The 115343-nt window shown below is 40.7% G+C and carries 98 protein-coding genes, 2 tRNA genes and 12 pseudogenes (1 of these 112 running past the window's edge); 48 read left to right on the top strand and 64 right to left on the bottom strand.

From position 1 onward, the window contains the following. From ACX27_RS05420 to ACX27_RS05410, 3 genes are all read right to left on the bottom strand, one after another. A protein-coding gene (locus tag ACX27_RS05420; RefSeq protein ID WP_062289410.1) for an ABC transporter ATP-binding/substrate-binding protein crosses the window boundary here: on the bottom strand, positions 1-634 show its 5' portion. The gene continues 1370 nt to the left of window position 1, outside the view; the window shows 634 of its 2004 coding nt (coding positions 1-634); the start codon lies at positions 632-634; its stop codon lies beyond the left edge, outside the window. Between the two features lie 125 nt (positions 635-759). After that, positions 760-1599, bottom strand: a complete 840-nt coding sequence (gene ntrB / locus ACX27_RS05415) for a nitrate ABC transporter permease (protein WP_062289407.1) — start codon at positions 1597-1599, stop codon at positions 760-762. A 217-nt stretch (positions 1600-1816) separates the two neighbouring features. Next, entirely contained in the window at positions 1817-3196 is a 1380-nt protein-coding gene (locus ACX27_RS05410; protein WP_062289404.1) for a CmpA/NrtA family ABC transporter substrate-binding protein, read from the bottom strand. 548 nt (positions 3197-3744) lie between these two features. Here ACX27_RS05410 and ACX27_RS05405 point away from each other — a divergent pair. From ACX27_RS05405 to ACX27_RS05395, 3 genes are all read left to right on the top strand, one after another. Further along, entirely contained in the window at positions 3745-4614 is an 870-nt protein-coding gene (locus ACX27_RS05405) for an endonuclease/exonuclease/phosphatase family protein (RefSeq protein WP_062289402.1), read from the top strand. Between the two features lie 688 nt (positions 4615-5302). Next, positions 5303-6010: a choice-of-anchor E domain-containing protein gene (locus ACX27_RS05400; protein WP_062289399.1), complete on the top strand. Its 708-nt coding sequence runs from the start codon at positions 5303-5305 to the stop codon at positions 6008-6010. 306 nt (positions 6011-6316) lie between these two features. Next, positions 6317-7177 carry a Cof-type HAD-IIB family hydrolase gene (locus ACX27_RS05395; protein ID WP_062289396.1) on the top strand — a complete coding sequence of 287 codons (861 nt, stop codon included), beginning with the start codon at positions 6317-6319 and terminating at the stop codon, positions 7175-7177. Positions 7178-7375: 198 nt separating this feature from the next. Here ACX27_RS05395 and ACX27_RS05390 read toward each other — a convergent pair whose 3' ends face one another. Further along, positions 7376-8041, bottom strand: coding sequence for a DALR anticodon-binding domain-containing protein (locus ACX27_RS05390; RefSeq protein WP_144427405.1), 666 nt, complete (start codon positions 8039-8041; stop codon positions 7376-7378). A 486-nt stretch (positions 8042-8527) separates the two neighbouring features. Here ACX27_RS05390 and ACX27_RS05380 point away from each other — a divergent pair, with 486 nt between their 5' ends. Continuing rightward, complete coding sequence (locus tag ACX27_RS05380) at positions 8528-9286, top strand: Crp/Fnr family transcriptional regulator (protein ID WP_017654928.1); 759 nt, start codon at positions 8528-8530, stop codon at positions 9284-9286. Positions 9287-9820: 534 nt separating this feature from the next. Here the strand turns inward: ACX27_RS05380 and ACX27_RS05370 are convergent. The 3 genes from ACX27_RS05370 to ACX27_RS05360 form a co-directional block, all read right to left on the bottom strand. Further along, a complete protein-coding gene (locus ACX27_RS05370) occupies positions 9821-10855 on the bottom strand; it encodes a PstS family phosphate ABC transporter substrate-binding protein (protein ID WP_062298166.1) in 1035 nt (344 codons plus the stop codon). 188 nt (positions 10856-11043) lie between these two features. Continuing rightward, positions 11044-12408 carry a serine/threonine-protein kinase gene (locus ACX27_RS05365; protein WP_062289385.1) on the bottom strand — a complete coding sequence of 455 codons (1365 nt, stop codon included), beginning with the start codon at positions 12406-12408 and terminating at the stop codon, positions 11044-11046. Positions 12409-12489: 81 nt separating this feature from the next. Then, positions 12490-13503 carry a LysR family transcriptional regulator gene (locus tag ACX27_RS05360; protein ID WP_062298164.1) on the bottom strand — a complete coding sequence of 338 codons (1014 nt, stop codon included), beginning with the start codon at positions 13501-13503 and terminating at the stop codon, positions 12490-12492. A gap of 208 nt (positions 13504-13711) precedes the next feature. Between ACX27_RS05360 and ACX27_RS05355 the strand changes: the two genes are divergently transcribed. The 6 genes from ACX27_RS05355 to ndhD1 all read left to right on the top strand — a co-directional run bounded on the left by ACX27_RS05355 (position 13712) and on the right by ndhD1 (position 22075). After that, the gene (locus ACX27_RS05355) at positions 13712-14434 is read left to right on the top strand and encodes an NnrU family protein (RefSeq protein ID WP_418006772.1); all 723 of its coding nucleotides are present in this window, start codon (positions 13712-13714) and stop codon (positions 14432-14434) included. Between the two features lie 410 nt (positions 14435-14844). After that, positions 14845-15231 (top strand): thioredoxin family protein, encoded by a 387-nt coding sequence (locus tag ACX27_RS05350; RefSeq protein WP_062289379.1) that lies wholly within the window; start codon positions 14845-14847, stop codon positions 15229-15231. Positions 15232-15470: 239 nt separating this feature from the next. Next, positions 15471-17561 carry an NAD(P)H-quinone oxidoreductase subunit 5 gene (locus ACX27_RS05345; RefSeq protein ID WP_062289376.1) on the top strand — a complete coding sequence of 697 codons (2091 nt, stop codon included), beginning with the start codon at positions 15471-15473 and terminating at the stop codon, positions 17559-17561. Between the two features lie 181 nt (positions 17562-17742). Then, a complete protein-coding gene (locus ACX27_RS32255) occupies positions 17743-17895 on the top strand; it encodes a hypothetical protein (RefSeq protein ID WP_158507347.1) in 153 nt (50 codons plus the stop codon). 181 nt (positions 17896-18076) lie between these two features. Continuing rightward, positions 18077-20215, top strand: a complete 2139-nt coding sequence (locus ACX27_RS05340; RefSeq protein ID WP_083468674.1) for a PAS domain-containing sensor histidine kinase — start codon at positions 18077-18079, stop codon at positions 20213-20215. 282 nt (positions 20216-20497) lie between these two features. Then, positions 20498-22075: a photosynthetic/respiratory NAD(P)H-quinone oxidoreductase subunit D1 gene (ndhD1, locus tag ACX27_RS05335; RefSeq protein ID WP_062289372.1), complete on the top strand. Its 1578-nt coding sequence runs from the start codon at positions 20498-20500 to the stop codon at positions 22073-22075. Positions 22076-22151: 76 nt separating this feature from the next. Here the strand turns inward: ndhD1 and ACX27_RS05330 are convergent, their stop codons facing one another. Next, the gene (locus tag ACX27_RS05330) at positions 22152-22745 is read right to left on the bottom strand and encodes a hypothetical protein (RefSeq protein ID WP_062289369.1); all 594 of its coding nucleotides are present in this window, start codon (positions 22743-22745) and stop codon (positions 22152-22154) included. Positions 22746-23030: 285 nt separating this feature from the next. Between ACX27_RS05330 and ACX27_RS05325 the strand changes: the two genes are divergently transcribed. From ACX27_RS05325 to rimJ, 3 genes are all read left to right on the top strand, one after another. Then, positions 23031-23753 carry a Uma2 family endonuclease gene (locus ACX27_RS05325; RefSeq protein ID WP_062289366.1) on the top strand — a complete coding sequence of 241 codons (723 nt, stop codon included), beginning with the start codon at positions 23031-23033 and terminating at the stop codon, positions 23751-23753. A gap of 178 nt (positions 23754-23931) precedes the next feature. Beyond that, on the top strand, positions 23932-24636 hold the full coding sequence (locus ACX27_RS05320) for a hypothetical protein (protein WP_062289363.1): 705 nt from the start codon (positions 23932-23934) through the stop codon (positions 24634-24636). 246 nt (positions 24637-24882) lie between these two features. Continuing rightward, a complete protein-coding gene (gene rimJ / locus ACX27_RS05315; protein ID WP_062289361.1) occupies positions 24883-25458 on the top strand; it encodes a ribosomal protein S5-alanine N-acetyltransferase in 576 nt (191 codons plus the stop codon). Positions 25459-25573: 115 nt separating this feature from the next. On the opposite strand, the pseudogene ACX27_RS05310 reads toward rimJ, so the two are convergent. The 5 genes and pseudogenes from ACX27_RS05310 to ACX27_RS32755 all read right to left on the bottom strand — a co-directional run. Next, positions 25574-26206 (bottom strand): annotated as a pseudogene (locus ACX27_RS05310) (cation:proton antiporter); the annotation flags it as partial. Further along, positions 26206-26388 (bottom strand): annotated as a pseudogene (locus ACX27_RS30670) (STAS domain-containing protein); the annotation flags it as partial. The pseudogenes ACX27_RS05310 and ACX27_RS30670, both read right to left, overlap by 1 nt. A 262-nt stretch (positions 26389-26650) precedes the next feature. Continuing rightward, positions 26651-27017, bottom strand: a pseudogene (locus ACX27_RS05305) (cupin domain-containing protein). After that, positions 27014-29909: pseudogene (locus ACX27_RS05300) on the bottom strand (glycerol-3-phosphate acyltransferase). Before ACX27_RS05300 ends, ACX27_RS05305 begins: the two co-directional pseudogenes overlap by 4 nt. 198 nt (positions 29910-30107) lie before the next feature. Beyond that, entirely contained in the window at positions 30108-30248 is a 141-nt protein-coding gene (locus tag ACX27_RS32755; protein ID WP_062289360.1) for a hypothetical protein, read from the bottom strand. A 398-nt stretch (positions 30249-30646) separates the two neighbouring features. Here ACX27_RS32755 and ACX27_RS05290 point away from each other — a divergent pair, with 398 nt between their 5' ends. The 4 genes from ACX27_RS05290 to ACX27_RS05275 all read left to right on the top strand — a co-directional run bounded on the left by ACX27_RS05290 (position 30647) and on the right by ACX27_RS05275 (position 35718). After that, entirely contained in the window at positions 30647-31603 is a 957-nt protein-coding gene (locus ACX27_RS05290; RefSeq protein ID WP_062298160.1) for an SGNH/GDSL hydrolase family protein, read from the top strand. A 1484-nt stretch (positions 31604-33087) separates the two neighbouring features. Beyond that, positions 33088-33798 carry a LabA-like NYN domain-containing protein gene (locus ACX27_RS05285; protein ID WP_062289358.1) on the top strand — a complete coding sequence of 237 codons (711 nt, stop codon included), beginning with the start codon at positions 33088-33090 and terminating at the stop codon, positions 33796-33798. A gap of 89 nt (positions 33799-33887) precedes the next feature. Beyond that, a complete protein-coding gene (locus ACX27_RS05280) occupies positions 33888-34598 on the top strand; it encodes a response regulator transcription factor (protein WP_062289355.1) in 711 nt (236 codons plus the stop codon). A gap of 13 nt (positions 34599-34611) precedes the next feature. Further along, a complete protein-coding gene (locus ACX27_RS05275) occupies positions 34612-35718 on the top strand; it encodes a sensor histidine kinase (RefSeq protein ID WP_062289352.1) in 1107 nt (368 codons plus the stop codon). Between the two features lie 393 nt (positions 35719-36111). Here ACX27_RS05275 and ACX27_RS05270 read toward each other — a convergent pair whose 3' ends face one another. The 3 genes and pseudogenes from ACX27_RS05270 to ACX27_RS05260 form a co-directional block, all read right to left on the bottom strand. After that, positions 36112-36339 (bottom strand): DUF4327 family protein, encoded by a 228-nt coding sequence (locus ACX27_RS05270; RefSeq protein WP_062289349.1) that lies wholly within the window; start codon positions 36337-36339, stop codon positions 36112-36114. Between the two features lie 323 nt (positions 36340-36662). Further along, a pseudogene (locus ACX27_RS05265) lies at positions 36663-37533 on the bottom strand (polyphosphate kinase 2 family protein). A 243-nt stretch (positions 37534-37776) separates the two neighbouring features. Beyond that, entirely contained in the window at positions 37777-38265 is a 489-nt protein-coding gene (locus ACX27_RS05260; protein ID WP_062289346.1) for a hypothetical protein, read from the bottom strand. A 158-nt stretch (positions 38266-38423) separates the two neighbouring features. Between ACX27_RS05260 and ACX27_RS34835 the strand changes: the two genes are divergently transcribed. After that, the gene (locus ACX27_RS34835) at positions 38424-38549 is read left to right on the top strand and encodes a hypothetical protein (protein ID WP_256364386.1); all 126 of its coding nucleotides are present in this window, start codon (positions 38424-38426) and stop codon (positions 38547-38549) included. A gap of 169 nt (positions 38550-38718) precedes the next feature. Then, complete coding sequence (locus ACX27_RS33380; protein ID WP_235526511.1) at positions 38719-39105, top strand: DUF4277 domain-containing protein; 387 nt, start codon at positions 38719-38721, stop codon at positions 39103-39105. Positions 39106-39601: 496 nt separating this feature from the next. Here the strand turns inward: ACX27_RS33380 and arfB are convergent, their stop codons facing one another. Further along, complete coding sequence (arfB, locus tag ACX27_RS05245) at positions 39602-40015, bottom strand: alternative ribosome rescue aminoacyl-tRNA hydrolase ArfB (RefSeq protein WP_062298159.1); 414 nt, start codon at positions 40013-40015, stop codon at positions 39602-39604. A 350-nt stretch (positions 40016-40365) separates the two neighbouring features. On the opposite strand from arfB, the gene ACX27_RS05240 reads away from it, so the two are divergent. After that, positions 40366-41715, top strand: coding sequence for a 16S rRNA (cytosine(967)-C(5))-methyltransferase (locus ACX27_RS05240; RefSeq protein WP_062289341.1), 1350 nt, complete (start codon positions 40366-40368; stop codon positions 41713-41715). A 57-nt stretch (positions 41716-41772) separates the two neighbouring features. Beyond that, positions 41773-42195 (top strand): tellurite resistance TerB family protein, encoded by a 423-nt coding sequence (locus tag ACX27_RS05235; protein WP_062289337.1) that lies wholly within the window; start codon positions 41773-41775, stop codon positions 42193-42195. 104 nt (positions 42196-42299) lie between these two features. Here ACX27_RS05235 and psb35 read toward each other — a convergent pair whose 3' ends face one another. The 3 genes from psb35 to ACX27_RS05220 all read right to left on the bottom strand — a co-directional run bounded on the left by psb35 (position 42300) and on the right by ACX27_RS05220 (position 44095). After that, the gene (gene psb35, locus ACX27_RS05230) at positions 42300-42527 is read right to left on the bottom strand and encodes a photosystem II assembly protein Psb35 (protein ID WP_062289333.1); all 228 of its coding nucleotides are present in this window, start codon (positions 42525-42527) and stop codon (positions 42300-42302) included. Positions 42528-42829: 302 nt separating this feature from the next. After that, positions 42830-43675 (bottom strand): M56 family metallopeptidase, encoded by an 846-nt coding sequence (locus tag ACX27_RS05225; protein WP_062289330.1) that lies wholly within the window; start codon positions 43673-43675, stop codon positions 42830-42832. After that, a complete protein-coding gene (locus ACX27_RS05220) occupies positions 43676-44095 on the bottom strand; it encodes a BlaI/MecI/CopY family transcriptional regulator (protein ID WP_062289328.1) in 420 nt (139 codons plus the stop codon). A 201-nt stretch (positions 44096-44296) separates the two neighbouring features. Between ACX27_RS05220 and ACX27_RS05215 the strand changes: the two genes are divergently transcribed. The 3 genes from ACX27_RS05215 (at position 44297) to ACX27_RS33375 (ending at position 46731) form a co-directional block, all read left to right on the top strand. Further along, on the top strand, positions 44297-44932 hold the full coding sequence (locus ACX27_RS05215) for a Uma2 family endonuclease (RefSeq protein WP_062298157.1): 636 nt from the start codon (positions 44297-44299) through the stop codon (positions 44930-44932). A gap of 139 nt (positions 44933-45071) precedes the next feature. Next, positions 45072-45809: a 2-phosphosulfolactate phosphatase family protein gene (locus ACX27_RS05210; protein WP_062289325.1), complete on the top strand. Its 738-nt coding sequence runs from the start codon at positions 45072-45074 to the stop codon at positions 45807-45809. A 769-nt stretch (positions 45810-46578) separates the two neighbouring features. Continuing rightward, positions 46579-46731 (top strand): ribbon-helix-helix domain-containing protein, encoded by a 153-nt coding sequence (locus tag ACX27_RS33375; protein WP_062289322.1) that lies wholly within the window; start codon positions 46579-46581, stop codon positions 46729-46731. 80 nt (positions 46732-46811) lie between these two features. Here ACX27_RS33375 and ACX27_RS05200 read toward each other — a convergent pair whose 3' ends face one another. Beyond that, positions 46812-47000, bottom strand: coding sequence for a CopG family transcriptional regulator (locus ACX27_RS05200; protein WP_335337762.1), 189 nt, complete (start codon positions 46998-47000; stop codon positions 46812-46814). A gap of 307 nt (positions 47001-47307) precedes the next feature. On the opposite strand from ACX27_RS05200, the gene ACX27_RS05195 reads away from it, so the two are divergent. Continuing rightward, positions 47308-48123, top strand: coding sequence for a hypothetical protein (locus ACX27_RS05195; protein WP_062289316.1), 816 nt, complete (start codon positions 47308-47310; stop codon positions 48121-48123). A 116-nt stretch (positions 48124-48239) separates the two neighbouring features. Further along, a complete protein-coding gene (locus ACX27_RS05190) occupies positions 48240-48461 on the top strand; it encodes a hypothetical protein (protein ID WP_062289313.1) in 222 nt (73 codons plus the stop codon). Positions 48462-48499: 38 nt separating this feature from the next. Here the strand turns inward: ACX27_RS05190 and ACX27_RS30660 are convergent. The 4 genes and pseudogenes from ACX27_RS30660 to ACX27_RS05170 form a co-directional block, all read right to left on the bottom strand. Next, positions 48500-49218 (bottom strand): annotated as a pseudogene (locus ACX27_RS30660) (IS1 family transposase). Positions 49219-49302: 84 nt separating this feature from the next. After that, complete coding sequence (locus ACX27_RS05180) at positions 49303-51078, bottom strand: bifunctional serine/threonine-protein kinase/formylglycine-generating enzyme family protein (RefSeq protein WP_062289310.1); 1776 nt, start codon at positions 51076-51078, stop codon at positions 49303-49305. Between the two features lie 312 nt (positions 51079-51390). Next, positions 51391-52185: an ADP-ribosylglycohydrolase family protein gene (locus ACX27_RS05175; RefSeq protein ID WP_062289307.1), complete on the bottom strand. Its 795-nt coding sequence runs from the start codon at positions 52183-52185 to the stop codon at positions 51391-51393. Between the two features lie 21 nt (positions 52186-52206). Beyond that, complete coding sequence (locus ACX27_RS05170) at positions 52207-54432, bottom strand: FdhF/YdeP family oxidoreductase (RefSeq protein WP_062289305.1); 2226 nt, start codon at positions 54430-54432, stop codon at positions 52207-52209. A gap of 669 nt (positions 54433-55101) precedes the next feature. Here ACX27_RS05170 and ACX27_RS05165 point away from each other — a divergent pair. The 4 genes from ACX27_RS05165 (at position 55102) to ACX27_RS05150 (ending at position 58470) form a co-directional block, all read left to right on the top strand. Continuing rightward, the gene (locus ACX27_RS05165) at positions 55102-56184 is read left to right on the top strand and encodes a class I fructose-bisphosphate aldolase (RefSeq protein WP_062289303.1); all 1083 of its coding nucleotides are present in this window, start codon (positions 55102-55104) and stop codon (positions 56182-56184) included. 147 nt (positions 56185-56331) lie between these two features. Beyond that, positions 56332-56658: a hypothetical protein gene (locus ACX27_RS05160; protein ID WP_062289300.1), complete on the top strand. Its 327-nt coding sequence runs from the start codon at positions 56332-56334 to the stop codon at positions 56656-56658. 378 nt (positions 56659-57036) lie between these two features. Next, positions 57037-57441 (top strand): hypothetical protein, encoded by a 405-nt coding sequence (locus tag ACX27_RS05155; RefSeq protein ID WP_062289299.1) that lies wholly within the window; start codon positions 57037-57039, stop codon positions 57439-57441. A 72-nt stretch (positions 57442-57513) separates the two neighbouring features. Then, a complete protein-coding gene (locus tag ACX27_RS05150; RefSeq protein WP_062289296.1) occupies positions 57514-58470 on the top strand; it encodes an ROK family protein in 957 nt (318 codons plus the stop codon). Between the two features lie 111 nt (positions 58471-58581). Here ACX27_RS05150 and ACX27_RS05145 read toward each other — a convergent pair whose 3' ends face one another. The 6 genes and pseudogenes from ACX27_RS05145 to ACX27_RS33355 all read right to left on the bottom strand — a co-directional run bounded on the left by ACX27_RS05145 (position 58582) and on the right by ACX27_RS33355 (position 64039). Continuing rightward, on the bottom strand, positions 58582-58866 hold the full coding sequence (locus tag ACX27_RS05145; RefSeq protein WP_062289294.1) for a hypothetical protein: 285 nt from the start codon (positions 58864-58866) through the stop codon (positions 58582-58584). Positions 58867-59202: 336 nt separating this feature from the next. Continuing rightward, a pseudogene (locus tag ACX27_RS05140) lies at positions 59203-61550 on the bottom strand (ComEC/Rec2 family competence protein). A gap of 195 nt (positions 61551-61745) precedes the next feature. Next, entirely contained in the window at positions 61746-62210 is a 465-nt protein-coding gene (locus ACX27_RS05135; RefSeq protein WP_062289290.1) for a DUF4079 domain-containing protein, read from the bottom strand. Positions 62211-62313: 103 nt separating this feature from the next. Beyond that, complete coding sequence (locus ACX27_RS33370; RefSeq protein ID WP_235526510.1) at positions 62314-63006, bottom strand: DnaJ domain-containing protein; 693 nt, start codon at positions 63004-63006, stop codon at positions 62314-62316. A gap of 125 nt (positions 63007-63131) precedes the next feature. Continuing rightward, positions 63132-63821 (bottom strand): hypothetical protein, encoded by a 690-nt coding sequence (locus ACX27_RS33360; RefSeq protein WP_235526509.1) that lies wholly within the window; start codon positions 63819-63821, stop codon positions 63132-63134. A gap of 29 nt (positions 63822-63850) precedes the next feature. Further along, the gene (locus ACX27_RS33355) at positions 63851-64039 is read right to left on the bottom strand and encodes a hypothetical protein (protein WP_235526508.1); all 189 of its coding nucleotides are present in this window, start codon (positions 64037-64039) and stop codon (positions 63851-63853) included. Between the two features lie 309 nt (positions 64040-64348). Here ACX27_RS33355 and ACX27_RS05125 point away from each other — a divergent pair, with 309 nt between their 5' ends. Together ACX27_RS05125 and ACX27_RS05120 are read left to right on the top strand one after the other, a co-directional pair. Then, positions 64349-65668, top strand: coding sequence for a hypothetical protein (locus ACX27_RS05125; RefSeq protein ID WP_062289287.1), 1320 nt, complete (start codon positions 64349-64351; stop codon positions 65666-65668). Positions 65669-65928: 260 nt separating this feature from the next. Beyond that, on the top strand, positions 65929-67074 hold the full coding sequence (locus tag ACX27_RS05120; protein WP_062289284.1) for a beta-ketoacyl-ACP synthase: 1146 nt from the start codon (positions 65929-65931) through the stop codon (positions 67072-67074). Here the strand turns inward: ACX27_RS05120 and ACX27_RS05115 are convergent. Together ACX27_RS05115 and ACX27_RS35635 are read right to left on the bottom strand one after the other, a co-directional pair. Beyond that, complete coding sequence (locus ACX27_RS05115; protein ID WP_418006763.1) at positions 67063-69453, bottom strand: plasmid replication protein, CyRepA1 family; 2391 nt, start codon at positions 69451-69453, stop codon at positions 67063-67065. The two genes, ACX27_RS05120 and ACX27_RS05115, sit on opposite strands and share 12 nt — an antisense overlap. Further along, a complete protein-coding gene (locus ACX27_RS35635; RefSeq protein WP_418006761.1) occupies positions 69365-70168 on the bottom strand; it encodes a DUF3854 domain-containing protein in 804 nt (267 codons plus the stop codon). Before ACX27_RS35635 ends, ACX27_RS05115 begins: the two co-directional genes overlap by 89 nt. Before the next feature lie 580 nt (positions 70169-70748). Here ACX27_RS35635 and ACX27_RS05110 point away from each other — a divergent pair. Together ACX27_RS05110 and ACX27_RS05105 are read left to right on the top strand one after the other, a co-directional pair. Next, positions 70749-71153 (top strand): DUF1308 domain-containing protein, encoded by a 405-nt coding sequence (locus ACX27_RS05110; RefSeq protein ID WP_062289282.1) that lies wholly within the window; start codon positions 70749-70751, stop codon positions 71151-71153. Between the two features lie 7 nt (positions 71154-71160). Next, positions 71161-71451, top strand: a complete 291-nt coding sequence (locus ACX27_RS05105) for a DUF3349 domain-containing protein (protein ID WP_062289280.1) — start codon at positions 71161-71163, stop codon at positions 71449-71451. Positions 71452-71463: 12 nt separating this feature from the next. Here ACX27_RS05105 and ACX27_RS05100 read toward each other — a convergent pair whose 3' ends face one another. The 3 genes from ACX27_RS05100 to bchB all read right to left on the bottom strand — a co-directional run bounded on the left by ACX27_RS05100 (position 71464) and on the right by bchB (position 73715). Beyond that, positions 71464-71715, bottom strand: a complete 252-nt coding sequence (locus tag ACX27_RS05100) for a hypothetical protein (RefSeq protein ID WP_062289278.1) — start codon at positions 71713-71715, stop codon at positions 71464-71466. Positions 71716-71718: 3 nt separating this feature from the next. Beyond that, on the bottom strand, positions 71719-72090 hold the full coding sequence (locus tag ACX27_RS05095) for a DUF6883 domain-containing protein (protein ID WP_144427402.1): 372 nt from the start codon (positions 72088-72090) through the stop codon (positions 71719-71721). A gap of 98 nt (positions 72091-72188) precedes the next feature. Continuing rightward, a complete protein-coding gene (bchB, locus tag ACX27_RS05090; protein ID WP_062289274.1) occupies positions 72189-73715 on the bottom strand; it encodes a ferredoxin:protochlorophyllide reductase (ATP-dependent) subunit B in 1527 nt (508 codons plus the stop codon). A 357-nt stretch (positions 73716-74072) separates the two neighbouring features. On the opposite strand from bchB, the gene ACX27_RS32750 reads away from it, so the two are divergent. Further along, positions 74073-74408, top strand: coding sequence for a hypothetical protein (locus tag ACX27_RS32750; RefSeq protein WP_200929906.1), 336 nt, complete (start codon positions 74073-74075; stop codon positions 74406-74408). 485 nt (positions 74409-74893) lie between these two features. On the opposite strand, the gene ACX27_RS05080 is transcribed toward ACX27_RS32750, so the two are convergent. The 7 genes from ACX27_RS05080 to ACX27_RS05045 form a co-directional block, all read right to left on the bottom strand. Then, complete coding sequence (locus ACX27_RS05080) at positions 74894-76870, bottom strand: primary-amine oxidase (protein WP_062298155.1); 1977 nt, start codon at positions 76868-76870, stop codon at positions 74894-74896. A gap of 156 nt (positions 76871-77026) precedes the next feature. Next, entirely contained in the window at positions 77027-77551 is a 525-nt protein-coding gene (locus ACX27_RS05075) for a tetratricopeptide repeat protein (protein ID WP_062289272.1), read from the bottom strand. Positions 77552-77643: 92 nt separating this feature from the next. Next, positions 77644-78549, bottom strand: coding sequence for a transporter substrate-binding domain-containing protein (locus ACX27_RS05070; RefSeq protein WP_200929905.1), 906 nt, complete (start codon positions 78547-78549; stop codon positions 77644-77646). A gap of 44 nt (positions 78550-78593) precedes the next feature. Continuing rightward, positions 78594-78947: a 50S ribosomal protein L20 gene (gene rplT / locus ACX27_RS05065; RefSeq protein ID WP_062289270.1), complete on the bottom strand. Its 354-nt coding sequence runs from the start codon at positions 78945-78947 to the stop codon at positions 78594-78596. Between the two features lie 24 nt (positions 78948-78971). Beyond that, on the bottom strand, positions 78972-79169 hold the full coding sequence (rpmI, locus tag ACX27_RS05060) for a 50S ribosomal protein L35 (RefSeq protein ID WP_062289269.1): 198 nt from the start codon (positions 79167-79169) through the stop codon (positions 78972-78974). Positions 79170-79356: 187 nt separating this feature from the next. After that, complete coding sequence (locus ACX27_RS05055; protein WP_062289266.1) at positions 79357-80148, bottom strand: peptidylprolyl isomerase; 792 nt, start codon at positions 80146-80148, stop codon at positions 79357-79359. Positions 80149-80451: 303 nt separating this feature from the next. Continuing rightward, the gene (locus ACX27_RS05045) at positions 80452-81045 is read right to left on the bottom strand and encodes a photosystem I assembly protein Ycf4 (RefSeq protein ID WP_062289262.1); all 594 of its coding nucleotides are present in this window, start codon (positions 81043-81045) and stop codon (positions 80452-80454) included. Between the two features lie 545 nt (positions 81046-81590). Between ACX27_RS05045 and psbD the strand changes: the two are divergent. From psbD to ACX27_RS05030, 3 genes and pseudogenes are all read left to right on the top strand, one after another. After that, positions 81591-82651 (top strand): annotated as a pseudogene (psbD, locus tag ACX27_RS05040) (photosystem II D2 protein (photosystem q(a) protein)). A 524-nt stretch (positions 82652-83175) separates the two neighbouring features. Further along, on the top strand, positions 83176-83457 hold the full coding sequence (locus tag ACX27_RS05035) for a 4a-hydroxytetrahydrobiopterin dehydratase (RefSeq protein ID WP_062289259.1): 282 nt from the start codon (positions 83176-83178) through the stop codon (positions 83455-83457). Positions 83458-83825: 368 nt separating this feature from the next. Continuing rightward, on the top strand, positions 83826-85580 hold the full coding sequence (locus ACX27_RS05030) for an iron uptake porin (RefSeq protein ID WP_062289256.1): 1755 nt from the start codon (positions 83826-83828) through the stop codon (positions 85578-85580). Positions 85581-86061: 481 nt separating this feature from the next. Here ACX27_RS05030 and fcmC read toward each other — a convergent pair whose 3' ends face one another. From fcmC to ACX27_RS05010, 4 genes and pseudogenes are all read right to left on the bottom strand, one after another. Next, the gene (gene fcmC / locus ACX27_RS05025; RefSeq protein WP_062289253.1) at positions 86062-86580 is read right to left on the bottom strand and encodes a filament morphology membrane protein FcmC; all 519 of its coding nucleotides are present in this window, start codon (positions 86578-86580) and stop codon (positions 86062-86064) included. Between the two features lie 5 nt (positions 86581-86585). After that, on the bottom strand, positions 86586-87734 hold the full coding sequence (gene fcmB / locus ACX27_RS05020; RefSeq protein WP_062289250.1) for a filament morphology actin-like protein FcmB: 1149 nt from the start codon (positions 87732-87734) through the stop codon (positions 86586-86588). A gap of 222 nt (positions 87735-87956) precedes the next feature. Then, positions 87957-88571 (bottom strand): DedA family protein, encoded by a 615-nt coding sequence (locus ACX27_RS05015; protein ID WP_062289247.1) that lies wholly within the window; start codon positions 88569-88571, stop codon positions 87957-87959. Between the two features lie 167 nt (positions 88572-88738). Then, positions 88739-89819, bottom strand: a pseudogene (locus ACX27_RS05010) (Gfo/Idh/MocA family oxidoreductase). Positions 89820-90317: 498 nt separating this feature from the next. Between ACX27_RS05010 and queC the strand changes: the two are divergent. Next, entirely contained in the window at positions 90318-91013 is a 696-nt protein-coding gene (gene queC / locus ACX27_RS05005; protein ID WP_062289244.1) for a 7-cyano-7-deazaguanine synthase QueC, read from the top strand. 106 nt (positions 91014-91119) lie between these two features. On the opposite strand, the pseudogene ACX27_RS05000 reads toward queC, so the two are convergent. Both ACX27_RS05000 and ACX27_RS04995 read right to left on the bottom strand, forming a co-directional pair. Then, a pseudogene (locus tag ACX27_RS05000) lies at positions 91120-92465 on the bottom strand (hemolysin family protein). 98 nt (positions 92466-92563) lie between these two features. Then, positions 92564-93262: a hypothetical protein gene (locus tag ACX27_RS04995; protein ID WP_062289241.1), complete on the bottom strand. Its 699-nt coding sequence runs from the start codon at positions 93260-93262 to the stop codon at positions 92564-92566. Positions 93263-93453: 191 nt separating this feature from the next. On the opposite strand from ACX27_RS04995, the gene ACX27_RS04990 reads away from it, so the two are divergent. After that, a tRNA-Ile gene (locus ACX27_RS04990) sits at positions 93454-93526 on the top strand. 166 nt (positions 93527-93692) lie between these two features. Here ACX27_RS04990 and ACX27_RS04985 read toward each other — a convergent pair. Beyond that, positions 93693-94110: pseudogene (locus ACX27_RS04985) on the bottom strand (hypothetical protein). Positions 94111-94210: 100 nt separating this feature from the next. On the opposite strand from ACX27_RS04985, the gene pyrE reads away from it, so the two are divergent. After that, positions 94211-94831, top strand: coding sequence for an orotate phosphoribosyltransferase (gene pyrE / locus ACX27_RS04980; RefSeq protein ID WP_062289238.1), 621 nt, complete (start codon positions 94211-94213; stop codon positions 94829-94831). Between the two features lie 70 nt (positions 94832-94901). On the opposite strand, the gene ACX27_RS32245 is transcribed toward pyrE, so the two are convergent. After that, entirely contained in the window at positions 94902-95057 is a 156-nt protein-coding gene (locus tag ACX27_RS32245) for a hypothetical protein (protein WP_158507345.1), read from the bottom strand. A 170-nt stretch (positions 95058-95227) separates the two neighbouring features. Between ACX27_RS32245 and ACX27_RS04975 the strand changes: the two genes are divergently transcribed. Beyond that, positions 95228-97867, top strand: a complete 2640-nt coding sequence (locus tag ACX27_RS04975; protein WP_083468672.1) for a tetratricopeptide repeat protein — start codon at positions 95228-95230, stop codon at positions 97865-97867. Between the two features lie 492 nt (positions 97868-98359). Next, on the top strand, positions 98360-98560 hold the full coding sequence (locus tag ACX27_RS33350; RefSeq protein WP_235526507.1) for a hypothetical protein: 201 nt from the start codon (positions 98360-98362) through the stop codon (positions 98558-98560). A gap of 36 nt (positions 98561-98596) precedes the next feature. Here the strand turns inward: ACX27_RS33350 and ACX27_RS04965 are convergent, their stop codons facing one another. From ACX27_RS04965 to ACX27_RS04950, 4 genes are all read right to left on the bottom strand, one after another. Beyond that, complete coding sequence (locus ACX27_RS04965; protein ID WP_200929955.1) at positions 98597-98986, bottom strand: PIN domain-containing protein; 390 nt, start codon at positions 98984-98986, stop codon at positions 98597-98599. After that, entirely contained in the window at positions 98973-99218 is a 246-nt protein-coding gene (locus tag ACX27_RS04960) for an AbrB/MazE/SpoVT family DNA-binding domain-containing protein (protein ID WP_062289231.1), read from the bottom strand. Before ACX27_RS04960 ends, ACX27_RS04965 begins: the two co-directional genes overlap by 14 nt. Positions 99219-99426: 208 nt before the next feature. Further along, entirely contained in the window at positions 99427-99966 is a 540-nt protein-coding gene (locus tag ACX27_RS04955) for a hypothetical protein (RefSeq protein WP_062289226.1), read from the bottom strand. Positions 99967-100119: 153 nt separating this feature from the next. Next, positions 100120-100332, bottom strand: a complete 213-nt coding sequence (locus ACX27_RS04950; RefSeq protein ID WP_062289222.1) for a hypothetical protein — start codon at positions 100330-100332, stop codon at positions 100120-100122. A gap of 408 nt (positions 100333-100740) precedes the next feature. Between ACX27_RS04950 and ACX27_RS04945 the strand changes: the two genes are divergently transcribed. Then, the gene (locus ACX27_RS04945) at positions 100741-101013 is read left to right on the top strand and encodes a GlsB/YeaQ/YmgE family stress response membrane protein (protein WP_062289220.1); all 273 of its coding nucleotides are present in this window, start codon (positions 100741-100743) and stop codon (positions 101011-101013) included. A 335-nt stretch (positions 101014-101348) separates the two neighbouring features. On the opposite strand, the gene ACX27_RS04940 is transcribed toward ACX27_RS04945, so the two are convergent. From ACX27_RS04940 to ACX27_RS35630, 7 genes and pseudogenes are all read right to left on the bottom strand, one after another. Then, positions 101349-102614, bottom strand: coding sequence for a glutamate-5-semialdehyde dehydrogenase (locus ACX27_RS04940; RefSeq protein ID WP_062289217.1), 1266 nt, complete (start codon positions 102612-102614; stop codon positions 101349-101351). Between the two features lie 4 nt (positions 102615-102618). Then, positions 102619-103026: a hypothetical protein gene (locus ACX27_RS04935; RefSeq protein WP_062289215.1), complete on the bottom strand. Its 408-nt coding sequence runs from the start codon at positions 103024-103026 to the stop codon at positions 102619-102621. A gap of 517 nt (positions 103027-103543) precedes the next feature. Then, a tRNA-Gly gene (locus ACX27_RS04930) sits at positions 103544-103615 on the bottom strand. Positions 103616-103738: 123 nt separating this feature from the next. Then, a complete protein-coding gene (ribH, locus tag ACX27_RS04925; RefSeq protein ID WP_062298150.1) occupies positions 103739-104296 on the bottom strand; it encodes a 6,7-dimethyl-8-ribityllumazine synthase in 558 nt (185 codons plus the stop codon). 202 nt (positions 104297-104498) lie between these two features. Beyond that, positions 104499-105230: a cation diffusion facilitator family transporter gene (locus tag ACX27_RS04920; RefSeq protein ID WP_062289212.1), complete on the bottom strand. Its 732-nt coding sequence runs from the start codon at positions 105228-105230 to the stop codon at positions 104499-104501. A gap of 329 nt (positions 105231-105559) precedes the next feature. Continuing rightward, the gene (locus tag ACX27_RS33345; protein ID WP_235526506.1) at positions 105560-105718 is read right to left on the bottom strand and encodes a hypothetical protein; all 159 of its coding nucleotides are present in this window, start codon (positions 105716-105718) and stop codon (positions 105560-105562) included. Positions 105719-105749: 31 nt separating this feature from the next. Then, positions 105750-105953, bottom strand: a pseudogene (locus ACX27_RS35630) (DUF3011 domain-containing protein); the annotation flags it as partial. A 619-nt stretch (positions 105954-106572) separates the two neighbouring features. Here ACX27_RS35630 and ACX27_RS04910 point away from each other — a divergent pair. The 4 genes from ACX27_RS04910 (at position 106573) to ACX27_RS04900 (ending at position 111177) form a co-directional block, all read left to right on the top strand. After that, positions 106573-107940, top strand: a complete 1368-nt coding sequence (locus ACX27_RS04910; RefSeq protein ID WP_062289206.1) for a cysteine desulfurase-like protein — start codon at positions 106573-106575, stop codon at positions 107938-107940. A gap of 46 nt (positions 107941-107986) precedes the next feature. Continuing rightward, positions 107987-109219 carry an amidohydrolase/deacetylase family metallohydrolase gene (locus ACX27_RS04905; protein WP_062289203.1) on the top strand — a complete coding sequence of 411 codons (1233 nt, stop codon included), beginning with the start codon at positions 107987-107989 and terminating at the stop codon, positions 109217-109219. Between the two features lie 78 nt (positions 109220-109297). Continuing rightward, positions 109298-109462: a hypothetical protein gene (locus tag ACX27_RS32240; RefSeq protein WP_158507344.1), complete on the top strand. Its 165-nt coding sequence runs from the start codon at positions 109298-109300 to the stop codon at positions 109460-109462. Between the two features lie 311 nt (positions 109463-109773). Then, a complete protein-coding gene (locus ACX27_RS04900) occupies positions 109774-111177 on the top strand; it encodes a hypothetical protein (protein ID WP_062289201.1) in 1404 nt (467 codons plus the stop codon). A 50-nt stretch (positions 111178-111227) separates the two neighbouring features. Here the strand turns inward: ACX27_RS04900 and ACX27_RS04895 are convergent, their stop codons facing one another. Together ACX27_RS04895 and ACX27_RS04890 are read right to left on the bottom strand one after the other, a co-directional pair. Beyond that, the gene (locus tag ACX27_RS04895) at positions 111228-112709 is read right to left on the bottom strand and encodes a site-2 protease family protein (protein WP_062289198.1); all 1482 of its coding nucleotides are present in this window, start codon (positions 112707-112709) and stop codon (positions 111228-111230) included. 281 nt (positions 112710-112990) lie between these two features. Next, positions 112991-114919: an alpha-amylase family glycosyl hydrolase gene (locus tag ACX27_RS04890; protein WP_062289194.1), complete on the bottom strand. Its 1929-nt coding sequence runs from the start codon at positions 114917-114919 to the stop codon at positions 112991-112993. Between the last annotated feature and the right edge of the window lie 424 nt (positions 114920-115343).

The raw sequence follows: 115343 nt of genomic DNA, 5'->3' as shown, positions 1-115343 counted from the left end.
ACATCACAATTCTGTCAGACAACAGCACTGCTTCATCTACATCATGAGTCACCATGACCGCAGTAACTTCATTTTCTTCGCAGATTTGCATTAACTGTTCTTGTAAGTTACCCCGTGTTAAGGCATCTAACGCACCGAAGGGTTCATCTAACAGTAATAGTTTAGGACGAATTGCCAAAGCGCGAGCGATCGCTACCCGTTGCTTTTGTCCACCCGATAACATTCCTGGTGGTTTCTCGGCGTGGGGACGCAAACCCACCATATCTATATGTTTCTCGACAATTGCCTTACGTTCCGCCGCAGGCATTCCCTTCATGACGGAATCTACTGCCAAGGCAATATTTTCTCTCACAGTCCGCCAAGGCAACAGGGAATAATTTTGGAATACCACCATCCGGTCTGGCCCTGGCTTGGTGACTCTTTGTCCTTGCAGCGTCACCACACCTTCAGTCGGCAAATCCAAACCCGCAATCATATTTAATAATGTGGATTTACCGCAACCAGAGTGACCAATCAAAGAAACAAATTCACCTTTTTTAATTTGCAAGTCAATACCTTTTAACGCAATATATTGACCGCCGCCACTTAAATTAAATACCTTATCAATTTGATCAACAGCAACGAATACTGACATGGCTTTAAAGTATGAAGTATGAAGTATGAAGTGTGAAGTTTGAAATAGGGAGTTGGGAGTTGGGAGTGGAAGAGATAGGAGAAATATAAATTATTCTTTCCTCCTGCCTCCTGCCCTCTGCCTCCTTACTTTTGTTCTGCTGGTAAAATCAGGTTTTGCAACCAAGCCATGAACTTGTCGAGTAATAAACCAACGACACCGATATAAACCAGAGCCAAAATTACTTCACTCACATCGTTATTTTGGTAAGCATCCCAGATAAAGAAACCGATACCGACGATACCAGACATAACGATTTCTGCCGCGATAATCGCTAACCAAGCCAAACCAATCGCAATTCTTAAGCCAGTGAAGATGTAAGGTAAAGCAGCGGGAATCAAAATGTTGAAGAAGTATTCTTTGCGGCTGAGTTGCAAAACTTTAGCAACGTTGTTGTAGTCTTGAGGAATTTGAGTTACACCCACCGCAGTGTTAATTAAGATTGGCCAAATTGCGGTGATGAAAATTACAAATAATGCTGCTGGTTCGTTTTGGCGCAATGCTGCTAAGGAAATGGGAACCCAAGCCAAAGGCGGTACAGTCCGCAATAGTTGAAACAATGGGTCTAACGCTTTGGACATGGTTTTATTCACACCAATCAAAATGCCCAAGCCAATACCAACCACCGCAGCTAATGTGTAACTAATAGCCACCCGCTGCAAACTAGCCCAAATTTGCCAGAATAGACCTTTATCAATACCGCCTCTGTCATAGAAAGGCCAGAAAATGAGTACCCAAGTATCTTGTACCACTTGAATTGGCCCTGGCAATGTAGCACCAGGAAGCCAAGCAAATAATTGCCACAGTCCGAGGAATATTGCGATCGCGATTGCTGGCGGTATAATCTCAGGAAATTGTTTTTGTAACTTCGAGATAAAACTGTTATCTAACCTTGGGGTAGCTGGTCTTTTCTGTGCAAGTGTCATAAATTTTGTTTCCCTTAAATGAATAATGAACCGCAGATAAACTTGAAAGTTACTCTTCTTTATTACTCAGCACTCAGCATGGGCTAATACCATTTCTTTGTAAAGCTGCGCCAAACTCTCTCTTATTCCTCTCTTTGTGTACTTTGCGTACTTTGCGGTTCGTTTCTTATTAAACGCAACTTCATGCAGAATTTAGTACTAACAGCACTCAGCACTTTTAAACACTCACTTTTTTAACCTTGAGACTCTTGAGATATGCTTCGGGATTTTCAGGATCAAACTTCACCCCATCAAAAAATTCTTCTACGCCGCGAGATGTGCTTGAGGGAATATCCGCCGCCGCGATACCTGCTTCTTTTGCTGCTTCTTTCCAAATATCTTCGCGGTTAACTTTATTAATCAGTTCTTTAGCCTTCGCTGCATTATTGGCAATGTAATCTTTAGGCAAAAATCCCCAGCGAACGTTTTCAGTGATGAACCACAAATCATGACTCTTGTAGGGATAAGAAACACTACCTTTTCCGTCTTTCCAGTAATAAGCAGCCATTGATTTATCGTCAATTTTGCGACCATCACCCATGTCATATTTACCTTGGTATGGTTCAGCCAAAATATCAGGAGAAGGTAAGTTAAAATAATTTCTCCCAGCGAGAATTGCGGCGGCTTCTTTGCGGTTGTCAAAATTATCCAACCACTGTTGCGCCTCCATAATGCCTTTTAAAATTGCTTTGGTGGCTTTGGGATTTTTATCAACCCAGTCAGCCCGAATTGCCAAATATTCTTCTGGGTGATTCTTCCAAATCTCTGCGGTTAACGCCGCCATGAAACCGATTTTATCTCTGACAATGCGATAAGGCCAGGGGTCGCCAGTGCTGAACGCATCCATTGTCCCGGTTTTCATGTTGGCAACAGTTTGCGCCGCAGGTACGGTGAGGAGTTTGACATCTGCATCTGGGTCTAAACCACCAGCAGCTAACCAATACCGAATCCACAAATCTTGGTTAACGTGCGGGAAGGTGAATGCAGCGGTGAAAGGTGTAGAAGATTTGAGTTCTTTGAATAAAGCCTTAGCATTAGCAACTTCCAGGCTAATTTTACCAGCGTGTTTACTGGCGAGAGCAATCCCATTTCCATGTGTAATTAGCTGCGCCAACACATACATCGGGATTTTTTGATTACCCTTAGTAATTAAACCTTCGGTAATTAAATGTGGCATGGGCATTTGCCATTGTCCACCGTCAATCCCACCACCCGCAGAACCAATTTCTACGTTATCCCGTGCAGAACCCCAAGAAGCTTGTTTAGAAAGGTCAACTTTGGTCATCCCGTACTTCGCAAAAAAGCCTTTCTCTTTGGCAATAATTAAAGGTGCTGCCTCAACAATTGGGACATATCCTAACTTGACTGTATCAGTTTCCGGTGCTTGTTCTGGGCTGATATTCGCTACAGTTTGAGCAGTAGGCGCAGACTGAGAACTTCCACCAGTCAGGCTATCTGGGGGATTTCCTAAACAGCCTTTCAAAAATACAGCACTTGCAGAAGCTCCAGCTGTTAATATGAACTTACGGCGAGAAACTTGGTTGAAAAAATCTGACATATATATCTCCTCAAAGGTGAATTTAAATTTTTTTTAGGCATGAAAATTAGCGCAAGTCGAACATAATTTCGCTTGTGGTGATTACAAAATAATTTTGAGCCATATTCAAACTGATTACCTCAAGCCAATTACTGCCCATAAAAAGCTGAGATAACTAATGCGGAAGAATTACTGTGTCTTCAATTCTTTGTTTAGGGATCACTTAATTCGTTGAAACTTAGTTTACAGGTTTTAACGTCAAATTGGTTAACTTCCGAACCATAATTCTTAAATAAATATTAGATTGATCATATAAGTAAAAATTTATCATGGGGGGCAAAGTCAACGAATAATGGCAATATATCGGGGGTTACTGATGGTAACAATTAACTTTATATAATGATTACGGTAGAGAAACTTAATTTATGCCATAAATCATCAATAATTACTTATGCGTACTATTGTCTAAAACATATATTTTGTCTGCAAAATAAGATTTACTTGAAATAATTGATAATTACTGATGCTAATGATTACTTTCAGCCTATAGATAATCAAAAAAAGCACAGATGTCAAAATCACCAAAGCAAATATTCACGCCGCTACCAGTTTATAAATTCACTATCCCAAATTGGCAACCATATACACAAAAAGCTACCAACGTCAATTTAGAAACTTTGACAGTTGCCAGCTTTAACGTCCTTTGTGACCTCTACGAAAAAGATAAAATCGCCACAGAAAAAAGATTACCAGCAATTATTGAGGAGTTACGTCAATGTAACACCGATATAATCGCCATCCAAGAAGCGACACCAACTTTACTAGAGTTACTTTTATCGCAAGCTTGGGTACGCAGTTACTACATTTCGGAATCCAGCACAGCCGCAACAGTGCGACCTTACGGTAATTTATTGTTATCGCGTCTGCCTTTTACACTGGTTGAGCATCAATTTTTGGGACGCAAGCGGGTATTGGTCGGCAGTTGTGAAATTAATGGTCAATTATTGCATATTGCAGTTGTGCATTTAACAAGCGATCGCTCTCAAAATGCACTAGAAAAACGCCAACATCAGCTAACTACCATAGTTGCATATCTCCAAACCCTACCAGGAAATAGCTTGATAGTTGGTGACTTCAATACACGCGGTAACGAACAAGAAGACATAATAACAAATGCTGGATATATCGATATCTGGCAAACACTCAACCCCCATACACCAGGTTACACATTTAACCCCCAACACAATGCCTTAGCAGCGTTGATGAGTTTACAGGGAATACCAGTTAGGCTTGATCGCATTTTACTGCGGAGTCAAAACCATAACTGGCAACCGCAGTCAATTGACTTGTTCGCTTGTGAAGCAATTGCAGGTACAGCAGAGAAAATCTATCCATCCGATCATTTTGGTCTGCGTGCAGTTCTCAAAGCAACGAGTTGAAGAAGAATTCAGAAGTCAGAATGCAGTCTGTGGGCTAAAAAGACCCGCAACTGATTGAATACAAGCAAATTTTAAATTTGGTAAGGGTCTTAAACCAGTTGATTTATCCACCAGTCGTACAGAATTCAATTCTGAATTTGGGCTTCCTGACTCCTGAATTCTGTTTGATCACACCCTCTGCTGATGTCAGAGATAGGATGAAAGTGCTAAGTGCTGAGTTGAAAGTGCTGAGTCATTACAGTACTCGCTCTTTCACACTTGCCTATGAAATGCAGTCCATCAGTAAATCATAGATAGTGCTGAATTACACCCATAGAAATTTTAAATTTTAAACATACACACTAGCCTTTATGTTCATCATACTAATAGTGCATATATCCTGAATAGATAACTTGATGTATAGGAAATTCACCTGATATCTGAACATTTGCTGAGTTGAAAGAGTAGTGATTTGGCAAAACTTGTGATGGTTTTTGATAATTCAATAAGGCTCTACCAAGGTCTCCATCTAATTTGCCAACCTTAACAAAACTTCATCTATGCTTCTTAAAGATAGATTTATGCAAGTTTTTTCATAATCAAAGCTTCACATAAATTTCGGTAGATTTAGCAAGCCGAGAACCAAAAACTACAAGTTAGAAATAATGTAGCAATCTTGCGTTTATCCAGTTTGAGAAGATAAATTCCCATGACAACAAAACTATTTCAAACTCTAGCAGCAGCGACCACCTTGGCAGGTATCGTAGCCACCGCAGGCGCAGCAAACGCAGCTTCTCTTTCTTACACTGGCTCCACAAACTTTAAGAAGACCAATATCACCAATGAAGCTATCAGTGTTCAGAAGTTTGATGCTGCTCTTGGTACATTGAAAGGAGTAACATTACAATTTACTAGCGACATTCAGGGTACTATTGGTTATGAGAATTTAGACGAAGATTCTCCCACAGACATCACTGTTACTCTTGGTAGTAATTCTAGCCTCAAATTAGGGAATGATTCTTTATTCAACATCAATCCTAAAACATCCCAAACATTCCAAAATGTTCCTGTGTTTGATGGTACGATTGACTTCTTAGCGCCCTCTGGCAATACCCTTAAAGGGCTAAATGCTACCGAATCAGGCTTGAAAACTATTACCGATGGCCAAATGTTACAGTCTTTCATTGGTACTGGCGACCTAAGCTTCTTATTCTCCGCTATGGCTACCTCAAATGTTACTGGTTCTGGTAACGTTGCAAGCAAGATCAGTACATTTGCTAAAGGAACTGTTTCCGTTACTTATGACTACGACCCAGCATCTGTACCCGAACCCTCTGCTGCAATTGGTATTGGCTTAGTAGCAGGAATTGGTTTAATGTCCCAACGCAGAAAAAATTGGCTCAAAGCGTCTAACTAATTGGTAGAAATAGGTGAGTCTTCTTACCTGATTCAATTGACTAATATCAATTAATCACCAAAAAGCACATTGCATTAATGACACAGTTGTGCATCTGTTAGACCGTTTTCATGTCGATCATTACTGTCAGAATCATCTTTTATTTAACTGTGGAAAACCTAGACTGAAAGTCTGGGTTTTTTATTTTGGTTGATAAGTTGTTGTATGTTCCAGGAATTTAGATGTGTTGTAGCTTAATTATTTTGACTGAATCAGATTGAGCCAATGCCTGTTAACCTCATACTGGAGTTCACAGGTTAAAAATTTATGTATATGGCATCACCCGAAAATCAAGCTCTACCTACACAAAACATTAAGTTACTAGTTTTAGATATCGATGGCACGATCGCAGGTAAATCCAATTCTTTAAGCAAACCTGTCAAGCAAGCGATCGCAGCGGCTCAAGCCAAAGGTATTCATGTTGCAATTGCTACTGGACGGATGTATCGCTCTGCTTTACGTTTTCATCAAGAAATACGCTCTAACCTGCCATTAGCAGCTTATCAAGGAGCTTGGATTCAAGACCCAAGCAATCAGAAAATCCACTATCACTTACCTGTAGCCAGAGAAATCGCATACCAACTACTAGACTATTTTGAACAACCCCAGTGGCGATTGCTTCTTTCTATTCACTTTTACATTAATGATCAACTGTATGTCCGGGAGTTAACTAGAGAAACTAAAATTTACGCACAACGTTCAGGAATTACTCCCGTTGCTGTGGGTGATTTACGCAAAATTTTAATTGAATATGAACCAACAAAAATTTTAGCTTTGTGTGATGACACAGAAGCAATTAGCCAATTATTAGGAAATTTGCGTCGCCAATATACACCCGCCGAACTTTACCTCACAACGTCTGTAGCTACTTTTTTTGAAGCCACCAATCCTGCTGTTAATAAAGGTGCGGCTGTACGTTATTTTGCTGAAGAACTTCTCGGCTTACAAAGAAACAACGTTATGGCTATTGGTGATAACTTTAATGATGTAGAAATGTTGGAATATGCTGGTATTGGTGTAGCGATGGGCGATGCACCCCCAGAAGTACAAGCGATCGCTCAGTGGATTGCTCCTAGTGTAGAGAAAGATGGAGTTGCGATCGCCATCCAAAAATTTTTACTTTCTTAAAGAAGCAAACTGTTTAAACTTTTTTACATTATGAAATCAGAAAGAGCGCCGACGACTGGCCGTGTTTCGTCTCGGCGCTCTTGCTGGTTCGCTCCTCACACAACTGCAAGTATAGTCGAACTACTTTAATGAGTCAATAGCTATGATAAAAACCGTTATATTTCCCTCAGAAACAATACTGATGAATAAACTATGGTTTCATAGCTGCCACAAAGCAGCAACTCCTAGTTTTTCTACTAGTAAATATCTCAGCAAATGCTGGGTCAATATTACTAAACCCAAACGAGCTTGAGCTAATTCTAGTGAATGAATTTTTACATCACCCCAAATGCGACACTGACACCAAAATTTTTCCCATACCTGACTCAACTTCAAAGCGGTTTTTTGCCAGTGAATTGCATCAGCAATCTCCGAATATACCAAGTCGTCAACTACTTGCACTAACTCAGCCAGTAAATCCATATCTGTGGAATGATGCAGCCAAAGTTGGTTGTCATGATTCAACCAAGGTATTGGTTGTTGAAATACTGGTTGCCATAATGTTGTGCTTGTATGTGGTAAAGGTTCCCGCAGTTTAATTAATCCCTCACGATGACCTAGCAAGATTAATGAACAACATCTTGCATAAGCGTATTGAATAGCAAATATATGGGATGGGTTGTGATTTTTAAATTTGGGAGTTGTGTTTTCTGTTCCCATCTTTCCAGGTTGTTCGCTGCACCCCATCACCCAGCTTTGTAGCCAACTTGCCAAATAGGTTGATTTCAATTCAAAATAAATCCAACCAGGTGGAACAATTTTAACCATAAATACGTCGCCACTGGTCGCCAATAATCTAGGGCCAAGAGTATTAGCTATTTCCATAGCACTACAATTATGAGATTTTGCTAACTGCTGCGCCACTCCTGAGATATACAATATTTTTTTTATTATCTCTATCTTTATATAGATGATTTTTTTTTTAATTCTTTGAGTTGTGTTTTTTCAGCCCAGGTAAAATCACTGAGTATTTTGAGTAACAAAGCTTCTATTAACTGCCTAATTGACGAATAACTGCTTGTTATTAACCAATAATCCACAGAATCTGATAAGAACAGCTTTTGATTATTTCTCCAACAGTGGCTTGTCATCTTCCTTGAGATATAAGTTTTATCTATATAAAGAAAAATGAGAAGAGCATAAAATTTAATAAATATTCTATGAATAGTAAGTAAACTTTACTACCATCATTGTACAGTAAGAAGTATAACAAAAGAGTAGGCGCTAAATTGCTCTCTACTCTTTGGATGGCTGGCGCTGTTAGGCGTTAAGCCTACCCGTCACACAAAGACACTCCTTGCACCTTGTTTTATGACGTCTTTGTCTTCAGCCGAACGCTCTTTGTTACCTATGCAATCTCCATCCTCCTTTTCTGAGGCATCACGCCCCTTTTTGACTTGGCAACGTATTCTTGATTGGGCTCAAGAACACTATCGTTGCCGCACCTTTAGCAAAGATGAGCGCATTCCAGCTAGACCTGGTTTGCTGTATTTGGTGCAAAGAGGTGCGATCCGTATGGTAGGTACCGCTCAAGTGAGTGCTACTGCCAGTCAGTTAACATCTCGACGCATTAACAGAACTCCAGAAGAAGCCTTCTTGGGTTTTGTGGGAGCAGGACAACCATTTGAAATTGTGGCTCAGTCACCGTTCACCCTCCAGGCATACGCCCATGTTGATCAAACTGCGGTGCTGTGGATGTACTGGCATGATTTAGACAACTGGCCTCACTTCCGGCGCGAGGTTATGGATGCCTTTAGGTATCAGCATCAGCGTAAATTGTTGTGGCTGAGTGCCTTGGGTCAGCGGCGCACAATTGACCGCCTCTTAGGATTCCTCACCTTGTTAATTGAGGAATATGGCGAACCCGCAATGAGCGAAACTGATCCCGATGTGATTCGTGGCTATTGTTTGCCTTTCCCGCTTACTCATGCCCAAATTGGTAGTGCGATCGGCTCTACTCGTGTAACTGTGACCCGCTTAATGGGCAAATTGCGTCAAAGAGGTTTAATCCTCACTCAAGGAGATAATCTCATTTGCTTGCCAGCAGAGTCGATTAATAGAGCAAGCTAAGACGCTATCAGAGTTCCTGTAACGGCATCTATCAGAACTTGACCCCGATCTGTCATCAGTAAGCTGGCGCAGCAACACCTCCTTACTGTTGTGTTTGACCAATCTGTTTGACCACCACAAACAGATTGTGCGTAATCGGGTATTTTCTGGATAAAAAAGCCTGTGTGTGAAGTTTTTTCTTGTACAAGATATTCACCAGGTAAAAATCATAGTTCTTGCTAGAGGACTGGTTGATGATTTTGTTTGCCTGTCAATAACAGGAACTAAGTTGAATAATCAAGATAATGCTTGTTTAAGGCAAAAGTGTAGTAGATTCCATCCATAAAGATCAGCCAAATTTTGATCAAGTTTGGGTGATCTGAACACAATTCAAAATTAGAGTCGAAAGTATTGATTACCCAAGACTTTTTCAGTGCCATTGTCTGTCTTGTTGTTATCAGTGGTGCAGTGAAAATACGGTTAATTAATTCACACATTGGAGCCTAACCTTAGGCTCCAATTGTCATTTTTACCTGTTTAGATAGCCAGTCTTGATTAGCGAAGTCTGACAAATCCAGCTTTAGCAATTAATTCTTGCCCTTGATCTGTCAGCAACAAGTTAGCGTAAGCTTCACCTGCTTGCTGATCGCTTTGTCCATTTTGTTTAACAATGACAAATAAGCGTCGGGTGATAGGATATTCGCCAGTTTGAAATGCTTCTGTATTCAGTTGATTACGCTGTTGCGGACATTTATCTAAGGAAATATAAGGTTTTTTGTAAGGTTCCACAAGTTTGTCTGGCTGTTTACCTAGGGGTAAGGCTTTGATGCTGCACTGTCCGATTACCTCTGGTGCTGAAGCATAGTAAATTGCACCAGGGTTTTTGGCTACTTCTTTTAAGGCGTTAGTGGTAGTGTCGATAAATTGGACATTGCTACCAAATTTTTCTCCACCTAGCACGTTTTCATCAAAAAATTCGATGGTGCCACTATCTTCTGGACGACGAGAATATGGTGTGATGGGTAATTTTGGCCCACCTAACTGTTCCCAATTATTAACTTTACCTGTGTAGATGTCTTTTAGCTGGGTGAGAGTTAACCCAGGAAGGTTGAGGTTCGGGTGAACTGCGATCGCAATTCCATCAATTGCTACTGGAACTGCTTTGAGTGTAAATCCCAATTTTTTCGCCTGTTCGTTTTCTTCTGGCTTCAAAGCACGAGAAGACTGAGAAAATGCTAACTGATTACCCAGCAGCATCTTAATTCCCGTCCCTGAACCGGGTGCAGCTTCTATCGGCTCGGTGTAACGTAGTTGAAATTTCGGCCAGACAATGGCCACGGCTGAATCTACCTGCTGGCGAATCGGAGCCCAAGTAGTGCTACCCCCATAACTAAATAAACCCGTCGGGACATCAGTTATTTGCGAGAAGGTATCAGTATTTGGTGTCTCTACCTTTGTCCTATTGAGATAACTGGCTTTGATGCCATAGCTGTGAGAAAACCACCACAACAAACCACCTACTAGTCCCAAGGTGATTGCTAGTGTTAGAACCAAAACTTTAGTTTCGTTAGTTCTATGTTGTTGTGTCATAGTTGGTGGTGTAGTTTTCTTACCCTGAAAGTAATTTCTCATTTTATGGGTAACTGTAGGTTAAAGTTTGATTAAACTCTAATTACCTAGTTGCAATTTTATTAGTACGAAATATGCTACAAAGTACTGAGATTAAATTCCTGAAATTACTGACTGAGACAGAAATTTAGAATTTTATGATGTTTTATTTAAAACATCATAGACAATAATCTATATATCAGTTTAAATAGTGCTGTTACGGCAATAGCTACTAAGCTACCAGTAATTCCTAGTATTACTATTTGTTGGATATCCATTCCTGCCTGCAAGGAAGGAACAAAAAGAATGATTGCAAAGGTAATTGCCGCCACAATCAATAAATTTGTGGTTTTTATCCAGCGTCGAGTTTGAGCAAAAACCATCACACTCAAAATCACGATGGCAATACTGACAGCGATTATAGCTAATGGTATCAGACTAGATAAAGCGATCGCTATCAATGCACCTTCAAAACCGCTAACAGCAGCCCCTGACAATAAATCTGTGGTAGAAAAACTGGCAGGTGGCTGTATAACTGGCGGTTGAGTTGGTGTGTTTGTGAGTGTAGTTGGAGGGATGAACTGCGGAAACAGTTCTTTCAGTACTTCCTCGGCTGATTGAAACCGTTGACTGACAGCAGGCAACAGCATTTTATCTAAAACATTAGCGAGGTGGGGGTCAATATCCACATGCGATCGCCAAGTCCACTGATTAATTAGCGGATCGAATAATTGAGTGGCTGATTCACCTGTGAGTAAAGTCACAGCAGTCACAGCTAAGGCATATAAGTCTGTACAAGGAAATACTTGATTTCCTGTCATTTGTTCTGGTGGGGCAAATCCGGCGGAGTAAATTCCTGTCGATGAGGCGACTGTCCCTGATGCCACATTTGTCACTTGCTTGACTGCACCAAAATCTAAGAGAAATAATTTCCCATCTTGGCGGCGCATAATATTCGAGGGCTTGATATCCCGATGAATAATGCTTTTATCATGAACAAACTTGAGGATTTTGAGAATTTCCTGCAACATATATAAAATTGCTGTCTCGGAAAACTTCCCCTTTTGAGTTAATTCTTCCTCAAGGTTCAGCCCATCGATATATTCTTGGACTAAGTAAAAAAACTGTTCTTCGTGATTGGGTTGGGTAAAACTAGGAACGGTAATTTGGAAAAAAGCGTAGAGTTCTGGGATTTGTTCGTGTTCTCGGCCAATTTCGGCTAAGACATCTGCTTCTCGTTCAAATAATTGTTGAGCGATGCGTAGTTGATTAGCACTAATGTCTCCCGCAGGCTGGAACTGTTTGACTACACAGGCACGAATTCCAGGAATGCGGCGATCGCGTGCAAGAAAGGCAGAGGCAAATCCTCCCCGACCCAGTAATTTGGTAGACATATATCTTCCATCAAGGATGAGCGGCATACCACAGGTAGCGCAATATTTTTGCTGCGCTGTTTTGAGGGTTGTCGCTTCATCTAGGTCGGCAAAATAGTTTTTTGGGCGGGGGCAGCGTGGACGAGTGCAGTAAGCTTCCATGTTATTTTTTAGTCAATAGTCCACAGTTAATAGTCAATAGCCTGTAGCCCTTAACTAATGACTATTGACTATTGACCAGTATCAGCCCTCGTCAGAGGAACTGGGTGTTGCTACATCAAATGTATTTACTACTAGTTTTTTTTGTGACAATTTTATCAGGTCTTGGTTCCATCCTGGAGTAGCAAACTGGGGTAAGATTTCCTGACTGAATGCCTCTGCGGCTTTGGATCTATATCGGTTGGGATTAAAAATCAGCCAGAGTGTGCGCTTGACGGTCACACCTTCAATTGAGGCGCAGTGCAGTACACCCATTTGGAGTTCTTTGGCGATCGCGGATGTCGAGACGAAAGCCGCCCCTAAGCCTGATTGCACAGCATTTTTGATTGCTTCAATGGAATTGAGTTCCATTTCGATTTTGAAACGTCTGGTATCAATTTCGCAGCGTGCTAGTACTTGATCGATGACTTTGCGAATAGTGGATTGGGAATCTAAAGCGATGAATTGTAATTTATATAAGTCGTCTTTTTGAATTGTTTCCAGTTTAGCAAAGGGATGGAATACTGGCAGAATCAGGGCTAACTCATCTTCAGCGTAAGGAATAATTTCTAAAGATTCGGCTAATTCACCAGGAATTTCCCCACCGATGATGGCTAAATCAACTTGGCCGTTGGCGACACTCCAAGCAGTCCGACGCGTCGAGTGAACGTGCAGTTGCACTGCCACATCGGGATATTTTTGGCGAAACATCCCAATCATCCGGGGTAATAAATAAGTCCCGGTGGTTTGAGATGCACCGACAATTAAAGTACCACCTTGGAGATTTTGCAAATCCTCAATAGCACGACAGGTTTCTTGGCACAGACTGAGGATTTTTTCGCCGTAACTTAACAGTAGATGTCCAGCTTCGGTTAATTGGGCGCGACGGCCGCCACGGTCAAATAAAGGGACATCTAGTTGCCGTTCCAGGTTCTGCACTTGCAAACTCACGGCAGGTTGGGAGACATAAAGACTATCAGCGGCACGCTTGAAGCTCCCTTCTTGTGCGATCGCTTTCAGGATACGTAACTGATCTAAAGTGAAAGGAAGGTCAGACATAAGGTTCAACCCACAAACTTTGAAAGGAGCAGCTTTGGCAATACATCGGTTTTGATCACCAAAAAGTGAGAAATGATTTATTGCATCTTTAAACCGGAAGACTTGACTCGAAAAAAAACAGTACCACTGCATCTTCGCGCAAGTCCCCTGTTGAATACTTTGTGTTATTGGTTGTACTGTATTAACTTTTGTTTAAATAACTTCACCCATGTCTACGATGCCTAATCCTTTGTTTACTCCCAGTCATTTTGTCATGTTGGGGTTACAATTTGCTTTTGCGATCGCCCACAGTGGCGGGGCTGCTCTACGTCCATTGGCTGAGAAGCACATAGGAGCAAGGCTTTATCGCATTTTGTTTGCATTAGTTAGTTTACCGTTGGCGGTCATCCTAATTACTTACTTTTTTAACCATCGTTATGACGGCTGGCAACTCTGGCAGGTACAAGGAGTCCCAGGAATACAAGCTGTAGTTTGGGTGTTGTCAGCAATTTCGTTTGTGTTTTTGTATCCTGCCACCTTCAATCTACTAGAAATTGCTGCTATTCAAAAGCCCCAAGTTCATCTGTATGAAACTGGGATTATCCGTATTACCCGTCATCCCCAGATGGTAGGACAAATTATTTGGTGTGTCGCCCATACGCTGTGGTTAGGGACAAGCTTTACTTTGGTCACATCTGTGGGTCTAGTCTTACATCACTTATTTGGAGTTTGGCATGGCGATCGCCGCTTATCCCAACGCTACGGCGAAGCTTTTGAACTTGTTAAACAAAGAACGTCCATTATCCCTTTCCAAGCTGTTATTGATGGTCGTCAGTCTCTGAAATGGCAAGAATTTCTCCGCCCTGCTTATTTAGGAGTAGCAATCTTTGTTGCTCTACTGTGGTGGTTACATCCACTGTTGATCGTCGCAACTAGTAAAATAAAATGGTGATTTTTACTGATCCCAACTATCAACAAAAAATTGCACAAATGCCAATTTCGGCTTATCAATTGCTGCCAAATCAATGTAGGATCAAATCAAATAGTTGTCAGTGGGGGTAAGCTTAACCAGTTTGATCTTCATAATAGTGGTAAGTCGCTGGTCAAATATCTTGGTTGAAATTTTCATGGCACAGTCTTCTCAACACCCTCGATGACAGAGGCAATCAGGAGTTAAAAAAAATCTAAAAGCCACCATGAAAGTCGTGCTGGTTTTTTTATCAGAGTTAAAATCAAAGCGGCATTAATTTTTTAATCATCTTTAATCCTGAATGCTGATTCATAGATAGGTGCTGACTAAGTTGCCAATTCTTCCTGCTGATAGCTAGTTTGATATTAAAACCCTATAATTTTCGAGGCATCATGGTGTTGTCGGTTAGTGAGCGGACATTTACTCAAGAAGTTTTAGAATCTCCAGTACCTGTTTTAGTTAATTTTGAAGCACCTTGGTGCGGCTTATGCCGTATCATCCACCCTTTGTTGTTGCAATTTAAATCTCAATGCGGGGAGCAAATTAAATTGGTGGGAGTGAATGCAGATGAAAACTTCAAATTATCCAACACTTATCGTCTCAAGTCACTACCCACTTTACTTTTAGTAGAAAACGGCATTATCCGACATCGCCTAGAAGGTTTTCGTGGTAGAGACGATTTACGTCTGGCTCTAGAAGAAATCAAGCTCACCTATACCAATCGTTCTAAAACATACAACCACTCCCAAACAGCAGATTTAGAATGTCGCACTGCATAATATGAGTCATTTGTCAATAGTCAATAGTTGATGATCATTGAGTGAAAGATGCTATTGACTCCATCCAAATCTAAAACCATGCTTAATTACCCCGCCCAATCACCCTTGGGTGGGGTATTTTATCATCAGGGGTGTGTGTCACAATTATTAACAGTTCCGACCAGGACAGTTGCCTGCGGAAGACAGTCACCGCAAAACTGTCCTAAGCTAGTCAAGAATTCTCAAATTATGCGTCAGTGATGGAAGCAATCTATGAATATGCCTGGCTGATTCCGGTGTTACCTCTTCTGGGGGCAATGCTGGTCGGTTTGGGATTAATTTCGATCAATCAGGTGACGAACCGCCTGCGGCAACTCAACGCTGTGTTGATTATCTCCTTGATGGGAGCAGCGATGGGCTTGTCGTTTGCCTTGCTGTGGAGTCAAATTCAAGGGCATCCGACTTATCTGCGGACTTTGGAATGGGCAGCAGCAGGGAATTTTCACCTGAGAATGGGCTACACAATTGACCACCTGACAGCCCTTATGCTGGTAATTGTGACAACTGTAGCCTTTTTAGTCATGGTCTACACCGATGGCTATATGGCACATGATCCAGGATATGTAAGGTTTTACGCTTATCTGAGCTTATTCGGCTCCTCAATGTTGGGTCTGGTGGTCAGTCCCAACTTAGTGCAAATTTATATCTTCTGGGAACTGGTAGGGATGTGTTCCTACTTGCTGGTCGGTTTTTGGTACGATCGCAAGTCCGCAGCCGATGCCTGCCAAAAAGCATTTGTGACCAACCGCGTTGGTGACTTTGGTTTGTTACTGGGGATTTTGGGGCTATTCTGGGCAACTGGTAGCTTTGATTTTCACATCATGGGCGATCGCCTCGCGCAACTGGTGCAATCAGGAACAATCAGCAATTTCCTCGCCGTCCTGTTTGCGATTTTGGTCTTCCTCGGCCCCGTTGCTAAATCAGCCCAGTTCCCCCTCCATGTCTGGCTGCCAGATGCGATGGAAGGCCCGACACCAATTTCCGCCTTAATCCACGCCGCCACAATGGTGGCAGCAGGTGTATTCCTGGTTGCCCGGATGTACCCTGTTTTTGAACACGTACCCGCCGCGATGAACGTAATTGCCTTTACTGGGGCATTTACAGCATTTTTAGGGGCGACAATTGCGATTACGCAAAACGACATCAAAAAAGGCTTGGCTTACTCCACCATTTCCCAATTGGGTTACATGGTAATGGCGATGGGAGTAGGTGCTTACAGTGCTGGCTTATTTCACCTGATGACTCACGCTTACTTCAAAGCGATGTTGTTCTTGGGTTCCGGTTCTGTAATTCACGGGATGGAAGGAGTCGTTGGCCATGACCCCGCTTTAGCCCAAGATATGCGACTCATGGGCAAACTGCGGAAATATATGCCCATTACAGCCATTACCTTTTTGATTGGCTGCTTGGCAATTTCTGGTATGCCTCCTTTTGCGGGTTTTTGGTCAAAAGATGAAATTCTTGGTAAAGCTTTTGCGGCTAATCCATTTTTGTGGATTGTTGGCTGGCTAACTGCGGGAATCACGGCTTTTTACATGTTCAGAATGTATTTCATGACATTTGAAGGCAAATTCCGGGGTACTGACGAGAAAATCAAAGACAAACTCAAGAAAGCCGCTACAATCATCCTCGAATTGGAAGCTGAAGAACCAGCCCCGAATTTTGGCCCAGGGGCAATGAAACACGGTGAACTAGCTGCCACAGGAGACCATCATGGTTCTCATGGTCATCACAGCGATTCTCCCCATGAGTCACCGTGGACAATGACCTTGCCGTTAGTAGTACTGGCTGTTCCTTCAATTTTGATTGGTTTGGTGGGAACTCCCTTTGCTAATTATTTCGAGGAATTTATTTACTCACCCAACGAAACTCTCGCTGAAGTTTTAGAAAAAGCCGCCGAATTCGAGCCGACGGAATTTTATATTATGGCGGGGGCTTCTGTGGGGATTTCCTTGATTGGGATTACTTTGGCTTCCTTGATGTATTTGCAACGGAAAATTGACCCTGCTGCGATCGCAGCAAAAATCAAACCTTTGTACGAGCTATCCCTCAACAAATGGTACTTTGATGACATTTACCATCGCGTCTTTGTCCTCGGCTTGCGTCGCCTAGCTAGACAAGTGATGGAAGTTGACTTCCGCGTTGTTGATGGTGCTGTTAACCTCACAGGCTTTTTCACCCTAGTCAGTGGCGAAGGGCTGAAATATTTAGAAAATGGTCGCGTTCAATTTTATGCCTTGATTGTGTTTGGCGCAGTTTTGGGCTTGGTGATCGTTTTTGGTATCACCTGATTCTCATAAGGGTGGGCGACTGTCCACCCTTCAATTTTTCATTTTTGAGAGTCTGAATTAGACTCCTTTTTTTTGGTTATATAGCAAAACTCAAGATGTTGATTCAGCGATCGCTTCTTACAGAAGTTTAAAGGGCAAAGTTTTCAAAGGTGAAACCCTGGCAATCGATGAACCCAAATAAGTGTTAAAAGTTGTTAATGCAAAAATTAATGCCGCAGTACAAGACAAGAAAGACTTGTTAGCATCTGATCCAAGCGCATCAACTGAAAGTTTTGATTCATCAATTGCTTCTTATAAAAGCTTAAAGGGAAAAGTTTCCAAAGGTAAACTCTAACAATAGATGAAACCAAAGACGTATTAAAAGCTATTAATTCTTGCTAGACAACATCGTATCAATCAATAGTCTTCAGTCTTCGCTACCCAAGTAAATTATTCACACTAATTTGGGCAATATTAATACTAACATCGAAATTTACTTGTTTTCCCTGTTTTAACTGGGCTGGAGATCAAACACTATGTTCGTTGAATCTGAGTATCAAGAGCTACCGACTTGTTGCCAGCAGCGAGATCATTTAATAGCAGATTTAGAGAATACACGAAAATTACTTCAAAACACTCAGCAGAAATTGTTTTTTTTGGTCGAATATCATCCTTTAGGAATTATTCAGTGGAATATAGATTTTGAGGTTTTAGATTGGAATCCGGCAGCTGAACGTATCTTTGGTTACAGTAAACAAGAAGTACTCAACCTTCATATTGCGGAAATTCTATTACCTAGTATTCCTAAAGAAGATGCCAATCAGTTAATGACTGCATTGCTCAAGCAACATGGGAGAAATTACTGTACCAATGAGAATTTTACTAAAGATGGCAAAATAATGACTTGCGAATGGCATCACACTCCTGTATTTGATTCTCAAGGAAATGTGACTAGTGTTTTGTCCATCGTTGAAGATATTACAAATCGTAAAAATACTTATATTACTGCCCAGCAACAAGCAGAAACTAATCTCAAAAAATCCCTTAAAGAATTAGCAGATATCAAATTCGCTTTAGACCAATCATCTATTGTTGCCGTAACTAACAATCAAGGCATTATTGAATATGTGAATGATAAGTTTTGTCAAATCTCCCAATATCAACCAGAAGAATTAATTGGTAAAACCCATAGAATTATCAATTCTGGCTATCACTCCCAAGAGTTTTTTCAAGAGATGTGGTTAACTCTCGGACAGGGAAAGGTATGGAAAAGAGAAGTTAAAAATTTGGCAAAAGATGGCACATATTATTGGGTAGATACGACAATTGTGCCTGTTTTAGATGAGCAAGGCAAACCCCAGCAATATGTAGCTATTCGTAATGATATTACTGCGCGGAAACAAGCAGAAATTACTCTTAAAAAATCCCTTAAAGAATTAGCAGATATCAAATTCGCTTTAGACCAATCATCTATTGTTGCCGTAACTAACAATCAAGGCATTATTGAATATGTGAATGATAAGTTTTGTCAAATCTCCCAATATCAACCAGAAGAATTAATTGGTAAAACCCATAGAATTATCAATTCTGGTTATCACTCCCAAGAGTTTTTCCAAGAGATGTGGTTCACTATTAGTCAGGGAAGAGTTTGGAAAGGCGAAGTTAAAAATCTGGCGAAAGATGGCACATATTATTGGGTAGATACGACAATTGTGCCTGTTTTAGATGAGCAAGGCAAACCCCAGCAATATGTAGCTATTCGTAATGATATTACTGCACGTAAACAAGCAGAAGCCGAACTCAGTCAAAAAGCCAAGGAATTAGAACAAGCTTTACAGGAATTGCAACATACGCAATTGCAACTGATTCAAACTGAAAAAATGTCTTCTCTGGGGCAACTAGTTGCGGGAGTTGCTCATGAAATCAATAATCCAGTTAATTTTATTTTTGGCAATCTCAAACATGCCTATCAATATACTCAAAATATCATCAAAATTCTTAAACTTTACAAATATCATTATCCAAAACCAGACTTAGAAATTCAAGCAGAAACTGAAAATTGTGATTTAGAATTTATAATCGAAGATTTGCCAAAACTTTACTCTTCAATGACATTTGGAGCAACTCGAATCAGTGATATTGTAACATCTCTACGTACCTTTTCTCGTCTGGATGAATCTGATTTAAAAGCTGCTGATATACATGATGGTCTGGATAGTACTTTAATGATTTTAGAGCATCGTCTAACATCTAAAATAAACAGACCCAATATTTTAGTGATTAAGGAATATAGCAATTTACCTTTAGTTGAATGTTATGCTGGGCAACTCAACCAAGTATTTATGAATATTTTGCTGAATGCGATTGATGCGTTAGAAGAAAATGTCCAGCAGCTAACACCAACTATTTGCATCCGTACAGCTATGCTAAACCCCAAACAAGTCAAAATCAGCATTATCGATAATGGTGTCGGGATGTCAGATGAAGTCAGACAAAAAATATTTGACCCCTTTTTTACAAGTAAACCTGTAGGTAAAGGAACGGGGATGGGTTTGTCTATTAGTTACCAAATTATTACTAACAGACATCAAGGGTCTTTAGAATGTATTTCTTCTCCAGGAAAAGGTGCTGAATTTATCATGACAATTCCTATTCACTTAGTACGGGAGAACTGATTTTATCAACTATCCTAATGACGAATTGTGAATTACGAATTACGAATTTTCCTGAGATGGTGCGATCGCAGTCCTAAAATTTTCGGTAAACTGCTCGCTGAAAGCGGGTATTCTCACCGATACTGAGTCACCGCTAAAGTTAAAAGATACTACCACAATAATAAGTGGGGATTGTCCACTTAATTAAATCAACCTAACAAGGAATGCCAAATCCCCAAAAAGCTGCTACTTAATAGCTAGGGCTTCCTTGATAAACATGATTTTGATTGTAGACAAATTGTGATGAATACAGCTAATTTCCCGTGGCTGACGACAATTATCCTCTTGCCGATTGCGGCATCACTCTTGATTCCGATTATCCCGGATAAAGATGGTAAAACAGTGCGTTGGTATTCCCTGATAGTTGGGTTGATAGACTTCGCGCTGATTGTCTACGCCTTTTATACCGGGTACGACTTCTCCAACCCAGACTTGCAGCTGTCTGAAAGTTATGCCTGGGTACCACAGCTAGATTTGAAGTGGTCAGTAGGGGCAGATGGTTTATCCATGCCCCTAATTATTTTGACTGGATTCATTACTACCCTGGCAATATTAGCAGCTTGGCCTGTCACCCTTAAACCCAGGCTATTTTACTTTTTAATCCTGGCGATGTATGGCGGACAAATTGCGGTCTTCGCTGTGCAGGATATGTTGCTGTTTTTCTTGGTGTGGGAACTGGAATTGATTCCGGTTTACTTGCTGTTGGCAATTTGGGGTGGTAAAAAGCGGCAATACGCAGCGACCAAGTTTATTTTGTACACTGCTGGCGGTTCGCTGTTTATCTTGGTCGGGGCGTTGACGATGGCCTTTTATGGCGATACAGTCACCTTTGATATGCACTCCCTCGGCCTCAAAGATTACGCCCTTAATTTCCAACTGTTACTTTATGCTGGCTTTTTGATTGCTTACGCCGTCAAATTACCAATTATTCCCCTACATACCTGGCTACCTGATGCCCACGGTGAAGCTACAGCACCTGTACACATGTTACTGGCAGGTATTCTCTTGAAAATGGGCGGTTATGCCTTGATTCGGATGAATGCCCAAATGCTGCCCGATGCCCATGCGTATTTTGCCCCGGTTCTCATAATTTTAGGGGTAGTTAACATTATCTACGCCGCCCTAACATCCTTTGCCCAGCGTAACCTCAAGCGCAAAATTGCCTACTCCTCAATTTCCCACATGGGCTTTGTGACTATCGGTATCGCCTCCTTCACCGATTTGGGCTTGAGTGGTGCAGTACTGCAAATGGTGTCTCACGGCTTAATTGGGGCGAGTTTGTTCTTTTTGGTTGGTGCAACCTACGATCGCACACACACCTTAATGCTAGATGAAATGGGTGGTGTTGGTAAGCGGATGCAGAAAATTTTTGCTATGTTCACTACCTGTTCAATGGCTTCTTTAGCATTGCCAGGAATGAGTGGTTTCGTAGCAGAATTAATGGTATTTGTGGGCTTTGCCACTAGCGATGCTTATAGCTCTACCTTCAAAGTTATCGTAGTCTTTTTGATGGCAGTGGGTGTGATTTTAACCCCAATTTATTTGCTATCAATGTTGCGGGAAATCTTCTACGGCAAAGAAAACGAAGAATTAGTTTCGCACCAGAAACTCATCGATGCTGAACCCCGCGAAGTCTTTATTATCGCTTGTTTGCTAGTACCAATTATCGGTATCGGTTTCTATCCTAAATTGCTGACTCAAATTTACGACTCTACAACTGTACAATTGACAGCAAGATTGCGTGATTCTGTTCCAACTTTGGCAGAGAAAAAAGCAGAAGCACCAAAGCTTTCATTGAATGCGCCAACAATTGGTAATTAGTCAGCGATTGATCAATAAAATTATTTTTTCAGGCGGGTTTTATACTCGCCTTTTTTGTATCAATCTAATTACGAAATTATACAAAGCTTCTCATAATTCCTAAAATTTTGCCCACATCGCTGAGAAAATATTCATTTAAATCAATTTCTACTATCTGTCCAGTCAACCGCATAAATTTCCAGTTAGTACCCGTAGTGACGCTACCATAAATAGTTGCAATTGCATTACCTTTTTGTTGATTAAATAATTGTGCAGCTACCATTTCAGCGATACACTGACCTAATCCAGATTGGATGTTATCATTTTTAGCTTCTACTAGGGCAACTACAGGTGCTTTAATAATTATTTTTTCTGGGGATTTACTAATAATAAAATTACAAAAACCAGTTAAACCTTTTTCGGGACTAACATTAAATTCTCTGCCTGAAAATAAGCTAATTTGATTTTGTAATTGTTCTTTTAGTTCTACTAATATTGGTGTCAAAATTAATTCTGAACGAGATTTTCCAGTGGCGATCGCTAAAGCCAATGGTATATATTTTTTAAGTGCTTGTGCTAAAAAATCGCTATATTCTATTGCAGGTATGTCAGCAAAGATACCCACAGATTCCCTGATGGTAATGTCAAAAGTGGTTTCGACAGTTTCTATAGTAAATTGACTGTATGACACTTGACAAAAATTATCTCACCTACATTTAATTGTGACTCAGTTTGATTATAACTAAACAGCACTTACGGGAAAGTATGAAAAAACGTAGACGCGCAAGCGGCTTCCCGCAGGGTACCACAAAGGACGCAGAGGACACAAAGTTATAAGAGTCTGAGAGAGTTATTGCGTAAGGTCTACTAAAACTACAGTATTAATTTAGCGATTAAAACTTTGTGATATCTACATATATCAAAATTCCATTATTTTCTAAAATCTTTCTAGAAATTGCATCTACTCAGACCGCTCATGTTAAACTACAACCCGTTACACTGTTTACCATCTTCCGAAGAGCTACCAGACTCAGAGGATACACCTGTGGATAATGAACTACAAGATTTAATTCCCAGCTTGCTAAAATCGACACTCGCCTTTGTGTGGTCTGAGCGTTGGGATTGGTTTTTTGGCGTGAAGATGGGAATTTATTACGACCCAAAAAAAGCTGCGATCGCGCCTGATGCTTTTCTCAGCATAGGGGTTAAACGCTTTATTGATGGTGATTTACGCCTGAGTTATGTAACGTGGGAAGAAAAACAACCACCAGTTTTAGCATTAGAGGTCGTTTCTCAAATCAGTCATGGTGAATACAGTACCAAAAAAGAATTGTACGCTAAAGAATTAGGTGTTTTATACTACATTATCTACAAACCTCTGCGAAAGAAAAAGCCACCTCTGGAAGTTTATCAATTAAAAGATGGCGAATATTTTTTAATACCAGGAAACCCGATTTGGCTACCAGAAATTGGTTTAGGAATTGGCAGAGAACGGGGAATTTATCAAGGTATTGCAAGAGAATGGTTATATTGGTATAACGAAGAAGGACAAAGGTTACTCACCGCAGAAGAACGTGTTCACGAAATAGAAGAACAATTAAATTTTGAGCGCCAGCTACGTATCCAAACAGAACAAAAAATGCAATTGCTGGCTGAACAATTAAGAGTTTTAGGTGTAGAACCTGAAAGTTTAGCCTGAAGATTTTTATTACATCTCTCGTCATTACCAGCCACGTTCCTCAAGAACAGAATCGAGAAACGTGGCTTGTGATATTTGGCGCTTTTTTTGTGCAAGGTTGTTAATCAACTAACTGATTAGGGAATGATAAAACTAATTGCTGGTTGACAATTTAGTTGCATAAATATTCTCATGGAATATGGATATTAAACTAGGGTTCGGCTCTATCCCAAAACCTCAGTATGTATTTGTGAGTAAAGAAAATGATCATTGTTGGTATACGCTGTCTGATGATGGTAAACAAATACCTATTTATGACAGAGCATTAACTGGCGTGATTACGGAAATAGAAGTTAACAAAATAGTAGAAACTTCTCAGGGAAAAAGTGAAAAAACAGATTTACATATTTTGGCAGATAAGCCTTATATTATTCGCTCAGGAAGTGAGTCTTATTTCTCCAAGGGTTTATTGCTCTCACTTGATGCCTTAAGCTATGAAAAATTACTTCAGCCACTAACAATTGCAGTAAGTCCAGGCGAAAAAGCTATAGTATTTTGTACAATTTATCATCCAGTGACTTATCGCTCTGTAGGGGTAAGTTGGGATGGACATAAGGAAATAGACTGGCAAGTACTAGGAAAACGAGTGAGTCTAAAAATTAATGGTACAAAAACTGTAACTTCCGATACAAAAGAAATACTGAATAATGGAATTACGGCAGAAATTCGTGCTGATTTTATTGCCAAAACCGACACCTATTTATCACAGTTAAATTGGACTCCCCAGCAGGGTAGAGAGTATTTACAGCAAAAATATGGTAAAAAATCACGTCACCATCTCTCGGAGACAGAACTTGTAGATTTTGTGGACTACCTCCAGTTACAACTGACTCTAAGTTATTAAAGTATTGAATATATTCAAAATGCGATCGCCTAATTTCCAGAATTTGATCAACTGGTAGAGGCGATCGCTCTTTTATACTATATGAACAACAGAGACAAGGGAGACAGGGTAAACAAGGAAGACAAAATCTCGAAAATGCTAATTCTGCTAAATCTTGTTATAACAGTTTTACTGTTTGGTACTCACAACCGCAAACAGCCAGAATAAAATGCTGTAGCCATCAGTTATCAAGTTGGTCAAGTTTGTATGCACTCAGAATTGCCAATTATTACTAGCGATCGCTTATTATTACGCATTGCCATCCAAGAAGATATTCCCCAAATCCTAAAATATTTCCTAGACAACAAATCTTATCTAACTCCTTTTTATCCTAAATGGGGGGATGGTTTTTTTACAGAAGAGTATTGGCAATATCAACTAGAAAATACATTCTTAGAATTTATTCATGATCAATCTTTAAAATTATTTATCTTTCATCGCAAAAATCCTAAAATTATCCTTGGCACAATTAATTTTAATAATTTTATTCGGGGAGCCGCCCATTTTTGTTATGTAGGTTATAGTCTAGCTGAACATGAGCAAGGTAAAGGCTACATGACAGAAGGATTAAAAGCAGCAATTCAATATGTATTTGATGATTTAAATTTTCATCGCATCATGGCAAATTATATGCCACATAATCAACGTAGCGGTAATGTACTGAGAAGATTAGGATTTGTAGTCGAAGGATATGCCAGAGACTATTTATTAATTAACGGCAAGTGGCAAGATCATATTCTTACCAGTCTCACGAATCCTCATTGGCAACCAGAGAGAGACTAAATATAATTTTTGCTCAAACACAAAAATAACTCGCTTTTGCGGGTTATTTTTGTAGCCGCGACTTCTCATCACCAAAACAGAATCAGGACTGTTGAAATTTATTAAAGAAAAGTCTTTAGTTGAGTAAATTGGCTTCTTCTAAAGATTCTTTGGCTTCAGGCGATTGTTTAAAAGCCAGCCGTAATAAAGCTAAGAAAGTTGTTAAAATCATCATAATGACGATCGCAGCTTGCAATGGTTTATTCAGAGTACCACTAGCAGCACCAATTGCCGCAAACACTAACCCAACTTCACCACGGGGAATCATCCCTACACCAACCCCTAACCGATTAATTCCAGCTTGACCAAAAACTGCCCAACCTGTAAAAACTTTGCCGATAATCGCTACCAAAATTAAGAAAGTTGCAATAATTAATCCTTCTCGGTTTTCGGGAACTACAGGGTTAAATACACCTAAATCAACTTTTGCACCAACAATCACAAAGAAAACTGGAACTAAGATATCAGCAACAGGTTTTACCTGCTCATCTAACTCTTTGCGTTTATCAGTTTCATCCAAAACTAAGCCAGCAGCAAAAGCACCTAATATTGCTTCTAGGTGAATCGCATTACCCAAGAAAGCCATAAAGAATGCAAAAATAAATGCTGGGATAATTAAGTTACCTCTTGTTTGCAATTTATTAACAATTGCTACAAAATTTTGATTGAAATATTTACCCAGCAGAATTGCACCAATCAGAAATACAGTTCTAAGCGGCGTTTAACTTTGCCAGTTGAACCCACAATTAGCACTTTACGACCTTGTTCACTTGCATCTTTGATGGCGTTTTCAATTGCAAAAGAAGCCGTCACACCCAATATTGGCACATCACTCAAATCCATAATCAATACATCAGAGTCAGCCATTGCGGAATGTTCACGAGCGATCGCTGACATTTTGGATTTTTGTAACCAAAATTCAAAATTGGGGTGTTTATATTACGTATTTAGGACTTACGCATAAAAACGAAAAATCAAGGGTTTTGGCGAGGGTGTAGGGGTACAGGGGTGTATGTATCTAAAACCCTTCCGCCACATACCCTTACACCCTTACACCCAATCTTCATAGACAATCTTGGTGCGTAAGTCCTGGTATTGTTATAGAGATTTTGACAAGGCATATAAGCTTTTTTGAGGTTAGAACATCTGCTTCTTACTCAGTACTCAGCACTTTACTACATGACTCGACTCGCAAGCCAAAGTAGGTCAAAACAAGTTCTGTATCGCCACTATTAATAACTTCGTGAACTTCCCCTGGTTCTATAGCAATACAGTTTCCGGGAAGTAGGGGATATTCTTGGTGATCTACGCGAATCACCCCAGAACCTGCTTCAACAAAAAATACTTCACACATATCTTGATGTGCGTGTGCGGTGGCTGTTTGTCTGGGGGCAAACCGGGCTTGAGAAAAGTTGGTGAGGTGAGGTAAATCGCCAAAGCGTAACATCACCTTTTTTTTTAATTTCGGGATTGTGGGAAACAGATTCTTCGGGCAAGTTGTTGAGGGAAGTGGTAATCATTGTGGTCTTAAGTCGTTAGATAGTTCTACGATACCCCTAGACCCATCAATTCTGACCCGTTGACCATCTTGCAATAACCAAGTTGCACCTCTGACATCCATTACCGCCGGAATACCATATTCACGGGCGACAATTGCGCCATGAGATAATCTACCGCCAGCTTCAGCAATCAGTCCGCCAGCCCTAACTAATAAAGGAGCCCAACCAGAATCGGTGTAAGGGACAACTAAAATAGTCTCGCGGTCAATTTGGGGTAAATCTTGTAAGTTCCGCACTACTTTGACTCGACCTTCGGCTTGTCCGTGGCTGGCGGGAATACCCTGTAATAGTTGGTCGGAGTAGATAGGAGAAGGTGCTAGGGGATGGGGTGGTGTATGCCCGTAAATCAAAATCGGGACTTGGGGAATTTTGCTATCTTCGAGGAATTGCGATCGCCGATATTCGATAATTTCTAGTAAGCGTTCTGGCAACGGGGTATCAGCTTCGGCAATTAGCTGTCTAATTTCTGCGATTTCTAGGAAAAAGATATCGCCCGCCTGTTTGAGTAACCCAGATTTTAACCAAGTTTTTTCAATGGCGACAAATCGCCAGCGCAATTCTGCCAACAGTCGAGAATAAACCTCTGTCACCCTTCCTTTAATATCTACACGTTCTTGGACAAAGCCACGTTTGCGTTTACCAGATAAAGCCCGATTAATGGGGTCAATACCGCCTGTTTCTGGTTGATTACCTTGAATTAGTTGCACAAATAACTGCTGTACTGGGCGGGGGTCTTCTTTCCAGGTGGGAACAGCAATGTTAGTCCCGACATCACTTAAATACCCGTAATCTTCTAGCAGTTCGTTAAATTCGTAAAGAACTTTTTGACCTTCTGGTGTTTGTTCTAACTGTTCAAATACTTGGTCTGGTTCAAACTCTGTTAATATTCTTCTCGCATCGGCGGCTAAAGCACTGAGCGATCGCAAAGCGGCGACTTCTGGTGTCACACTATTATCAATCTGCCCATCTTTCACCCGAAAGATGCCTTGTCTAATGGCAGCACTCAAAGGCGCTAAAATGCTGTAATAAGTACCACGCCGCAGTAATTCTAAGTTAAAATCAATTCTCTCTAAGATTTGCGCTGGTTCCATCTCCTCAATTGATTCATGGGCTAATTGCGACAACCCAGGAATAAATAACTGACGGTAGTCGTGCTTAAAGTCTTTGTCTAAATTCAATTCCTGTTTCAACAACTGCATTAATCCGGGGAGATTCTGCATTGTGGACTGCAAAGGCGGTGTACTCATTTTTGCGCCTCTGGTGAGAAATTCCAAACTTTCTGGCGGTAAACCCATCCGCAGAAAAATATCTCCTAACAGGGAGGCATTAAAATAAGCCCTAGAGTAATGCAGGGTGGCAGTTTCCGTAAAATCTAACCCAGAAGCGCGATCGCCCAACACAATTGTGAAAATATCTCCCCACACGCCACAAGTTAAGGGGCGATTAATTGACCAAGTTAAAGGATGAATCACCCCCGGAATCACTTCGGCGGCGATTTTCCTTGTCCAGATTGGTAATAAGGTAGTAATTGGTCGGGCTTGCAACACCCACAAAGTTTGACCGTCATAACACCACTCAATATCTTGGGGTATGCCGTGATAACGTTTTTCGATGCGGTAGGCGAGGTAAGCCACTTGTTTGAGGATCGCTTGGGGGACTTGTCCTGTCCCTTCGATGTGAATTGAGGAAATATTATCTGTCTCGACTACAAAGGCGCGATATTGTTCGGGTGTGACTTGTCCAGAGACGACTTGAATCGGACTACCGGGTAAGGCTTCAATTAAAATCGCATCACCTTGCTGCGTAATCGGATCACGGGTAAAGGCCACCCCCGAATAGACGCTTTGGACTTGCTGCTGCACCAGCACTGTCATCGCTGTTTCTGGTAAACCGCGATCCATCCGGTACTGTACTGCACTGGGATGATTGTAGGAATCTTGCACTTGGGCGATCGCAGTTTGCAATTGTTCTTTACTGGTGACACTCACCACCGTTTCATACTGTCCGGCGGCGGAGGCTTGTTCAGAATCTTCCCCAATGGCTGAGGAACGTACAATTAACGGTGATAAATCTGAAGGTTTGAGGAAGGTGATTAATTTTTCGGGATCTGCACCAGGGACAATTACCCAACCTTTGGGGACAGGATAACCCCAACGCTTAATTTGAGAGAGGGTAGCGGCTTTTTGTCCGACTATTGCCCCATCTAGTTCATCATCTAAAGTCAAAATTGGGCGATCGCTTTGTAATGTTGCTAAGGTTGCTTGGGTACTTGTCTGGGCTTCTGCTACTGGTAAATCTAAATCATCCGGCATTTGCCGATAAATCCACCCCAGCAACACAGCTAAAGCGATCGCGGCCAAAATTCTGAATAAATCATCAGAATGCAAAATGATCACCAGTAAGGGAAACAGCACTAATACTCCATATTTCACGGGTTGTTTAGCACGAAATACTAAAAATGTAGTGATTGCTAAAAAAACTGACAAATACTGCCACTAATGGATCATGAATTAAAAATCCCCAAGCAGCATTTGTTGTCCCCGCCCCTTTACCTAGCCAAAATCTCCCTAAAACTAAAGCAATTATGGCGATTATTTCCCACGGCGAACCATCTGGGAAAAAAATACGAGTCAGAAAAACGGCGGCGATTCCCTTTAAGGCTTCTGAGACTACTGCCAAAAGCCCTACCCATGTGCCGCCATGATAAAAAGCGGCTGAGACGCTGATGTTTTTTGTGCCTATCCGTGATAATTGCCTACCTGTCAACCCGTTGGTAATCCAGGCAATTAGAGGTAAGCCGCCTAATAGGGGGCAGGCAATTAAAATAACTAAGGCACCCCAAAGTTCAAGCATTGTTGATGTTGGATTTTAGATTTATATTGCATCTAAAATCTCAAATCGCAAAATCTAAAATTTTTTGGAAGTTTTTTCCCGATTTTTCGGACACTTTATTACTATGTCTCAAATGGACACTGGGCAGCAGCGTAAACCTAAGTTTTGCTGACATTCTGCCCATATCCAAATGAACACTAATTTTTCAGCACTGGTCACTTAATTTAAGGCATAAGCAGCTTGCAACGCCCAAATAATTAGACCAGCAATCGAACCCAAGAGCAAAACTGTAGAAATAGTCACTACTTTGGGGGAGTCTGCACCCTCAAATTTCATAATTCCTCTATTTAAGTCGGACATCGCGTTTAATCCTCCTTCGTTAGAGTCCTAATTTGTCCGTTTTGATTGTAGTCCTTCTATTAGCAAAACAAGTTAAGGTTCTGCTTTTATTTTGTTTAAGCTTTGCAACGAATACATCCCTAAATTTACTTACGTCGCTAGTGTTAGTAGCTCAGTTTATACAGATAAGGCAGGAGGTAGGAGGCAGGCAGGAGAAAAACAGCCTTTGCTTTTGTCCCCTGTTTCTATTTGAGAATTACTGGGTAAGAAGTGATCAGATTAGTTTTTAAATACAAATTTTTTCAGTAAATTTACGAGTTGATATATTTATCTTTTTTGAAATAAACACTGAAAAAATAGAGTATAGTTAATTACTTTAATTGAGTAAATATAAATTATTTATAGGTGAGGATTCAGCAGTGAAAGTAGTAATATTCGTGATTTTGATCGTAATAGTGCTACTGGTAATCATCGAGATTGGGTTGCGATCGCTTTTTGGTTTTGGTAATCCCTTAATTTACATTGGCGACTCCCAGATAGGTTACTTGTTAGCACCAAATCAAAGCACGCGCCGCTTTGGGAATCGCATTGAAATCAATGAATTTTCGATGCGTAGCAGTCCCATCGCCAAAATCCCTGCACCGCAAACTTTGCGCGTCCTGTTGTTAGGAGATTCCATTGCTAATGGTGGCTGGTGGACTGATCAAAAAAATACCATCTCCAGCTTAATCATGAATTCTCTCAAATCAGAGATCACTGACAAATATCAACAGGTGGAAGTTTTGAATGCTTCGGCTAACTCTTGGGGGCCAAGAAACGAATTAGCTTATTTGCAACGATTTGGCAATTTTTCAGCCCAGGTAGTAGTTTTATTAATTAATACTGATGATTTGTTTGCCTATTCTCCCACGGCTTTACCAGTAGGCCGCGATCGCAACTATCCAAAGAAGAAACCGCCTTTAGGACTAGTAGAAGTGTGGCAACGTTATGCAACTAAACAACAACCAATTCCCGAATTGCAAGCACTCCAAGCCGAACCAGGCGATCGCGTCGGTATAAATCTACAAGCAATCAAGCAAATTCAAGCGATCGCAACTCAACACCAAAGTAAATTTCTCTTAGCCATGACTCCCTTACGGCGAGAACTAGGTAAACCCGGCCCCCTTGATTACGAAATTACCGCACGTAAAAGATTGAGTGAGTTTACCCAAACCCAGCAAATTCTCTATATAGATTTTCTGCCGCTATTTAATCAAACAAACAACCCGCAAGCTTTATATCATGACACCATTCACATGAACTTGCAGGGTAATCAATTCGTGAGTGAAGTAATTGAGCGATCGCTTTTAGAAGTTTTGGGACGAGAAAGCATATAAAACCCTTAGACTGGAAGTCTAGGCTATATAAACAAAGCCTGCCTATCGCGCTTGCGTTCCGCTTGGCGCACCACGCAGGCTAATTATATATTCGATTTGGTATTACCCCCTGCTCCCTGCCTCCTGCGGTCTTGATGATCAATCTTTTACCAGACAAGATATTCAAGATATTACCCACCTACACCCATCTCCACTAAATATAAAAAGCGCCAGTTAAAGCGGAATCAAACTGGCGCGATCGTGTTATCGGTTTGTTAGCGTGTTATAAACAAAGTGAATTAAACAGAAAACAAAGCTATATTTCTGGAGAAATGACTTGCTTTCCGTTATCAGTTTACCTAAAACAAATTAGCTTAGAAAAACCGTAGTTTTCCTAACATTTTCCTTTAGGTACAAATTATTGACAGGATAGCATAAGAATTAGAAAACATGAGAAATATTCTTAGTATTTCTTAATGTATTGTCTAGATAGTAATTTAATTTACTAAACAAATTTATATAGCAATACCAATTGTTTTAAAAACATCTCTCTCCCTTTTCTTCCGTGTCTACCTTGTCTCTCTAGTATCTTCTATTGATATCTTAAATAAGATAAATTTATTTATGGGTATTCTCTCCTGCCTCCTTAAAAAAAATAACCTCCGGGGTCAAGTAACCACTGGAGGAGATGAGCAAAGACATTTTGTGGACTAGTCTTGATATCAATTTAGCCCTATTAATCAATCAATGAACTCCATCTTAAGAACAATTAAAGGTTAAGTTGATAAGTGATTTTGACAACAATTTGATTAACTGCTTATTTGACTGATTATGTCAAAAATTACCCTATAAACAGCAAATATTCGTAAATATAGCTGTAATTGTTTTTACGATTAATTTTAAACAATTATAAAGCCAATCATCCTAAATATATATTTGCCATAATTTTTGAGTATATTTCCCCGATAAATCAGAGGTTTGGTATTTTTGATATATGTGGATATCAATATACAAAGCTAGAGGTGATTGTGGGATTTTGCCATTCAGTTGTACAATAAGTTATAGATGCGATCGCTCTTCGCTATTCACCTTACAACAAACTGCCTTTGAGCAATTGTTAGCATCCTGTGGTAAGTTGAGATGCAGAGGGAATAGATAAAGAGCCTTATATTTTTAGGCAAAGGGAATATCTCGTAAAACTCGCTCTGATGGGAATTAACAACTCTAGAGCGTTTACCTTTGGAATCTGCAAAATTAACACAATTTCTGTGTCTCAAGCTCATCCAACTAAGTATTAATTCATTAGTCATTTTGCTGGTTAAGCTCATCAATATTCATGACTAATGACATCACACAAACTCTGCAAGCCAATGTGCGACTTAGATAGATAACAGCTTCAACACAAATAATTCCACATCCTTTGCTGCTAGGTAAATTAACTAGCACAAATCATACCTGGGTAATTTCTCAACAATCTTCACAAATTTAAAATTTCCGAGGAGTCAATGACTTTCACTAATTTTACCAAAGCCAACAACGTATATAAACACTTGGAACTAGAATCGCCCTCATCACCAAAGATGGTCTTGAAAAATCCTGCCAAAAGTGAACATTATCAAAATCGAGAACCGAAAACCAACACCTCAATAATTAACGGATTAAACCGTGGGCGAGTTGCTATTTTTATTGATGGTGTGAATCTATTTCATGCAGCTTTACAACTAGGAATTGAAATCGACTATCTCAAATTACTTTGTCGTTTAACCTCTGGTTCGCGGCTGTTGCGGGCTTTCTTTTACACAATCGTTGATGTTGGCAGACCCGCTCCCACACGTCCACGAGCGAATGACAAACAACAAGGCTTTTTGTTTTGGATGCGGCGCAATGGTTATCGAGTAGTGACTAAAGAAGCACAACCGACAGACAATTCTAAAAAACCTAATTTGAATGTAGAAATTGCTGTCGATATGATCACTTTAGCCCCCTATTACGATACAGCCATTTTAGTCAGTGGCGATGGCGCTTTAGCTTATGCTGTGGAAGCTGTCACTAGTAAAGGTGGTCGAGTTGAAGTTGTGAGTTTGCGACCCATGACTAGTGATAGCTTGATTGATGTAGCTGACTACTTCCTTGACCTCGATAGCATTAAACAGGAAATTCAAAAAGACTCCCATTTAGGTTACAACTATCGATCGCTTTCTAATTCTCATCTGTAAAATCTGTTACTCATCACCCATCGCAGGTTTTTAGAGTACAATGCAAGCCAGGAAATAACTCTGCGTATTCCGTTGAATTTTTAATAGCGATGGATATTTTAATTGTTGAGGATGAAGCTGAAATTGCTCAGTTAATCCAACTGGCTTTAGAAAAAGAAGGATTTTCTTGTCGTGTTAGCCGTGATGGTGTCAACGCCTTGCGGATGTTTCAAGAGCAAGCACCGGATTTAATTATTCTCGACTTAATGATTCCTGGGTTGGATGGCTTGGAAGTTTGCGCCAGAATTCGGCAAAAACCAGGAAGTAAAGACCCTTATATTTTGATGTTGACCGCCAAAGGCGAAGAAATTGATCGCGTCATTGGATTATCTACTGGTGCGGATGACTACATGGTTAAACCCTTCAGCCCCAGAGAATTAGTTGCTAGAGTCCGGGCGTTATTGCGGCGGAGTCTGCGTCAAGGCGGACAACATCAAGTTACACGGACGCAAAACTTTATTGTAGATATTGAACAACGCACCGCTTCTCGCCAGTTAAATTCCCAAGAAGCAGAAATTCTCGACTTAACCAACCTAGAATTTAATTTATTAAGCACCTTTGTCAGTAACCCTGGACGAGTTTGGAACCGCACTCAACTAATTGATAAACTTTGGGGCGATGATTTCTTCGGTGACGAGCGAGTTGTTGACACCCATGTAGCGCGGTTACGCAAAAAAATTGAACCTGATCCAGCTAACCCCTCGTTTATTAAAACTGTTGTTGGGGTAGGTTATAAATTTGAAGACTCTCCTGTAATGTGAGCGTGATGAAATTATGAGTTGGCGTTGGACAAAATCCTTGCCTTTGGCATCACGTTTATTTGTTTCCCACTTGGTAGTGATGATTGTGGGGGTAGTCAGCTTTGTGATTATCAGCAAAGTTTCGTCACCCCGTTTTTTTGTGCTGCACTTAGAACGACTACAAAGCCAGGGATTGGATTTAATTAATGTTCGGACTGAACTAGTAGAAGGCTTTGAAACAGCTTGGCGACGCAGCACAATTTGGTCGGTAATTGTTGGTACTACGGCGGCGGGAGGATTGAGTTATTGGGTTTCTAAAAGAATCATGCAGCGTTTAACTGAAATGGAACAAATTACCCAAAAGTTCGCCGTTGGTGAGTTAGATGCACGATTACCTCTGTCTGATATTCCTGAACTAAATCGCTTGGGTACTAGTTTTAACCGTATGGCTGCAAGTTTAGAGGGTGTAGAAGCTCGACGGCGAGAACTAATTGGTGATATGACTCATGAACTGCGGACACCGCTAACAGTTGTGCGTGGTTACTTAGAAGAATTGGCAGATGGTGTAATAGAACCTTCGCCGGAAGTTTATCGACGTTTAGTCAAAGAAACTAGACGCTTAGAAAGATTAGTCAATGATTTGCAAGAACTTTCTAAGGCAGAAGCCGGTTATTTACCAATTAAAATACAGCCAATAAGTTTGCGCCCTTTGTTGGAGTCTTTGGTAGAAAGATTCAGCGAACAATTGTTAGAAGATGGGCCTGTGTTGCATTTGGATTTTCCTGCACAATTACCAATGGTGTTGGCGGATGTCGATCGCACTGAACAAGTGTTAGTCAACTTGCTAGGCAATGCCATCCGCTACACTACCAAAGGTACAATTACTCTGCAAGCTTGGCCCGAAGCCTCGAAACTTTGGATTGCTGTGATTGATACAGGTATCGGCATTTCCCCTGAAGATTTACCCCATGTATTTGAACGCTTTTGGCGAGCTGATCAATCACGCGATCGCCATTCGGGAGGAACTGGTATTGGGTTAACTATTTCTCGGCACTTAGTGGAATTACAAGGCGGAAAAATCCAGGTAGAAAGCGAATTAGGAATTGGCAGTACATTTCGTTTTTGTCTACCTTTGGCTTAAGGGCTGTTTGTTACAAAGCTTGGAAAGAACTAGCTTTATCCTCAGCACTCAGGGACTTCCGGAAAATAAATTATTCAATTTAATCAGGTAATATTTTTTATCTCCCCTCTGCTCCCTGCTCCCCTGCCTACCCCATCAATAGGATATTTTTGTAATTGAAAATCCCTCAGCACTCAGCACTTTAATTGTACAAAGAATTGACACAAGCTAGTCGCATGACTGTCATACACAATTGATAGCTTGAAGATGTGCAAAATAAAGTTTTAATTTATTTTTGAAATGACTACTCTTGTTCTGGCTTCTTGTTTAGTGAGTTTACTAACTATTTCTGGATGGGCTGCGATCGCCTATTTATTTCCATCAAATCATTCCCAAGATCAATAATTGGGATAATCAACTGCCGTCCTCTTCCCAATTTTCGCTACCTAACAAGTCAATAATTCTATCTCTGAGCAGAAATTCGTTTTTTTCTAGCTCAAGTTCAAACACACCCCATTCACGTTCAGGGATATACTTACACAAAGCATAAATTGGTCGCTGACGGCTAATAAGTCCCTTTTTAACCAGTTGACGCGCTTCTTCTTTAATCAGTTCAATGTCGTATTTAACAGCAGTATCCATAACTAGTTCCTTTGTTTATAATCAAGGAATTAAATGCCAAGATCAGCAATACTTGGTCTTTATTTTAAAATTATCAAAAAAAGTTGAGAAAATTGTGAAGAAATACATCAATAAAGCTAACTCAAGCTGTGTAATTGAGGAGATTAGTTTAAATTCATAAACATATCTAATTAATTTTTATTTTAATCAAGTCACACGTAGATAAATTCTGAATATCTACACTCTGCCCAGAATGACATATTTACACAAACTTGTGATCAGCCTCTAGGTAGAGCAGATTTAGAAAAGTTTATGTAGATTGATTAAATTGATACAATGATGAGCTATTCTTCTTGCTCTAAGGCAAACTTTGCTTGTAGAAGATGTTGTTGCGCTTCTTCATTGACGGTAGGGTATTTTAACTTGAGTGACTCTAATTTAGAACAGATAATATCAGCGACTACCATCCGCATAAACCATTTGCGATCGGCAGGAATGATATACCAAGGCGCGTATGTAGTACTAGTGTGATGAAAAACCTCTTCATAAGCGGCCATATAATCTGACCAAAACGCCCTTTCTTTCACATCATTAATTGAGAATTTCCAATTTTTCTCAGGAGAATCAATTCTTGCTAAAAATCTTTTTTTCTGTTCTGCTTTCGAGACATTCAGAAAAAAATTTGAGAATCACAATTCCATTATCTACTAAATATTTTTCAAAGTTATTGATTTCCGCAAAACGCTGTTGCCAGATTTTATTACCTTTTGGTAAGTGAGGAAGTTGTTGCTTTTGCAAAATTTCTGGATGAACACGCACTACTAATACTTCTTCATAATAAGAACGATTGAAGATGCCAATTCTACCTCTTTCCGGCAAAGCTTTCATTGATCGCCATAGGTAATCATGGTCTAATTCTTCACTACTGGGAGATTTGAAACTAAAAACTTGACAACCTTGGGGATTAATCCCAGACATGACGTGTTTAATTGTGCTGTCTTTACCAGCCGCATCCATCGCCTGAAAGATAATTAGCAAGGCATAGCTATTTTGTGCATACAGAATATCTTGATACTTGGCTAGTCGTTCAATGTCTGAGCGTAACTTAAGTGTTGCATCATTGCGGTTATGGTAATTAGCAGTATACGCAGAGTCATAATCTTTTTGCAGAGAAACCTTAGCACCTGGCGGCACAATAAAAGCATCATGATTCATATATAATTAGCCTGCGAAGGTAGGCTTTGTTTGTATAGTCCCAGACTTCCAGTCCGAGGGGTTTATTTTAATCAGGACTTACGCACCAAGATTGTCTATGAAGATTGGGTGTAAGGGTGTAAGGGTGTGTGGCGGAAGGGTTTTAGATACATACACCCCTATACCCCTGTACCCCTACACCCTCGCCAAAACCCTTGATTTTTCATTTTTATGCGTAAGTCCTATTAATTTGTACCAACATATTTACCATTTTTTTGGCTTTTTTAGCTTGACAGTTGGTCGCATTGTTTCTCGACCAATCATAAACATTCCCGCTATCCCAAAGCACACAAACCAAACATATTGATACCAATATTTGCGAATTTGTCCCACTGTACTCAGTTCGGGATGCAGCGTGTTCAAGTACAGCAGCAACACTAAAATCATCAATGCGCCAAAACCTACAAAGCATAAACCCACGCGTAGCCGCACGGGTTGTAATTCCCAGTCACTAATTTGTTCGAGGTCAATTTTTGCCAATTCTTGCAAAGATGTTTCCGCAACAGTTGAGGCTTCTTGCATTCTGTTACTTAACTTTGGGGGCAGAATCGGCACTAACGTTGCTACCGTAGGGCGGCGTAGTAAAGCCTCGGTATCTCGTAACAATTCTAATGGTTTACGTGCCGTTACTGATTGAGCAAATTCTGTGTTGCTTGGAGCAGTTGTAGTGGTAGCTTTGCCTTCAAAATCCATAGCAGGCTATAGAAGTAAGAGGATACAAATAGCCTAGCGAATCAGTTGGAGTCACGCAAATGTGTTTTTCTTACTGAGAGACCATAAATTTCTGGAATAGCTATTTACACTGTTGTAATCAAAGTAGTAAAGATTTTCTGAACAATCAGTGTAATATTATGTCACGTCCGCAACCACGTAAGAAAGGTAAGCCACGTCAAACGGAACCTGGCGCTATTCGGTTTAGTGGAAAAATTGACAAAATCAATCAACAGAAATCGAACGAAATTAATAAACCCGAATAATTTCGTATAAAACTTAACTTACTATAGCAATCATACTTACTAAAACTTTTAATTTTTAAAATATTGGGTTTCTTCTCTATCTAGAGACGCAAGTATAACCGCGTCTCTTTTTTATTTTTATATCTGGATTCCGCAGGTAAGTGAGGAGATTAATGGTATTTTTTTATTCATGACAGCATCAGCCTCACAAATAAGAGTACAAGATATTGAGAACTGTGGCATAGTCGCAGGAATCATAGACCAAATGTGTTTGGTAGAGCAAATCAATCAAATACTAGACACTCATCATCAAGAAATAGTCAGCCCAGGTCAAGCAGTAAAAGCAATGATTCTCAATGGCTTGGGTTTAGTCAGTGCGCCACTAGATATATTTGAAAAGTTTTTTGTAGGGACAGCCACAGGGTGCCATGTTGTTTATCTCCCCTCTTACTCACCCGATCTCAATCGGATTGAAAAGTGTTGGGCATGGCTCAAAAGTATGATTCGTAAGTTGTTACCCAAATCCGATAATCTACGTGATGCAATTGAAACCGTTCTCAAGCAAGCAGCGTCCTAACTCATCTGGCTACGGCTATATCAACAATAGCAATAAGACCGCATTCAACGCGAATGCCCCAGGCTGTCTTGAGTCTGGGGCTTTTGTGTTTGCGGTTTCTATTCACAGAAAAAAGCCCGGAATTCTCCAGGCTAATCAATATAATCCACTTCAATGATATAGCCATGCGAATTGAAAAAAAGAATTCATCCGTACCTCCCAAGAAAAATTTACCTCCTGGGAAGTCTGCTTACCTATTCCTTGCCCTGGTTGCGTTCGCTCATGTTGTTACCGCCGCGTTCTCTGGTTGTAACCCCGTTAGCTTTTACCTGCGGGGATTATGAATTGAGTACCAGTTTGAAAAGGGGGCTTGTCAACTTCCGCCAGATCAACAGCAGAAGTAGGATGAGTTAATCAAGTGTCCAGTGGTGCAATTACTTCACTGCTGGACATCTACAATTTCTTAGAGGAAAAAGGAGTGATTGTCCTCAGAACTTTTCTCTAGCGGTATCAGATTTTAATCAATTACCTGCCTTCTCATTGACTTAATTTGACTACGCTTAGTTTTACTGTCAAGACGTTTTTTTTGAGAACTACGAGTTGGTTTGGTGGGTTTGCGGATTTCGGGCAGTACAACTGCGCTGAGTATGAGTTGTTTGAGTCGTTGCAAAGCTTCTTCCCGGTTTTGTTCTTGGCTACGGTGTTCTTGAGCTTTGATGACAACAACCCCATCCTGAGTGATGCGTCGGTCGTTTAGCTTGAGAAGTTGCTGTTTATAGAAAGCAGGTAGTGATGAAGCTTCAATGTCAAAGCGTAAGTGAATGGCTGTAGCAACTTTGTTGACGTTTTGACCCCCGGCTCCTTGAGAACGAATCGCGCTAATTTCGAGTTCGTTATCGGGGATGATGATTTTATTCTTAATTTGCAGCATAACTTTACTATAAGCCCGAAGCCGCAAAGAAAGCAGGGCAGTTAAACGTTGCATGTCTACTGTATTTCTGGAATTCGTAATTTAGGCGGTGTAGTCCTTATTAGTCAAGCAACTTATAAATAACTTCTATAAATAACTAGGGGAAAATTACCCCAACAAAAGCCCAGTCATCCAAACTGGGCTTTTGGTTTAAGGCGATGTTTGTGGAAAAATCTTGCTGAGGCGTGAGCCAATTCGCTCCAGTTCTTCTTTGATAACAATTAGAGATTAATGGCGGTAATTCTACTTGTGTGTACCATACTGATAGAATAATACAGCCCTGCCGAGTCACCGGGGGTAGATGAAAACTTATGACTAACCCCCGCCAAATAGCTTTTGTGGCTTTGCGAGATGTTCACAAAGGGGCTTATGCTGATGTTGCCCTAGATAGAGTGTTGCGAAAATTTAAATTGCCAGATAGCGATCGCCGTCTAGCGACAGAATTAGTTTATGGCAGTGTCCGCAGACTACGCACTCTTGATGCTTTAATCGACCAACTCGCCACGAAAAAATCTCACCAACAACCGCCAGAACTGCGTATCATTCTGCATCTCGGTTTTTATCAACTGCGCTACCAAGAACGCATTCCCCCTTCAGCAGCTGTCAATACAACGGTAGAACTTGCGAAAGCCAATGGTTTTTCGGGACTCACGGGTTTTGTGAATGGTTTGTTACGTCAATACATCCGTCTCAGCGAAAAATCCCCCGAACCTCTGAAGTTACCCGATAACCCCGTTGAACGCTTGGGAATTTTGCATAGTTTCCCCGACTGGATAATTCAAGTTTGGTTAGACCAAATTGGTGTTGCGGAAACCGAAAAACTCTGTGAATGGATGAACCAAACACCGACAATTGATTTACGCATCAACCCACTACGCACCAATTTAGAACAAGTAGCCACAGCTTTAGAATCTGCGGGAATTTTAGCTCAAAGAATCCCCCATTTACCCCAAGCTTTACGGTTAATTAGCAGTACCGGGGCGATGCAAAATTTACCAGGGTTTACGGAAGGTTGGTGGGTTGTCCAAGACGCAAGCGCCCAACTGGTGAGTCATTTACTTGACCCCCAACCGGGTGAGTTGGTGATTGATACCTGTGCAGCGCCTGGAGGAAAAACAACACACATTGCAGAGTTGATGCAGGATCAAGGTAAAATTTGGGCTTGCGATCGCACTGCTTCCCGATTACGAAAACTCCAAGAAAATTCGAGGCGGCTAAATTTGCAATCAATTGAAATTTGCACTGGCGACAGTCGTAACTTGCCGCAATTTTACAATATTGGCGATCGCGTGTTATTAGATGCCCCGTGTTCTGGTTTAGGAACCTTACACCGCCACGCCGATGCACGTTGGCGACAAACACCAGAATCTAGCCAAGAACTTTCACAACTGCAAAAGCAATTACTGTTCCACACATCGAATTTTGTTAAAAACGGTGGTTTGCTGGTTTATGCTACCTGTACACTGCATCCAGCCGAAAATGAAGCGGTAATTTCTGAATTTTTAGCTGAAAATCTGCAATGGCAAATTGAACCTCTCGAAGCAAGTTCACCCTATTCTGTGTATTCCACACCCCAAGGCTGGCTGAAAGTCTGGCCGCACCGTTGGGACATGGATGGATTTTTCATGGTGCGCTTAAGAAAAACTAATGATTCCGAGTGATTACTGCCAGGGATTGTACCATTTGATGGAAGCCCCAATCTCCCACAGGAGGCAGCAATGGTTACTGATTCCAATGTAAAGAACTTAGTTAAAATCTTGATTGGAGCCGCTTGGATTGATGGGATAATTCAACCAGAGGAACGACAGTATCTCCGCGAAATTGCACAAGCAAAAGGTTTGGCTACCGATCCAGAAATTAAGCCTTGGTTGTACGAATTAGTACCCGTGCAACCCAAGGAGTGTTACGCTTGGGTGAAAGAATATCTAGGCGATCGCCCAAGCTTAGAAGATTGCGAAAGTCTGATTGAAGCCATTAGCGGCTTAATTTACAGCGATGGCGAAGTCGCAACTGAAGAAGCCAGACTCCTGACACAGCTCCAGGATTTAGCTGCACAAGATTCTGTCCAACAACCAGTTCATAATGCGTTGCTTAAACAAATCCAAACGCTCTATCGTCGTTGGGTCGAGGTGCAGAATTAGTTCTTTAATGTCTATAGTCAAGAGTCCAAAGGCAAAAGTCAAAAGTCTAGATTTCCCAATCTAAAACTTTGAGCATTGACCATTGACTGTTGACTATTGACTAATTATGCTTTCGGTTCACCTACACCGGGAGTTTCTTCTTTTTCTACTTTGGGTACAAAGTCAGGACGTTCTTTACTTTCCCAACCAACTGGGCGTTTAGAGTTGTACCAAGCAATAGAACCAATGGTAACAGCAGCAATAAAACCAACTACATAAACCAATGTAAAAGCTAAGGGAAAATGCTCTCCGCCTGTGGCTACTGAATCTGCTGCCTGCATTAATATAAGCATGAGTATATGTTCCTTTTTTACGCAACACTACTTAAGACACTATAAAAATAGAGTATCACTTACATCCTCCCCAAGTTTGAAATAGTTGGTCTTTCAGTAGATACAGAAGAAGTTAAACCTTTACAGTGCAAAGGTTACAAAAAATTATCGATAAAAAAATTCTGTATATATAGCAGGGGAGAGGTGAGAAGTGATAGGTGACTGTGTTAAAAGCTTTATATTCAAATTTGTAGAGACGTTGCAGACAACGTCTCTATTTGGGTTAAGAATAGGAAAATGATTTTTGCAAGCAACTCCATACTTTATGTATGAAATAAAACAGTTAATAATGGGATAAACGCTAAGATAAATCCTTGCCAAGCCTGCCAGTTCATCGCTAATTTTGGCTCTGGTGGTGCGAGTAAAGCATCGATTCTTTGTTCCAAGCGATCGCCTAAACTACTACCCAAAGCCGCACAGCAAACCTCAGATTCGGGTAGCACAGAAGTTTGACTCACAACTAACACTAACGATTCTGCTAACAGCAGTGGATCAACTTGGGCAGCAGCGTAACTATCCGCCCGTAGTTCGCGCAAAACTAATAATTCTTGCCACAACGCATCTGTATTAGGTAGCCAAGCCGTACAAGTACGCACCCAACCCAACCAGAAAAACCAAAAGGTATCGCGGTAATAATGGTGTCCTTGCTCATGGGCTAAGACACTTTCAATATGAGCAGGTGAAAGATTTTGGAGCAGTCCTTGGCTAACTACTAGTTCTGGGTGCCAAAAACCTATTTGACCAGCAAATAATGTTGATGTATTGATCAGTCTGACTAATTTACCATCAAGATTAATCAAGGGAGAATGACGGGCAGATTCTACAGATTGCCAACCTTGGATAGTGAGTTTCAGACACAAAAAAGCAAAATAACCGAGAGCGATCAATGCTAAGTCGTAGCTCAACCAGCCTGTGTAGACTCCGCCCATTTTACCTTGCGGCCCCATACACAGCAGGGCGATCGCAGTCATAAATATCAACAAAGGCGGAAACAAAAAGATAAATAGAGCTTTCCGCCAGCGCAGATTCCAATTACCTGGAGTATTCACCCAAGAGCATCTTAATATCCAAGAAACTGCTACAGCCGTCAAAATCATGATTAGGTGCATTTATTGTTCCTCCCTAGCTTGGCGTGCAGCTTGAATCCGCTTGGCTATCGCTTCGATTTGCGCTTGGGCTGTTTCATCCAGACTATCAGCAAAGGCCGCAATCACATCGGGATTACCCACTGCGAGAAAGCGTTGTAGTTGATCATGAGCTTTAATCACCTGCGCCTGTTGTTTACTGAGCAAAGGTCGCCAATAAAAAGCTCGTCCTTGTTTATCGCAGGCCAGCCAACCTTTTTCTGTGAGCCGACGCAGCACTGTGGTGACAGAAGTATAAGCCAATTCTCGGTTAGGATCAGCCAAAATGCGATCGTGTACATCTTTAACTGTCGCGGAACCAAGTTCCCAGACAATATTTAAAATTTCTGCTTCCAAAGGGCCTACAGACAGTTGTTTTGGACGGTAATCGGGTAAAGGTGCCATGTCGATTTTAGATCCTAGAGTTTACATTGGCAGATTTGATGCAAAATTCCCCTCTTGATTGACCAAGGTAGAGTTATGATAAATCCCTTGTTGTTTACATACCTGATTCCATTAAATCAATCAAGCGATCGCACCTCTAAAAATACCATCGCAAATCTTCATAATCATTGTCCTTCACTACCACTCAAAGGATCTGCAATTATGTATGCCCTCGTCTCAATTGACAAAATTCAATTACCTGCTGGTTCCGTGGTGCGCCTACCTGCTACTTGGCAAGAGTATCAGCGCCTCTGTGAACAACGGGGAGATGGCTCAATTCCTCGCATTAAATATCGTGATGGAGAAGTATTACTAATGTCACCTTTGCCTGTACATGGACGAGATGCTCATTTGATTGCCAATATTGTTGTCACACTTTTAGATCACGATGACAAGGAATATGATGCGTTTACCCCTGTGACGATGACTCTACCCGAAGAAAGCGGTATTGAGCCTGACTATTGTTTTTATATTGATAATTGGCAAGCTGTTTCAGGTAAAAAGCGAATTGACTGGAGACAAGATCCCCCGCCTGATTTGGTAATTGAAATTGATGTCACTAGTTATTCTGATGTAGAAGATTATCTACCTTATCGTGTGCCAGAAGTTTGGCTATTTAAAAAACAGCAGTTATTAATTTACCAATTGCAGGGAAGCAATTACCAATTGCAAACCCAGAGTCGCTATTTTCCAGGGTTGGATCTGCACAGCGTTATTGCTCAGTGTGTGCAGATTGCTTATCAACGTAACACTAGTGCAGCCATTCGCCATCTTAAACAACAGTTAAATAACAGTTAAGGTCAAGGATATTTGCCCTCATTGACCAACACCTTGCCATAACCTCGAAAAATTCCTATTGCATGAATTGTCATTATGGCTGTTAACACAAATTAGAATGTATCTCGATAATAATATTTAGAGCAGGTGTATCCAGCGCGTGAAGTTATTCTTATACCACACTCCGGAATTAACTCCTAAAGATGAAATTCCAGACTGCGCGATCGCAGTTGATGTCTTGCGAGCCACTAGTACAATTGCCACAGTCTTAGCGGCTGGCGGCGAAGCAGTACAAGTCTTCAGTGATTTAGAAAAGCTCATAGAAATTAGCGAACAATGGCCAGCAGAAAAACGTTTAAGAGCCGGAGAACGTGGCGGAGCCAAAGTCACGGGCTTTGAACTCGGTAACTCTCCCCTAGACTGCACGCCAGAACTAGTGCATGGTCGTCGCCTGTTTATCAGTACTACTAATGGTACTCGTGCCTTACAACGAATACAAAACTCTCCATCTGTACTAGCAGCCGCTTTAATTAACCGCGCTGCAATAGTGGAGTATCTGTTAGAAAAACAGCCCCAAACAGTCTGGATTGTTGGTTCTGGGTGGGAAGGGAGTTTTGCTTTAGAAGATACAGTTTGTGCAGGTGCGATCGCTCATAGCATTATCGAAAAAACTCATGTGTCTCCAGATCAATTAGCTGGTAATGATGAATTGATTGGTGCGATCGCTCTTTACACCCAGTGGCAAGATAACTTGTTGGGATTATTCCATCATGCTAGTCATGGCAAACGATTATTACGCCTTGAATGTCATGAAGACCTGAAATATTGCTCCCAAACAGATATTTTGGATGTTCTACCCATACAACAGGAAATAGGAGTTTTAAAAAGCAAAAATTAAGCATTACTCAAACATCATCCAAAACATTCCCAAGTTTTTTCTGCTTTTTATCTTAGTATTATTTGGGAATCTTTCAGATGAGAATGTAATAAATTTATCTTTGCTGATCTATCTGGAAGCTTAATCTTTACGCAACGCTTTTTCTGTTTACATTCTTTTAATGATTAAAAATATCCCCGGTATTGATACCAGGGATATTTTATCAAATTATTTAATATAATACCTAGTTTTTATTTAAAAAACTTAACTCAAATACTTAAGGCGTAACTCAACACTAAATCAAAAACAGCCGTAATAGATATTACGCGCGATTTAAAACGGATTGGTAGGTAATTTCTCAATTTTCAACCTTACTTTTGCGCTTATATCTTTACTTAGGGCTGATTTCGCCATTTTAAATCCATAAAACAGCAAGAATTGGTCGCATTTTTCGGCTGGTTTTCGCAACAACTTGTGATGACATCATATTTGGCTGATAGTTGACTTGGATGGTAATATTCTCAATAAGAAATTTATTACTTGGCCTAAATACCAAGAAAAACAAAAAAGTTACGAGCAGTTTATGTACTCCGGCTCATAGCAATGCAAATAAACTTGTGTATCTTGTCTGAAGATAGCTGATGAAAGCAAATAAATGCTTTTCTTAACTACTTTCAAACAGATAAAAAAATCTCCGTCTAATTGTGCCGAAACGCATAATCAAGACAAGAGAATGGTCTAAATAAATGAAAATTTTCGTAATTTTATCTAATACAACCAGACTGATAGCATGAATAAAAAATGGGCGGTCAAGCGAATAACCATCAACTTGGCACTTAACGAAGCTAAGAACTTGGAAAAATATTGTGACCAGACAGGAAGACCAGCAACAGACGTAATCAGAGAACTGATTCGCGGATTGGCTACTACAAGGTCTGAGTAGGATTCAAGCTTGGTCTGTGTTTAAAACCATTGTATTGATAACTTTCTTGACTCTAAGTTTTTAGAGTTTTAGCAAAACACTTAGCTAACAGGTAAGCCTCGAATGAGTTCCTCAATCACATTCGAGATTGCTTGGCCTGTCTGTCCACAATATTTCTCTAGCGTTTGAGCTTCATCTGGAGTCAAGTCCACAGTTATTTGCTTGACTACTTGTTTTTTACTGGAGGTTGGAAAACTAGAAAATCCAAGCGCAGCTGTTCTATCCATCATTATTTTAATGTGTATGGAGGCTAATTAAGATATTGCCAAGACTGAAACATCTTGACCAGTGAAAATCAAGATTTTGAGCTTAAAGTTAAGCGTTGACTTATCTTCATTGTTAAGAAATTGAATTGAGAACTGAAAGAAATCAATCTTTTTGATAACTCACTTTAGATCAGTGAGTTAAAACAACAATACCTTCAAAAGTCTCATAATTGGGGCATTTAAGTCTTGTCATAGTCGAGTTATCCACATCTTTCGCAGTAGCATAAGTAGCTGACAAGATACTGGTAGATAGGGGATTATACAACGAACCATGCCTAATCCATTTTTAAATGAGCCGAACAAAGTAGAAGTTAAGACAGGCAACAATAGTTTGGTAGATCAACCGCCATCGATGAATAGTAGTGATTCCTTCACTCCAACAAGAATTGATGCAGATACCTTAAATAAAACCCAAAAGCTTTTAGATCGTGCCATTGTATCTGCTTGGTACGCAGTTAAATCAGAGCGACGACCACCAGCTTTAACTCCTACACGTTGGGTATGGCGACTTGCTGGTTTTTACCATCTGTGTCATTCAACACCACGACTAATGGAAGAAGCGCGATCGCGTTTTGCGGCGACCAATCGTCAGAGTTTGGCACAGTGGGCAGAACAAAAAGCTAGAGAAGAAGCAGGTCACGACATACTTGCACTCCGAGATATTCGCTCAATGGGGTATCAAGCTGAAGCTGTTGTGGAAGCACTTGTTCCTCCTGCGGCTCAAACTTTACTGGACTGTTTTAAGCAATGCGTACAAGACTCTGACCCAATTGCTTGTGTAGGCTATTCCTATACAGCAGAACGTTTAGGAATATGTATCGGAGAAGCTTACATCCAGAAAGTAGAAGCATTACTACCACCAGGTATCAAAGCCACCCGTTGTCTACGTGTACATAGTGCCATTAGCACCACAGAGGTACAGCACGTCAAGGAAACGGTGGCGATGATTGCAGGGCTAACTCATCAAGAGCGCGATTTAGTCGCACAAGCTTGTTACCAAGCTGCATTACTGCGTTTTAGCCCACCGCCAGAAGCTTACATAACAGATGAGGAGATTGAGAATGTCTTAAAGTCACTCAAACTGTAAATAAGCGCAGGTCAATCTGAGTAATCAACTGCTAACTGCCTAAAAAAAACAAAACTGAAATTTTGTCTGCAATTTTTAACAACATAGAATTCGGTGCAATTACTAAGGAGAAGACCATGAAAACGGCAACATCCCCAATCAAAACTCTCAAACAGCCATCTTCCACCCAAGATAATTCCGTGATCAAGCACCAAACTTTGAATACTCAGAATTCTAACAGTAATCTCAACGAAAATAATTTAGGAATATTAGATGACACAGACTTGGAACTAGAAAAAATTATGTTTGAAGAATTCGCACATGGTTTGCCCAGCGATATTCCTATGGCTGATTGGTAGTAGATGAAATTTTGGGCGTTGCTGAATCACAAGATGAATTATGCGATCGCTATATCCTCGCGGGGGCTTTGCTCCCGCATTGGAATACAACGATGCTGGAGATAATAAACTAACAATCTAATAGAGAGTTCCAGCATTTCTACTGACTTAGAATAACAAAAAGTCTTTCTATGTAATCGGGCTAAATAATGTCTTAATCTGCTATTTTCACCTTCTACTCGTGTCATATAAGTTTTACACACAAGATGGTCTTCTTGATTAATAAAACATGGATAAACCGGATAGCCATCCGTTACATAAAAATATGAGTTCCACGCTTTAATCCTCTGCCACAACTGTTGAAAAGTTTCTGAACTTCTATCTCCTAAAACCCATCCTAAAATCCCCGAAGTCTTGTGGTTGACTACACTCCATACCCAAATTTTGTTTTTTTTGACCCGACAAAAGTTTCTAATTCATCAATTTCAGTTATTTCAGGTATTTCAGCTGTTTCGGGATGTTCTGGTAACTGACCACCCATTTGTTTCACCCAATAAATTACTGTTGTATGATGTACTTTTTTTACTCTTTCTATGGCACGGAAACCAGAACCATTAACATACATTTCTAAGCATTCTCGTTTAATTTCGTCACCATAACCCTTTTGATTGTGATATTCAATAAATTGACGACCACAATCTGCACAAATGTAGTTTTGTTTACCTCTTTGTCTACCGTTCTTACGGATATGAGAGGAATTACAACGCGGACATTCCATGAAGATTCACCCTAATTCATATTCTCATTATGCAACGCCCAAAACTTCTATCCCCCTTCCTTCCCTTGTCTATCACCAAAACTCCTAAAAATCTGATAAAGAAATAGCCACCCGAAATCCCAGAAGGTTGCCCCGTCCATCTTGAGGATTCCAGCTACGATAAGCAGAACGACATAAGCGAGAAGAACTTTTCCAAGAACCACCCCGAATGACGCGCGATTTCAGTTCATGATTATTAGACAGCCACACACTGCCATCCACAGGTGCGCCTTGGTAATTTTTATGCCAGTGATCTCCGCACCATTCCCAAACATTGCCGTGCATATCATATAAACCAAAAGCGTTGGCGGGAAAACTGCCGACTATGGTTGTTTGTGAATAATTTCCTGATTCTGGATTGTAGGGAGAACTGTTGTTGTAATTAGCCAAGCTAGGTATTAGCTTGTCACCAAAATAAAAGGGTGTGGTGGTTTTGGCACGACAAGCATATTCCCACTCAGCTTCGCTGGGTAGGCGATAGTTGCGTCCGGTTTTATCAGCCAGTCTCGCGCAAAATTCCACGGCATCTTCCCAAGAAACTTGCTCGACTGGGAGATTTGTACCCTTAACACTAGCTGGTGTGGGATCAAGATGGCGGTTAATTGGGGGTAGTGTGGCCACTGCTTGCCATTGTGCTTGAGTGATGGGAAATTTACTGAGAAAGAAGGGTGAAATTTTGACAAGATGTTGGGGACTTTCGCTATGAAATCGTTCTGGTTCATCATCTGGGGAACCCATAAGGAATTGCCCACCAGGAAGAGATACCATTGCCAAGGTAATTTCATGATTTAAATCTTCTATGAAACCTTGGGCTGTGCCGGAATCACGGTTAACTTCATAAGTTGGTTGAGAACCTAACCATCTTGTTTCGGAAATATTTGCGATTTCAAACTCGAATTGTTCTAGGGGTAACAAGACAGTTTCTAACTCTGGTTCCAGATTTAATGGTGATTCTCTTGGTGGGTTGGAGTTGATTGGTGGAGATAATATGGCACTGAAGGGTATGATTTGAGTTGTAATTAGGGCTTGCAATGTTTCCGTGGCTGAGGGATAGCGGAGGGTGTAGCGATCGCATATCATGGTTTCAATCACATCTGCCAAAGCATAACTAACTTTGACACAATCTCGCCAGATAGGTTTACCCGTGTCAGGATCTTCTTGTAATTGATGGGGAGAAATACCTGTTAAGGCTTCAATAGCCATCATTCCTAAAGCATAAATATCGCTGCATAACCGAGGTTTACCTTTGGCTTGTTCATTGGGGATATAACCTGGAGTCCCAACCACTACACTAGTCCGAATCATTCTATATATGTCAACAGAGATAGAGCCAAGCTCTCTCACAGAGCCAAAGTCAATCAACACAATTTTATGATCATGTTTGCGCCGCATGATATTTTCGGGTTTGAGATCCCGATGAATCACGTTATTTTGATGCACAAAAACCAAAACTTCTAAAATATCATGTAGCAGCTTGATGACATCAACTTCTGCCATTTGCCTTCTTGGTAAAATTTCGGCTCGCAGGGTATGTCCTTCGACATAATCTTGCACAATGTATAAGTCATTATCAAGGGCAAAATGAGCCAAAAGGCGAGGAATTTGGGGGTGTTCTCCCAATTTTTCGAGGATAATTGCTTCTTGCTCAAATAGTTCCAGTACTCTGGGATGGGTATGCTTGGGCTTGAGTCGCTTCACTACACAAGCAGGTTTACTCGGACGTTTATGATCCCTTGCTAAATAGGTTTCGCCAAAGTTTCCTTCACCAAGTTTTTTGATAATTTTATAGCGTTTATCTAATAGTTCGCCAATAAATTCCATACTTACGAGTCAAGCCGAGAGGGAGTAACACCTTTTCACTTTAAAATAGAGCGCAGGGGAGCAGGAGGCAAGGGGAAAAAGAAAATACACGATTTTCTGCAATTTTCTGAATGAAAATAGTAGATACACCAACTGATACCAATTACCCTAAAAATTGAAACAGTAAATAAAATTTTGGGTATCAGAGAATGCTGAGATTTACTCTCAATGAACAAATACTAGTACAAGTCTGTGGAAATAAAACAACCTTTATAAATTGCAAACAAGCTGACTATAGGGCTTTCTTCATTTCAGACTTCAGACTTCATACTGTCAGCAATAGTTACAGTACTGCAACATAAACCTTTGAGTAATTGTGTATAAATGATCATTTAAATGAGATAGGGCTTGGTCAGCGATCGCTTTTGGTACGCCATGATAATATGCTTGAGCAATACCACCTGTAATACAAGCAATGGTGTCACTGTCACCACCCAAAGAAATTGCATTACGAATTGCATCTTCGTAATTGGTTGATTCTAAAAAGGCGATAACTGCTTGGGGGACGGAACCTTGACAAGAAACATCAAATTTGTAAGTGGGTCGAATTTCGTCAAGGGTAATTTCTAAATCGTAGCCGAAGGTATTTTGCAAATAATTTTTAATCGCCAGTTTATCATGACCTGTGCGAGCCAGAAATATAGCTGCGGCTGTGGCTTGAGCGCCTTTGATACCTTCAGGATGATTGTGAGTCACAACAGCACAACTTTTAGCTGTTTCGAGGACGGTATCTAAGTCATTTAAAGCAAAGCCAATGGGACTGACGCGCATTGCCGAACCGTTACCCCAACTATTGTAGGGCTGACTATCGTTAGAGTTTGCCCAATTTCTAAAAGTGCTGCCATAACCAGCGTAGGGGTAGCGGCGGAAATAAGACTTAAATTGCTCAATGTATTGACTACTGTCGAGGGAGTTTGCACCATCGAGAATCATTTCGGCCACTGCCACTGTTAGCACAGTATCATCTGTGAAACGACATTGCCTATCGAATAAGGGAAAATCTTTGGTTTTAATATTGTTAACTTCATATACCGAACCGATGATGTCACCAGCGATCGCTCCTAACATATTAATCTTCTGGAAGATAATTTAGGTGAGTTTTTCCAGCCTTACGACAGCATTGTAATCTGGGACTCCTTCGAGCGATCGCTTACTTTTATCAAGCAATACATTCCCCTCTGGCCAATGAACTTGTAAATTTCCGCGCTGAATTGGTGCTAGATAAATTCTGCCAGTTAACTCACCCAATTTATTCTTCAAAATTACTTGATCCCCATCTTTTAATTTCAACTTAGCAGCATCAACCGCATTCATTAACACCGCCTCGCGCAAAGCCCCAGTAATCGCATCTTTGCGTTCTTGCACCATACTATTAAACTGCTTACCCCGACGTGTCGCCACCAAAAAGCAACCTTCTGGTATTTCTTTTGCTGCGGGTGATAAAGCTGTAAAGTGGGCTTTCCCATCGGGTGTGGCAAAATTCCAGCCAAAGCACAAATGAGAACCACCATATTGAAATTGATCACCCGCCTGCCGTAAGTGTTGAATCCCGGCGTATAATGGCACAACTTGGGCAATTTCTTCACGAATCGCTGCCGTATTCTCAAAATCAATTTTCTCTGCTAAATCTGGACGCACCCGTTTTGCCAATTCCACAAACACCTCCCACTCTGGTAGCGCCTCACCAATACGGGGACCAGGAATTTCTGGACTAAAAATTATTCGGCGTTCTGTAGAGGTTTCCGTCACACCCCCTGGTACTTCATAGCGAGTAGTGGCAGGTAATAAAATTACAGTATCTGCTGGTTCTACTAACATTTGGCTAGACAGTACAATATCTGTATGTACCCGTAAAGGGATACGTTGCAAAGCACCTTCCACATAATCTGGTTCTGGTAGAACTTCTAAAAAATTCCCTCCCACAGAAAACAACACATCTAATTGCTTGTCGTAAGCAGCATCAATCATTTCCGGCGCAATTAAACCCCTGATGCTTGGTACTTCAAAGCCCCATTTTTGACTCAAATCAGCAGCATTTTCTGAGTTAATCGGTTTACCACCTGGAAACACCGTAGCGTAACATCCCATCTCTGCACCACCTTGCACCCCAGAGTGACCGCGAATAGGCATTAACCCACAGCCTTCTCGCCCCACGAAACCCTTAGTCAGCGCCAAATTGATAATACTGCGGACATTATCTTCACCACATTCATGCTGCGTAATGCCCATACTCCAAACAAACACCGCTTTATTAGCTGCTGCAATGATTTGGGCAAAGGCTTGCATCTCATAGCGAGATGCGCCGGAAAGCCTTTCTAATTCTTCCCAAGATTGTTGTTCTAGAGATGCTTTGAGTTCTGTAAAACCTGTGGTGTAACTGTCGATAAATGACTTGTCTACCCATCCATAAGCAATCAAATGCTTGATGGTTCCATTCAAAAATGCCATATCACCACCAGTATTTACCAAAAAGAAATCTTCGGCAAACTTAGTCCCAAATAAAGCACTTTCGACAATTGAAGGAACCCAATACCGTTCCATTCCTGGTTCTCGATAGGTATTAATCACGACAATTTTGGTGCCGGCTTTTTTGGCGTAGTGAAGATACTTGACGGTGACTGGTTGATTATTGGCGACATTAGAACCAATAAACACTAATAAATCAGTACCTATCCAGTCTTTATAAGAACAAGTAGTTGCCCCCGCCCCCAAAGATGTTTTTAAGGCTGCGGTACTTGGGGAATGACAAATCCGAGCGGCATTATCAATATTATTACTACCCATTGCGCGGACAGCTTTTTGAGTCACGTAATAAGTTTCATTGACCGTACCACGGCTAGTAATGTAAAAACTCAGTCTGTCTGGTGTGGTGGCGCGGATACGATGGGCAATGAAATCTAAAGCTTCATCCCAGCTAAGACGACGAAAACCTTTTTCCCCACGTCGGCGTATCATCGGGTAAGGAAGTCGCCCCAAGTCACGTAATTGCGAAGTTTTTTGTGCTTGTAATTGCGATACATCTGCGAGAATCTGCGGATCTAATGCTGACATCGTATTCATCCGCAATAATCGCAACCGCACATTGCAGAGATGAATGCCATCTAGTGTCCAATCTTTCATTCCCGTTGTGCCTAAAGCACAGCCATCACACACACCTTGATTGAGAATATTCCACGCATAAGGTAATTTATCCCGTGACAGCCAAATAGCCCGAAATACCTCCCAATAGTTGTTGGGATACTGTTCGCCAATGCCAAAGGGTTTCCAACTTGCCCAGTGCTGGGGTGTCCAATATCGCTTGGGTTTAGGTAACATAACTAAATATATAATTACTCTCCATAACAATAATTTGCCAGATTTAGAGAGTGTTTATAAAGTCAAAAGAAAACTAACTTAATGGACTGATGCGAATCAAATAGAGCAAGAGAATCCCTCGGACTAGAAGTATGGGGCTATACAATTAATTTTCCTAGCCTATCGGTAACGGCAAAGCCGAACGTAGGCTAATTGTATGCTTCTTCATATCGATCTGGTATTAATTTTTGTCTTTAATATTAAATATAACTTTTGATAGATGCTAATGAATTAAGTTATCTATCTTTATAGAACACCTCAATGTTCGACAAACATCTCTCTCCCTTGTCTTCCCTATCTTCCTTGTCTCTTTTATTCATCTAGCAAATAAGACGGCTATAGATAGAAATGTTTGTATCTTCTGGTATATGACTAATTTGTAAAACTAAATATAAACTTAAGTTTATCGGCTAGAATCCTACTTAAGTTTATATTAATCACGGGTAAACACAGGTGAATTATCGGTGTTTATCTGATTACTTTATAGTAATTTTTCTTCTAAAAAATATAAAGAATTTCTTCTAGATTTAAAAAATAAGTTTTTGCTGAAATAATAAGTTGTCTGAGAGATAAAATGTCAGAATGCTAGGGTAAAAGCCAACTTATTTTCTCAAGTTTGAGGAAAGTGCTATGACTACTACATTGATAGAGGCTAATTCTATCGAGTCAGTGTTGGGTAAAGAAGCAGAAGACCTGCTGAATTATAAAGCCAAAGTTTCTCAAGATTTATTGCATTTACCAGGGCCAGACTTTGTAGATCGAGTCTGGCTAAATAGCGATCGCAATCCTCAAGTGTTGCGGAATCTGCAACAACTTTATTCTACTGGTCGTTTGGCAAATACTGGCTATCTTTCAATTTTACCTGTTGACCAAGGCATTGAACACTCGGCTGGAGCATCTTTTGCGCCAAACCCCATATATTTTGACCCAGAAAATATCGTCAAATTAGCAATAGCAGGTGGTTGTAATGCTGTTGCAACAACTTTAGGGGTATTAGGCATTGTCTCACGCAAATATGCACACAAAATTCCGTTTATTGTCAAAATCAACCATAACGAACTTTTAACCTTTCCTAACCAATTTGATCAAGTCTTATTTGCTAGTGTTGAACAAGCTTGGAATTTAGGTGCAGCCGCCATCGGTGCAACAATTTACTTTGGTTCCGAACAATCAACCAGACAAATTCAAGAAATTAGTCGTGCATTTGAACGCGCCCATGAATTGGGTATGGTGACTATTCTGTGGTGCTATTTGCGGAATAATGCTTTCAAACAAGATAAAGATTATCATCTAGCGGCTGATTTAACTGGACAGGCGAATCATTTAGGCGTAACCATTGAAGCCGATATTATCAAGCAAAAATTACCTGAATATAACAATGGTTATGGTGCAGTTGCTAAAGCTACAGGTGAAAGTTACGGTAAAACCAATGAGCGAGTTTACACAGAATTAACCACTGACCATCCCATAGATTTAACTCGTTATCAAGTATTAAATTGCTATGCTGGTAGAGCAGGATTAATTAATTCTGGTGGAGCATCTGGTAAAAATGATTTTGCGGAAGCAGTACGTACGGCTGTCATTAATAAACGGGCTGGTGGTACTGGCTTAATTTCTGGACGTAAAGCGTTCCAGCGTCCATTTGAAGAAGGTGTGAAACTTTTTCACGCTATTCAAGATGTTTATTTATCACCAGATGTAACTATTGCCTAAATTTAACCAATAAGATTCTCAATTAAGGAAGGTGAATATTTATCACCTTCCTTTTTATATACAGATAATTAGCCTAGAGGAAGACGTTAATTGCAATTAGTATTTTTAGCATTTAGGCATTTGTTTCAGACATAGGGGAATTTTTCCATGCTAAACATTCAAAGTTTTCTTCGTCAGTTAATGAGCAAAATTGCCATATTTATCCTAGCTGGTTTTGTGATTTTGATTAGCTTACCGAGTAATTATGTGTTGGCTGATGGCTATTATTCTGCAAAAAATCATAGAGTAGAAACAGCACCACCTTATTACACTGCTAAAGACCGCAGAATAAGCAGAAGTGAATCTAGTAAACCTTATTACGCTAATAAAGAACGCCAACATTCACCAACCACCAGAAATTATGAAGATTCTCTCAGAACTGGGAAACGGGAAAATGAAGTGCGGCTGAGAGATTTTGAGACAAAAAATCGTTAAATCAAATCAAAAAATAGAGATGTGAAAATTCACATCTCTATTTGAAAAATTTAATTATTTATAAATAAACCCGTTAAGTGTATCAAAAATAGCTAAATTTTCTAATTGATCATATCTAGAGATGGATATTGTCAATATTTTGAGAAAATATCATACATATAAGCTTATAGCAGTCTTAGTTTATATGTGAAAAATAGAGATAAGGGAGACAAGGGAGAGAGATGTTTTTTATAGAAGTATTATCTGTCCCTGCCGATAAAGGCTAGAAACGTAAAGTATTTTGAGAGCTAATGCTGATCGCTGCATCTACCCAGTCATGGCTTTGAAATTTCCTGAGTAGACAAAAAATAAATACTTTTTGGTAGCGAGAATTCTGCTATGAATAAATATTGTCGTGACCAAGCTAGAGATGAACTTTGGTTAATGATGGGAGCGGGAGCAGCAGCTGGAATTACTGGTGGAACTTTTATGATTGGTGTAGTTACTTTTCAAGCTGGTTTAGCTGGTGTACAGGCGGCTGTGGTTAGTAGAATTGCTCAAGTTTATGGTGTGAATTTAATTCCTGCTAGTGGCGCTGGCGCAACAGCCGCCGCAATCATCGCAATGGGTGGTGGACAATTTTTATTTGAGATGGGCGGTATAATAGCAGGATTGGTTCCTGGTATTGGACAAGTTGTTCAACCTGTAATTGGGGCGACTGCTGTTAAGGTATTTGGCGAAGTTGCTATTACTTATTTTGAAAATATATATCCTAACAAAATCTACAGCCAAAAACTGTTGTAGGCTGTGTGCTTGATTGGAATTTTGCATCGCTAGTAAGCTAAATAAGCGATCGCATTTAGCTTATTCAAACAAATGACATTAATTCTAGCTCTTGATTTTGGTGGTACTAAGTTAGCCGCAGCCATAACTCAACTTGGTTCACGTCAATGGTTGCGTTATGAACGTTGTCTCTCACCCACAGGTGCTACTGCTAAGACTGATTTAGAAATTATGCGATCGCTCATCTATAATTTACTCCAAGGTGAAACTCCCTCAGCTATCGGTGTCAGTTTTGGCGGACCTGTAGACTTTACTACAGGAACAGTGCGACTTTCGCATCATGTCCTTGGCTGGGAAAATATACCTCTCAAACACTTGCTAGAACAAGAATTTGGTGTACCTACAAGTGTAGATAACGATGCTAATGTTGCAGCTTTGGGTGAACATCGCTTTGGTGCTGGTCAAGGATACGATAGCTTGTTTTATGTCACCATCAGCACTGGTGTCGGCGGTGGTTGGATACTTAATGGTAAACCTTGGCGTGGTAACGCAGGTATGGCTGGTGAAATTGGACATATAGTAGTTAATCCTGCGGGGCCAGTGTGTTTATGTGGTAAACGAGGATGTGTAGAAAGACTAGCATCAGGCCCTTATATGGCTCAAGATGCCAAAGAATATTTATTAAAACCAGCAAATCACTTTTCAGGTAAACAACTACGTAGCTTAGTCAATGACAATTTAGATTTAATCACTGGCAAAATGATCAGTGACGCTGCGGCACAAGGTGATGAGTTAGCAATTAATATTTTGCAAAATGGTGCTTGGGCTTTGGGAGTGGGTATTGGGAATGTAGCGAATTTGATTAACCCACAACGGTTTATTTTAGGCGGTAGTGTGACAAAAGCGGGAGAACTTTGGTGGCAGGAAGTACAGAAAACAGCCCGTGAAACCGCCTTACCAGAAATAGATTTTGAAATTCTTCCGGCGGCTTTGGGTGATGATGCACCACTGTGGGGTGCTGTGGCTTTGGCAGAATTAGGTTTAATATAAAGAACTCAGGAGTCAGAATTCAAAATTGAATTTTTTGGTTTGCCTACAAACGCAAAGAAAAGTTTGCAAATCAAGACTCTGGCAATATGTCTATTGATTTTTGATTTTTCTTTAATTTCTGAATAGTTTTCTCAATATCTGCCCAGGATAAGCTACAACATCACAAAACTGGGGAAAAAATACTGGCTCAATTTCCACATCTGCCATAATTCTTTCCAGTTCACAATCACTCAATGGTTCTTCCCATAATCCATGTTCTACAAGGTTATTGGCATGAAAAATTATGCGATCGCGCAAAAAATTTAACTGCTCATTCCGTGGTGCTGCGGGTACACGAATAGTTAAGGGAAAGTTGCCAAAGAAAACCACTACTTTCCCTAAGCGGTACTTTTGCATATACTTAAGATTTTTTCAACTAGTTTAGGATGTATTTTGAACCGACACTATTTCTCTTATAACTTTGTTGCATTTTTTTAACATCATCATAAATACTGCAAAAATAGAAATAGTTTAGACACCCAACTTTTGCAGAAATCGGGTGTCTAGAGGTTGATGAAAAATATTAAAACTTACGCATAAAAACGAAAAATCAAGGGTTAAAGAGAGGCTGTACTTTGACTTACTTCAACTTTGCTTGGTACAAGTCGCTCAGTAAGCGGGGTATATTTACACCTTGCACCCCACAACTCCTAAACTCAGTCTCCACAGAAAATATTTGTGTATAAGTCCTGTCTATAAAACAGATGATTTATTTTCTGTTTCTTGAATAAACGATTCAAACTGATTATTAGGTGTCCATTGAATTGCTCCATCACGTCCGGTGAGAAAAATTTGTGTTGTGTTTTTACTGAGTTCAGTCATAATTTTTGGCTCAAGGCTAGTAGAGGTAGCAATAGCTACTTTTGGCTGAAACAATTTAATTAAATCTTTCAAAGCTTCCGGCGTACACCATAATACTTGGGGACTTGGTAAATTGCCAGATTTAGCTAATCTTTCTATTTCTTGAGGTTCTACATCACCTACTAGTAACCAAGTTTGATTTTGAATTTGTAAGTATAAAACAGGTAATTTCTCTTTAATTAATTGGGCAACTGTTAAACCTGTAACTACTTGTTGTCCCGGAATAACAGTTTGATAAATACCTTGATGTTTTTGAATTTCTTGTTGAATTTCTTGATTTGTGAGGTTAGTTTCTGGTTTGAGAGCATATTTGTAGAAATTTTTAATGGGGATAGTTTGCACTACTTCTAACCAAGCATTATTATCGTTATTGTCAAAATCACTAGCGATCGCCCATTCAATTTTATTCACGCCTTGCTGTTGTAAAAATGGTACAATTGTGTAACGTCCAGTACCTTCATCACCACTGTTAATTAAGGTGACATTGCCTTTGTCTTGAATGACAACAACTGGTTCTGTAGCAGCTTCTAATACAGTAATCCGAAATAATGTGTTTGCTGAATGCCAAGCGGGAACAAGTACTAAGCCAAATATCATTAACCCAGCAAACCACCAGCGTTTTTGCCACCATTTAACTAAGCAAACTAAAAGAATCAAAGCATAAACGCCTAACATTTGCCAAGTTGAAATACTCCCCACTACTAATGAGTTTCCGGGGAGATTACTAAAAAAATTCTACCAACTGAATTAGCCAATCGCTAGGATATTGTAAGACTCCAGCCAGAATACTACCAAGATTAAATGATGCTAATGCAGCGATCGCACTGATAATACCACCAATACTAATCACTGAAATAAATGGCGTAGTAATCATATTCAGCAACAAACTATAAGCCGGAACTACACCAAACACTGCAAGTTGTACAGGTAAAGTCCAAATTGTTGCGGCTAAAGGTACAGCAATTAAAGATGCGATCGCCGGAGGTAGCCAATTCAGTTTTTCTGTGATTGCTGGGACAGTGACAATTAATCCTAATGTGGCTAAAAAACTCAGTTGAAAACCTAAATCCCAAATCCACGCAGGATTAAATAATAATAATAAAGTTGCAGCTAATAAAAGCGAACCAAATTGTTTGACTTTTCTATCTAATAACAATCCAACTAACGCCGCACTACCCATAATTACGGCTCTTAATACCGCAGGTTGAAATCCTGATAAACCAAGAAAAATCATTAAACCTAAAAATCCGAGTGTAAATTGAATTGCCTTATTTGTGCGTTTTGTTAGCTGTAAGATTACGCCTAAAATTAACGAAGTTTGAAAGCCAGATGCAGCCAAAGCATGAGCCATTCCAGCTTTGACAAATAAATCCCGAATATCATAAGGCAAATCAACCGCTTTGCTACCCAAAACCATTGCACTCACCAGCGTTCCTGCGGGAATGCCTAAACTTTCAACTAGTGATTTTAAAATCCGCTCCCGAATTTGCCACCATCCCCATGTATTCTCATCATTGATAATATTGATTTGCCTTCCGATCAAACCAGCAAATGATCCTTCTTGTTTGAGATATTTTTGAAAGTCAAATGCACCAGGGTTAGAAGCAGCTTTTGGTTTATATAAAATCCCTGTGACAGCAATTTCTTGCCCAGGATGTAAGCCAGTCGCTTGCAGCAGTGGTAAAGTTACATACAATTTACCTGTAACACCTTTGGGTACACTGGCTGGGCCATTGCCATTTTTAATTTCATCTAACTGAGTCGCTGCTAACCAAAATTGTCCGCGTTGACTGCGAGTTAAGCGGGGACTAGTTTCTACTTCACCACGCACAATAAATAGTTGTTCTTGATTCGCCACATTATCTGCGGGGACAAATTGACTAATATCTTTGATACTTGGTTGAGGCGATCGCAATTGAAAATAAAAGGTTGCTAACAATCCTACCAAACCAGCAACTAACCAAACTCGCGGATGAGGGAATGATTGCCAAATATTGGGCGTGGCTTTACTCTTGCTGACAATGCTTTCTTTGGGTTGGGGTGGTATGGTGCGCTTTCTCAAAAAAAACTGCTCCCACTATCGCCAAAATTAAAACCCATACCCCACCCCAAGGAACGGCTGTAAACAACAACCCAAAAATATAACCGAGGCAAATAATCACACCACTCGTCTGAAGCATAAGACAATTCAAACTCTCAACTGGGCAGCACTCAAATATTGATGCTTTTGGTGAAGTATAGTTTATTAGATTCATACAAACAAAGCCCGCAAATGCGGGCTTTGTGTATCTAAACTAATAGAATTGACGCAATGATGTGAAAAATTAAGGTATAAAATGTTAGGATTTTGAACACCTACACCCAATCTCAATCGATTAAATCAACCCCAACACACCATGAATAACCAACAGCCCCAAAATTCCGCTACCTAAATAGGCATGAGTAGTACGTAAAGTCGGTTTATCACCACCAAAACCACCCAACGTCAGTAAACTATTAATTAATAAAAGTATTAGTACAAGCGAACCTGTCCAAAAATGAGGACTTTCAAAAATTGGGTGGCGCTGCATCACTAAAGATAAAACTCCACCAGGATAACCCGCAGCCAAAAAGAAAAACATCCAAGGTGCTAGGAGACGATGACTCATCCGGTTGTTAAAAGACTCATCTTTATCCTGCGCCAGCCTCCCGCGCCAACCAGTCCATGCAACATAGCTACCCATCACTACCACAACAATTCCCATCATCACAGGATGTCCCCATTCCACAATCGGCTGGGGTATTCCCAACGAACGGAACCAAGCTGCAAGAGGTTCTAGAGCTTCGCTGACGTTAATCATAAAATGTTCAACATTTTTTAAGGATCACAGTAACTTTTTTATCACACTTTTAAGTAGTGTAAAAAATAATTAATATTTTTGAAGTGTACGTGCGATCGCACCTTCATCTCAACTTCCGTTGCACTTGAAATTTTTGATAAGCTTGATTGATGACTTGCATCGATGCTTGAGCATTTGCAGAATTGTTCACATCAGGATGATATTGTCTAGCTAATTGCAGGTAAGCAAACTTGACATCTTGAGGTTGAGCATCAACATCTACACCTAAAACTTCCCACCATTCCTGAGACAATAAAGAATTGCCAGTCAACTCATTCAGACCTTGCAGGCTCCAAATTTTGATAGTACCGCCGTTACCACCACTGACTAACATTTGACTATCAGGCGTAAAGGCGACAGGACTAAAACCAGGTAGAGTTTGTAATAAATTCCCCGTTGGGATATGCCAGAGTTTGACAGTTTTGCGAGTACTACTAGCTAGAATTTGTCCATCAGCACTCATAGCTAGAGATAAAACTGCTTCTGAATGTCCAGTCAAAGTTTGAACTAATTTTCTTGTATGAAGATTCCAGAGTTTGATAGTAGTATCTGTACTACCACTAATTAAACTATAACCATCAGGGGTGATCAATAAAGTATTTACAGCAGCCGAATGTTCTGTGAAAATATCTAATTGTTTCCAGGTCGTACAGTCCCAAATCCGAATAGTTTTATCCGCACTACCACTAGCTAAAACTTTACTATCAGAACTAATAGCAACATATAAAACCGCGTCGGTATGTCCATTTAAAGTCAATTTTAAATTGCCTGTATAACCTCCCCAAATTCTGATAGTTTTATCAGCACTACCACTAGCAAGAAATCTGCCATCAGAACTATATACAACTGAGTTAACAAAGCCATGATGACTGTAGGGAGAGTTTAAATAAAAAAAATGTCCGCAAAAATTTTTTGTTTATCTAGTTGCCAAGTACTAATTTTGCGGTCAACACAGCCACTAGCAATTTGTTTTCCATCAGGACTGATAGCCAGAGATAGAACCGCCTCTGCTTGACCAGAGAAAGTATAAAGCCATTTTCCTGTTTTAAGATTCCAGAGATTGATTTGTCGATCATCACTGCCACTAACTAAAGTATTACCATCAGGAGTGATAGCGATCGCATTTACTCTTCCTAAATGTCCCTTGAACGTTTTAATACATTTCCAAGTTTCAGGTATTTCCAGATTTGAAGTTACAGTTTTTGATTCATGATTGACAGTAGAAAATTCAGTTTTCAGCGCCTGTAACTCCTCCTCAACTTCTAAAGCCGCAAATTTTCGGTTGAGATCCTCACCAGACAAAAATAAACCTAACTCTATGACTGCGGCATTATAATAATCCATCTGCAAAACTTTTTCTTCCATCCGTTCAAAAAGCTGTGCAGGAGTTTCCTTAACCTCAGATTCATCTAATAACTTAGCAAAACCATAAGCTGCCATTCCTAAAACTGCGCCAACACCAGCCATTGGTACAGTCCCAATACCAAACGCCAAACCGACTTTAGGTGCAACTATTCCCATACCACCAACAACACTAGAAAAGCCAGCACCACAAACAGCACCAATTCCCATCGCGCCAAAAGCCGCCGCATCTCCCGCAGCTACAGCCTTGAAAGCACCATAAAAAGCCGCACCAGCACAGCACCAGCACCAATAACAGGTGTAGTTCCAATTCCAACTGCACCAAATCCGCCAGCTAATCCCATTCCGCCAACTGTCGCGGAAATACCCGCACCTGCTAGGCTTCCTCCAGCGATGAATGCTGCGCCTGTTTTAGAGTTTTGTGTCACTAATTATAAGACTTCCTTCTATTAAATTTCCTTCCGCCTTAGCTGAAGATGGAAAGATTGTTAATGTACTTTTTACAACAAGCAGAGTCAACAATAACATTGAGATAAGTCTTTTTGCATCTTGAATGATACTTAGAATTTAACTTCCTTGTGGAGAAAATAAAGCGCACCAGAAGATTACCAAGCAACATCAGCAACAATCAACCTTTGTCATCCGTCAACCCACCTACAATAGCTACGCAAAAGTCCAACCTTTCGACGACGTTTGACTTTTGAAAATAGTATTTTTACTTACGCAGGTATGACGGTATGAAATCAAATATAAAGTTATTTCCCATAATCAACAGCGCCAGTCAGTTTCCTAGAGGTGTTGCTTTGACTCTGGCTTTAACTAGTTTGCTATCTTTTGGACAAGGATTTGCGGGTAATTATTTGGCGGAAGCTGCGCCACTTGGAGAATCGGTACAACTTTCGCAACGCTTACCAGACCATTTTCGTAATCGTACCAATCGCTTACCCAGGGCAATTGCAAACACTATAATTCGTGATGCGGCTCGGCGTGCTAGAGTATCAACCAATCAGGTGAGAATTACTCAAGCTACGCGCAAAACTTTTGGGAATCCCTGCATATTTAATTTTGGGGAAGTTTGCACTAGGGAATATAACCCGATTCAAGGGTGGGAAGTAATTGTCAGCGTTGATGGACAGTCTTGGACTTACCACAGCAATGAGTCTGGTTCTCAAATCGTTTTAGATCCCAATAGTACTGATTCAAATTCAGATAACAGCTATCAATTACCCAGGGCGATCACCAACAATATTTTACAAGATGCTTCCCGTCGTTCTGGTGTCAGCATTAACAATTTACGAATTACTCAAGCTACTCGTAAAACCTTTGGTAATTCTTGTGAGTTCAATTTTGGCGAAGTTTGTACTAGAGAATATAACCCCATTGAAGGTTGGGAAGTAATTGTTAGAGTTCAAGGACAGTCTTGGACTTATCATGTTGATGAATCTGGTTCACGGATTGTTTTAGATCCGCAAATTGACGACTCAAATTCAGATAACAGTTATCAATTACCCAGAGCGATCGCTAACAATATTTTACGAGATGCAGCGCGGCGTTCTGGTGAAGATGTGAATGATTTAAGAATTACCCAAGCCACTCGCAAAACCTTTAGTAATCGCTGTGTGTTTAACTTTGGCGAAGTCTGCACCGAAGAATATAACCCCATTGAAGGTTGGGAAGTAATTGTGCAAGTGCGTCGTCAGTCTTGGACTTATCACAGTAATGAATCTGGTTCTCAAATCGTTTTAGACCCAGATATTACTAATTCCGGTTCCGATAACAACGATAACAGCTATCAATTACCAAGAGCGATCGCAGATAGAATATTAAGAGATGCGGCGCGGCGTTCTGGCGAAGATGTGAATGATGTCAGAATTACTCAAGCTACGCGCAAGACCTTTAGTAATCGTTGTGTGTTCAACTTTGGCGAAGTTTGTACCCAACAATTTGACCCCATCGAAGGTTGGGAAGTAATTGTACGAGTGCGTCGTCAGTCTTGGACTTATCACGTTGATGAGACTGGTTCGCGTATCGTTTTAGATCCAGATATTACGCGATAGAAGTATCAGGCTTACGCACAAAGATTGTCTGTGGAGATTAGGTGTAGGGGTGAAAGGGTGTGAGGGTGTATGTTTGTAAGGGGGAATATCTACACCCATACACCCCTATACCCTTTTACCCTCCCCCAAACCCTAGATTTTTCGTTTTTATGCCTAAGTCCTAACCTCTGGGTTATCTTGTTCAAAAATGTATTACGTCACACTTCAGACTTCAGACTACACACTTTATACTTTCCTCATCCCGTTTCTGACTCATCAAATTGGTTAAGGTTGTTGTCACTGGTATTGGTTTAGTCTCTGCTTTAGGCACAAGCTTAGAAGATAGCTGGCAAAATTTGTTAGCAGGTAAGTCAGGAATTCAATATCAGCAACCATTTGCAGAACTTGAATCAGTTCCTCTCGGCTTGATTGGGAAACAACCATCTGAGTTACAAATGCTGACTCAGATGGTTGTTGCTTCTGCGTTACAAGATGCTGGTTTACATCCCCCATTACCTGACTGTGCTGTAGTTATTGGTTCGAGTCGCAGTTATCAAGGTGCGTGGGAATCTTTGGCTAGGGGGATGAATGGGAAAGATAGCAATTACGCATTAGAAGATTGGTTAGATATCTTACCCCATACAAATGCGATCGCAGCTGCTAGACAAATTGGCGCAGTTGAAATAGTTTCTGCACCGATGGCGGCTTGTGCTACAGGGATTTGGGCGATTTCCCAAGCTGCTTTATTAATCCAAACTGGGCGATGTCAAAGGGTAATTGCTGGCGCAGTGGAAGCACCAATTACACCGTTAACTATTTGCGGGTTTCAGCAGATGAATGCTTTAGCCAAAACTGGTGCTTATCCTTTTGATGTACAGCGAGAAGGTTTAGTTTTGGGTGAAGGTGGGGCGGTGTTAGTTTTAGAATCAGCAGAGTTAGCCAAGCAACGCCAAGCGAAAGTTTATGGTGAAATTTTGGGTTTTGGTTTAACCGCAGATGCTTATCATACCAATCAACCTGAGCCTTATGGCAAAAGCGCGATCGCTGCAATTAAACAATGTCTAGAACGCAGTCATCTCACACCAAATGATATCAATTACATTCACGCCCACGGTACAGCTACACAATTAAACGACAAAATTGAAAGTAAAATCATCCAACAGTTATTTCCCAAAACAGTAGCCATCAGTTCCACCAAAGGCGCGACAGGACACACTTTAGGCGCTTCTGGTGCTTTAGGAATTGCTTTTTCTTGCAAAGCTTTGCAACAGCAAATTTTACCCCCTTGTGTCGGCTTACAACAACCAGAATTTGATTTAAATTTTGTCATGACTGCCCAACAAAGCTCAATTCAAAATATCTTATGTTTTAGCTTTGGCTTTGGTGGGCAAAATGCAGTCATAGCATTGAGTAATTCATCTTGTTGATAAACTAGCTAATACAGATTGCTGCTTAACAGGCTCAAATTTCCAATTAGAAAAATCCTTCATCTCTAATTGTACACCTTTAAAATTAGCTAACATCAACTCATCACGTTGATACCAAGCGGCAAATATTTTATCTCTACTATCGTATAAAGTTTCTGAGTCTATTTGATAACCTTGATTACTAACTTTTAATTTTAATCCCAATAACTTGAGTAACTTGCTAAGAATTTTAATTGGCGAAGTTACTTCTTCCTCCCTAGCTAAGTTAATTCCTAAAACTCGTTTGATATGTTGACTGTGCTGATAAACCACATCTTGTAACCAAAGTAAATCAGGGTCATTTTCAATAAAAATTCGTTCTGAGTCGAGAAACTCTAGCATTCCTAAAGCCTTCATTGCTTCAACTTTGACAGTATAAGTCTTGATATCTGGTAAGAAAACTTTACCCTCGCCTAACAGTAATTGCTGTTGCCATTCATGCTGGTCTCTAACATGAAAATAATCACTTTCATGGGTTAAATAATAGTGAATTAATAATTGTGAGTAATAACCTTGGTCATCTTTTAATTTGAGTTCTGGTGTAACTTCTACGCCATACTTTTGTTTGAGCGTATATTTATGTATTTGATGACACTCTAAATCTGTGAGAGAGTTTTTAGATGATAACTGTTGATATTCTACATAATTTATATCTGGAGAATCTGCAATAATCTTGGCAGTAGCTAATTGATTTTTTAGCTTGATTTCTTTCATTTGCCGTTTAATATCTTTAGCTTTTTGCCGCTTATCTGTCCAATCTCTTTGGACTTTGACAATTTCTAAAATTAATCGCTTGCGTGTTGCTAAATCATTAGCGTCAGTTGCCAAAAAAGCTAAACGCAAATCCCGAATAATATTATTGTGAACTGCATTACTCCGCAACCAAATTTGATGTCCGTCAGTGGTAAATCCATCTTGCATAGACTGACGATAAAGGCGAATAGAAGCATTGACTCTAGCAGATAATTTCGCCCAAGTCCGTAAATGAATTGGGTCATATACTAAAGGCAAATCCACATCTATTTTATGCAGTGGACTAAGTAAAGCTAAATTTTCTTTTTGATTGGCTTGATACCAATCCGATAATAAACGATAGTTGGTGCTACCACTACCTATTAAACCAATTCCTCGTTTAGCACACCAAACAATCCGAGGCACATTATCTCTGACTCTGGCTAAGGCTTGTCTGGCTTCAGTATCAGGAATTACGCCTTGAAATATGCCGTAAACTCTATCAAAATGTTGAACATCAATACTAATACCAGTTCCTAGACTGGGAGTAACAAAAATTGTGTCGTATTCACCAATTTTTTGGTTAATATTGCCGACAAATTCAACGGCTGGATGGTCAGGTGTATTTGTAGTTCTGCTACTAATTACTAAACTTTTTGGAAATTGATAACGTAATTTTTCTAAACGTTCTTTGAGATAATTTTCAATAGTCTCACAGCTATAGCGTCCCGACCTACTATCAGTAGTGACATAACATTTACGACCTGCGAGTAAATCTAATTCTAGTTGATGAATTAAAGGTGTCGGGTTGGGTGAATCATAAAAAGTTATATCCCAACCGCGTACAGGTTGCCATTGGTTGACAAGTAACCAAGGTATAATTTTTATTCCCGATAAACCTTGCAAATATTCTAAAGATACATCTGACAAATCAGCATCTTGGGCAATGACTAAACCGCCAGTTTGCAAAACTGTAGCGATTAGTTTTTGGAAATTTTTTAAGATTTTGACACGTTTGTTTTTACAAGTATCACTATTTAATAAATGCCATAATAATTGCTCAACTTCATCTAAAATAACTATTCCGCCTTGCCATTTATCTACATTGATTTTCCAAATAGAGTCAATACATAAACCAAGAGATTCGGTCGTTTGACTGTCAAGGTAAGAAAATAAACTATTATTAGTGTTTAAACCCCACTGAATTCCAATTTTGTCACATAAAAATTTTCCCAGTTGGATTCTGTGGGTAATTAATAAGATGGGTTGATTTTTGGTTTTGGCTTGTTGAACAATATTTTGTAATGCTGTGGTTTTACCTGTGCCTTTTGCTGATTTAACGCCGACTAACCCTGAGTTGGGAAAAGCTATTTCACCTAAATAGGGACGGTTGATGGTGAGTGCAGCCGGAATGGTTAATTCTGTATGGGGTTTGGTGTGTGCGAGGTAGATTTCTAAATCAACACTTTGGCGATAAACTTTGTCGAAGGCGTGACTATTTTTGGCAACGATTAATTCATCAACGCCTTTTTCTGGCCCTGGAAGTTCGATTACTTTGACTAAGCAATTTTTTTTCTTGGAATAAGCAGCCAAGTTGAGCGATCGCATTATTCACTGCTGCTATAGTCTTAGGTTGAGTTTCAAAATCAAAACATATATATATGTGGCGTTTTGCAGTCGCAAACAACGCTAAGTCAGGAATTAGTTGACGACGGGTGACTTTACCAAATCCATCTTTGACGACTCGATAACCGCTAGTGATTCCCGGAACTGCGATCGCCGCATACCCCTGTGATAACAATGCAGCCGCCTTTTTTGCACCTTCGCAAATAATCACGGGTATGTTCTGTTCCATCACCCATTCCCAAAAACCCACCGCTTCGCCGTTAGCATCAACGCTGATATTTGCAGGTAAGGTGAGATTGTAACGCTGTGCAGTTTCTTGCCAGATTTCCAGCGTCACCCGCAAACAAAATACCCTGGTGGGTGTGCTGGGAGGATGTTCGTATTTGATGGGTTTGCCATTATCCTTGATCCGGGGTTGATTTGGCTTAAAGCATCCCCATTCCATTGCTTGCCAATTATTTAGCGGATCTAGTCCCCCACACCACCAACCGCCAGCAGTTATATGACTGTAACGCTGCAACCAGCCGCTTTTTACCATGCCAGTGTTAGTGCGGGGTAGTAATTCTGAAATTAACAGATATTCGTAGGCGATCGCACCTTGGAGAGACTTAAAATTTAATTGCGCTAGGTGTAAATCTATACTACTGCCCTTGACTAATTCTTCAAGGTGTTTGGTTTCTAGATAGTGTAGATACATGATGAGAAGCGCGAAAAGAAACAATAGGATTTAAACCTTATCATGCCTACCCCAATTTTTTTGATCGGCAACTACCAAGTTTTTTTGATAATTTTTTATACCTCGTTGCTGGAAATACAACGGTTAATCAGTAGGTAAGCTATTTTCCTTTGCGGGATCGCTCTACTAATAAGCTTGTATTGTAATAATTGATGAGCATTAAATTTTATTTATCAGTATTCATCCTTAAATGGTTTGTAATAGCTTTCGTGCTTATCGTAAAATCCTTGCTATGTCAAGGTGTGGAGGAGAGCAATACCTTGCCATTTAATATTGCTTGTTAGGAAAATGTAATAAAAATAACTACAAATTGAGAGCTATGGATAGGCTTCCACAACTGACAAAATGGTTTTACAAATTCTTTTAATACTTAGTAGTGATATCAAGCTTGGAGAAAATCAATCCGGTCATCACTTACTAAATAAACATGATGGTATATTTGGCTAATGCTTTAGGCTTTTTAGTACATCATAGGAAGCAGTTTTAGAAGCGCGATATACCGCGATATACTTAGCACTGCGCTTTTTAATTTGCACAAAACGTGATTAATTTAGATACTAATACCGCAGTTGCGTTTATTGCTGAAGGTTCTCCTGTTCGCTACGAACTGCGGAGGTTCGTCAATAATCAACAGATGATAATGACACGAACTGCATTTGATGAATTCATCAATATTGTCCAATACTCAGCAGGTAGTCTGGAACAGACAAGAGTAAATCGTTTTTTGCAAAGAGTTATTGTTGTTCCAGATAATCCTTCTTCAGCAGCACAAAAATTAAAACCAACCCGAAGCTTAGACCCCAACGATATAATCATTCTAGGGACAGGCGACCAAATGGGTATTGTAACGATGACAGCTGATGCTAAAGCTGTGCGTGCAGCCAGCGCCCAAGGAGTTGATTTTAATATTTATCTTCATCTCCCCTATTCATTGACAGGTAGCTAAATAAATCATGCAAAAGACGATCTCACCACATTTAGTAAGTACTTATCAGTTACTCCAGTGTGCTTTTCCGCAAGGTATCGAAGATCGCCAATATTTACCTTTACTATCCATACTGTACGAGCATCTGTCTGATCGCAGTTTGGCTCAAGTTGTCGCTGAGTACACAGGAAAAAATTACTACGTTGTCCTCAACGATGTTTATCGAGTTGGAACAATGGAGACTTTTTCATCTGAAGTTATAGATTCTATTAAGCAAATTCTGATGAATTGTAACTACGAAAAATGGCTATCTGAATAATAATATTCTCGCTTAAGCGGTCTGTTTTGAAGCACTTTCAGTACTTCCCCAAATTTGAGATAGAGGTTTTACCCAAGAAATAGGTACAGAAACCACATCTAATGTTTCGCCATCTTGAAAGACTTCTAATATATATCCAGGTTCTTTCTGAGTTTTAGTAGGGTTGAGATAGTCTAAGACAACTCCCTGATAACCAGCTTTTACAGGAGTGTTAGGTACATCATGTTTCAGTTCTACCCACTGAAATAAGCTAACTTGTGTCATTTCTTACTTCTCCTGTGACCTGTCAGGTTTTAGTGTTATAAATCTCACTGAATCGCTTCCTTCATCTTGTTGCCAAATAGTGATCACCTTGATTAATCGGCCATTTGGCCCATACCATTCACTTTTAACTTCAAACTGAATACCCCAATTAGTTTGCTTTACTTTGGCGATTTCAGCAACTTCCATAGCTTTTATTATATCGCTCTTCAGAACTTCCCAGTTATCTAGGCTATAGCCTGCTAAAGCTAAATATCCTGATTTATCACTCTCAGCGTGGTAAACAAGTAAATATTTTGTGAGCTTTTCATCTTGGATTACTAAATTTGACGTGAGTTTCATAGATTTTAAACATATTACTACTGCCAGAGTAGCCAAAAATATTGAATCAAAAAAGGCTCACAAGCCAAATGCTTATGAACCTCTTTTAAGACTTATCAAATTAACCTGATATGGTGAATTTGAACTTGGTCAAACTAAGCTCCGACAGCTTCTTTGGCGGCGTACAGCACCTCAGCACTGATATCTTTGAAACCACGATCGCGGGCAAATTTCTCTGTATTGCGCTTGACTTTACCGCGTACAAATCCAGGTATTTTATTCAATTCCGCTAAACCATCTTTTGTCCAATTCAAATCAGATTCGGCGGAAATTCCTTTCGTAATTACTTCTTTAGTATCGTGTCCACCAAATATTTCTAATAAATGGTCTTCCATTCCTAAAGTAAAGGAATTGTAGATTAAATCTGTGATTTGATTTGTACCTTCGTAACCCAAGAATGGTTTATAACCGATGGGGAAATTTTGTACGTGAATTGGTGCAGCAATCACACCGCAAGGAATATCTAAGCGTTTCCCGACGTGGCGTTCCATTTGTGTACCGAAGATGGCTGAAGGTTCGACACGGGCGATCGCATCCCCAATTGCGCCATGATCATCAGTAATCAGTACTTCGTCGCAATATTCGCTTACCTGTTCGCGGAACCAATCAGCATCATATTTGCAGTAAGTTCCTGCCCAAACTACATGAATCCCCATTTCCCGTGAGAGAATTTTGGTAAGGGCGGCGGCGTGGGTATTGTCACCGAATACTACAGCTTTTTTACCAGTCAAATTCTGACAGTCAATGGAACGGGAGAACCAAGCCGCTTGGGAAACATACAAGGTTTGCTCGTTGATATATTCTTCATAGTCAACATTTGCGCCTTGTTCGTTAATTACCTGTTGAATTTTGCGGATGCAACGGGCAGTTTCTACCACACCCATCGGAGTAATATCTACATAAGGAGTTCCGAATTCTGTTTGTAGGTAATTAGCTGTCATTACACCTAGTTCCCGGTAAGGAACCAAGTTAAACCAAGCTTTCGGCAAATTCTTCAACTCGTGAACAGAAGCACCTTCGGGAATGACTGCATTTACCTCAATTCCCAAATCACCCATGAGTTTTTTGAGTTCTGTACAGTCGTGGTTGTTGTGAAAACCCAGGGTAGAAATACCGATGATGTTAACTGATGGCTTTTCGGTTTTGGTTGTAGGTAGTTCACCTTTTTTGCGGGCTTTCTCGATATAAAATTGGACAATTTGATGTAAGGTGCGATCGCCTGCTTGCAATTCATTGACGCGATAATGGTTCACATCCGCCAACATGACATCGCCTTTAGCCTCTAGCTGCGCCCGTTCAACAAAATTTTGCAAGTCTTCTTGCAAAATGCTAGAGGTGCAAGTGGGCGTTAACACAATTAAATCGGGGTGTTCCTCTGCATCTTTGCGGGTAATATTATCAACCACCTTCTCTTGAGAACCGCGTGCTAGTACGTGGCGATCTACAACACTGGCTGTCACTGGGGTAAAGTCTCGCTCCCGTGAGAGCATGGAACGCATAACGTTAAAATAATCATCTCCGAGAGGGGCGTGCATAATCGCATGAACGTTTTTAAACGAACTAGCGATTCGCAAAGTGCCAATGTGGGCTGGGCCTGCATACATCCAGTAAGCCAATTTCATCAGGCGTTCTCCCTTGTGAACAAAATCAGAGGTGGACTATGATTGCGAAATTATTAGTCTTTGATTGTCCCAAAACTTGTAGCGTTGAAGAAATAGGACTATTTACTTGTTGATTAGTGTATAAATCGCTGAAACCTTTGTGATGATTAGAGTTTAGCTTTTAAGTTAAACAACATATATATTGTTTAAGGAAATAATTCTTAGTCTTATGCAAATCTTGTTAGCAAGATAAAGCCGTTAGTTAATATTTATTCATAACTTTTGAGTAAGTATTCTTAATATTTCTCAATATATGTTTGGGTATGGGAAGTGCGATCGCTATCTTTCAGAACTTACGCAACTGCTGAGTAATTTTATATGAGTCATCAAAGCAAAACCTTTCAAACAGTCAATGAAGCTTATCAGTTTCTAGAAGAACTTGGAGCTTTACCAAAACTGATTCTTCACGTTAAATTGGTTGGCGAAGCTGCTGATTTGCTTATCTCAAAATTGCATGAATTACAGGTGCAGTTCGATGAAAGTTTTTTGCGTTTAGGTGTAGTGTTTCACGATGCAGGTAAAATTATTCATCCAGAAGAATTGACAGCTAAAGGTAATAATCATGAAGCTGAGGTGAGAAGTTACTCATCAATAATGGAGTTGATTCTAATCTGGCGCGTTGTTGTCGTTCTCATGCTCAATGGCAAACAATAGAATGTTCTTTTGAAGAGATATGTGTTGCCTTAAGCGATACACTTTGGAAAGGCAAGCGTAACAATCAATTAGAAGATTTATTTATAAAGATGTTAGTAGAAAGATGTCATAAAGAATATTGGGAGCTTTTTATAGAAATGGATTCTTTTTTTGAGAAAATTGCTTCCGACGGTCATTTACGACTATTGCGTAGTCAAGCAGTGTAAACAATAAAATGTATTGGTTCATATCTTGTACCGGGCGACTGAAGTCGCGGCTACACAGACAAAACCCGCCTGCGCGGGTTCAAATACCTATTAGTCCGCGTAGGCGGACTTCGTTTTTATAGCCGCGAATTCCATTCGTCGGGACTAATACATTAAATTGAGAGAAAAAACCGCCGATGAACGCAGATGAACGCCGATGTTAAGACAATGATTAATCATTCGTTAAGAACTAGATACCAGACTTCTTGAAGAAGTCTGGTATCTGCGAGAATATGATATTTATTCAGGCAAATTAATCACAGGATTGCGAGTAAAGAAACCGCGTGGAAATAATTTAAAACCAACGCGATGAACAGGCATTACAGGCCAATCTTCAGGACGGGGTACGTGTGTCATACCCATTGTGTACCACACTACGATGTCTTCATTAGTCAACGATTCATTGTCAGCAATATATTTTGGTAAACCTTCTTTGGGTTGGCTTTGATTAGGATAATTACCACCTGCATAAAGTTCATCTGGTTTATATTTTGTTACCCAAAAGTGATGTGTAGCAAATTCGGCTCGTTTGCGAATTTCTGCACCTTCGGTTGGGAAAAATATGGTGTTTCCCGTTGGCATTAACATATATGCAGTTCCCACACCGAGAGTATTCTGTTTATCTGTGCTGCTAATCATCCATTCTCGGCTATGTTTGGTATCAACATCACGGACGGCAGCTTTTTCTGTTGTTAATGGCGTGTTTTCTACTGCGATCGCATTTCCTATAGGATTTTTATCACTAATTGGTACAGAGTTAACATTCATCTCCATGACAGAATTTGCCTGTCCGTCTACATCCATATCTAGGCGGTAATTAAAAAAGTGTTGATGGTTTACACCAAAAATATTTTTAGCTAGTAGCCGTCCGTAAGAATTATCAAAAGATTCTGTTTCTAAATTTGTCCCTTGCGCTAGAACAATTCCGCTTAATTCATTTTGTACTTCTAAAGTGCCGTCTTGGTGAAAAATCCAATTCAAGCTGTAATCATAATTGTCAATTGTCGCCGTTATAGTTAACACTAATTCACGATTGCGGCGGACATCATTACGCTGAGTATCATATCCATAATGTTTCCAGAGAATACCATTATCACGCTCATAAATACCAACAACTCGCGGCATTGTGACAGGTTCGCCTTGTTCGTTGGCAAATATCGCATCTAGTAAAACTCCGTTGCTGGGGATATCTTTACCCAACTCCAGCGCATTAGCTAACACACCAAAGTTATATTCACCAACATCAAAAGCATTGCGAAATGACCAAGTAGGATCAGGATCACCATAAGGCACTACCATTTCTGATAGACTGCCACGATATAAAACTGGTCGAAGATTTTCCCCATCTTGGTAGTTTACTAAGTACAACACCAAACCGTCACGCGGGTGCATTAAATAGCGAAACTTCCAACCTTGCCAACTAATTTCATTACCCTTAATTTGAAAGGTTTTACCATGAGGCTGAAAAATTTTTAACGGTTTTGGTGGTGTGAGTAATCTACCTAAAGATTTTAGATCATAGTCCCAGTTTTCTTTGGAGAATGGGACTGTTCCCTTATCTATCAAACTAACAACTTTTCCTGCATTTAAGTTAACTGTTGCTAGTACACCTTCAATTGGACTACCGTAATAATTCCAGTTATCGCCTCGATAATAAGATAATCCACGCGCCAAGCGATCGCCTGTTAATTCTTCCTGTTTACTTAAGATTCCAGTAGCCCAACAACTCACTTTAACATCATCAAAATCTTTAATTCCCCTTCTTTGCATGGCTTTTTGCCATCGTTCATCAGCTTTAACAATTTGAGATGTTAAGGCACATTCTGTATAACTTAAAGCTGGTTGAGCATTAGCTATTTCTTGCCAAGAATTGAGGGACTGCTGTTTTAAGTTAACTATACCTTCGTAGGTTTTGTTTTGTAGACGTTCGTATACTACTAAAAAAGCTTGCCGTTGAAATTCTTGATTTGATGTGAAATTTAAAACTTCCTTTTTATCTGGTTCTTTTAAAACCACAATCGAAAAAATAGCCATATCGCTTAACGATTTTGCTTTTTTAACCACCTCCACGGCTGTGGTAATTTCTATTTCTGTTAACGGCGTTAATGGATGGGAAATTGGCGTTTGAGCAGATATTTTGTCTATCCCTCCAAAAAATATAGCAAGACAGATAATTATAGTAACGGCTAACAAAGAAAACCGTAGTCTTTTAATCATTTTTAAGGCTTCAACCAAGAATGGATAATTATTTTATTCTCAGTAAAAGCTAAAAAACCGATAAATTTACGTTCAATAATATTAGTTGTTCTAAAATAAATCCCCGACTTCTTTAAGAGATCGGGGATTATGATATCAGAATTACACACTTAGTAATTAAGCAGAAACCAAACGGCGTAAAGATTCAGCACGACGTTTAGCAGTAGCATTATTAGGAGCTAATTTGAGAGCTTCTTCGTAACTTTGTAACGCCTGAGTATTTAATTTTTTGCGCTCATAGGCGTGACCGATGTTATTTAATGCCACCACATAATCGGGTTTAATTTTCAAAGCTTCTTTGTATTGGCGAATTGCTAAGTCATATTGTTCTTGAGCAAAGTAAGCGTAACCCAGCCCATTGTAAATAGGAGCAACTGCTTCTTCGCCTTCTTCTTCAGCTGCTTTGAGAGCTTTTTGAAATAGCGCGATCGCCTGAATGTACAATTTTTTCTCAGAATAGATACAGGCTAACTCGTAATATTCCTGAGTTGTACCTTTTTCTTTCTCCAATTTTTTTCGCAGTTTGGAAAATGCACTTTCCAACCTGCGAGTTTTGAGAATTTGCCGAAAAACACTCACAACCGCGAATGTCAGAATTGCCACCACAATCGAGAGGTAAACAACAGCTAGATTATTATCCATCGCCTGCTAAGACAAATATTAAAACTACTTTCTCTATCTATTATCAATCTTAGAGAAGCTAAAAGTTAAAAGGCAAAAGTACAATATCTCTTTTATGGTAATCCCCAATATTGGGCGCGTTGCTTTAACCAACCTTGGACTGTATAACGAGCGATCGCTTCATTCACATTTCGTCGTAGTTCGTCATATTGTACACCCTTGGGCATCACCACAGATAAAGGTGCTGTCGATAGTTTGGTTGGTAGCAGGCGATATTGGGGAGATTGTTTTATCCAACCACTCAGAACACTTGCATCGGCGGCGAAGGCTGTAGCTGTATTGTTTTCTAACTTTTCTTGCCCTTCTTGGTAAGATTGCACTCCCACTAACTCAGCCTTGGGGAGATAATAACGTACTTGAGCGATTGCATCGGAGTTGTTGAGGACAGCTATTTTACGGTTAGCTAAATCCTGAATTTCCTTTACAGAAGTATCTTTAGTAATCAAGTACGTGCCATCCAAGTAATAAGGCACACTGAAACTGACTAACCGTGAACGTGACTCAGTAGCCGTAACTCTGGCAATAGCGAAATCAACTTGATGCTTTAAGACTACAGATAAGCGATTGCGATTTGCTACAGGCTGCAATTTCACCGCCTCGGCTTTTCCTAGCAAATCTGCGGCTAAACGTTGCGCTAAATCAATTTCTAAGCCTTGAAGATTGCCGTTAGCGTCCCTAAATCCCAAGGGAGGCAAATTATCTTTAACAGCTATTTTAAAATAGCCCCGCCGCTGAATTTCTGGCATTTCTGCGGCAGATGCAGGTAATCCTGTGACTAACAATAAACAACAGAAAATCACCAAAATTCCGGTAAATAACCCCAGATATAACCGATTCAAGGATAAAGGATAAAGGATAAAGGATGAAAAACAGACTTGTTGCTTGATTAATTTTCTCAGCAACGAGCCAACTTTGTGCAAACCCCTTGATTGATTTTGGGGGTAAGTTTCAACCTTCATACTTCATACTTCATCCTTCAAAGGTTATTCATCTGTTACCACCTTTATTTCGTTTGGCTGGCCAATTCAGCAATTTTGCCGAAGCTGGTGGGATCTAAGACTGCTAACTGTGCCAACATCTTGCGGTTGAGTTGGATATCAGCTTTCTTCAAGTTGCCAATCAACTGACTGTAGCTTAAACCATGCTGTCTAGCAGCCGCATTAATCCGGGTGATCCACAGACGGCGGAAATCACGCTTGCGTTTTTTGCGATCGCGGTAGGCACTGCGTAGTGCCTTCATTACTTGCTGGTTAGCAGTTCTAAACAGAGTTGAGTGTGAACCGCGAAAACCTTTAGCTAATTTGAGAATTTTATTGCGGCGTTTACGAGCTACGTTACCGCGTTTTACCCGTGTCATGTTCTAATTCCTAAAAAATTGACATTACAAATAAGGAAGCATCAAGCGCACGTTTTCTTCGTCGCGCTCGTTGACGATAGCCATTTTGGAAAATTTACGTTTTTTGTTAGTGGTTTTGTGTTCTAACAAGTGGTTTTTGAAAGCTTTGCGGCGGACGATTTTACCGCTACCAGTAGCACGGAATCGTTTTGCTGCTGCTTTACGGGTTTTTAGTTTAGGCATTTGCTGGCTTTAATTTGACGATTCGACACAATCTATCATTATATACTATTCAATTTGCTGAAATGCCAAGATAAATTCTGAAATTCAAGAGTGATAAGATCCCCGACTTTTTTGAGAAGTCGGGGAGAAGTATTGCAAGTTATTTATCTTACTGAGTGCTGAGTACTCTTTTTTTACTCAGCACTCTTCATTGAGGAACTTTCAGGTTTTCTGCACCTTGGGTAACTTTCGCGGAATCAATGCGATCGCCTTGTTGAATTTTGTTGACGACATCAAAGCCTTGGGTGACATAGCCAAATACGGCATAGTTACCATCCAAGAAGCCCAAATCAGCCAAGGCAAAATAAAACTGTGAAGAAGCTGAATCTGGCATTTGGGAGCGTGCCATTGCGATCGCACCTTGTTTATGGGTTAATTCTGGTGATGTAGTCACACCCGCCATTTCAAAGGTTTTACTGTAGATTGGTTGATCTGCACCTTTGGGTTTAATTTCTAAAGGTATATAGCGTTCACTGCCAGTTTTGGGGTCAATATAACCGCCTGTCCCCAGTCTACCTGCTGGAAATTTCGGGTCTTTGCCTTGAGGATCGCCGCCTTGAACAACGAACGGTTGTGGTTCGCGCACTACTCGATGGAATGCCAAACCATCATAAACACCTTTTTGGACTAAATCGACAAAGTTACCTGCTGTAATCGGCGCATTTGTACCATCTACTTCGATAGTAATGGGTGAACCTTTCACCGTCATCACTACAGTAGCTTTACCTTCAAGTCTTGGTAAATTACTCATTCCGGGGATACTCTCACTTGTTGTTTCAGGTACAGGCGTTGCTTCAGTAGTTGTTGTATTACTAGTTTCGGTAGCTGTTCCTGCTGGAGAAGAGGTGCTAGAGCTAACTTGCTGTGTAGAACATCCTCCCAACATTAAAGCAGCGACCATCAAAAACGTAACTAAAAATTTTGTAACTTTTAACCGCATTTTCAGGTACTGACTCAACCAGAGTATCTTAGCCTCTCAAGTGAATAAAGTTAAAAAGTAAAAGTAAAAAGTCAAAAGATTATTTTCTTTTAACTGCCCTGCGGGCGAGGCAGAAGGGAAAATTTTGAATTAAGCATAAAGCCTTTTTGACTCGCCTATTTGGGTTTAAGTCCCCCGCCATCAGAGGAGTGATTTGGCGGTCTACGATTAGAGGTGGGTTTAAATCCTCCTCTAATCGGCCTCCTGCCTCCTGCCTTTCAACTCCTGCCTCCATTAACTTTTGCCTTTCTACTTTTAACTTCATTAAAGTCCTTCCAACGGGACTTGCAAAAAGCGGGCTAATTCTGCGCCTTTGGTTTCTATTTCTGTCAAAGACAGGGGTTGACCGACTCTCGTTAAAGGAACATCGCGCCGTCCCTTAATTCTTAAGTAAACTGCACGCTTGGGATTTAAACCTTCTTTAATGTCTAATCGTACAGATTGGACATCACGAATGCGAGCAGAAATTTCAATGCGGCGGTTTTTGCCAGGGAACCCCCAGCGAAAGATTTTAACAGTGTCAGTTTCGTGGTTAAACTCGTTGTAACCACCGCCCACATCCAATAAAATCATCAGCCACAGGTACAAAGCTAACAGTACACCAGCAGCGCCATACAAACCCATAACTAAACCTTGGGGTACGAACACTAATTGAGTCGGATCGGTGACTAATAGCAAATTGACTTTCAAATAACTTGATATACCAGCTAACAAAAAGCCTGTGGCTCCTAAAGTTACAACAGTTGCCCACCAGTAGTTACTCAACCGACGAGAACCGAGAACTTTTTGATGTAACACGCCGGAAGAAGCGCGATCGCCATTAGAATCGCCTTGGTTAATTGTTGTTGATACGGTCATGGAACTACTTTGTGAATGGTCAAGGGTCAAGGGTCAAGGGTGATTTTTCCCTTGCCATTAGTTATTCTCTCTCATTTCCACCGCTTCCTTGTCTCTTCCATTCCCTACTAATTCACCAATCCCTAGCAGGGGTGAAGGGTGCAGGGGGAATTGGGGAAATCTTCTCACCCTTGCTCCCTACTCCCTGCCCCTTGTCCTCTTCTCCCCACTCTCTTCAAACAATTGTGATATTTCTGAGAAAAGTTGTGTCAGATTGTAAAATTTCTGATATTCATATTATTTAATAGGTTTGTGATCAATACCAGATTTCCCTGGGTACTTCAGGCAAAAAACCGAACTAATGTGATAAGTTAAGGATCATTAAGTTACCACAAGCTAGGTTACTAGCCAATGGTACGTGTAATGGCATAACCCTGAGAAATGTCAACTTACTTAGAAGGCAAGCTCTCAGAAAATCAGCCGCTTTCAGGCTGCTGGAATTGTCAAAAAAAACGTTTATTCCTCAAAAGCGTTGAAATTTTTAGTAAAAAGAGGATTTTAGTCCGATGACCATCGCAGTTGGACGCGCCCCAAGTAGAAGAGGGTGGTTTGACGTACTAGACGACTGGTTAAAGCGCGATCGCTTCGTATTCGTAGGTTGGTCAGGAATATTACTATTCCCCTGCGCCTTCCTCGCACTGGGCGGTTGGTTAACCGGCACAACCTTCGTCACATCCTGGTACACCCACGGATTAGCATCATCCTACCTCGAAGGCTGTAACTTCCTGACAGTAGCAGTATCCACCCCAGCCGACAGCATGGGGACACTCCCTGCTGTTGTTGTGGGGGCCAGAAGCCCAAGGTGACTTCACCCGTTGGTGTCAACTGGGTGGGCTGTGGCCATTCGTAGCCCTACACGGAGCCTTCGGCTTAATCGGCTTCATGCTACGTCAATTTGAAATTGCACGCTTAGTAGGCATCCGTCCCTACAACGCATTAGCATTCTCCGCCCCCATCGCGGTATTCGTCAGCGTCTTCTTGATGTACCCCTTGGGACAGTCTTCTTGGTTCTTCGCCCCCAGCTTTGGTGTCGCCGCAATTTTCCGCTTCTTGTTATTCTTGCAAGGGTTCCATAACTGGACACTCAACCCCTTCCACATGATGGGAGTCGCAGGTGTACTGGGTGGAGCATTATTGTGTGCTATTCACGGAGCCACCGTAGAAAACACCCTGTTTGAAGACGGTGAAGCAGCCAACACCTTCCGCGCCTTCAACCCCACCCAATCGGAAGAAACCTACTCAATGGTGACAGCAAACCGTTTCTGGTCACAGATTTTCGGGATTGCTTTCTCCAACAAACGCTGGTTGCACTTCTTCATGTTGTTTGTACCAGTCACAGGTTTGTGGATGAGTGCAGTGGGCATTGTTGGTCTCGCACTCAACTTGCGGGCGTATGACTTCGTGTCCCAAGAATTGCGGGCAGCTGAAGACCCAGAATTTGAAACTTTCTATACCAAAAACATTTTGTCTGAACGAGGGTATCCGCGCTTGGATGGCTCCTCAAGACCAGCCCCACGAACAATTTATATTCCCTGAAGAGGTGTTACCTCGCGGTAATGCTCTGTAAGATTTGAAGAAATTCATCACTATCTGATTTTTCATTTATCCTCCGCTCTTGGGCGGGGGATTTTTTATATAAATTCTTTCTTCTTCAAAACACCGCTATCTTTCTAAAATTAATGTGTTATATTGATTCAAGGTAAAAGCCCAGAGTAATTACTCTGCCTTTTTGAAACTAAGTCCGCTTAGGCAACAAGGAGGTGATGCCCATGATAGAAAGTAGTAAACGCATGGGTCATCAGGTTGCAGTTAGCCGGCTGTGCGCCGGGGCTGTTCTCTAAAGTTAACCTTAGTTATATTGAGAAACTAAGTTAGCTCAATTGACTAGGTAAGCCTGGGAGTTCCTCCCGGCAGTCTGGTTGCAACCTGAAGACCCGCTAGACCGCTCTGACATTAGGTTAACTAACCTAAAATCAGAGCGGATAGTTTTTTATAGGTACTTTTGATTACAGCTTGTCGGAATAAAAACTGGCTGGTCAAATAAAGTATTTCAAAGTGTGCTGACAAAAATATCAACTGGGATTTTTTGGTATGTCACAACTACTGACTGAAGCAGAAATTCGAGAACTTGCCAATGGTTTGCCAGGTTGGACTGTTGAAGGTAATCGGTTACAGGTAAGACGTACATTTAAAGATTTTGTGACAGCAATTGAATTTGTGAATAAATTAGTCGAACCAGCAGAATCAGCTGGGCATCATCCAGATATAGAAATTTCCTATAACAAAGTCAAAGTGACACTCACTACACATGATGCAGGTGGATTAACCCAAAAAGACTTTGACTTAGCAGAGGTAATTTCTCAAATCACTTAAAATCCTTTGCTAGGCTACATCAGGGAGAGGGAAATTGTGTAATTAGGTGTACAGAGAAAATTGAAATACCCTAAACCTTACTCTTATGTAAGAAAGACACAGGTTTGATTGTGACAGTTTAGCAGGCGATCGCACATAGCTTGTCATCTGCTGCAAATGCTCTATAATAATAAGCTATAAAGGTATGTTTTTGTATAAGTTAATTACATCAATTTTTAACACTAAGTTAATCAGATGTTAGCTTTTCAAAAACTAAAATTGTATTAGTAGCACTGTGCCTCATTCACGAAATTCCCAAAAATATCGTATTTTTGAGAAGTAGTGCAACGAAACAATTCTCTATACAAGGTGTGAGGAGAAAAGTAAAAATGTCTAATCTCTTGTGGAAATCACTCGTGGTTAGCCCCGCAGTTTTAGGAGCAACCCTACTCGTTTCAGCAACAGCGATTGCAGCTCCTAATGCCAGCACAGAAGTTTCAACAACTGAACAACCAGTGGCAGTAGAAGTTGCCCAGCCAGAGATTGTGGCTCAAGCAGCTCCTACTAACAACGACAGCAAAGTTCTAGACCAAGTTAACCGTTACAGCAACGAAGGCAAAACCAACAATTCGTTGTCTCAAGTAACTTCAGTATCTCAATTCTCTGACGTACAACCCACTGACTGGGCATTCCAAGCATTACAGTCTTTGGTAGAGCGTTACGGTTGTATTGCTGGTTATCCTAACGGTACTTATCGTGGTAATCGCGCTCTTACCCGTTATGAATTTGCGGCTGGTTTAAACGCTTGTTTAGACCGCGTTAACGAATTAATCGCTACAGCCACAGCAGATTTAGTAACCAAACAAGACTTAGCAACTTTACAGCGGTTACAAGAAGAATTTTCCGCTGAATTAGCAACCTTGCGTGGTCGTGTAGATGCTTTAGAAGCACGCACTGCTGAATTAGAAGCTAATCAATTTTCTACCACTACCAAACTCGTTGGTGAAGCAATTTTTGCTGTTAGCGATGTATTTGGTGGAAACAGTGGTGAACAAAACAATACTGTATTCCAAGACAGAGTACGTCTAGCCTTGCAAACCAGCTTCACTGGTAGAGACGTATTGACAACTCGTTTGACAGCTAGTAATGCAACAGCTTTTACTTTAGCTGATAACAATAATGCTGCTATTAATAGCGCAGAGCCATTGCAAACTTATAACGTTGGTGGCAATGGTGGTAACAGCGTTGTAGTAGACAGATTGACCTACGAAGCGCCCCTGGGCCCAGTGCAAGTTTACTTAGCTGCTGCTGGTGGTAAACACAGTCACTACGCTGCTGTTAACAACCCCTACTTCTTTGACAAAACTGATGGTGGTAATGGTGCATTATCCACCTTCTCCTCCGAAAACCCAATTTACCGCATCGGTGGTGGTGCAGGTATCGCATTTAACATACCTTTTGGCCAAGGTGGCAGCATTATCAAGCCCAGTTCTATCACTGTCGGTTACTTAGCATCGGAAGCTGATAGTCCAACTTCTGGCGAAGGTTTGTTCAATGGTAACTATGCAGCTTTAGGACAATTGAACTTTGGTCTTGGCGATCGCATAGCAGTCGCTGCTACCTACGTTCACGGTTATCATGGAGCCGGTAGTGCTTTATTTGATAATGGTGAACAAGATAACATCGCCACAGGTGTAGTAGGTAGTAACTTGGGTAACTTTGCTGGTGGTTTCAACAGACTTACCTCAGAGCAAAGTGCTTATTCCAGTAATTCCTTCGGTCTATCAGCAGCTTTCAGACCCAGCGATAAGCTATCTATTAGCGGCTTCATTTCTTACAGCGACCTCACTGGCTTTGGTGCTAACGACAACGCTGAAGTTTGGAGCTATGGTGGTGGTATTGCACTACCTGATTTTGGTAAGAAAGGTAACGTTCTGGGTATTTTTGGTGGCGTTCAACCTTATGCTCGTGGTATCCAAGCTGGTAGCAATAATCTCCCTTACCAAGTTGAAGGCTTCTACAAATATCGAGTCTCTGACAACATTTCCATCACACCTGGTGTAATCTGGTTGTCTTCTCCTGGTCAGAATGACAACAATGATGACGCATTCATCGGTACTCTCAGAACAACCTTCACATTCTAAAAAGTTGTAAATCTTGAGATAGCTTTCAAATAGTTCACCCTGCCTAAAGGCGGGGTTTTTTGTTGGCGACTTATCAAATTTATGACTATGGCAGTTCTCGCCTGACGGAGTGACAAGACAAAAACAAAGTTATTTAATATACTAAAATTCAGTCAATTTGCCGACTCATGAAGATAGGTAAGCATAATCGGCAAATACAAAAATAAAAAAAATTAATAGTTCCACTATCTGACAATCAAATCTTGAAGTTTTGAGTGGGTTCAAAAAGCTGATTTTCAAGTATGGACTCATACTCACGCAAAAAAACCTACACGGGTGAGCCGCAAGGGAAGCGTTTACGTAAGCAAATGCAGGTTGGAGTTCCGACTGTATTACAAGCAAGTAAGAACCGCTATAATCATGAGAAAAATTAATAATCCTTAATAGTCTGCACTACTAAGGATTTCTCAAAAATAAAAATACTCACAATTCAAACCGTCTCTTAAAAATCATCCAGAAATTGACTGAGACGACTAATCACAGGGTCAACATCTTCAGGAGGTGTAGCAGCGTAGGTAGTGTTAACCATTTCCTTTGCGGGGACTGTTGACACTACAGGCGCTGGCGCTGGTGAAGTTGGAGGCTGATGGTGAATAATCTGCGGTCGCTCTGTCACCAAAATTGCTAGATGCGCCATTTGTTGCGTGAGTTGCACAATATGGCGTTCCATCGCCTCCAAACGATTCGATTCTTTAGCGAAAAAACGTTCCTCTAGGTCAGCCACTTGGCGTTGCAGTTCATCGATTTTCTGTTCAACCGACTCTGCGGCTATTGGTTTGGAACCAGGTTTAACAGATTCCGGGACACATAAAAATTGCCATAGGGCTTCTTTACAGAGGTCGCTAAAAGTCTTGTCTGGTTGAGGCTCTAAATGGCTTTCCACCAGCGACAACAAGCTTTCGTCTGCAACTTCTGGGTTGAACGTCACCGATTTAACTACTTTTTTTGACCATTGGAACATTGGCTTTAAGACCTAGCAGCGCGAACGGCGGATAATTGCGCCTCTCCATAAATATACTGCCCCAAGGCGTTAGCTTGACGAGATGGTGCAGCCAGATGGGCGTTGATTTGAGCATCTTTTAACAGACGTTGCACATCTTCCCAGAAAAATTCGCCGCCGCCGCCTGTGATAATCACATCAGTCACACGCTCAGGTAGCCAAGCGAGGACACGGCTGCAAATGTCACGAGAAAACATCTCAATCAAGTTGGGAAGAAAATCATCCAGGTTAGCAGGCTTACTAGAGCCTTTAGGACGATAGAATCGTTCTCCTCTGGGTTTGTTCACCGCAGAAATGAGAGCTAGAGATTGGCTGTCTGCACCTTCAATTTCTTTCGCTACCATTTCGTAGAATTTGCTCATCCCAAAATCTTCACTCTTAGAAGCACCGCGAGCGAAGCGGAAGTTATCTACCATCAACAAATCGATGGTTTGATGTCCAATATCGACAATAGCCGCTGATACTTTGGTAAAGTCGGGGCTGGCGGCACCTTTTTTGGGTTGAGCTTCACACCAGAGAAGACTGCCGTAACCTTCAGGCATTACCCAAACTTTATTGATATTCAGAGAGACACTTTCGCCTCTAAAATTCATAACGTGAGGGCCAGTCAGCTGACTGATGATCTGGGCTTTTTCTTTTTCAAACTGCTCTAGAGAGAGAAAGGGTAGACCCAGCACGATGGAAATTTCGTCTTTTAACTTGAAGTAGCCAGCACAAGCCAAAACTTTAGCCAGTGCGTCTTCTACCTTAGATTTGCCAACTCCGAGGTTTGCGCCAAAATCGGCGGCTAGTTGACCGACTGCATAGCCACTGCCTTGATACTCCAGCCACAAATCCATTAAAGGATCTGTCGCACGGGCTTCAAAAATGCCTCCCCGGACTTCTTCCATTGACATTTGTTTGACATTGGCGGGGATGAAAACCACATTACCGGGTTCGCGGCTGACACAAGTCTTGGTTGATGTTCTGCCTAAGTCCACACTGAGAATAGCCTTACCAGAACTGCCATTTGTTTTAACAGGGGTAGCAGTATTAATTGGGGTAGCGGCTGAAACCCGGTTGAGAGGGATAGCAGCGGCATTCATTGGGGTAGCGGCGGAAGGTTGGTCTGTCATGAAAGCTCCTAGTCCTTTCTTAACTGTCAAAATTTAACTTGCTCATCTTACATACAAACATGCGAGATACCAAAAATTCTAGGTTTCGTCAAGTGTAGCTAAAAATACGCCTAATGCTGATTTAGGCGATCGCAAATTCAGCATTATTTGGCATAGTGTAGGCGAATTTTTACCAGATGTAACCCCCAACTTTAAATAAACTTTAAATCAGGGTGGTGTATTTTAGTGTCTAGCCCGTTTCCGCCTACGCTTGAGTATCCAGACCACAAATGCCAAAACCAAAGTCCCAAGCACAATTTTTGATACTGGGGCAAGGTACTTGTCCACAAGTTCATACTGACTACCCAAAACATACCCTGAGTATGTTAACAAACCTACCCAGGCAGCACTACCCAAGGTTGTATAAAATAAAAATGGTAACAGAGGCATATCGCTCATGCCTGCGGGTACAGAAATCAAAGTACGGATTCCCGGTACAAGACGACCAATTAACACTGTTTTGCTACCTTGAGAATCAAACCAGTGCTTTGCTTTGGTAATATCTTTGCTGGATATGGTTAACCATTTACCGTACTGATCCGCCCACCTTTTTAGGCGTTGTTCGCCAAAAAACTTACCAGGATAGTACCACACAAGTGCGCCAGCTACAGAACCTACAAGTCCAGCAAAAAAGACTCCAAAAATATTCAATCGGTCTGGAGTTGCCCTAGCGGTAAATCCTGCCAGTGGCATGATCAATTCTGAAGGAATCGGGGGAAACAGGTTCTCTACGAACATTAACAGTGCAATTCCTACGTATCCCAAGGAATTGATCGTATTAGTAATCCATTCGAGCATTGAGTATATTCCTAAAACTGCGGCACAAGTTTGTTTGCCTAATCTAGCCTTAATCTTCTTAAAACTTTACTGATAATCCGTCATCTCTGGGGCGATGATCAGCCAAATTTTTAGGGGCGCAAAGATTACGCCCCTAAGTATTTTATGTATTCAATTGAGTAGAACTGTTAAATTGTGGAAGTTAAGGATTGAACTCTCGATTCCGATTGCCAGTCTAATGGATTGAATACTCTATCTTCTAGAGCCATTTGCTCAATTAAACTAGCTAGTCTCAGGGCTTTTAAAGCCTGCTCACCACCAACGGAAGGTTGATTACCACCGTGAACGCAGTTGACAAAATGTTCTAGTTCTGCACTTAAAGGTTGAATATTGGTGGTAGAGACTTTTTCGATCAAACCATCTTGTCTGTAAAGTAACTGACGATTGTCAGTTAAATTGGTGGTTGTTTGGCGATGAATCAGAATTTCGTTCTTGAGAAAATCTGCTTCCGTGAAGGAGTTTTTACAATGAGCAACAATGCGCCGAATTTTTTTTGTGAGTGACTTTACTGGCTGTAAGCGTAGCGACAATACCATTGGCAAATCCCAAGGTGGCTGTCACGTAATCTAAATAACCAGAATCTAAAGCACGAGAACCGCTGGCTGTCAGTTTCACAACTGGAGAGGCGGCTAATTCTAGCATTAAGTCAATGTCGTGGATCATTAAATCCAGTACTACGGAAACATCATTGGCCCGATGTGAGTAAGGACTCATCCGGTGAGCTTCCAGCGCCAGCAATTCTTCGGTTTTCAGGACTTTGCTGAGTTCTTGAAATGCAGGATTGAACCGCTCAATATGACCTACTTGTAAAATGCACCCTGATTCTGCGGCTGCATTGACTAAAGATTCTGCTTCCGAAATACTAGCAGCGATCGGCTTTTCAATTAAAACGTGAATTCCAGCTAATAGGCAATTAATCCCCACGGCATAATGCAGGCGAGTCGGTACGGCGATGCACACTGCTTCCACATGGGGTAGCAAGTCACAATAATCTTCAAAAAAACGCACCTTGTATTTGCTGGCGGTTTCTAAGCCTCGTTCAACATTGATATCTGCCACACCTACTAGTTCAACATCTTTCATTGAACTCAAGACGCGGGTATGATGTTGTCCCATGTTACCCACCCCGATTACACCTACGCGAATCGGTCGTGGCTGATTGCGCTGTGTGTATGAATTTGATTCTGCCACTGACATGCTATTTTGCACTATTGTTCTCTCCTCAACCACCAAATTTAGAGACGCTGCGGCCGTTGGCAATTATACTGAACAGCCAGTTATGATCCGTCTAAAACCATCCAGATGGTAACATAGAGGCTCTGTTTATGAAGAATTTCAAAGTTTGCGATAGTTCCCGCAATCTGGCTGTCTTTTTTTCTGTTCAGTTCTAAATCAATCAGGTTTTTGCTCTTAACACAATAGCTAATGTGTTTTTTTTATTAACTTTAAACACAAAATCAATTTTTTAGTGAAAGTTTCTCAATCTTAGTCAGAGTATTGGATACCAGGAAATTCACCATCTTAAAAGGTTGTAAATAAATAATTTTCCTGTCAGTAAAATTACAAAAATAGCTACCATCACACTTAAAGAATAGTCCAGTTTATAAACTGGTACAATATGGAGAAAAAATTGAGTTGTCAGGCTGGCTGACAGTTTTTTTAATTATGATGTTTTGGCAATGAGAAATCTAAAAATTAGCAGCCAAGATGAAAGCCGTAATTTTGTTGTCTGGGGGATTAGACTCTTCTACTGTACTTTATCAAGCCAAAGCAGATGGTTGTGAGTGCTACGCAATTTCTTTTGATTATCAGCAGCGACATCGCCGAGAGTTAAACTCAGCGATGTTGGTGGCGCAAACTGCTGGTGTAGAAGAACATCAGGTGGTGAATTTTGACTTACGCAAATGGGGTGGTTCAGCACTGACAGATGAAAAAATTGATGTTCCCCAAGCACGTTCTTTGGAGGAGATGTCACAAAATATTCCTGCAACCTACGTACCTGCACGGAATACGATATTTTTAAGTTTTGCCTTGGGTTATGCAGAAGCGATCGCAGCTGAACGTGTGTACATTGGTGTGAATGCTTTGGATTATTCCGGCTATCCTGATTGTCGTCCTGACTACATCCAGGCAATGCAAGAAGTTTTTCGCTTGGGAACCAAACAAGGACGAGAAGGTAATGCAACTGCGATCGCCGCCCCCTTGATTCATCTCAAAAAAACCGAAATCATCCAACTTGGTAACAAATTAGGCGTTCCTTGGCATTTAACTTGGTCTTGCTATAGCGGTGCTGATATTGCCTGTGGAGTCTGTGATTCTTGCCGCTTGCGACTAGCCGCTTTTGAAGAACTGGGATTACAAGATCCACTGGCTTATGCGGCGGGAGTGGGGAGTAAGGAGTAGGAGAGGGGGTAGACAAGGTTGAGAGATAAGGTATAAATCTTGCTTCCTTGTCTCCCTTGTCCTCCTTATCCTCCCTTATCTCACCTTGTCCCCCCTTCCCTTGCCTCTAAGATAAGCGTTGCACCTGAATTTGATGCAGTCTTGGGCCGACAATTGAGACTATGGTGAACTGAAGATTTTCGTATAAAAATATTTCACCTTTAGTTGGCATTTTCTGTAATTGATAAAGTAAAAAACCGCCTAAAGTTTGATATTCCCTAGCTAGAGGCAAACTGAGATTTAAGACTTCGTTGAGGTCTTCGAGGTTAATTTGTGCTTGTACTAAAAATGTGTCTTGATCCACAATTTCAATTAACAAGTCTTCGTTGTTTTCCCGTTCTCCTGTATTGCCAATAATTTCACCAATTACGTCTTGAATGGTCACTAGCCCTACAGTCCCGCCAAACTCATCAACGACAATGACCATAGCTGGCTTTTCTTGCTGCATCATTGGCAAGAGTTCACTCAAAGGTGTGTTTTCTGGCACAAATCGGGCGGGACGCATCCACGGTTGGAGATGGGATGTTAAAGTGAGTTTTTCTATTGCCAAGGGTTGGGCTAAATCTCGAAAGTAAACAATCCCGCGAATGTCATCTAGAGATTCGCCAATGATGGGGTAGCGGGAGTGACCAGTAGTGGTCATTTCCTGGAGTAAATGCTGGAAGGTTGCATCTTTGGGTAAAGCAATAATGCCATTGCGAGGAATCATTACATCTTGGGCGGTAACATCACCAAATTCAAAGACATTATTCAGTAATTGACGTTCAGAATGTTCTAAACCAGTAGATTCTCGTTCTGTGGCGATGATCATCTGTAATTCTTCCGATGTCACAGGTGGTCTCCAACTTTGACCTGTGTATTCAATGCCAAAAATGCGTAACAAACAACGAGTTGATTGGTTGAGAATCCAGATGAAGGGACTGAAAAAACGAACGATCGCTTTAACTGAAGGGCCTAAAAATCGCGCTAATTGTTCAGAATAGAGCAAAGCCAGTGATTTTGGACATAATTCTCCTAAGACAATTTGCAGATAAGCTACCAAAAAAAAAGGCCAGGGGAATTGATAGTGAATGGGAAATAAACTTAGTTGTCGTTTCTGGTAAAGGCCAAGATTTCAGCCATGTTTTTACCAGCACCACAATTGTACTTTCACCAATCCACCCCAGTGCCAAACTCGACAGGGTAATGCCTAACTGTGTTGTTGATAGCAGCCGATCAATACTGCGTTGTAATGTTTCGACTGCGATCGCTTGTATGTCACCAGCCTTGACTAACTGATGAATCCGCGATCGCCTCACTGTCACCATCGAAAACTCTGCCGTCACAAAAAAAGGCATTGATGGCAATCAGCAGTAGTACTGATAATAATCGCAACCCTACATCTGCCCAAGTTAAACCAGGAAAACCAATCACTGCCTAAACTCGTGTAAACTCTCTTAAAGTAAAAGGTAAAAGGTAAAAGTAAAAAGAATCTTTTGCCTTTTTACTTTTTACTTTTTACTTTCCAGTCTTTACCTTGCTACAGGGATGTCAGCAACATCTAACTTGAGTTTTTGTGCAGGATAATCTGTCAAAGACAAAGAGACTTTGTTCACATCATCCAGTAAAGCTGTAGGAATAATCACTGTACCGGAAAATGTTGGGCCATTTGCGGGTAATTCTGCGGGTAAACCTTCTGTACTAGCACTCAAGGTTCTGCCTTTGTCGTCGGTCACATCTAAGAAACTATACAAAAAGCGCACAGAATCTTTGCCTTTGTTCTGCATTTTGACTTTCAAAAGTAAATCGCCTCCAGAGTAACGCGCCGATTGCACTGCAAAAGTTACACCTTCACTTTCTGCACTCACCGGAAATCCTGGTTGGGGTTTTTCTTCAACTACTTCCTGTGGCTTTTCTTGTGGCTTCTGTTTTTTATTGATTTCTTCGTCTTCGTCGTCTAATTTTTCTGATTTAGTAGCTTTCGCCTTACCGTCAATCCGAGATTTAACAATTTTTAATATTTCTTCTTCTTTTAATAAAGTTACTCCTGGCTGTTGGGAGTTATTGGTCTTAGCACTGGCGAATTTAGTTGTGGGACGACCATCTGGGGTTGACACTCCTTTGAGAGCTAAACTTCCCAAATTGAAGCCTAAAAACGCACTGACAGACCCTGCGCCCAACATCAGGATTAACAGAACCAAAGTCAGTATTACAGTAGAATTTATTTTCATCGCTGACAAGCTGTTGCTGAAGAATGCTGGTCTATATTAAGAGCATTGAAGTTATGTACCTCAATCCTTAAACGAACTTAATCAATCATAGTTTAGGACTATTTCATAATTAAATTATGTAGTATAAAAATCTGATAAACTGTGGTACTAGGGTAGACAAGTAGCAAACTTGAGATAGAATTAGTATTCGACCAGGGTTGGCCGAGCGGTTGAGGCAGCGAACTCATAATTCGCCCCAGGCAGGTTCAACTCCTGCACCCTGGATTGTTTTAGTGCTGAGTGCTGAGTTGAAAGTGCTGAGTGATAAGTTTTATCAAACAGAATTCAGGAGTCAGAAGCCAGAATTCAGAATTATAAAACTTCGGCAAGCTTCTAATCATTGCCTATTAACTACTCAGCACTCAGCACTCAGCACTCAGCACTCAGCACTCTAAAAACGGAATTCTGTACCGACTTTGAGCTTGTCACTATTTAAGCGAGGAGATGACAGTAAGGAACTATCATAAGGATTGGGTAAATCTGGTGTGCGTAGATAAGGGTCATTACCGGCTTGCTGAGTCATTACATCTCGATAGAGGGTGTTGATCAACTCACCATCACGGGCTATTTCATTTTCTGGGAAAGAATCCTTGAAACCGGAACCATTACCGAGAAAATTTTGTAACTGACGTTTAGGTGTGTTATTTTCGTAAAAAATTGCGATCGTGACGAAAATAAGCTCGCTCAAAAGCTTCATTAGCTGTTTCATAATTAGGTGTATCTGTTTCAGCAGATGCCACCGCCGGAAAAATTAAACCAGTCGCTAAAAGTACCAAAAGACCACCAAAGGATTTAAATTTTATACCCATTCCCTTAACTCCTCAATTTTGATCGAATCTTAACTTATGCTTAATTGCAGAACTCTGATGAGTTCAACCTTTGGTGTAGCACAACTGATTATCATTTGTAATGACGCATTCTACTGAAACCCCTACCCAGGCTGATATTTGGGCGGCCACTGCTGACTTAGCCACTCTGCGCCACAAGCTACTAGACTTATTTTGCCAACTCGCCTATCAAGAAGGTGATTTTGTGTTGGCTTCAGGACTACGTAGTACCTATTACATTAATAAAACCCAGGTAACACTCCATCCCCAAGGCGCTTTAGCCGTTGGACGTTTACTATTTCCCTTACTACCTGCGGATACTGAGGCTGTAGCAGGTTTAACACTAGGCGCTGATCCCATTGTGACAGCAGTGAGTGTGGTTTCTGTTTATGAAAACCGACCCATACCAGCACTAATTATTCGCAAAGAAGCCAAAGGTTACGGAACGAAAGCTTATATTGAAGGCCCAACTTTGCCTGAAGGTACAAAAATCGTAGTTTTGGAAGATGTGGTGACTACTGGTCAGTCTGCCTTAAAAGCGGTAAATCGACTGAAAGATGCAGGATATATTGTTGAGCAAGTAATTGGACTGGTAGACCGCAAGCAAGGAGGCGCAGAACTTTACCAGTCTGTTGGTTTAAAGTTTGAAGCGTTGTTTGGAATTGAAGAAGTTCAACAACGGTATCGGGAATTGCTTGTTTAATTGGCGCTAGAACGAAGGTTATATCCCTGACTTTTTGAAAAAGTCGGGGATATAAGACAAAATTATGAATTTAGTGGTGCGATCGCTCCAAATCATTCTCCTCTTTTTTCAGCAATTCCCACATCAGGAAGGCAAACTCAATCACAATACTTGAACCGGGAATGAACAAGTCAGCAATTAGGGGAATCAGAAATAACACAACCGCCTTCAGCTTTTTAGCTTTCATTCGCTTTACCTCAAACGCTGAAGCAACGGTAAATTTGGGGTAGTGCGAGGAAGCAAAAGGCGCTGTCTGTGGGCGGTGATGCGTGAATATGCGGAGATTTGAGTTTGGGGATGCTAGATTAAGTTTGGGGATTCCCGAAACTTTGTCGCAAATTTGGGCAAGAATAACCTATGGCGCGTGTTAGCTATGGTGATGAAGTCGAAGCGCGGGTAAAGAAACTTTTAGAAAGGTTTTTGGCTTATGCCAATGATGAGTTAGAAGACGGTGAACTTTATAAAATTGCTCACAATTGGGAAACGCCGCAGCAAGTCATAGTGAGAACACAGCTAAGAGTGCTGGCGGAACTTAGCAGTTTAACCACAGAACAAGTCCGAGACTCACTAAATGCACTGAAAGATTTTTTAAACATTCTCGAAGATTTGCGCGAACACAAGCAAGGTTCAGCAGACTGGCACTTTCGCCTAACGCTTTGGCATGATAAAAGCGACAAACACAGGAATTTACAGAAATTTGAGGCAGAATGGCAACGCCGACGAGAAGAATTACCAGGCGTGCAGCGTGCGGAAGGTAAGAAAACTAAATCCTTGCCTACCCGTTACGAAAATATTCCCTTCAGTGGCGTGGTGGAGTTTGTCGGACGTGAAACGGAATTGCAAAACCTCCATCGTTTGTTGCGGGATAATCAACAGGTAGCCATTGCAGCTATTGCGGGGATGGCTGGAGTTGGGAAGACAGAGTTAGCTTTGCAATATGCCAATTCTCACCGCGTCACTTATCAAGGCGGAATTTGCTGGTTATCCGCAGTGCAGGATGTGGGAGTGCAACTGGTGGATTTTGCTCGTAATAAGCTGCAATTGAACATCCCAGATGATTTAGATTTAGCTGCGCGAGTGCAATATTGCCTCACAAAATGGCATGAGGGTGAGGTTTTACTGGTAATTGATAACGTTACTAACTATCGAGAGGAAGTTCGGTGTTATTTAGAGTCTGTTCCGGCTCGGTTTAAGCAGTTAATTACCACGCGGGAGAAATTACAACCGCCGATAGTGCGATTAGATTTAGATGTGCTGACACCACTGGCGGCGATGCAGTTATTAAAATCGATAATTGGTAGGGAAAGACTGCGACGTGAGCCGTTAGTTGCGCGAAGACTTTGTAAGTGGTTGGGATATTTGCCACTGGGTTTAGAATTAGTCGGGCGTTATTTGTTGGGTGATGAAGAGTTATCCCTAGCAGAAATGCTGCAAGACTTGGAAAATGAGCGTTTGAAGAATCCGGCTTTAGATGAAGCTCAACCGGAAATGACTGCTAAGTTGGGTGTTGCTGCTGCTTTTGAGTTGAGTTGGCGACGGTTGCGAGAAAATGCTCAACGTTTAGGCTGTGTTTTGAGTTTATTTGCCTTAGCTCCGATTCCTTGGGAGTTGGTGGATGAGATAACAATAAATGATGAGGCGCACAATTGGAAACAAGCTAGACGTGAGTTGTTACAGTTACATCTAGTTCAGTCTAAAGGTGAGGGAATCTCTCAACTATATCCCTTGCTGCGGGAGTTTTTCCAAGATAAGCTTACAGGTTTAGAACAGGCAGAGAAATTTAAGCGATCGTTTTGCGGAGTAATGGTAGGGGTTGCTAAAGATATTCCTGAAACTCCCACCATTCAGCAAATTAAAGATGTTGCACCGAAAATACCTCATTTAGCAGAAATAGCGAACAATCTCATTCAATATGTCAGCAATGAAGATTTACTTTGGCCATTCGTCGGTAACGCTCGTTTTTACAATGGTCGAGGATTGTATAACCAAGCTATAACTTGGTCTGAACAGTGCCTAGAAATCGCCAAAAAACGCTTAGGGGAAGAACATCCATCTGTCGCTACTAGCCTCAACAACCTAGCGGAACTTTATCTTTACCAAGGAAAATATAGCAAAGCCGAACCTCTGTACCTCCAAGCTTTGGCACTAAGGCGATATTGTTTGGGAGAAGAACATCCAGATTTTGCTATAAGCACGAATAACCTAGCGTATATCTTCTTGAATCAAGGAAAATATAGCAAAGCTGAACCTTTATTTTTGCAAGCTTTAAAACTAATGCAAAATTTGCTGGGAGAGGAACATCTATGTGTTGCTACCTGCCTCAAAAATCTAGCATTACTTTATAATTTCCAAGGAAGATACTGTGAGGCTGAACTGCGATCCCGGCAAGCCTTAAAATTAATACGAAATTTGCTGGGAGAAGAACATCTAGATGTTGCCTCCTGCCTCAACAACCTAGCGTTAATTTACACATCCCAAGAAAGATACAACGAAGCTGAACCCTTTTACCTGCGAGCTTTGGAATTAACACGAAGCCTACTGGGAGAAGAACATCCAAATTTTGCTAGTAGCCTCAACAATCTAGCATTAGTTTACACATCCCAAGAAAGATATAACAAAGCTGAACCCCTGTATCTGCAAGCCTTGGAACTCACACAAAGCCTTCTGGGAGAAGAACATCCAGATGTTGCTAGCAGCTTAAATAATTTAGCCGAACTCTACTTTTTCCAAACAAAATATAGTAAAGCTGAACCCCTTTATCTGCAAGCTTTGGAAATATGGCAACGCTCACTAGGAAGCGAACATACAAATGTTGCTCTAAGCCTCGGTAATCTTGCAAAACTCTACTTCTTCCAAAGAAAATATAGTAAAGCCGAAATTTTTTACAGTAAAGCTTTAAATATTTTAGAAAGGAGCTTAGGCGTAAATCATCCTAATACTATAACTGAGCGTGAAAATTTAGCATATGTGCGCGATCGCCTCAACTCACAACAGTAAAATTCAAGTTCCCAACCTCATCAATCAACCTTTTATCTCCAAGTTTCGTGTACTGAACTCAAAGTTTCATGTTCTGAACTCCAAGTTTCGTGTTCGGAACTTAAAGTTTCATGTTCTGAACTCCAAGTTTTATGTTCCGAAGTCGGAGTTTTGTGTTCTGAACTCCAAGTTTCGTGTTTTCAAGTGCAATAATGATGTTATGAAGGCGATCGCTCCATCTTTTTACTCGAAGTTTTGTGTTTTTAAGTGCAATGATGGTATTGTGAAGGCGATGTCTGACGACAAGCCGCAAGCGTCTACGCTCTAGTTTAATTGTAGAATGATCAGAACCCTAATGAATTAGTACAAACTTACCGATGAATCAAGAACTGACTCAAGCGATCGCTTCTGAAATTCAATTATTTCAGAATATCGAACAGAAAGAAAACTTTCTTTTTTTACTCGGTGCTTTAATGACTAAAGTAATTAGCTTAAAAAAAAGCTGCGGAAGTTATGCAGCTAGAACCAGCAGAATTACTCAAAATTTTAGACTTGATGGGAATTGAGTTTTCCTATCTCTGTGAAGAAGATGTTGCTTTAGAAAAAAAACTGGTGAATGAATGCAGATTGTTCTTAATTTTTCTGAAGATTAATAATACTAAGGGCGATCGCTCTACCTTTTTACTCGAAGTTTTGTGTTTGCAAGTGGAATGATGGTGTTGTGAGGGTGATCGCTATGGCAAAAAAGCATTACTCAAAAACATCAAACCCCTTCTCGTTTTGCAATTTTCTATCAAAAGTTGCTGTCGAACTACACTGAAACTGTCGAGCGATCGCACCAATTAAATAATCAGAAAAATCAGCCTTTCCTTGTTGAAATTGCTGCAATGCTTGATAAATTACAGAACGATTTTCAAACTCAAACGTCAAACATTGCAACATCAAATTTATAGCATTGCTAATTTCTTCTCTGCTAAATTGATAAGGCTTTCCTCGTAAAACCCAAACGAATTCACAAAGAACTATATTCGCTACAAAACATTGCTCTCCGCTTTCGATAATTTCACTAGCCTGTTGCCATTGCCTTTCATCATCCTTTGTTAAATAGCGCACTAAAATATTTGTATCAACCGCAATCACTGGCACCTTCTTGAATTGCTGTTTCCATTTCTTCTAAAGTTGCACTTTTGGTTCCCGGACGATGTAAAATCCCAGATAAAGTTTGCACAGGAACATTGAGTGGAATTAACTTGACTGCACCATTTTCATCAATAACAAAATCAACTTTACTGCCTGCATCAAGATTAAGATAATTCCTAATTTCTTTAGGAATAGTTACTTGTCCTGTAGTGGTGATGATAGTGCTAACCATTACACACGTTCCTCATAGGCTTTTTCTTGGCATTATGATAACAAATGTCAGCGATCGCTCTACCTTTTGAGTCGGAGTTTCGTGTTTGCAGGTGCAATGATAGTGTTCGGAAGGCGATTGCTCCTGCTCAAAGTGTAAAGTGAGGGGCGATCGCTTACAAGGGTCATGGTGGAGAGTAAAATTAGCTTACTCCAAAAGTGCGATCGCTTTAACTTTTCATCTCATCAATGGCTTTCTTGAGTTCATCTTTGGTCATATTGCTACGACCTTGGATATTGAGTGATTTTGCTTGCTCATACAATTCCTGCTTTGACGGCTCATGGTGAGATTGATGCTCAACTTCAGCCATTGCCTTTTCAATAGCTGGAGTCCATTCAACATGCTGTTTACCTTCTTTTGAAGCTTTTTCTTTAATTTGCTCTGCTTCTTGCTTTTCCGCATCGCTCAATTTATCCCAAACTGCTTTCGGGAGATAACGCTTAGTCACACCATCTTCACGAGCGCGGTCTTCACCATCTTGAGTTTGCCAGTCTTGTTCTGACCATTTTTCTAATGATTGTGCAGCTTCGTCTTTCTTTTCTTTTTTATAGCCGCCGCCTTGTTTTTCGTATTCTTTGACTAGCAGCTGACTTTTACGTGCAGACCACTGGCCGGGCTGACCACCTTTATCAGATTTGAGAATTTCTTCCTTGAGTTGACGGCGTAACTCAGGGTCAGTATATTTCTCTGCGTAATTATCCTCAGCCATTTTACCCTGTGTGATTACTGTGTGATGAGAGCGTAGATGCTTGCGGTGAGGCAGTTCAAGTCTTGGCGGTTCCCGTCGAGTTGAAACTGCCTCACCCGTTCGACGAAGTCGTTCTCGAAGAGTAGGGCTTGTCGTCAGACATCGCATTCTCTGTTATATTTTTCTATCTGGGTCTGCTTGGGGCAATATCGATTTATCTTCATCTAAGGTTGGTACAGGTACACCTAACATTCGTCTTGCAGATTCTTCTGCTAATTGTCGGTCTTGCTCGTTGTCAAACTGGCTTTCATCTAATAAATATTTGTGTCTGATGGCTTCGTCTCGATTTGAGCGAGCGCCGTTTTTCCATCTGTAATTGAATGCCATAAGTTAAAACACACTAAAATTGTGCTTGAGTTTTACTGTATTGATCCTATGTAGTTAATTGAGGGTTGCAATCTACCACAAGTTGAAATAAATTCCCATTTCTCTTGTTAAGAATGTTCACAATTGTCATTTCAGCTTAATTCTTCTAGTAGAGGATAGAGCTAATGAGAAATGCCTATACTGCAATTACCAAGCAATGAATTAATCAGCCCGTAGTTTCACAGCAGCTATGGGCTGTTTCTTCAGTTTTTATCTATCTTGATTTCGGCATATACCAAAAGAAATGGCAACAATCCAACTACCACTTCAGGCTATGAATAATTAATGCTGATGATAGATTGGCTGCACATATCGAACTTGTTAATCTGTAATTGTCAGAAAAAAACATTAACTAAAAACAACAAACACATGAACATTCTTGCTTGGATTATCTTAGGCTTAATTGCTGGTGCTATTGCTAAAGCTATCTACCCTGGTCATCAAGGCGGCGGCATTCTGGGAACAATTTTGTTAGGTATTATTGGTGCATTTGTCGGTGGTAGCTTAGGAGTATTCTTCAGTACGGGAAATTTTGCTCTAGCAGCTCCTACTCTTAGCATCCCTGGTATTTTAGTGGCAGTTTTAGGTGCCATTGTCGCTGTCTTCTTGTGGAACTTGTTAACTCGTCGCAGTGCTGTTTAATTTAATTGACTGTAATTTATATTAAGCATCAGGGAGCTTTTGTTATTATTTTATCCCTGAATTTATTTGAAAAATAATAGCGTTAGTTTACTTAAAACTAACGCTATTATAGTTTGTATTAGTAAATCAATAAACCCCGCAGACTGGAAGTCTGAGGCTATACAAAAAAAGCCTGCACTTCGACAAGCTCAGTGACCACCTTCGCAGGCTAATTATATGCTTACAGTTTTGACAAAACAGAATTTGGCGGATTTGGGCAGTAAGTGTTGATACAAAGGTTGATTATCCGAGTAGGTAACTAAAAATACTGAGTTAACCAAGCGATCGCTAGCATTTTAAAATCTACCATTTCCTTGAATAATGTGCTTGACGGTAGTCAAGGTTTCCAAGCTAATAAATCCGCGACGGTGGCCTTTTTGGTTAGACATTCCTAAGAATACTGAGTCTCCTCGTGAAGGGTTGCGTGAGAATCGAGGGGAAGTGTTGATGTAGGTAGAGGCGCTATTCACCCCCAGGGCAAACTGTCGGCTTTCTTGATAAGATTCAGTCACAATACAGTCAGCATGATTGCTACTGTATTGGTTAATCCAAGCGATCGCACTTTCTAAACTATCCACTAGTTTAAAGGCAACAGTCTTAGTTAAGTAGGGATTGCCCCATTCGCTGTCTTTGGCTAGTTGTAGTTGGGGAAAAGCTTCGACTAACTCTGCATCACCTTTGATTTCAAAACCTTTTTCCTTCAAACTATTCCACAGCACAGACAATGATGATGGCATAGCTTGGCGGTGAATTAAGACCTTTTCAATCGCATTTACCGGGTCTGGTTCGCTTTGATGGCTATCAAGAATCATCCAGCGTACCATCTCTAAACTGCCATTGAGCGACCAGTACAGGTAACAGTTGCCCATTGCGGATTTTAACACTGGGCAAGTTGCTTGTCGCATTACCTGTTGCACCAAGCTGGAACGTCCGTAGGGGATAACTAAATTTAGGTACTGGTCTTGGGTAACTAAATCCCGTACAGAAGCACCATGTTCGGCGGTGACTAGTTCTACGCAACCAGGTGGTAGTCCCACTTCTTCCACGGCATTTTGCAGTACCTCGGCGATCGCAGCGTTAGAATGACTAGCTTCTGTACTACCTTTAAGGATGATACTATTGCCAGTTTTAATGCACAAACCTGCGGCGATCGCACCTAAATCAGGAAATGCCTCATAAACAAAAGCAATCACTCCCAAAGCCATCAATTGCGAGTAACTTTGAGAGTCTTCTGGTTGATAGTCAGCATTCCTGACTCGGCGCAGAGGATCTGATAGTTCACCCAAACGCCGTAGTATTTCGACAGTGGTTTCTAGTCGTTTGGGGGTGAGTTTCAGCCAATCTAAAATCAACTCTGGTACAGCCATTTCTTTACTAGCTTCTAAATCCAGAGTATTGGCTTCTAAAATATCATCAAAAGACCTTTCTATAGCCTGCGCCATTGCCAACACAGCTCGACTGCGGTCTACTCCCTTGGTCAAACCCAACTTCAAGGAAGCCTGAAAAGCGCGTTTGGCGCTTTTCATTGGTTCAGGGTAATCTTGTATAACTTCAACGGTCATTGGGTTAACGTCGGTAGGTAAGCCAGACCATGAGTGCTGGCAGAATAGCTAATATCACTGCCACTATTGCCCAGGCAACAATGCTGGAACCTTTGGCTAATTTCAATGCTAATGGTAGCCAAATAATCACTAGTACAAAAATAATGCCCAGAGCGATTGGCAGATAGCTTTCTCCCAAGCGGGGATGAACAACATGCCAAGCATTTCCCGCCCAGCGCCAAGACCGCTTGTAGGGATAAGTGGTCGACAGTTGTTCAAGGATATGCCCATTATCTTGGACAACAAAGATTTGTTGACAGCGATCGCAGCCAAATGCTTCTGTAAGGGTAATCGGAACTAACCGTCCCCGACGGCGGCAGGGACAGGGATATTCCTGGTTAAAGTCAATTTTTTCGGGTTTTTGATGATGCACAAGCGTTCTACTAACTTGAGCGTGTTTTTCATAAGTTGGAGATTTTCTTTCCCGGCTGAATGCCTTGGGAATTGGCGAATCTCACAAGCAACTGTTTATATAAATAGCGAAGTCAGGTAAATACTGCCATGATTAACAACAGCGTTGATTCCCAATTTTAAAAAAATAGGTATATATATCTGTTGTCTGGTGCTGTAGCTGGCAATCTTGTTGCAAGATTTCCGGCTGTGCATCTGTGGCTTTCAAAGTAATATCGTCCAACTTTTGGGGCATTTATTGTGCTTACATATCTAATACAATTCTAAGCTTACGCCGCAACTACTAGGAAAACCAACTGTTGCACAAGGCTACTTTGACAATCTAGTAATTTTTCTGGGAACACTTTTTAAATTCTACCGAGCATGAAACAGAAAGCAGGATATTTTTTTCCTGATTTTTGTTCACTTAATAAAAAGCATAATCGGCTGAAGCTTATTAACTTCAACCAACTGAAAACTTCTAATTTAACTTTTTTCAGAGCGGGTAACGCGATTCGAACGCGCGACATCAACCTTGGCAAGGTTGCGCTCTACCACTGAGCTATACCCGCAAACTTCACATTTACTATGTTGTCAGATATTTTTTGATTTGTCAACCCCTAAGTTTTAGTCAATAGCCAATAGTCATTTGTCCTTTGTACTTTGTGATTAGACCATTGACCATTGACCATTGACTACTGACTGTTAACGATTGACTCTTGACCTGGAGCAGCAGGTAAGGGCTGGGGATTTAAAGTGTACGTCTCTGTGAGGTTAGAGCGTAACTTCCGCATCAGGCTGGCCATTTCTAGAGCGTTCATGGCATAATCCCAGCCATGATTCGCTTTAATTCCTGCCCTTTCTAGGGCTTGCTGCATTGTATCTACTGTCAAAATGCCAAAAATTACCGGAACTCCGGTTTGAAAGCTGGCGGCGGCAATGCCTTTGGCTACTTCCGAAGACACATAATCAAAATGGGGCGTTTGTCCGCGGATAACTGCACCTAAACAAATGATTGCATCATAACGCTGGGAAAGTGCTAGTTGACGTGCAACAATTGGCACTTCAAAACTTCCCGGAACCCAAACATAATCGACTTGATTACCGTGGGGGTTGGGGTCTACACCATGACGTTTTAAGCAATCTTGACATCCTTCAAGCAGCTTTGCAGTAACAAGGTCATTAAATCGACCAATAACCAGCGCGAAACGCAAGGGTTCAGTTTGAGTAAAAGTTCCCTCAAAAACTGCCATAACTGCCTCTTCATCAACTATACTCTTGCCAATATACATTTCTTCTCTGCCGATGGTTGAGATGAAGCGCACAATTACGGCAGAATTCAGAAGCCAGAATCGGCTATATTTTTTAGACATCTTGCAGAATAAACTGCTGTAATTATTTCTATATTCTCCTGATTTTTTCCCAAGTGATTCTGAAATATTACTTCATACAAATCTATCGAATCATCTCTTCTAGAGATGGAAATAAAATTTTCTCTGCTTGGGCGCGATCGCTACATTCTTCGGCTGGTAAACTACACATACAAGCAGCATTTGTAATATCGGTAATTTGACCGCGCAAGCATTTTATACTCTGAATGACTAAATACGCTGCAAAAATAGCTATTAGTCCAGCTACTAATAAACTAATGACTCCATCTGCCCATGTCCAATTTAGCCAAATAACTGCGATCGCAGCCAACACCGCCCCCACTGAACTAGCAACATCTGCCAAAAGATGCAGAAAAGCACCCCGGATATTCAAGTCTTGATGACTGCATCCATGTAAATATAAAGCATTAAAACTGTTAATGCCCAAGCCAATCAAGGCTGTGGTTAACATTGGGATACCGAGAATCTCAACATCTGGAGATTGCAACCTTTCCAAAGCTTCTTTGACAATCCAGCCCGCAATACAAGCTAAACTAATCCCGTTTATCAAAGCTGCCAAAATATCTAATCGGTAGCGTCCTAATACATTGTGCTTCGATATCGATTGAGATAACCAGGAAGCCACTAATGCTAAACCCAACGCTGCGACATCCGAGAGAATGTGTTCAGCATCGGCTAAAAGAGACAGGCTGTGACTCCAAATTCCTGCACTCAATTCCACACAAAAAAACACACTGAGTAAAACTAAGGCAGTCCACAAAGCCTGAAATTTTTGTTTCGCCTGGCTTGATTGCATCGAATCTGACCTGATATACGTACTGGAGTTTCTCTCCAATAATACGATATCAGTCAGATACTCTCCCTCTGACAGCATCATTCCTGAGATACCTGAATACCTGTAAATTCTCGTATTTAATGTACCAGCCTCTCGGTTAATGATTAAGTAAATCAGGTTTAATAGCGGGTAAAAATCAATCTTGATAACAATGTGTAATGGCGTGACTGAATTAAAACATAAAAATAAAAGCGATCGCCTAAATTGAGTGATTTATGTTCTAGAGCGATCGCCATCTGCTAAAAGTAGTATTTTTCAGATAGTAGTGAATGAATATTTCCCACTCACAGTTAACTATCTGTTATACCTATCATTTCTGTCATACCTATCATTTCTGTCATACCTATCATTTCTGTCATACCTATCATTTCTGTCATACCTATCGTCTCTGTCATACCTGTCATTTCTGTTATATCTATCGTCTCTGTCATACCTGCCATTTCTGCCATTACCAACTGCAAACTCAGCGCGACAACCATTTCGTACCCAGATCCGATTTCCGCGGTAGCCCCAATTGTCTCGACAACTAGCGTTAGATAATTGTCTAACAAACCTTACTCTACCTCTACCGGGAACAGAACAAGTATTTCTCTGATTATCTCGGCTAGAACAAGTTATAATCTCTTGGGCTGAAGCCGGGGTGGCAGAGCCTAAAAGTGTACCGATGCTAATACTAGCAGCCATGAAGGTAGCTGCAATTATGGGAAAACGCATAACCATATCAACTATTAGACTGATTCAGTAATTTTCAACAAGAACTATAATAATTGTAGCGAAATAAATTAATAGGTAATTTTGCTATTAAAATTCCATGTAAATGTTCTTTGAGCCTAGAAAAATGAAGAATTCAGGAGTCATAAGTCTGAATTTTGAAGAATAAATCAAGCTTTTCTGGGATATAAATTTTAATATTTTAGGAGTAGGAGTTATTAAGCTCTGAGAACTACTATTGCTGTATTTTGTATTCTTACCAATAATTAAATATTATTAACTAGATTTAAGCAGAAACACTTTTTACGGAATTAATAGTTATCTTGAACCTGATGGTCAAGTATATTTTCTGCTGAGATATTCTAGCCTAATCAAAGTCAGGAGAAATATAGGCATCCAGTTTGATTTCTAAATTTATTTGTGCAGATAGGGAGTAGGAAAGAAAGCTTGTCTAGGTGTCCTGATTTTTTTTGAGAAATCAAATATGATTTCTGTATCAAATATTACTGTTATAAAATTACTGGCCATTACCTTGAATAAACTGCGGCGCTAACTAGATATAAGTAAAACATTATTAACTTAGGAGTCTGCGATGGAACCGCTTGACTTGAAATGGATACGTAGCCAGTTTCCAGCACTAACACAAAAAATCAATAATCAACCTGCTATTTTTTTCGATGGGCCGGGTGGGACTCAAGTACCAGGGGCGGTATTAGATGCGATGAATGACTATCTGGTGAGGTCAAATGCTAATGCTCATGGGTATTTTGCCACCAGTGCGCGTACAGATGCTACTATTAACTCTGCTCGTGCAGCGATCGCCGATTTTCTCGGATGTGATAGTGATGAGGTGGTATTTGGTGCAAATATGACCACTCTCACCTTTAGTTTGAGTCGGGCAATTGGTCGAGAATTGCAGCCAGGTGATGAAATTATTGTGACGCGGCTAGATCACTACGCCAACGTTTCTTCTTGGTATGCGTTGGAAGAAAAAGGTGTAATTATCCGCGTTGTCGATATTAATGTTGATGACTGCACCTTAAACATGAATGAACTAGAACGGTTGATTAACCCAAAAACAAAGTTAGTCGCCGTCAGTTATGCTTCTAACGCTGTGGGTACGATTAATGATATTACTGCGATCGCAAATTTAGCTCATAGTGTTGGTGCTTGGGTATTCGTCGATGCAGTTCACTATGCACCCCACGCCCCAATTAATGTACATAGTTTAGATTGCGACTTTTTAGCTTGTTCTGCTTATAAATTCTTTGGCCCCCACGTTGGCATTTTGTATGGTAAACGAGAACATCTAGAACGTTTGCAACCATATAAAGTTAAACCTGCACCCGATGAAGTTCCCTCACGTTGGGAAACAGGGACTTTGAATCATGAAGGTTTAGCTGGGGTAGTTGCAGCAATTAACTATTTAACTAAACTTGGTTGTCATGTTGCACCTGCAATTGATAATGAACTAGTTACAGCTTTAATTGCAGCCGATAAAGAAGGGTTACAAACCTTTAGTTGTCCCCGCTTTCTCAAATCATCAGAACCAGCAAGTATCACATCGGCCTATCACAGTCGGCGTGCGGCGTTAGTTGCAGCCATGTCAGCTATCCAACAATACGAACGGGAACTAAGTCACAAATTAATTGCTGGACTCTCAGAAATTCCTGGGTTAAGCTGCTATGGCATCACCGACTCGACTCGTTTAGCTTGGCGGACACCAACAGTAGGTGTAAGACTAGCTAATAAAACCCCTGAAACTATCGCCAAAGCATTAGGCGATCGCGGTATTTTTACATGGCATGGTCATTTTTATGCCCTAGGTTTAATAGAGAGGTTAGGTGTAGAAAATAGTGGTGGTTTACTGCGAATTGGTTTAGCACACTACAACACCGTCGAAGAAATTCATCAGTTGTTGTATCTGTTGCAAGAAATAGCAGAGCTTCCTGATGATTAATTTCTCTTTTTCAAGATGCGGGGTTAAGATAACCCCGTGAGGTTTTATGGAAAATCACCTAAAATATTACGATTTAGTACTACTTAACGGCTGGGTAATTGACCCCAGTCAATCACTGAATGGTCGTTTTGATATTGCTATCCGTGATGGCAAAATTGCCGCAATTACCAAACAACTAAAAACTTATAAATCCCAGCTAACATTTGCAGCAGGTAATTATTTAATCTGTCCTGGGTTTATTGATTTACACGTTCATGTTTATGAATGGACAACAACATTTGGTGTGCCGTCCGATGATGTTGGGATTAATGCTGGTGTAACCACAATTGTTGACCAAGGTAGTAGTAGTCCGTTTACATTTACTGGCTTTAAATCAGATATTGTCGAGAAATCACAAACAGATGTCCGTAGTTTTCTGTTAGTTAATCATGCCACATCCCAAAGGATTGGTGATACAGTTTCTGGGTTAGAAAGTCCCGAAAAAATAGATATAGAAACCTTAATTAAAGTAGCGCAAGCCAATCCCAAAATTGTGCGCGGCTTTAAAGTCCACGCTGATTCTGGCTCAATATCACGCTGGGGAATGGACGTACTGAAATTAGCAAGAGAAGTAGGCGATCGCACTAATTTACCCTTATATGTTCACACTGGAGAATTGTTTCCGGTAGACGAAGCTAATCGCCCAAACCCCGAAAAGGTAGTAGAAAATGCACTGTCATACATGAAACCTGGAGACATTTTAGGTCACTGCTACAGTTGTCAACCAGATGGGTTAATGGGAAAGCGCACTCAAGTTCCAGAATGGTTGTTTGCAGCGATTGATCGGGGCATATTATTAGATTTAGGACATGGATTAAAATTCAGCTTTGATACTGCAAAGCGAATGATGGCACAAGGTGTATTTCCTCACACTATTAGCAGTGACGCTCACGGTAATTTCAAGAAACTGCATGATGATTCAACGCTGAATTATAGTTTGTGTGGTGGAATTTCTAAATTAATGGCATTGGGACTAAATTTAACAGATGCGATCGCTGCTGTCACCATCAACCCAGCCCGCGTTTTAAAAGCTGATGCAGAAATTGGCACTTTAAAAGTTGGTTCTATTGCAGATATCACAATTCTCAAGTTAGTTGAAGAGGATTGTTTACTTTTTGACGCTATAGAACAACCATTAAAAGCGAAACAAAGACTCATTCCTGTTGCAGTGCTGCGTTCCGGTAAGTTAATTCAACCTAATTGTCGCCTGTTACGAGATTTAGTAGCAATTACCATGTAATTCTGCACTACGAGCGTATAGGAAATTGTCATTAAAGTTACAGCTTATTTGTACTTTGCAGAGAGTTAAGATGTAATTTTGCAATCGCATTTCATCTTTCAACCGCCACAATCACAATGTGAGCGATCGCATTTCATCTTTCAATCATCACAATCACAATGTGAGCGATCGCATATTATCTTTCAACCATCACAATCACAATGTGAGCGATCGCATTTCATATTTTTACCCTCACAATTGTAATGCCTGCTTTCCTTAAAACTTTTGCGGTTTTGATGATGATATCATGTCCGGCAAATCAGTTATGATTCAGCATATCTGTGCAGAAAGACGAAACTTTTTCTCCCCCTGCACCCTGCTTGTGGTAACGACAGATGTGGCATTTTCTCTGACACCATACGTGTCCACTGTTTGAGGTACTCATTTTTTAGCATTTGAGCCTCTGTTTGACTTTATGAGTCTGCTTTTATTTTCTGACTCTGTAAATGAATACTCACATCCTTGTAAAAAACCTACACCTGTCAAGACAACAAAAAAAAATAGCCTAATCAATCATGAAAATTTATGCACCTAATATTCATTTATTCACCTTCCAACTTTACAAAATTTCTAATCTTGACTTAACTAAATCACAAATAGATAGACACTTGATTTGGACAACTGGTGATGAAATAGTCCACAGAACCCTCAACAAAGATTTACATTTATATCAACGTCTAATTAATGTTGATACAGAATCAAATAATCCCCGGCTTGACTTACTCAAAGACCCAATACAAGATAACTATGCTGTCACATTTGATGGTCAAATTTCTCTAGATCATCAAAATCAAGACTTATTAATTAAAGGCTTTGCTTATCCTTTAAGACTTCACGACAGCTACGGTTTATGGTTAAATCTACGCCGTCCAGAAAAAGAAAATAACATTGAAACAGACGACTTAGATATTGCTGTTTTCAGTAAATTAAATCCTCACAACTGCTTAATTGTTAAAGAAAATCCTTTATTTCTCGGTCAAACTCTACTAATTACTGGTTGGTTAACAGGCGCGAAAGATAAAAAAATAGTCCAACAAATAGCCAAAGAATGTTTAAAATCTATCTTTCACAGCTACCCTCTATCGTCATTTAACCGCCAAGGTGAATTATTTGGTAGTCCAATATTTGAATATGGTTTATTTAGCCAGATAGGAAATTATCAACATGTTTTAATTTGGTTATTTGCTGATGGAGAGGCAGATACTAAGTTTAATCAGTGTTATCAAGAGTTATTAGATTTATGGTTCTTTCGGACAAAATCAGTCAAAGCTTTTAAAGACAGCAGAGAAATATATAAAGCTTTAGATTTAGCTTATCTGGAAGTAGAAACAATTCTCGAAAAATTCCCAAAACTAGAAGATAAACAATTTAGAAATCATCTCAATTTAAAAGATTTAAAAACACAATTAAAAATCTTACCTCAATTATCATTGAACTACACTCGTCTATTACGAAATCTAGAAGAATATCACAACACTATTATTATTAACACAAATAATTACAACGAAAGATTACAGCAAATTCGGGATTTAACAAATAGTGATCTTACTTTTTTAGAAACCTTCAGCCAAAAAAATAGTCCTTACTTCCAACAACAAATAACCGCAGACTTGGGTTACTTTCATCACGGTTCAGCATTGTTAAGCCAAGCTATCGACTCAATTCGCGGCATAGTAGAAATAGAACAAGCAGAACGCGATCACTCTCTAGGAAATCTGATTCAAATCTTAGGTATCGGCTTTGGTGGTGGTGCGATCGCTTCTGGGATCATTACCCAACACATCGATAAAATCAGTCAACCAATACCCTTGGTTTCTCTCAACAACCCATCCTACCCTGTGTATGCCTCTTGTTTCTGGAGTGCGATCGCTACTTTATGCTTTACCGCCTTGGGTTGGCTAATCACTAAATGTAAATAAAAATGGGTAAGGTTGTACACCCTACCCATTTTTGCAAAACCAATTTAGAATTACCCAATGCCTAAACGCCCAGCTAAACCGGGGGTTAAAGGCAGAAGAGTGGCAATCATTAAGAATAGTGCCAACAGACCTAAAGCGGCTCTAGCGTCATCGGGTTCGCTAATTTCGTTTAAGCTGGGGCGTTCTAAGTCACGTTGTAAAAACAGAATGACAATTGCCCAGTACATTGCCAAGGTGTTACCGAGAGAAACTAACGCCAGCAAAATCAAAGTGGCTAATGTGGTTCTTCCCGCAGTTTTGCGCCCGTAAATTGCTTGCACGATGCGTCCACCATCTAAAGCACCGGCTGGCATCAGATTTAAAGCGGTGATGACTAAGCCTAGCCAACCAATAATTACTAAAGGATGGACGTTAACTAAGGGTGATTGTAAGGCGGAACCGAGGACGACTCGCGCCAAGCTGCCGACTAAAATGGAGCCTTGGAAAAATTGATTGGGTAATTGAAATAAACTGCCTGGGTGGGAAAGCAATAACCCGGCAATTAACATGATTAAAGAGACGATACCGCCAGCGGCCGGCCCTGCCAAAGTAATATCAAATAATGCAGTGCGGTTGGGTAAGAGAGACTCAAAGCGGGTAATTGAACCAAAAGAACCAATTTGTACAGCAGGTAAAAAGAAAGGCCAGCTAAGACGGACTTGGTAACGCCGCGCTAATACCCAATGACCAATTTCGTGGGCGATTAAAATGACAAAAATGCCGAGGCCGATGGGTAAGGCTTGGGTTAACTTGGCTGGGTTGGCAAATAAATCAAAGTTGAGGAGTAACCCGGCAGTTTCTAAACAGGTAGCAATGGTAGCGATGAGCAGAATCCCGGCGAATGCTTTCTGCCCTGCGGTGGTGGGACGGGGATCGTTACGGCTAGGCAGTACAATCACCACAGGTTTACCATCTGTGTTTTCTACTAAAAACAGGCGATACTGCTCACCCAGACGTTCTCGCAAGTTGGCGCTGAGGCGGTTGTGAACTTCTTGGGGTTCGCCGCGTAAATTACCTTTAAAGATAGCGCCTTCTTGGTAGGCGATCGTTTCTGTGGCGAAAAATGTATCCAGACCAAAAATGCCTTTAATAGCATTTAAGTCAGTTTCGGGAATTGATAATACTTCAATTTTGAGTTCGGCGGTGACTGGTGATGCAGTATTACCTTCTGGTGTGGTATCAGCAGCCAGCCTTTCTGTTGCCCGTTGCTTGAGGATGGCATCTTGTCCCGCCGCCCGTAATTGTCTGCCAAGGTAGATGTACAATCCGGCAGAAGCTACTACTAAGAACAATATGCCAACAATGTTGAGATAAACGCCGGCAGCAAACAAACCAAAAAATAACAGCCAGGGAGTCATCAAAACCACTGACTGCAACCAGGCTAAGATTCCCAGTTTTCCAAAAGGTCTGGCGCGATAAAAGCCCCAACCTAAAATTCCGAAAGCTAATAATACAATGGCTGCAATTATAGGAGTCTCTGAGGAAGCAAACATTTCCAAACCCTTCGCTGTGAAAGACCAAGCCTAGTTGGTCAGGTGTGAGAAGCAGGAGGCAGCAGGCAGAAGGCAGCAAGAAAAGTATTATTATTCCTAGCATTCATACTTTCTGTCTGAAGCTCTATGCTTTTATTAATGTATAACGCCACCTGTTTTCCGCTCAAATCAATCGAAGGGAGAGGGGGAAATGGGAGACAAGGGGGACAAGGAGGACAAGGGAGACAGGGGGAGTTTGGCTGTCTCGCCTTTGTTGTATTTACACTTCAGACTTCAGACTTTTAAGATTCTCTGCCTGTTGCCCAGGTGTCGCGCCATTTGACTGTGCCTTCTTTGGCGACTACCCAACGACGGGGGGTGGTGTTTTCCCGCAGGGGCGATCGCCCTTCGCGCCACATGGCATATTTATAACTAATTAATTTGCCTGCACTTTCATCAAAGGGAATCTCGGCAAACCAAGTATTAGTGTTGATATATTCTAGGGGATAAGCTTTGCTAATATCCCAGTTGCCTAATTCTGGACAGTCACCTGTGACAACAATTATCTCCCCTGGTTGGGTCTGTACGCCATTCAGTTGCACCCGAATTATGGTTTGGCCTTTGATGCGTTCGCCTACGTGGCTGAAGACAATTACTCCCCGTTCTTCTAGGTGTAGGTCGTAAATTTTGCCATCTTTGACTTCGTATTTATTGCGGCTGATGACACAAGTATGTTCGCCGTCGGGTAATTCTGTCTCGATTTCTGGCAATGTGACTTCGCCGCCGCGGTTGAGGGCGACAAAACACAGGGAATCACGATAACGGCGGATGTAGCAGTAAACATCGGGGGTGATGTATTTTTGCCAATGGCTACCCATTGAAATGGCTGGGTTGAGCCGCCGTAAGCCGGAAAGTAAGCGGATGTAACGATAAATTTCGGTATCGTTGTCCCATTTTTCCATCATGGGGCGGTTGTAGGGGTCATTACCGCCGTTGGTGTCGTTATGCAGATACTGTTCTGTACCGTAATAAATGCAGGGAATACCACGGGATGTCATAATTAGGGCGATCGCTACTTTTAACATCGCTGGGTCAGGGTTCAGCGATTGAAAGCGTGGCATATCGTGGTTATCGATGAAGGTAATTAACTCGGTTGCACCGTTGTAGCGGTAGTCTTCATCAAAAATGTATTGAATTGTTTGAAATCCATTTTCGGAACCTTGGGCGAGGGCGGCGCGAATGGCAACACACAAGCCAAAGTCTAGAATAGTCATCCCGGAATTATTGGCAAATTCTAGAGAGCGATCGTCATTTGGCCCACTATAAATCCATTCGCCAAAAATAAACACATCTGGTCTGTGATTATACATATCACCTGTAAATTCTTGCCAAAACCAGATGGGCATGTGTTTTACAGTATCTACTCGCAGGGCATCTACACCCCTATCGAGCCATTGTTTAATTGCAGATTTAATATAATCCCGATATTCACTGTTGTTTTCGTTGAAAGTGGCTAAACCAGCTAATTCACAGTTCTGCACCTGCCATTCGTCTTCCCAGTTCTGCACTTCACCGTAATGGTGATACCAGTTATTCACATCATCATTGAAGTCGGCAATTTTTACGCCGTCATCATACAATTCACCTTTACTACCACTGGTGTCAGGGGTACTGTGGTTACAAACAATATCCAATACTAACTTCATATTCCGCTTATGTAACTCATCAATTAAGCGGTCAAAGGTAGTATTTCTAGTTTCTTGGGTTTCATTTAATGAAGGGTTTTCATCTTTACCAATATACCTGGGATTGATGCGTTTAAAATCTTTTGTCCAATAGCCATGTATGGCTGCATTTCCCACAAATAATTCTTCTACTTGCTCAAATAAAGGAGTTAACCAAATAGCGGTAACTCCCATATTTTTGAGATAGTCTAATTTTTCAATTACACCTTGCAAGTCGCCGCCCCAATATTTACCCCAGTCCTGCCCTGTGGGATCATACAATTCTGGGTTAATACCTTCGCTATTTTCGGGGTCGCCATCATGAAAGCGATCAACAACGATAAAGTAGATGGTTTCTTGGCGAAATTCAATATCTCTGGTGTAAAGAAATTCTAAATTAAGTTCTGTATCTGATGGTGGGGTTTCGATGAGAGCTTCGACTTCGGCTGTGGATGATTCTACTTTGTACTGCTCTGGTGAGAATTGGGATGGAGGTGTTTGCACCATAAAAGTTTGAATTTAAAGATTTACAATGTGTTGCTTTCTACTTCGGTATTATGCCATCCTGCTCTTGGTAAAGAAAATCTATCAAGAGCTAGTTTATATTTCTATCGTTGGATATATTTCCCTTGCTAGAGGTTGAAAAATCGTTGTTCTAGCAGTTCGCTTCTAGAGATTTAGTCATCAATATTAAATTAATCATAAGATTTTGACTTTAGTGAAAATATTGTGTTGTTAAAATTGTCAAGATTATGAGATACAAAGCACTCAAATTTTGAGTGTTTTTATTTTTATGTAGATAAATAAAATTTTAGGTTTTCTCAGTTTTATCTAATGATGAGAGAGTTTATAGAACTGTTAAAAAAAAAAATTATAAGTTGCTTTTTTTATGGTAATCATTAGCAGTAGATGAATGAGGAAATTGACAGAG

The sequence above is a fragment of the Nostoc piscinale CENA21 genome (genome assembly GCF_001298445.1).
Taxonomy (GTDB): domain Bacteria; phylum Cyanobacteriota; class Cyanobacteriia; order Cyanobacteriales; family Nostocaceae; genus Nostoc_B; species Nostoc_B piscinale_A.
The sequence above is the reverse complement of the archived record's forward strand: the minus strand, read 5'-3'. Positions and strand labels throughout refer to the sequence as shown.

Bases quoted from the DNA above. Each gene is read 5' to 3' on its own strand.
- ntrB (WP_062289407.1), bottom strand. From the start codon at position 1,599: ATGACACTTGCACAGAAAAGACCAGCTACCCCAAGGTTAGATAACAGT.
- ACX27_RS05215 (WP_062298157.1), top strand. From the start codon at position 44,297: ATGTATGCCCTCGTCTCAATTGACAAAATTCAATTACCTGCTGGTTCC.
- ACX27_RS34835 (WP_256364386.1), top strand. From the start codon at position 38,424: ATGTCACGTCCGCAACCACGTAAGAAAGGTAAGCCACGTCAAACGGAA.
- ACX27_RS05045 (WP_062289262.1), bottom strand. From the start codon at position 81,045: ATGACCGTATCAACAACAATTAACCAAGGCGATTCTAATGGCGATCGC.
- ndhD1 (WP_062289372.1), top strand. From the start codon at position 20,498: ATGAATACAGCTAATTTCCCGTGGCTGACGACAATTATCCTCTTGCCG.
- ACX27_RS05225 (WP_062289330.1), bottom strand. From the start codon at position 43,675: ATGCACCTAATCATGATTTTGACGGCTGTAGCAGTTTCTTGGATATTA.
- ACX27_RS05380 (WP_017654928.1), top strand. From the start codon at position 8,528: ATGACGTCTTTGTCTTCAGCCGAACGCTCTTTGTTACCTATGCAATCT.
- ACX27_RS33380 (WP_235526511.1), top strand. From the start codon at position 38,719: ATGACAGCATCAGCCTCACAAATAAGAGTACAAGATATTGAGAACTGT.
- ACX27_RS35635 (WP_418006761.1), bottom strand. From the start codon at position 70,168: ATGTATCTACACTATCTAGAAACCAAACACCTTGAAGAATTAGTCAAG.
- pyrE (WP_062289238.1), top strand. From the start codon at position 94,211: ATGACGCATTCTACTGAAACCCCTACCCAGGCTGATATTTGGGCGGCC.
- ACX27_RS04900 (WP_062289201.1), top strand. From the start codon at position 109,774: ATGAAAATTTATGCACCTAATATTCATTTATTCACCTTCCAACTTTAC.
- ACX27_RS04940 (WP_062289217.1), bottom strand. From the start codon at position 102,614: ATGACCGTTGAAGTTATACAAGATTACCCTGAACCAATGAAAAGCGCC.
- ACX27_RS05150 (WP_062289296.1), top strand. From the start codon at position 57,514: ATGACATTAATTCTAGCTCTTGATTTTGGTGGTACTAAGTTAGCCGCA.
- ACX27_RS05320 (WP_062289363.1), top strand. From the start codon at position 23,932: ATGGATATTAAACTAGGGTTCGGCTCTATCCCAAAACCTCAGTATGTA.
- ACX27_RS05410 (WP_062289404.1), bottom strand. From the start codon at position 3,196: ATGTCAGATTTTTTCAACCAAGTTTCTCGCCGTAAGTTCATATTAACA.
- bchB (WP_062289274.1), bottom strand. From the start codon at position 73,715: ATGAAATTGGCTTACTGGATGTATGCAGGCCCAGCCCACATTGGCACT.
- ACX27_RS05400 (WP_062289399.1), top strand. From the start codon at position 5,303: ATGACAACAAAACTATTTCAAACTCTAGCAGCAGCGACCACCTTGGCA.
- ACX27_RS05340 (WP_083468674.1), top strand. From the start codon at position 18,077: ATGTTCGTTGAATCTGAGTATCAAGAGCTACCGACTTGTTGCCAGCAG.
- ACX27_RS05070 (WP_200929905.1), bottom strand. From the start codon at position 78,549: ATGAAGGTTGAAACTTACCCCCAAAATCAATCAAGGGGTTTGCACAAA.
- ACX27_RS05100 (WP_062289278.1), bottom strand. From the start codon at position 71,715: ATGACACAAGTTAGCTTATTTCAGTGGGTAGAACTGAAACATGATGTA.
- ACX27_RS05370 (WP_062298166.1), bottom strand. From the start codon at position 10,855: ATGACACAACAACATAGAACTAACGAAACTAAAGTTTTGGTTCTAACA.
- ACX27_RS04895 (WP_062289198.1), bottom strand. From the start codon at position 112,709: ATGTTTGCTTCCTCAGAGACTCCTATAATTGCAGCCATTGTATTATTA.
- ACX27_RS32755 (WP_062289360.1), bottom strand. From the start codon at position 30,248: ATGTCCGACTTAAATAGAGGAATTATGAAATTTGAGGGTGCAGACTCC.
- ACX27_RS05075 (WP_062289272.1), bottom strand. From the start codon at position 77,551: ATGGATAATAATCTAGCTGTTGTTTACCTCTCGATTGTGGTGGCAATT.
- ACX27_RS05135 (WP_062289290.1), bottom strand. From the start codon at position 62,210: ATGATTAACGTCAGCGAAGCTCTAGAACCTCTTGCAGCTTGGTTCCGT.
- ACX27_RS04995 (WP_062289241.1), bottom strand. From the start codon at position 93,262: ATGAAAATAAATTCTACTGTAATACTGACTTTGGTTCTGTTAATCCTG.
- ACX27_RS05365 (WP_062289385.1), bottom strand. From the start codon at position 12,408: ATGGAAGCTTACTGCACTCGTCCACGCTGCCCCCGCCCAAAAAACTAT.
- ACX27_RS33375 (WP_062289322.1), top strand. From the start codon at position 46,579: ATGAATAAAAAATGGGCGGTCAAGCGAATAACCATCAACTTGGCACTT.
- fcmB (WP_062289250.1), bottom strand. From the start codon at position 87,734: ATGACAGACCAACCTTCCGCCGCTACCCCAATGAATGCCGCTGCTATC.
- ACX27_RS05190 (WP_062289313.1), top strand. From the start codon at position 48,240: ATGAAAACGGCAACATCCCCAATCAAAACTCTCAAACAGCCATCTTCC.
- ACX27_RS05260 (WP_062289346.1), bottom strand. From the start codon at position 38,265: ATGGATTTTGAAGGCAAAGCTACCACTACAACTGCTCCAAGCAACACA.
- ACX27_RS05350 (WP_062289379.1), top strand. From the start codon at position 14,845: ATGGTGTTGTCGGTTAGTGAGCGGACATTTACTCAAGAAGTTTTAGAA.
- ACX27_RS05125 (WP_062289287.1), top strand. From the start codon at position 64,349: ATGAAATCAAATATAAAGTTATTTCCCATAATCAACAGCGCCAGTCAG.
- ACX27_RS05345 (WP_062289376.1), top strand. From the start codon at position 15,471: ATGGAAGCAATCTATGAATATGCCTGGCTGATTCCGGTGTTACCTCTT.
- psb35 (WP_062289333.1), bottom strand. From the start codon at position 42,527: ATGCTTATATTAATGCAGGCAGCAGATTCAGTAGCCACAGGCGGAGAG.
- ACX27_RS04890 (WP_062289194.1), bottom strand. From the start codon at position 114,919: ATGGTGCAAACACCTCCATCCCAATTCTCACCAGAGCAGTACAAAGTA.
- ACX27_RS04945 (WP_062289220.1), top strand. From the start codon at position 100,741: ATGAACATTCTTGCTTGGATTATCTTAGGCTTAATTGCTGGTGCTATT.
- ACX27_RS05105 (WP_062289280.1), top strand. From the start codon at position 71,161: ATGCAAAAGACGATCTCACCACATTTAGTAAGTACTTATCAGTTACTC.
- ACX27_RS04920 (WP_062289212.1), bottom strand. From the start codon at position 105,230: ATGCAATCAAGCCAGGCGAAACAAAAATTTCAGGCTTTGTGGACTGCC.
- ACX27_RS32750 (WP_200929906.1), top strand. From the start codon at position 74,073: ATGAGTCATCAAAGCAAAACCTTTCAAACAGTCAATGAAGCTTATCAG.
- ACX27_RS05240 (WP_062289341.1), top strand. From the start codon at position 40,366: ATGACTAACCCCCGCCAAATAGCTTTTGTGGCTTTGCGAGATGTTCAC.
- ACX27_RS05360 (WP_062298164.1), bottom strand. From the start codon at position 13,503: ATGTCTGACCTTCCTTTCACTTTAGATCAGTTACGTATCCTGAAAGCG.
- ACX27_RS04905 (WP_062289203.1), top strand. From the start codon at position 107,987: ATGGAAAATCACCTAAAATATTACGATTTAGTACTACTTAACGGCTGG.
- ACX27_RS05405 (WP_062289402.1), top strand. From the start codon at position 3,745: ATGTCAAAATCACCAAAGCAAATATTCACGCCGCTACCAGTTTATAAA.
- ACX27_RS04975 (WP_083468672.1), top strand. From the start codon at position 95,228: ATGGCGCGTGTTAGCTATGGTGATGAAGTCGAAGCGCGGGTAAAGAAA.
- queC (WP_062289244.1), top strand. From the start codon at position 90,318: ATGAAAGCCGTAATTTTGTTGTCTGGGGGATTAGACTCTTCTACTGTA.
- ACX27_RS05155 (WP_062289299.1), top strand. From the start codon at position 57,037: ATGAATAAATATTGTCGTGACCAAGCTAGAGATGAACTTTGGTTAATG.
- ACX27_RS05175 (WP_062289307.1), bottom strand. From the start codon at position 52,185: ATGTTAGGAGCGATCGCTGGTGACATCATCGGTTCGGTATATGAAGTT.
- ACX27_RS05355 (WP_418006772.1), top strand. From the start codon at position 13,712: ATGTCTACGATGCCTAATCCTTTGTTTACTCCCAGTCATTTTGTCATG.
- ribH (WP_062298150.1), bottom strand. From the start codon at position 104,296: ATGGCAGTTTTTGAGGGAACTTTTACTCAAACTGAACCCTTGCGTTTC.
- ACX27_RS05280 (WP_062289355.1), top strand. From the start codon at position 33,888: ATGGATATTTTAATTGTTGAGGATGAAGCTGAAATTGCTCAGTTAATC.
- arfB (WP_062298159.1), bottom strand. From the start codon at position 40,015: ATGCTGCAAATTAAGAATAAAATCATCATCCCCGATAACGAACTCGAA.
- ACX27_RS05285 (WP_062289358.1), top strand. From the start codon at position 33,088: ATGACTTTCACTAATTTTACCAAAGCCAACAACGTATATAAACACTTG.
- ACX27_RS05200 (WP_335337762.1), bottom strand. From the start codon at position 47,000: ATGATGGATAGAACAGCTGCGCTTGGATTTTCTAGTTTTCCAACCTCC.
- ACX27_RS05195 (WP_062289316.1), top strand. From the start codon at position 47,308: ATGCCTAATCCATTTTTAAATGAGCCGAACAAAGTAGAAGTTAAGACA.
- ACX27_RS05395 (WP_062289396.1), top strand. From the start codon at position 6,317: ATGTATATGGCATCACCCGAAAATCAAGCTCTACCTACACAAAACATT.
- ACX27_RS05235 (WP_062289337.1), top strand. From the start codon at position 41,773: ATGGTTACTGATTCCAATGTAAAGAACTTAGTTAAAATCTTGATTGGA.
- ACX27_RS05220 (WP_062289328.1), bottom strand. From the start codon at position 44,095: ATGGCACCTTTACCCGATTACCGTCCAAAACAACTGTCTGTAGGCCCT.
- ACX27_RS05035 (WP_062289259.1), top strand. From the start codon at position 83,176: ATGTCACAACTACTGACTGAAGCAGAAATTCGAGAACTTGCCAATGGT.
- ACX27_RS05270 (WP_062289349.1), bottom strand. From the start codon at position 36,339: ATGGATACTGCTGTTAAATACGACATTGAACTGATTAAAGAAGAAGCG.
- fcmC (WP_062289253.1), bottom strand. From the start codon at position 86,580: ATGTTCCAATGGTCAAAAAAAGTAGTTAAATCGGTGACGTTCAACCCA.
- ACX27_RS33360 (WP_235526509.1), bottom strand. From the start codon at position 63,821: ATGGGAATTGGTGCTGTTTGTGGTGCTGGCTTTTCTAGTGTTGTTGGT.
- rimJ (WP_062289361.1), top strand. From the start codon at position 24,883: ATGCACTCAGAATTGCCAATTATTACTAGCGATCGCTTATTATTACGC.
- ACX27_RS05165 (WP_062289303.1), top strand. From the start codon at position 55,102: ATGACTACTACATTGATAGAGGCTAATTCTATCGAGTCAGTGTTGGGT.
- ACX27_RS05390 (WP_144427405.1), bottom strand. From the start codon at position 8,041: ATGGAAATAGCTAATACTCTTGGCCCTAGATTATTGGCGACCAGTGGC.
- ACX27_RS05170 (WP_062289305.1), bottom strand. From the start codon at position 54,432: ATGTTACCTAAACCCAAGCGATATTGGACACCCCAGCACTGGGCAAGT.
- ACX27_RS05275 (WP_062289352.1), top strand. From the start codon at position 34,612: ATGAGTTGGCGTTGGACAAAATCCTTGCCTTTGGCATCACGTTTATTT.
- ACX27_RS04955 (WP_062289226.1), bottom strand. From the start codon at position 99,966: ATGGCTGAGGATAATTACGCAGAGAAATATACTGACCCTGAGTTACGC.
- ACX27_RS04950 (WP_062289222.1), bottom strand. From the start codon at position 100,332: ATGGCATTCAATTACAGATGGAAAAACGGCGCTCGCTCAAATCGAGAC.
- ACX27_RS05180 (WP_062289310.1), bottom strand. From the start codon at position 51,078: ATGGAATTTATTGGCGAACTATTAGATAAACGCTATAAAATTATCAAA.
- ACX27_RS05055 (WP_062289266.1), bottom strand. From the start codon at position 80,148: ATGCGGTTAAAAGTTACAAAATTTTTAGTTACGTTTTTGATGGTCGCT.
- ACX27_RS04910 (WP_062289206.1), top strand. From the start codon at position 106,573: ATGGAACCGCTTGACTTGAAATGGATACGTAGCCAGTTTCCAGCACTA.
- ACX27_RS05030 (WP_062289256.1), top strand. From the start codon at position 83,826: ATGTCTAATCTCTTGTGGAAATCACTCGTGGTTAGCCCCGCAGTTTTA.
- ACX27_RS05160 (WP_062289300.1), top strand. From the start codon at position 56,332: ATGCTAAACATTCAAAGTTTTCTTCGTCAGTTAATGAGCAAAATTGCC.
- ACX27_RS05145 (WP_062289294.1), bottom strand. From the start codon at position 58,866: ATGCAAAAGTACCGCTTAGGGAAAGTAGTGGTTTTCTTTGGCAACTTT.
- rplT (WP_062289270.1), bottom strand. From the start codon at position 78,947: ATGACACGGGTAAAACGCGGTAACGTAGCTCGTAAACGCCGCAATAAA.
- ACX27_RS05325 (WP_062289366.1), top strand. From the start codon at position 23,031: ATGTTAAACTACAACCCGTTACACTGTTTACCATCTTCCGAAGAGCTA.
- ACX27_RS05080 (WP_062298155.1), bottom strand. From the start codon at position 76,870: ATGATTAAAAGACTACGGTTTTCTTTGTTAGCCGTTACTATAATTATC.
- ACX27_RS32245 (WP_158507345.1), bottom strand. From the start codon at position 95,057: ATGAAAGCTAAAAAGCTGAAGGCGGTTGTGTTATTTCTGATTCCCCTA.
- rpmI (WP_062289269.1), bottom strand. From the start codon at position 79,169: ATGCCTAAACTAAAAACCCGTAAAGCAGCAGCAAAACGATTCCGTGCT.
- ACX27_RS04960 (WP_062289231.1), bottom strand. From the start codon at position 99,218: ATGGTTAGCACTATCATCACCACTACAGGACAAGTAACTATTCCTAAA.
- ACX27_RS33345 (WP_235526506.1), bottom strand. From the start codon at position 105,718: ATGGCAGAAATGGCAGGTATGACAGAGACGATAGATATAACAGAAATG.
- ACX27_RS05015 (WP_062289247.1), bottom strand. From the start codon at position 88,571: ATGCTCGAATGGATTACTAATACGATCAATTCCTTGGGATACGTAGGA.
- ACX27_RS33350 (WP_235526507.1), top strand. From the start codon at position 98,360: ATGCAGCTAGAACCAGCAGAATTACTCAAAATTTTAGACTTGATGGGA.
- ACX27_RS05115 (WP_418006763.1), bottom strand. From the start codon at position 69,453: ATGCGATCGCTCAACTTGGCTGCTTATTCCAAGAAAAAAAATTGCTTA.